We start from the raw sequence: 92,629 nt of genomic DNA, 5'->3' as shown, positions 1-92,629 counted from the left end.
CACTCGGCATCAGTCAGATCATGACGATTCAGGCAATCTTCCACCGGACTGATCTACACCAAACCGCCACTAAAGATCCACGGGACACGCCCTAGAGGCCGCACAGCTCCGACAGGGACTTGGCCTGGCTGTTCCTCGTCGGGGTCTGCGTCGGCTTGGCGGCGTGGACCCGCGACGGCGAGGTGGAGGGGGACGTCGAGGGCGAGCCGGGGGAGGCCGTGACGTCGGCCGCCTCGGCGCGGCGGGTGGTCTTGCCCGAGTCGGCGATCGCCTTGGCCGCCGCCCGCCGGATCTTCAGCCAGTCGGGGCGGCCGGAGTAGAACTCCGGCGGGACGAACTGCAAGCTGGTGATCTTGCCGTTCTTGACCTTGACCGCGAGCTCCACCAGCGGCTGCACCAGCTGCTTCGGGATGTTCGTCCGAGCCAGGCGCTTGGCCGCGCCGGCGATCTTGGTGAAGTTCAGCAGGATCTTGTCGGGGGTGGCCTGCTGGGCGAAGGCGCCGATGACGCAGCGCTGGCGGGCCATCCGGGAGAAGTCATCGCTCTCCACGCGGGAGCGGCCGTACCACAGGGCCTCCTCGCCCGAGAGCCGCTTGTAGCCCGCCTTGATCGTGCCCGCGGTGCCGAAGTGGCCGCCCCACTTGACGTCACGCTCGACGCGGATCTTCAGGCCGCCGATCGCGTCCACGAGGTCCGCGAAGCCGTACATGTTCATCATCGCGTAGTAGTCGATCTTGAGGTTGAGCGTGTAGCCGATGGCGTCCATCAGCGCCCGGGGGCCCTTGTCGTGGCCGCCCATGACCTGCGGGTTCTCGTTGGCGTACTGCCAGACCTCGTTGAGCAGGCCGCCGTTCGGCAGCTCGGCCATGAAGCCGTTGGGGAACTGCTTGTGCAGCGGCGACGTCGGGGGGAAGCGCACGTGCTGCAGGTTGCGCGGCAGGCTGAACAGGACCGTGTCGCCGGTCTCGGTGTTGACGCTGGCCACGTTCATGCTGTCGGTCCTGACACCGGTGCGGTCGCCCGCCGCGTCGCCGCCGATCAGCAGGAAGTTCACCCGTTTCTTGCCGCCCCACGGGTCGGGGGAGTCGCTGGCGACGACGGGCACGTCGGGGTCGGGCGCCGAGGGGAAGATGCCGTCGATCGTCTCCTTGAAGGTCAGCACGGTGTTGGCGGTCAGCGCGAAGGGCGCCATCACCGACACGCAGAGCACGCCGACCACGATGCCGGAGACGATCTGCCCCTGCTGGTTGAGCCGGTTCGGGGTGAGCGCCACGTAGGACGTCACGAGCAGCGCGAACCAGGCCAGCGCCCCGGCCGAGGCGACGACGATCACTGTCACCTGCGCGCCCTCACCGGCGAACGCGGTGAGGTTGCTCTCGTTGCGCGTCAGGCCGTACGCCAGCGCCGCCAGCAGCAGCACCGCGTACACGCCGACCAGCGCCAGCCCGGTGCGGCGGTGCCCGGCCCGCAGGTGCGCCGCGCCGGGCACGATCACCGACAGGGCGGTCCAGCCGACGACGGAGCCCAGCGTCAGCGGCTTGGCGAAACGGGGCGCCGAGCCGCGGGGCCGTGCTCCCTTGGCGGGCCGGGTCTCCTTGGTGCGGGCGCTCTTCGGCCGGGGGTTCTTCGGCCGGGCGCCCTGGGCCCGGACGTCCACCGTGGGCGTGTTCTGGGCGCGGACGTCCACCGTGGGCGTGTTCTGGGCGGGGGCGTCCTCAGGGGGGAGGGCGTCCGAGGCGGGACGAGACCGGCGAGGGGCGCGTGGTTTTCTGCTTCCGGGCACGGCGTCTTCCCCATCGCGCTTGCTCACACCGGCTCCTTCACACGCCTACCAGGCAAAACCCATGGCTTTGCCCCCCGTTGGGCATAAGATTGTGTGGATTCTAGTCCCCATATAAGGACATCACAGACAAGTGCCCAACCTGAGATGAACACCATGTGCACGCTTCAGGACGTCGTCGAGGACGGCGCCATCCACGTGTTGCACTGAAATGCCTGGTTACGCTCCCAGCCCTGCCTGAACCAGCGGTTGTTGTTCACCGGTGTCCCGTGGTCGCGCGGCCAGCCCGGATAGTCGCCCACCTGCCCGTAGAACCAGAACAGTCGGCTGCGGTTGGCCGTGCTCACCGGATAGGACCCCGCTACCGAGCGCATCCACATGCCGCCGAAACAGGTTGCCTGGAGTTCCAGCTTCCGGCTCAGCGCGAGCTTGCCGCTCCTGCTCGACGAGCTGGACGTCTGGTCCCACCACGAGTCCATCAGGCCCGAGATGTTCTGCACGTGATGCCCGTACTCGTGGGCCATCATGCTGATGATCCCGCCGTTCCACTGGATGATCTGCCCGTAGCCGCGGGCGTTGCCGTTGCCCCTGGCCATCGCCGAGGTGGAGGCGTAGATGGTGTTGTTGCGCGGGCAGTAGTACGGAACCATGTTGCCCGGCGCAGGGTAGTCGCCGCAGGCGCCCCTGCCGCGCCTGGCCGCGATCGCGTAGCTCGGCGGCTTGAACGGGATGCCCTGCCTCTGCATGATCGGCCCCCACGCCCGGTCCATGCACCTGCCGGTCTTCAGGATCAGCGCCTTGAGCTGGCTGTGGTTGAAGACGTTCGCGTTGCCGGCCGGGCAGCTGATCCTCGGCAGCGTGCCCGCGCGGTAGAGCGTGTTGTTCTTCAGGCTGGTGTTGAGCGTGACCGTCGTCTTGGGCTCGGTCGAGTGCGTCGGGCTGGGCTCGCTCGACGGCCGGCTCGTGGGCTCGTCCGAGGAGTCGTCGCTCGTCGTCTCCTCGGGGAACGGCGTGCGGGACGTGTCCGACGAGTACGACGGGATCGCCACCGGCGTGTGCCTGGACGAGCCCTTGAACGCCACCGAGCCGATGACGATCAGCACGAACAGGGCCGCCAGGGAGCCGAACACGGCGCCGATGACGCCGACCACCCCCATGCCCGACTTCTTCCTCGGCCGCGGCCACTGCCCGTACGGCCCCTGTGGCGGCATCGGGGGCGCCGGCGGCATCGGCGGGGGAGGGGGCGGCGCGGACTGCTGTGGCGGCCACTGCGCGCCCTGCGGCGGGGGCGGAGGCTGCTGGGGGTAGGGGTTGCCGCGCTGAGGCGCGTACGGCGGCTGTGCGGGCCCTGGAGGGTACGGCTGGCCGTACCCGGGCTGAGGCTGCCCGTACCCGCCTCCGCCCTGCGGTTGGGTCTGGCCGTAGCCGCTTCCGCCCTGCGGCTGGGTCTGGCCGTAGCCTCCTTCGCCCTGCGGGGGGTTCGGGTCGTACGCGCCTCCACCGTCCTGCGGGCGGGGCTGGCCGTACCCCGGTGGCGGCCACGGACGGGACGGGGGCCGTTGGGGCGGGCGGGGCTCCTGAGGCGGCGGTGGATAGTGCCCGTTGCCTGTCACCCTGTCTCCCCCTTGACCCGCTCGTCCGCAATGAGCGACTTGGAGCGTCACTGTTCGGACCTTTGCCGAATTTGGGGCAGAAGCATACTGTTTTATCACCCGTCACGGATGTAGCCGTGCACGGTTACAGTCCGAAATCATTCGAGGTGATCTCCGCTATGTCGCGGACCGCGCGGCAGGTGGTGTCCTAGCTTCATTGCCATGAATCTCCAGCAGCTCCGCTATGTGGTCGCGACTGCGGAGCACCGCACCATGACCGACGCGGCCAGGTCGCTCTACATCGCACAACCTGCGCTTTCACGTGCGATCCGGGATCTTGAGCGAGAGCTCGGCATGACGCTCTTCGCGCGCTCGGGTCGCGGTGTGGTGGTCACCGCGCAAGGCCGCCGGGTGGTGAAACTGGCGAGGGAGGCTCTGGACGCGGTCCACGAGATCGAGGGCCTCGCCAACCACGCCGGCATCACGGAGGCCGAACTGCGCATCGCCTCCACGCCCAGCCTCGAGGCCGGCCTCGCCGGCCGCCTGCTCCCCGCCTACGCGGCCGAGCATCCCGGGGTGCGCGTGCACATCGTCCGCTGCGACGGCCGCGAGGCCGTGGTCAGCGCCATCAGGGACCAGCGGGCCGACCTCGGCCTCACGGACCTGCCCGTGCCCACCGACCTGATCACCCACCCGCTCGAACGGCAGGAGATCGTGCTGATCTCCCCGCCCGGCCTCGAACTGCCCAACCCCGTGCCCATGGACAGACTGGACGGCATGCGCCTCGCGCTCCCCGCCCGCGGCAGCGTCCGCCGCAGGGAGTTCGACGCGATGTTCGGCAAGTACGCCGTCAACCCGGTCGTGGTGCTCGAAACCGACGAGCGCAACGGCTGGCTGAACGCGGTGCGCGCGGGCCAGGCCTCCCTGCTGTGGTACCGCGGCATGGCCGAGCAGGCCGCCAGAGCGGGCCTGGTGGTCCGATCGCTGGAACCCGCCGTCCGCCGCGTCATCGCCGTCGTGCACGCCCGCCGCCGCCTGCCGCTGATCGCCCAGGACTTCCTGGCCACAGCGGAGAAGGGCACGGCGGCCTGACCTCGCTCGACGGGCGCTGACGCAACGCCCCGGCCGCGGCCGCGCCCGGCCGGAACGGGGTCCGCGACAGCCCAGCCCGTTCCAGAAACCGGAGACCCTTTCGTCCCCAAGGGTCTTCGTCCCGCAAGTGCAGTACCGGCCCCCTTACGTCCCCAAGGGGTGCCCTTCCACCGGCGCAGGACCGGCCCCTTTCGTCCCCAAGGGGTGTCAACCGCCGGCGCTGTATCAGGCCCCTCTCTTCCCCAAGGGGTTTGGCCGGATCGCTACCGCACCACAGGCAGCCGCACCACGGCCCGCAGGCCGGGGGAGGCGTCCTCCAGGTGCACGCTCCCCCCGTGCGCACGCACGGTCTCCCGCACGATCGCCAGCCCGAGCCCCGCGCCGCCCTCGTCCCGGCTGCGCCCGGAGTCGAGCCGGGTGAACCGGTTGAACACCCGTTCCCGATCCTGCTCGGGAATGCCCGGCCCGTCGTCGGTCACCGTCAGCTGCCCGTCGGCCGTCAGCGCCACCTCCACCTTGGACGTGGTGTGCCTGACCGCGTTGTCGACCAGGTTCGTCAGCACCCGGCTCAGGTCCAGCGCGTCGCCGCGCACCACCACCGGATCGCAGGCCGTCAGGCGCACCTCGCCGTAGCGGTCCACCGTCTGCCGCACCACCTCGTCCAGGTCGACGGGCTCGCTGCGGGCGGGCACGCCGCCGCGCTCGTCCAGCCTGGCCAGCGCCAGCAGATCCTCGGCCAGCCTGGACAGCCGCATGGTGTCCTCCAGGACGCCCTCCGCGGTCTCGCGCCAGTCCTGGCCCTCTGGATGGCCGAGCGCGACCTCCAGCTGCAGCCGGATGCTGGCGAGCGGGCTGCGCAGCTCGTGCGCGGCGTCGGACACCAGCGCCCGCTGCCGCTGCTCGGCGCCCTCCAGCCGCGACAGCATGTCGTTGAGCGTGGTGGCCAGCGAGTACACCTCGTCGCGCGACTCGGGCACCGGCAGCCTGCGCGACCTGGCCGTGTGCGTGATCTCGGCCGCGCCCCTGCGCAGCGCGCCGATGGGGCGCAACGTCCTGCCGATGATCAGCCAGCTCGCCACGGCCAGCAGCACGATCAGCGCGGGCGTGCCGACGAACAGCACCCTGCCCGCCATGGTGAGGCTGGTCTGGATCTCACCGGCCGGACGGGCGGCGAGGACGGTCTGGCCGCGGTCCGCGCTCAGCACGACCACGCGCAGCGGGCCGGGGATCGCGTGCGGCCGGCCGTCCACGAACGTGGCCCCGCCGTCGCGCAGCACCTCGGCCCTGGCCCGCGCGCCGAGCAGCGGGACCAGCCTGTCGGCGCCGTAGGTGACGTGGGTGATGCGGCCGCCCGCGTCCATGACCTGCACGATCGTGCCGTCGTGGGTGATGATCGGGCTGGGCAGGGTGCCCGCGTCGGCCTGCACCCTGATGGTCTGGGCCTGCGCCAGCGTGGAGGAGTCGACCTGGTCGATCAGCGTCCGGTCGAGCACGCTCAGCAGGACGGACGCCGACACCGCCAGGGCGAGCGCCAGCACCCCGGCGGCCACCACGGTCAGCCGGAAGCGCAGCCCCTGCCGCCGCCACCAGACCAGCGGCGAGTCAGCCACCGTCGCCCGCCAGCCGGTAGCCCGCGCCGCGCACGGTCTGCAGCGCGTTCCTCCCGAACGGGGCGTCGACCTTGCGCCGCAGGTAGCCCACGTACACCTCCACCACGTTCGGGTCGGTGTCGTAGGTGTCCCAGACGTGCTCCAGGATCTCGCTCTTCGACACCACCTCGTCGCGCCTGCGCATCAGGTACTCCAGCAGCGCGAACTCCCGCGGCGTCAGCTCGACCGCGGTCTCGCCGCGCTGCACCCTGCGCCGCGCCGGGTCGAGCGACAGGTCGCCCGCCACCAGCACGGCTGGCCGCCGCCCGGCGTCACGCCGCAACAGCGCCCGCAACCTGGCCACCAGCACCACGTACGAGAACGGCTTGGTCAGGTAGTCGTCAGCGCCGAGGTCCAGCCCGTCGGCCATGTCGTACTCGCCGTCCTTGGCCGAGAGCATGAGGATCGGCACCCAGTTCTCCTCGGCGCGCAGCTGCTTGCACACGTTGTAGCCCGACAGCCGGGGCAGCATGATGTCGAGCACCACGACGTCGTACTCGCCGTGCCTGGCCTGGTGCAGCCCTTCCTCACCGTCGTGGGCGAGGTCGACGGCGAAGCCCTCGGCCTGCAGTCCCCGCTGCAACGCGGCCGCCATCCGCCGCTCATCCTCGACGACAAGAACCCTCATGGCGTAATCCTCCTGGCTCCGGGCTGAGACGACGCTGAGAAGGCTGAGAACCGTCTCAGGCTGTCTCAGGCTTGCCTGAGGATGCATAAGAGGAGGGTCAGCTGTGTAGGAACCCGAGTCTACGCAGCCCAGGCCGGACCCGAGTGCACACCGATGAGGCAGCGGTTATGGCGATCGTGGGTGAGGGCGGCCCGACTCTCTCGCCCCCCACAGTGGATCCGAGCAGAACCGCATACAGCAGCCCGCACACGCTTGATCTGGTAGCCGCAGCCTTCTCACACGCAATCCCATAGGAAGCGGCCCTCCTTTCCGTCCGGCGAGACGAAGGCCCAACCTGCCCCCCATCCGCTTCGGCCCCAGGCGTAATGGCAAGGCACGATCTCTTCCGACACCCCATGCTCCGTCAGTCCGTCGATGGGCAGCCAATCCGCCAGCTCCGACGTGAGCTGAACCACCAGCGTCCAGCCCTTTCCCGGATACCGCTCATCGTGTATCCAATCCGGCTCCACCCCAGGGCCGCCGAGGAACACTGACGTGTCGTCCTGTGCCAAACACGGCACATGGTCCACGCACGCCGCGGGCCCCTCGGCCTGCGCCCGTACGGTCACGAACTCCGGGATACGGCCGCCCGGTTGGATCACTACCGCGTTTTCACCGCCCTCGGGCTCGCCGGAGAGTTCTTCATCGCCCATGAATACATAAGCCAGGCGGCCGCCGCCGAGCGTGAACTGACCCAAGAACTGCATGGGTTCGCCAGTGAAACGCGAGAATGGCCACTGCGGCTCCTCCAGCCACACCGGCTGCCCGCCGATCTTGGTCACCGGCTCACGTATGGGCCCGTCAGCGGAGACGAACTCAAGACGGGCGCCAGGCTGGAACATGGATACTCCTTGCGGTCACACGGCGGGCAACGAGGACCTGTGCGGGGATGAGTACGTGTTCTGCAAATATCGTTTGTGTGGTCCCTCGGCCGCGGATGTAGCGAGGTTGTCAGGCGACCGTCCTCGTCGCTGGCGTCGATGAACGGCTGTGACGAGCGTCATCGAGAGCAATCCAGTAGCGGCGCTTGACCCCGATGTCGGTGCTGCGCACATCTTCCAGGACGCCACCGTTGCTTTCGATGGTGCGCGCCGAACCGACGTTGCCATCGTCACAGGTGAGAAGGACGCGATCCAGACCGAGCGCCGGCGCCTTGAGCAGAACCGCTCCCAGCGCCCAGGTGGCGAGTCCTTGTCTTCTGGCAGAAGGCCGAATGCTGTAGCCGATGTGTCCGCCGCCTTCCAGCAGAAAGGCGTTCAGATAGTGTCGAAGGTCGATGGCTCCGAGGTAGGTCTCGCCGTCGGCGATCCACCAGTGGGTGGCGTGGACGCGTCCTTCCCCGACAGGCAGCGACCGGTCTGACTGCTGGCGCAGTCGCTCGACCCATGAGGCGAACCCTTCCGGACTGTTGAGGTCATCGTCAGCAACCAGCCGCAAGCCGGCCCCGTCCTGGTGAGCACCAGGCTGCCACTCGTCACGCGCTGTGAGCCAGGAGGAATGCAGCCGTACCGTGGGGGCGATCAGTTCGGTCATCCGACGGACGATAGCATCCGCACCCCTTAGGTGATCAGGCACTTTGTGCTGGATCGAGCCCCTGGCTCGTCGGGTGGAACGCAGCGGGGAAGCGGGATCGAGGCGAGATCGCCTCACCTCGCATCGAGTGAGCAACCACGAACTTGATCCGCTTTCGCGACACGCCATGGTGTGGGCGGCCGCGCTCTCTCACCTTCAGCAGCTCGCACAGCCCCCGTTTCCAGGGGTGAGGCGGGGTGCCGCGACCCGCTGCCTTCAGCCGTTTCCCCACGTCAACCAGGTAGCTAAGGCAGGTACCCCGATCGCTGCTCCCCGGGTGCCTACGTTTCCCGACAGGGGCCGCTCAGCTGTCCGCCGTCATCTTCGCCGCCGCCCACGCGCGGATCGTCTGAACGCTCTCCTCTGTGAGGTCGGAGTCGTCCACGTCCGCCGGGTCGATCCAGCGGAACGAGGTGTGCTCGTCCGACAACCTGATCGCCCCTCCGTCATACGCCAATCCGAAGGTGACCTGCCTGGCCCTGCGGCTGGATCCGCTGATGTAGTCGAACGAGGTGACGAAGCCAGGATGGACGGCAACCGGGCCCGCCCAGCCGATCTCCTCGGCCAACTCCCGGGCCAGGCCCGCCATCAGATCCTCCCCAGGTTCGACACCGCCCGAGGGCAGTTCCTCGATGCCGGGCAGGAACTCATCGGTGGTGGAACGGCGCAGGATCAGCACCCGGCCATCGGAGTGGACGACGGCGCCGACCACGAGCCTGGTGATCCCATCACGATCGGCGTCGTCGAGAAGGCGCTGGAGATCGAGGTTCATGGTGCGAGGGTAGGCCGAGGCGAGCGGGGCACGTGTGCATTCAGTGAGCTGGTTGTCAGGCACAACGTTCCCCGGCGCTTGACGCAGCAGGACAATCCGCCCCTTGCCCGTCGAAGGCTGCGACCCCAACGGCAAAGCGTTTGATCATGGTGGGCGACATCGTCGGCGTACAGGGGAATCGGTCATGATTCCCACTGCGGCAATGGGTTGCGCCGCTCCGCCGATTGCGATCGCAGGCATTGATGGCATCGCTCCGGGAGCGACAACGAGGATTGCGTGCGGCGCGTTATGGTGGAGCACTTCGCAGGCTTCGGCACTATCCCCGGGCAGCGGCCCGACTTGAAGGTTCGACCGCGTGAGAATGGATGGTCAGGTGGACAAGCCGGAACGGCGGGTCGCTGTGTTCGGTGCCGGGTACATCGGTCTGGTCACCGGTGCCTGCCTCGCCGACCTCGGCCACCAGGTGGTGGTTCGGGACATCAACCCGGAGAAGATCAGGCTCCTGCAGGCCGGCGACATACCGATCTACGAACCGGGACTGGGCGACATGATCGCCCGCAACAAAGAACGTCTGGCCTTCACCCTGGATCTTCGAGAGGCCCTGGACGGCGCCGAGATCGCGTACGTGTGTGTTGACACACCACCATCGGCGTCCGGCGACGCGGACCTGTCCCGCGTCTGGTCGGTCGTGAAGTCGCTGGAGGGCGCGGCGCACCTGCGGGCAGTGGTGATGAAGTCGACCGTGCCGGTGGGCACGGGCACGCGTGTGCGGGCCGCGCTGGACGCGGCCGGCCTCGGCCACGTCGGGTACGCCTCCAACCCCGAGTTCACCGCCGAGGGCACGGCGGTGAACGACTTCCTGCACCCGGACCGAATCGTCGTCGGTGCTACCGACGACGCGACTGCCCGCCTGATCTCGGAGCTGCACGAGGGCGTGGACGGACCGGTCGTGGTGATGGACGTGCGGTCGGCCGAGATGGTGAAGCTCGCCTCGAACGCTCTGCTGGCCACGAAGATCAGCTTCATCAACGAGATCGCCACTTTGTGCGAGAAGACCGGCGCCGACGTCGAGGAAGTCGCCCGCGCGGTCGGCCTGGATCACCGCCTGGGCCATCACTTCCTGCGCCCTGGCATCGGCTGGGGCGGCTCCTGCTTTCCGAAGGACTCCGAGGCGCTGCGGCAGCTGGCCAGCAACACCGGTTACCACCTGCAGCTCCTGTCGGCCGTGATTGAGGTCAACAACCTGCAGAAGCGGCGGGCGATCCAGAAGCTCAAGGACGAACTCGGCACCCTGCTCGGTAAGCGGGTGGCGCTGCTCGGGCTGACGTTCAAGCCGGGGACAGACGACATGCGGGAGGCGCCGAGCACGGTACTGGCGGCTCGGCTCCTGGCCGAGGGTGCCGAGGTGCGCTGCTGGGATCCCATGGCGCGTCCGGCCGAGACGGAGCCGTGGACGTCGACGAGCCGTCACGCGACTCCGGAACTGGCGGTCGAGGGTGCGGACGCGGCGATCGTGGTGACGGAGTGGTCGCAGCTTCAGGAGGTCGAATGGGCGCGGGCCGCTGCGGCGATGCGGCGACCGGTGCTTTTCGACGGCCGCAATGTGCTGGACCCGGCCGGGATGCGCGCTGCCGGTTTCACCTACCTGAGCGTCGGGCGGCCGTAGCCCGTCGCCGCTCAAGGAGGACTTGTTCGCGGACCGCGGGGTGGGCTCGCGTCGGCGGGGGCGGCGGTCGCGTGGGCCGATCTGACACCGGTGTCCGTGCGTCTACCAGCGGTGACGCGGCCAGTCTGAGAATCGTCTCAGGCTGTCTCAGGCTTGCCTAAGGATGCATCACGCAGGCTCTGGTCATCGACATACCGTTAAGGAGTGAGATGCGCAGAGGCACGTTCGTGAGGTGGGGAGTCCCGATCGCGGTGGCGGCCGTGATCGGAGGCGCGATCGGGGCCGGTCCCGTGATCGCCGCCGTCAGCGGCGACCCCGTGCTGCCCGAGCGTACGGCGGAGCAGCTGCTCGCCGACGCGGTGGCGTCCGTCAAGAAGAGTGAGGGCCCGCCCCAGATGTCGGGCACCGTGCAGCAGACCGCGTCGCTCGGGCTGCCGGCGATTCCGCAGGCGGCCGGCGCCTCGCCGCTCAGCCTGCTGTCCGGCTCGCACGAGGTGAAGGTCTGGTACGGCGCCAACGACAAGCTGCGGGTGGCCATGCCGACCCAGCTCAGCGAGACCGACCTGATCGTCAACGGCGACCAGGTCTGGTACTGGGACAGCAACAGCAACACCGCGACCAAGCTGAAGGTCAAGGCCGGCGCGGAGCAGAAGCCCAAGATGCCCACACCCGGCCCCACCGACCTGACCCCGCAGCAGGTGGCGGAGAAGCTGCTCGAAGGCGCCGGCGACGATACGGCCATCAGCGTCACCAACACCGCCCAGGTGGCCGGCCGGGCCGCCTACCAGCTCGTGCTCCGTCCGAAGGACGAGGCCTCGCTGGTGCAGGAGATCCGGATCGCGCTCGACGGCGAGACCTACGTCCCGCTGCAGGTCCAGGTGTACGCCAAGGGCTCGGCGGAACCGGCCTTCCAGGTGGGCTTCACCCAGGTGACGTTCACCCCGCCCGCGTCCGAGAACTTCGCCTTCACCCCGCCCGCGGGTGCGAAGGTGGAGGAGCGGACGATCGGCGGCGAGATGGTCAAGGCTGAGGAGCACGCCGACGAGGCCAGGAAGGCCGCCGCCGACATGAAGGTCGTCGGCGAGGGCTGGACCAGCGTGGCCGTGTTCAAGGCGTCGCTGGCCGACCTGACGGCGAAGCCGTCCCAGCCCGGGCAGAAGGCCGAGAACGGCCCGCAGTTCGGCGAAGGCGGCGACCCGAGCGCGATGATCGACACCGTCCTGAAGTCCGCCACTCCGGTGAGCGGCACGTGGGGCTCCGGCAAGCTGATCCAGACCAAGCTCGTCACCGCCCTGCTGACCGACGACGGCCGCCTGCTGGTCGGCGCGGTCACCCCGGAGGAGATCACCAAGGCGGCGGGCATCAAGTGACCGCTGTCACGCACGAAGCGGGGGCGCCCTTCCGGGCGGCCCCGCCCTCCGCTGACCCCGCGAACGGTTCCGCGATCGTCACCCGCGGCCTGACCAAGCGCTTCCGCGGCGGCCAGGTGGCCGTCGACGCGCTGGACCTGGCCGTGCCGCGCGGCTCGGTGTTCGGCTTCCTCGGGCCCAACGGCTCGGGCAAGACCACCACGATCCGCATGCTGCTCGGGCTGGTCGCGCCCACGGCGGGGGAGTACTCGCTGCTCGGCCTGCCCCTGATGGACGCGCTGCCCCGGGTGGGGGCGCTGGTCGAAGGGCCGGCCTTCTACCCGTACCTGTCGGGCGAGGCGAACCTGCTGCGCATGGACGCCGCCGACCCCACCGCGCGGGGCGGCACCGCCAGGAAGCGGGCGGGGGAGGCGCTGGAGCGGGTGGGGCTCGCCGCCGCCGCGGGCAAGCGCTTCCGCAACTACTCGCTCGGCATGCGCCAGCGGCTCGCGATCGCCGCCGCCCTGCTCGGCCCGCGCGAGCTGCTCATCCTGGACGAGCCCACCAACGGGCTCGACCCGCAGGGCACCCGCGAGGTGCGCGCGCTGGTCAAGGAGATCGCCGCGGGCGGCACCACCGTCTTCGTCTCCTCGCACCTGCTGGCCGAGGTGGAGCAGATGTGCACGCACGCCGCGATCATGCGCACCGGCAAGCTTGTCGCGCAGGGCACGATCGCCTCGCTCAACGGCGGCAAGGCCACCCGCATCAGGATCGAGACGCCCGACGTGGCCGACGCCGCCCGGGTGCTCACCGCGCTCGGCCTGGCCGACGTCCAGGGCGGCGTCCAGGGCAGGGTCCAGGGCAGCGCGGAGGTGACCGCCGAGCTGGGCGGCCACGCCCCCGAGCGGGTCAACGCCGCGCTGGTGGAGGAGGGGGTCGCCGTGCGCGGCCTGGCCGTGGTGCGTCCGAGCCTGGAGGACGTGTTCGTGGGACTGACAGGAGAGGGATTCGATGTCGACGGCTGAGACGCGAGCCCGCCGGAGCCCGGAGCTCGTGGCGGCGTCCGAGACCGCCGAACCCGCCCAGAGCGTGGAGACCGAGAGGGTCGCCGGCGCCGGTGAGGCGGAGTCCGCGCCCGGCCCGCTCACGCGCAGGCCGATGGCGTTCTGGCGGCTGCTCGGCTCCGAGCTGGGGCTGACCTTCCGGCGCCCGCGCAATCAGGTGATGCTGGCCGTGGTGGCGAGCGTTCCGATCGTGGTCGGCGTCGCGCTGCGCCTTGTCGCCGGAGACGGCGACGGCATGGGCGGGATCATCGGGGCCGTCGCCGGCAACAGCCTCATGCTGACGTTCGCCTCGTTCTCCTTCCTGGTCGTGCTGCTGCTGCCGATCGCGGTGAGCGTGGTCGCCGGCGACTCGATCGCCGGTGAGGCGGGCACGGGGACCCTTCGCTACCTGCTCGCCGCACCCGCGGGCCGCACCAGGCTGCTCGCGGTGAAGTACCTCAACGCGGTCGTGTTCTCCTTCGCGGTCACCGCGGTCGTGGCGCTGTCCGGGCTGATCACCGGGCTGGTCCTGTTCCCCGCCGGGCCGGTCGCGCTGCTGTCGGGCGGCACGATCTCGATGGGCGAGGGCCTGCTGCGCATCCTCATCGCCGCCGGGTACGTGGGCGCGGGCATGGCGGCGCTGGCGGCCATCGGGCTGGCCCTGTCGACGCTGACCGAGGTGTCCATCGGGGCCATCGCGGCCACCATGGTGCTCGTCATCGTCGCCCAGGTGCTGCGCGCCATCCCCGAGCTCGACGGGCTGGCCCCGTACCTGCTGCCGACCTGGTTCACGAGGTTCGACGCGGTGCTGCGCAGCCCCATCTCCTTCGCCGACCTCGGCCAGGGCCTGCTGGTGTTCGGCGCCTACATCGGGTTGTTCTGCTCCATCGCCTGGGCGCGCTTCTCCGGCAAGGACATCACGTCCTGACCGGTGAGGAAGGCGGCGACCAGACCCGGCAGGTACACCGCGGCGGCGACCGCGGCCAGGGCCGTCGCGCCGAGCGTGGCGAGCACCACGCCGCCGAGCGCGCCACCGGCGGACATGCCGAGGTAGAGCGCCGTGCTGTTGAGGCTGAGCAGCAGCGTGCCCGCTTCCGGCGCGGCGGCCATCAGGCGCAGCTGCTGCGCGGGCACGATTCCGGCGCCGAACAGACCCACGACGAAGATCACCACGGCGGCGAGGACGGGCGCGTGCGCGAACGGCAGCACCGCTGTGCCCGCCAGGGCCGCGAAGAGGGCGGTCAGCAGCACGCGCCGCCCGCCGTACGCGTCGATGGCCCGGCCCGCGACCGCGGTGCCGATCACGCTGGCGGCGCCCGAGACGAGGAGCACGACGGTGAGGCCGCGCCCCGTGATGCCGGCCGTGGCGGCCAGCAGCGGCGCGACGTACGTCATCATCGTGAAGGCCGCGAGCGTGGTGACGGCGGTCACCGCGAGCAGTGCGGCGACCCGCGGCCGGGCCGCCAGCGCGAGCCTGTCACGTAGCGACAGCGTGTTCGGCAGGCGGACGGACGGCAGCAGGACGGCCACGCCCACCGCGGCCAGGACGCCCAGGATCACGATCATCCAGAACACGCCACGGGCGCCGACCGCCTGCGCCACCAGCGTGCCGAACGGCACCCCGATCAGCCCCGCCGCGCTGAGGCCGCCCATGACCAGGGCCAGCGCCCGCCCTGACCGCTCGGGCGGGCTGAGCACGACCGCCGCGCCCGAGGCGTTCGGCAGACAGAGCGCCGCCCCGAGCGCGGCGATCACCCGCGAGGCGACCATCAGCGGGTACGTCGGCGCGACGGCCGACAGCGCGTTGCCCGCGCTGAACACCAGCAACGTGGCCGCCAGCAGCCGCTTCCTGTCGATGTGCCCGGTCAGCGACGCGAGCACCGGCGCCGCGACCGCGTACACCAGCGTGAAGACCGTGACGAGCTGCCCGGCGGCGGCCACGGCATGCGCGAGCTGCAACACCCCGCCGTGGCGGACATCGATCTCGGGGAGGTCCTCTTCGCACTGGCCGATCCGGTCAGGCGCCGGCTCGTCGCCCGCCTCGACGAGGGCGGCGAGTGTGGCACCACGCAGTGCGCGGGCGAGGGGATGGCGGCCTCGACGGCGTCGCACCACTTCAAGGTGCTGCGCGAGGCGGGCGTCACCTGCACCCGCCGCCTGGTCTCACTGCGCAGGCAGGACCTTGACGACCGCTTCCCTGGGCTGCTCGACGCGGTTCTACGGGAGGAGAGGGCCGCTGTTCGGCCGCTCTCCTGGTAAGGGAGCACGTGCCGCCGGGACATGGCGGACGGCGGGCCGTTTCCCGCGCATCCGCGTGGTCCGGCGGATGCGCGGGGAGGCGTGTCGTTCTGCGGGTCAGGCGGAGCGGCGGCGCAGGCCGAGGACGCCGATCACGACGCCGATGACACCCACCACCAGGCCCGCGCCGCCGAGCAGGCGGGCGGTGCCGTCGGAGGAGGACGACGCGGCGGCGGCGGGCTTGGCCGCCACCTGACTCACCATCGGGCTCGCCATCGGAGACGCCGACGCGTCGTGGTGGTCGCCCTCGCCGGTGGCCGGGGTGAGCTTCAGGACGGGAGCCGGGTGCTCCGGCTCCGAGCCGTCGGCCTTGGCGGGGTCGGCCCAGTCGACCACCTCGCCGCCCGAGTAGGTCTGCTTGGTCGGGAACGTCAGCTGGTCGGTGTCGCTGGGCAGCTTGCCCATCGAGACCTCGAACTCCTGGAACTCGCCCGCGTTGATCTTCCCGCCCGACCAGACGACCTTGGTGACGGCCTCGGTGAGGTCGCCGTACTCCGTCTTGACCGGCTTGGGCAGCTTGCCCTCGGTGACCTTGACGGTCCAGCCGGGCACCGGCTTGACCGACACGAACGCCAGCGGATGGTCGGTGGGGAAGGCGACCTCGACCTTGGTGGTAGCGGCGTCGTCACGCTCGTTCGGCACCCGGAAGGCGACCTTGGTGAAGCCGCCCTGCTCGGCCGAGCCCGGGTTGATCGTGACATGGGCCAGCGCCGGGACGGCGAGGCAGACGGTGACGGCGGTGGTGGCCGCGAGCACGGTCGCGGCACGACGAACGAAGGACATGGTGAATCTCCACTTGGATGACTAGGGGAAAAAGGTGTCAGCTGCTCAGGCGGGAAGTGGAGGGCCACGCCCGGCGACGGAGTGCCGGAAGAGCGGATCGACCGGGACGTCCCTGACAAGGACGACCGGCGCGGCGGGCGGCACCGCGGGAACGAGGGCGGGGGACAGCGGCGCCAGACGGCCGGCGAGGCGGCGCAGCAGCGCCCAGAGCGCCGCCTCGCCGCGCGACAGCCACAGCCCGGTGATCAGGGTGGCGGTCAGGTGCGCGAGCAGCATCCCGCCCTGGACACCGAGGCCCTGGCCGTGGGCGTGCGCCGTGACGTACGCGCCGACGTAGGTGGCGCCGTCGGTGGCGAACAGTTCGTGCAGCCCGAGTTGCGCGACGGCCAACACGACGTTGACGGTCGCCGTCGAGCGTTCCCTGCCGCACAGCGCCAGGCCCAGCAGCGACGCCGCTCCCAACCCCAGCCCGGCGGCCCACGGCCCGGGGGCGGCGCCGCCGCCCAGCAGGTGCGCGAGGGCGGCGAGGGTCACGCACACGGCGGCGAAGGCGGCCGTGCGCGTGAGCCTGAGAGGAAGTCGAGCGCGCATGGGTGTGCCACATGGTCTCACGGGGCGGGCTCGGGCGAGGCCTCGAGTACCAAGCTGGGCAAGGCCTGGTCGATATCGGGCATTTGTCGCTATGGTCGTGCCGACCGCGTTGATATTGAGGTGAGAACGTTGCGGCACTTTGCTGGGCTCCTCGTCGGGCTTGTAGTGACAGCGGCACTGCTGGGAGCCGGGGGCTGGGCGGTGCAGCAAGCCGTGTCGAGCGCCGCGGCCAACCCCGCGGGCGGGCAGACGATGTGGATCGCGCTCGGCTCGATGGCCGCGATCGGCCTGGTCGTCGGCCTCGTCGTGGCGGGGCAGATCTCGCCGCTCGCGACGTTCGTGCCGGCGATGGTGCTGCTGGCCTGGACGGTCGTCTACGCGCTCGACGTGACCCGCGCGATCTCCCTCATCCCGGCCGAGCCGTCGGTGAACCAGCTCCTCAGAGAAGCCGGAGCGGGCGCCAAGACGCTGCTGACCACCGGCGTGTACGCGCTGCTCGGAGTCGTCCTGTTCATCCCGGTGCTCATGCCGTCGCGCTGGGCGCGACGGCATGACGACGAGGACGAGGGCTACGAGCAGACGCCGGAGGGCAGCTACTTCTGATCGTCCTTGAGGGCCGCGTGCGCAGGCACGCGCCCCCGGCGGCCGGCCTCTAGGGACTGCCGGTGTAGAGGCGCGTGACCACGTCCTCGATGGTGGACTGCTCGGGAGCGGTGGCCATCAGGTCGTCGAGCGTGCCGTCGAAGGCCAGCCGGCCGTGGTCGATCAGCATGACCCGGCGGCAGAGCCGCTCGATGTCGCCGAGGTCGTGCGTGGTCAGCAGCACGGTCGTGCCCTGCTCGGCGTTGAGCCGCTGCAGGAACGTCCGGATGCCGGCCTTGCTGACGACGTCCAGGCCGATCGTGGGCTCGTCCAGGACCAGCACCTCGGGTGCGTGCAGCAGCGCGGCGGCCAGGTCGCCGCGCATCCGCTGGCCCAGGCTGAGCTGGCGCACCGGCGTCTTCAGGAAGGACGCCAGGTCCAGCGTCTCGACCAGCTCGTCCAGCCGGGACCGGAAGAGCGCGTGATCTACTTTGTAAAGGAGTCGGATCAGTTCGAAGCTGTCCTTCAGCGGCAGGTCCCACCAGAGCGTCGTGCGCTGCCCGAACACCACGCCGATGCGCCGCGCCAGCGTGGTGCGCTTGCGCGACGGGTCGAGCCCGGCCACCCGCACCCTGCCCGAGGTGGGGGTGAGGATGCCGCAGAGCATCTTGATGGTGGTGGACTTGCCGGCGCCGTTCGGGCCGAGGTAGCCGACGAACTCGCCCGGCGCCACGGTGAACGACAGGTCATGGACGGCGTGCACGACGGTTCTCTTCACCTTGAACGAGCGTCCGGCCCGGTCAAGCTCGATCATCCCTAACTCCCCGTGGATCGGTAGTGCCGGATGCCCTGGCGCCAGACCGCGCCGGCCAGCAGGGCGAGGGCCAAAGCCGCGACGGGCCCGAGAAACCGCATGAACGCGGGCGTGCCGAGCGGATCCTCGCGGCCCAGCACGTACAGGCCGGGCTGCCAGTTGATGAAGGCGAGCGGCAGCGCGTACGTCACGCCGCGCACCAGGTCGCGGCCGTAGATGCTGAGCGGGTACTGGGTGAGCTGGCCGCCGCCGTAGGTGAACGCGTTGCTCACCTCGGGCGCGTCGGTCAGCGCGAACTGCATCGCCCCGGCCAGGGTCCACAGCGAGGCGAAGATGACGAACCCCGTCACGACCATGACCGGGACCATCCACAGCCGCCGCCAGTCCGGGTCGAGCACCGTGAGCGAGTAGGCCAGGACGGCCGCCGCCTGGAGGATGCGGCCGACCCGGGTCGGGACGAAGCGGTCGGTCGCCATCTGGACCCACAGGCTGACCGGGCGGATCAGCATCGTGTCGAGTGTGCCCGCCTTGATGTGCTGGCTGATCCGGTCGAGGTTGCCGACGAACAGGTCGCAGGCGCAGAACGCCAGGTTCGCCGTCCCGTACAGGAAGAGGACCTCGTCGCGGGAGAAGCCCGCCAGCTCGGTGGTGTTGGCGAAGATGATGAGGATGACGGTGACGTCCGTGCCCGCCATGACCAGGCCCATGACGGTCATCAGAGCGAAGGACGCGCGGTAGGCGGTGGCGGCGCGGGTCCACGTCCAGGCGAGCAGGAGGTATGTCCTAACCACCCTGGATCACCACCTTGTGGCGGATGGCCCGGGTGCCGAGCGTGCCGAGCGCGAACAGGGCCGCGGCCCAGAACGCCTGCAGGGCCAGCGTGTCGAGGACCTGGGCCTTGCCGAGGTAGACGTCGGACGGGGCCTGGGCCATCGCGGCCCACGGCAGCGCCCTGGTGACTTCGCCCAGCCAGCCGGGGAACAGGGCGAGCGGCAGCAGCATCCCGCTGAACAGGGTGGTGAGCACCATGGAGAAGACGGCCACGCCGCGCTCGTCGATCAGCCAGCAGACCGACAGCGCCACGAGGTAGCGCCAGCCGAAGCTGGTCACGACCGCGAGCAGGGAGCTGGCGAGGAAGGCGAGCCACTGGCGCGCGTCGCCGGGGGTGACGATGCCGAACAGCGCCGCGCCCACCAGCATCGGCGGGATGCCGCGGACCAGGAGCAGGTAGGCCGCCCGGCCCAGGTCCTCGGCGAGCGACCAGAGCTGCAGCGGGGCGGGACGGACGAGGTCGAGGGCGATGTCGCCGCTGCGGATGCGTTCGGGGATGCTCAGGCCGCCGCCGAAGAGCTGCATCGGGCCGATGTAGGCCTGGGTGATGAAGCAGAAGGTGACGGCGTCGGCCATGTCGTAGCCCGCCAGATTGGGCCTGGCCTGCCACAACGCGATGAGGATGTAGGCGCGCAGGATGCCGAAGACGCTGTTGGTGAAGGCTCCGGCGAGGGCGGCCCAGACGTAGGTGGCGTGTTTGCGGAATCCGTACCGGACGAGCCGGGCATAGAGCGGTATGGTTTTGCACCTCCGGAGGGTGACGGCACGGTGACCAGCCGTGTCGGTGCGCGGACAGGGGCAGAGGCGCGGCCGTGCGGCGGCCGAGCCTGGAAATTATCCGGTCAGCCCTCAGCGGTCCGCAACGCGATAAACGAAGCGCGGCCCCGGACCAGGTCGCGTCGATGGCCGCTGGTGCGGGGCCGCCTCGTCGGGGCAGAAGGGGATTGACGTCGTACGGGGCGTCCCCGGCGCGCCGGTCGACCTCCGCGTCCGGCTCGCCCAGGTCGAGGCCGGCTGGGGCGTCTACGGCAAGGACACGGTGTCCCGCCTTGACGCTAAGTTTGCGTGGCAGCGATGTCCCTGAATATCCGGCCATATTCCGCAGCGTGACACATGGGCGAAATATCCCTGTAAGCGATGAGATACTTACTACCTGGTAGAGCGGTGTTCCGCCTGGGAAGGAGATCCTTCGGAGGGCCCGTCATGCAGATCGATATGGATGTCGCTCCGAACTACCCCATGAGCTGGCAGGCCCGCGCGCTGACCGGCCTGATGCGCGGCACCCTGAAGCCTGCTTCCAGCCTGCTCATGCGCCATTCCCTCGCGCTCGACGCGTGCGCCAGAATCGGCGAGCTGACCAGGCTCGTCCCGACGCACCAGCCCGAGCACGTCGACATCGTGCCCGCGGAGTTCGCCGCGTGCGGCGGCGAGTGGGTGCGGGCCGGGAAGGGCCCCGACGAGCGCAAGGTGCTGCTCTACTTCCACGGCGGCGGCTACTTCTCCGGCTCGCCCAGGACCCACCGCTCGATCACCTGGCGCCTGTCGGTCGTGGCCGGCCGGCCCGTGCTCGCCCTCGACTACCGCCAGGGCCCCGTCCACAAGCTCGCCGACTCCCTCGCCGACGCCCTGGACGCCTACGACTGTCTCCTCGGCCGCGGCTACCAGTCCGCGGACGTCATCCTCGCCGGCGACTCGGCCGGCGGGCACCTGACCCTGGCGACCCTCCTGGCCCTGCGCGACCGCGAACTGCCTCTGCCCGCCGCGGCCATCTGCCTCTCGCCGTGGGCCGACCTCACCGACATCCCGCGCCGGGTCAACAGCTGGCAGGACCCCATGCTGTCGGCGGGCAGGGTGCGCTGGCTGGCCCGCCGCTGGACCTCCGGCCTCGACCCCCGTGACCCCCTCGTCTCGCCCGTCCTGGGAGACTTCACCGGCCTGCCGCCCCTGATGATCGTCACCGGCTCGACCGAGGTCCTCAGGGACGAGGCCCACCGCGTGGCGCTCAAGGCCAGGGAGGCGGGGGTGCCGGTGATGTACGAGGAGTGGCCGCGTATGCCGCACGTGTTCCCCATCCTCGCGGACGTCCTGCCGGAGGCCCGCCTGTCCTTCCGTCACATGGCCCGCTTCCTGAGCGCAGTCGCGGCGGCGGGGTCGGGCGACCTGGAGGACACGGCCGCGGCGTGATCCGCGCCCGCCTGCCCGCCGGACGGGGACAAAAGACCCGCCGCGCCGACACGCCGATGGGTGTAGGTTAGGCACACCTAAGTAGTCACGCGAGGAGCTGGCGGATGTCGGAGAAGCCGAGGGACCACCACCGAGGCGTCGTCCTGCGCACCGAGTGGATCACGCCGCACATGATCCGCGTCGTGCTCGGCGGTGACGGGCTGGACGACTTCGCCACCTCGGGGATGACTGATCACTACGTCAAGCTGGTGTTCCTCCATGAGGGCGTCGAGTACCCGGCGCCGTTCAGCGTGCGGAACGTCCGCGAGACCATGCCGAGGGAGCTCTGGCCGCGGCTGCGCACGTACACCGTGCGGTTCTGGGACTCCGACACCCGGGAGTTGACCCTCGACTTCGTCTACCACGGCGACGAGGGGCTGGCGGGCCCCTGGGCCGCCCGAGCCGTCCCCGGCGACGAGCTGTTCATGATCGGGCCCGGTGGCGGGTACGTCCCGGAGCCGTCGGCGGGCTGGCATCTGCTGGTCGGCGACGAGAGCGCCCTGCCGGCCATCGCCGCCTCCGTGGAGGCGCTGCCCGCGGGCGCGCCGGCGCACGTGTTCATCGAGGTGGAGGAGCCGGAGGAGGAGCAGAAGCTGCCCACCTACGGCGACGTCCGTGTCACCTGGCTGCACCGTGCGGGCGGCCCCGTCGGGAAGGCGCTCGTGGCGGCGGTGCGCGGGCTGGACTTCCCCGAGGGCGACGTGCAGGCGTTCGTCCACGGCGAGGCGGCTTTCGTGAAGCAGTTGCGGCGGCACCTGCGGGTGGAACGCGGAATCCCGCTGGAGCGGCTGTCGATCTCCGGCTACTGGCGGCTCGGCGCCGACGACGAGGCCTGGCGAGCGGTCAAGAAGGACTGGAACCGCCAGGTCGAGGCCGAGGAGGCCGCAGCCCTGAGCTGACCCGCCAGGCGCGAAACGCCCGTCCCAGCCCGCCACCGGATCTTCGTGACGGCCTGAGAAGGGCCGCGCCAGGCCGGGGGGATGACTGGCGCGGCCCTCGTCCGCCGGGGAACCGTCCCATGCCCTGGAGGTCGCCGGCGCGTTCGTGCTGATCAGTGGGCTGTGGCGAACTGCTCCTCTTCCGTGGACCCCTTCAGGGCGGTCGTGGACGAGTCCGGCGACACGGCGGTGCTGATCAGGTCGAAGTAGCCGGTGCCGACCTCGCGCTGGTGCCGCGTCGCGGTGTAGCCGCGCGACTCGGCGGCGAACTCGGCCTCCTGCAGCTCGACGTAGGCGGTCATGCCGTCCGCCGCGTACCCCTGGGCGAGGTCGAACATCGAGTAGTTCAGCGAGTGGAACCCGGCCAGCGTGATGAACTGGAACTTGTACCCCATGTGCCCCAGCTCCCGCTGGAACTTGGCGATGGTGGAGTCGTCCAGGTGCTTCTTCCAGTTGAACGACGGGGAGCAGTTGTAGGCGAGCATCTGGTCGGGGTACTCGGCCTTGATGGCCTCGGCGAACTCGCGGGCGACGTCCAGGTCGGGCGTGCCGGTCTCCATCCAGAGCAGCTCGGAGTGCGGTGCGTAGGCCAGGCCGCGCGCGATGCACGCCTCGACCCCGTTGCGGACCCGGTAGAACCCCTCGGGCGTCCGCTCGCCGGTGGTGAAGCGCTGGTCGCGGGGGTCCACGTCGCTGGTCAGGAGCGTCGCGGCCTGGGCGTCGGTCCGCGCGATGATCAGGGACGGGACTCCCGCCACGTCGGCGGCGAGCCGGGCGGCGTTGAGGGTCTTGATGTGCTGGCCGGTCGGGATCAGCACCTTGCCGCCCAGGTGGCCGCACTTCTTCTCGGACGCGAGCTGGTCCTCCCAGTGCACTCCTGCCGCGCCCGCGGCGATCATGCCCTTCATCAGCTCGAAGGCGTTCAGCACGCCGCCGAACCCGGCCTCGGCGTCGGCCACGATCGGCGCGAGCCAGTGCGGGCCGTCGGTGACGCCCTCCGACCAGGTGATCTGGTCGGCGCGCAGCAGCGCGTTGTTGATGCGGCGCACGACCGCCGGCACCGAGTTCGCGGGGTAGAGGCTCTGGTCAGGGTAGGTCTGCCCGCCCAGGTTGGCGTCGGCGGCCACCTGCCAGCCCGACAGGTAGATCGCCTGGAGGCCCGCCTTCACCTGCTGCACCGCCTGGTTGCCGGTCAGCGCACCCAGGGCGTGGACGTAGTCCTCGCTGTGCAGCAGGCTCCACAGCCGCTCGGCGCCCAGCCGGGCCAGCGTGTGCTCCTCCTGGACACTGCCCCGCAGCCTGATCACGTCTTCTGCGCTGTAGGTGCGCTCGATGCCCTCCCAGCGAGGGTCGTGCTCCCATTCGTCGCGCAGCTGCTCGGCAGCTCCCTTGAGGCGATCGTTCATCGCTCTACTCCTTTGTCGTCCCCTGGGTGCTTGTGCTGAGTCTCTGCCCTCAAGCGGTCACACCAAAGGCTCACCCATCCAGAAGAACGGTGAAATTTCTTGCTATGCGAATACTTGCCGGTATTCGACAGAGAAGAAATCGCAACTTTTCCCGTTGGACTAGACCAATACCGAGAGCACTTACGACACGGGGCTCCCACCGGTCACACGAGGTCCCGGCGAGCGGGTGCTCGCCGCCGCAGCAGCCGGGGAGTAGGGCGCCGGGCCGGGCCGCCTCGCGACCTCCGGCCGCGGACGTCACCCATCACGCGAAGATGGCCGGGCTGCCGCCTCGCGTCACCGTTCTCCGCATCCCGCAACGCCGTTTCTGGACGGGGGTGCCCGGTAGGGCATGCCGGACGCGCTACACCAGGGTAGAAAATAGGCGGAATTTCTGTCTAAGATTCCCGCATGGCCTCCTTGCTGGGCGAAGAACCGCTGTCTTTGACGCAGGAGCTCGATCTCATCGCCTTTGGGCAGCGGCTACGCCACCTGCGCAAACAACGCGGACTCACCCTCTCCGACCTGGGGACGCGGGTCAGCAGGGCGCCCAGCCAGCTGTCACTGCTGGAGAACGGCAAGCGAGAGCCGAAGCTGTCGCTGCTGAAGTCGCTGGCGACGGCGCTGGGCGTCCCGGTTGAGGAGCTGCTGCGCCGCCAGCCGCCCAACCGCCGTGCCCAGCTGGAGATCGCCCTGGAGGAAGCCCAGCGTGACCCCATCTACGCGGGCCTCGGGCTGCCGAGGCTGAAGGTGTCGGCGCGGGTCCCGAATGACGTCCTTGAGCACCTGCTCGGACTGTACGGGGAGCTGCGGGCGAGGCAGGCGAGAGGGACGGCCACGCCCGAGGAGGCCAGGGCTGCCAACGCCGAGCTCCGGCGCAGGCAGCGCGAACTGGGCAACTACTTCCCCGAGATCGAGAAGGCCGCCGCCGAGGCCCTGACCGCCGTGGGCTACCGCGCCGGCGCCCTGTCGCAGAGCACCGTCCAGAGCCTCGTCACCCACTTCGGCTACACCGTCCACACCGCCCAGGACCTGCCCAGGTCGGTCCGTTCCATCACCGACCTCCGTAACCGCCGCATCTACGTCAAACACGAGCAGCTCGGGATGCACACCCCGCGCACGATCCTGCTCCAGACCCTCGGCCACCTCGCCCTCGGGCACGGCAAGCCCCGCGACTTCGCCGACTTCCTGCGCCAGCGCACCGAGGCCAACTACTTCGCCGCCGCGGTGCTGGTGCCGGAGCGGACCGCGGCGCTCTTCCTGCAGGAAGCCAAGGCCGACCGGGCGCTGTCGGTGGAGGACCTGCGGGACGTGTTCGCGGTCTCGTACGAGATGGCCGCGCACCGCTTCACCAACCTGGCCACCCACCACCTCGGGCTGGTCTGCCACTTCGTCCGCAACGACGCCGGCGGCATCATCTACAAGGCGTACGAGAACGACGGCATCGTCTTCCCCGCCGACGAGCAGGGCGCCATCGAGGGGCAGCGGATGTGCCTGCAGTGGTCCGGCCGCCAGGTGTTCTCCTCGCCGGACCGGTTCTCCGTCTTCTACCAGTACTCCGACTCGCCCACCGGGACGTACTTCTGCGTCGCGCACGTGGACCCGTCCCGCGAGCGGGACTTCGCGATCACGCTCGGGGTCCCGTTCAAGGAGTCCCGCTGGTTCCGGGGACGCGAGACGACCAACCGCACCAGGTCGAACTGCCCGACGGGCGACTGCTGCCGCCGCCCGCCGGCCGAACTCGCCGAACGCTGGGAGGGCTACGCCTGGCCCTCGGCCCGCGCCAACTCGCACGTCCTGGCCGCCCTGCCGCCCGGCTCGTTCCCGGGGGTGGACGAGGCGGACGTCTACACCTTCCTGGAACGGCACGCGACCACAACCTGAGCCACGCACCGGCCAACGGGCGGGCGCTGAAACGGCTCAGCCGTCTCGTGGTGCCCGGCCACAGCCTGCGCGGACAGCGCGGCAGCGGGCCAAGCGGTCAGCGGGGTTCACGTCAGCGCGGCGGCGACGAACGCGGCGGCCTGGTCGCGTAGTTGGCGCTGCCCCTCGGGGGAGTCGGCCTCGTCGCCCAGCATGATGCGGGCGAGCTGCGGCATCATCGACTGGAACAGCGCCAGCCCCGTCAGCAGGAACAGCGTGCGTGCCGTGGCCGGGGACGGCTCCTCGCCGCGCCCTTCGGCGAGAGAGGCGGTCTTGCGGGCGCAGCGCTCGACCCGCGCCTCCTGGCCTGGCAGCAGCTCCTGGCCGCGGTAGTTCAGCGCCTCCCACATCAGCAGCCGCACCAGCTCGGGATGGGCCCGGTAGTAGTCGGTCAGCTTGGCCACGTAGTCGACCGGGTCGGCGCCGGGCAGCGCGATCTGCGCCGTGAGGTCGTCGAGCGCCTCGGTGATGACCGCGTCGAAGAGCTTCTCCTTGCTCCCGAAGTGGCCGTAGATGCGCTCCTTGTTGACTCCCGCGCGCTCGGCGATCCGGTCGACGCGCGCGCCCGCGATGCCGTACGCGGCGAACTCCTCGCGCGCGGCCTCCAGCAGGGCGGCCCGCGTCGCGGCGGTCGAGACCTTGCTTGCCATGGCCCCATCCTGCCACCACCAACCGGTTGGTTGCAAACCAACCAACTAGTTGACGTCCAACTGGTTGGTTGGCTACGGTCCAGACCCATGGCTATCTCCTTTCCTCGGTTGACCGCCCGCCGCCGCGCCCGACCCGGCAGCCCCCTCCGCTACGCCACGCCCTCACCCAACGACGCACCTCCACGCCACAACGTCGCACCTCCGTGCCGCATGGACGCGTCCTCGAGCCGCGCCGACGCACCTCCGCGCGGCAACGGCCGTGTACCTCCGAGCCGCGGCGCCGCCCGTCCGCGCCACAACGTGCGCCCGCGAGACGACGCGCCCGTTCGCCAAGCGACGCTGCCCGACGCGCTTCCGGGCCACCCGGCCGCTCGGAGCGCCGTCGCCCCCTTCGGGCGGACGCTGGCCGCTTTCACCCTGACCGCCGTGCTCGTCAGCGGTCAGCTCTACGTGGTGCTCCCGCTCCTGCACGACATGGCGACAGGCTGGGGTGCGTCGGCGGGCGGCCTGACCTGGCTGGTGACCGCCTTCGGCATCGGCTACGGCATCGGATTCCTGGTCTTCGGCCCGCTGTCGGACCGCCTGGGACGCAGACGTCTGCTCATGCTCGGCCTCCCCCTGGCCGCCGTCACGACGGCGCTGGTGGCCGCGAGCCCCGGCCCGGAGGTGGCGTTCGCGTTGCGGGTCCTGCAGGGCCTGGCCGTGGCGACGTTCCCGCCCGCCGGCATGGCCTACCTCGCGGAACGGCTGGAGCCGCGCCGCAGGGTCGTCGCGATCGCCGCGGTGACCGGCGCGTTCCTGGCCTCGGCCGTCCTGCTCCAGGTCGCGTCCCAGCTGCTGGTGGACGCGATCGGCTGGCGAGGCCTGTTCCTGCTGTCGGCGGCGGGCTTCGCCCTGGCCGCACTCGGGCTGCGCGCCGTCATGCTGCCCGACCTGCCGCGCGCGGCCACGGGGTCGCTCCTGTCGGCCTACCGGTCCGTGCCCGCGCTGCTGTTCGACCGGGTGCTCCTGCTCCGGTACGCCGCCACGATCGTGCTCATGATCGGCTTTGTCGCCGTCTACACCGGCATGCAGATCTACGGGGTGACGTCCTCGTCCGGTGAGCTGCTCGCGCTGCGCGCGGGCGGGCTCCCCTCGATCGTGCTCGTCCCGCTGCTCATGCCCTGGCTCGGCCGGATCTCCGCGACCACCAGGGTCGTCTCCCTCCTCTCGCTCGGCGCGCTCGCCCTCGCCGTCATCGGTTTCGCGGACGCCGCCGCGCTCGGCCTGGCTCTCCTGCTGGCCGTCTACGTCGCGGCGATCACGGGCGGCCTGCCCAGCCTGAACGAGTCGGTCTCGTCCAGGGCGGGCCAGGCTCGGGGTACGGCGCTGGCGCTGTTCTCCTTCGCCCTCGCCGTCGGCGGCAGCGTCGGACCGCAGGTGGCGGCCGCGTTCGGCGGGTTCGCCCCGCTCATGTTCGGGCTCGCGGTCGCGATGGCCGCGGGGGCCGTGGCCGTGCTGGCGTCCACGCGGCTGAAGGAGACCCGTCTGGCCTTCCTGCGGGCAACGGCGGACCGGTAGCGTGTTACCGACGGTAACGCCTGGGCGTCCGCGTCATGTGCGCGGCCGCCTACCACCGGACATCTCAGGGAGCGTGCGTATGAGCGGTTTCTGCCCGGAGCTCAGTGACGACGTGGTCGAAGTGCGCGACTGGGTGCACGCCTTCGCCCGGGACGTGATCCGCCCCGCAGGCGCCGAGTGGGACGAAAGCGAGCAAACCCCCTGGCCCGTCATCCAGGAAGCCGCCAAGGTCGGCCTCTACTCGCTGGACTTCTTCGCCACCCAGTGGTTCGAGCAGAGCGGCCTGGCGCTCCCGGTGGCGTTCGAGGAGATCTTCTGGGGCGACGCGGGCATCGGCCTGTCGATCGTCGGCACCGGCCTGGCCGCCGCCGCCCTCGCCTCGAACGGCACCCAGGAACAGCTGGGGGAGTGGCTTCCGCAGATGTTCGGCACGGAGAACGACGTCAAGCTGGGCGCCTTCTGCGCCTCGGAGCCGGACGCGGGCTCCGACATCGGCTCCATCCGCACCCGAGCCGTCCCCGACCGGGGCGACTGGATCCTCGACGGCGTCAAGACCTGGGCGACGAACGGCGGCATCGCCGACGTCCACGTGGTGGCGGCATCGGTGGACCCGGCCCTCGGCGCCCGTGGCCAGGCGTCCTTCGTCGTTCCGCCGAACACCCCCGGCCTGTCGATGGGCCAGAAGTTCAGAAAGCACGGCATCAGGGCCTCGCACACCGCCGAGGTCGTCCTGGACGGCGTCCGCGTCCCCGGCTCCTGCCTGCTGGGAGGCCAGGACAAGCTCGACGCCCGCCTGGCCAAGGTCCGCAACGGCGAACGCGCAGGCGGGCAGGCGGCGATGCGCACCTTCGAGACCACCCGCCCTTCGGTGGCGGCGATGGCGGTGGGCATCGCCAGGGCGGCGTACGAGTACGCCAGAGACTACGCCAGGGAGCGCGAGCAGTTCGGCCGCAAGATCGGCGAGAATCAGGCGATAGCCTTCCTGCTGGCGGACATGGCCACCCGCGTCGACATCGCCCGCCTCCTCACCTGGCGGGCCGCCTGGATGGCCAGGAACGGCAGGCAGTTCGAACAGGCCGAGGGCTCCATGTCCAAGCTGGTGGCGGGCGAGACGGCCGTGTGGGTGACGGAACAGGCGATCCAGATCCTGGGCGGCGCCGGCTACACCAGAGAGCACCCGGTGGAACGCTTCCACCGAGACGCCAAGATCTACACCATCTTCGAGGGCACGTCCGAGATCCAACGCCTGATCATCGGCCGCGCTGTCACCGGGCTGCCGGTGCGGTGAGAGATCCGCACGTCAGCGGGGTGGCGTGACCGCAGGGCCATCGTCGCGGCACACCACCCCTGACCGGCCCCTCGCCAGGGCGCGGACCTCAGTTCTGTCTAAGCGACTTCAGGAGTGCCGGAACTGCCGATGCCGCGCGACCCGCCGGTGGCCACGGCCATCCGGCTCGATTCCACTGTCTCGAACCTCTGTTGACGTCGAACGTCCGAGGGCCAACAGTCGTCGGGTCCGATCGCCGCGAGAAGGCGGAGCTCATCCTGGTGACGGCAGCACCACGCTGGGACCTGCCGGGTCTACAGCCCGGCAGTGCCGCGAGAGGCGGACGCCTATCGGCCGGAACCGCGGATCGCGGTCAGCCAGAGGTGGGTCAGTGTCTCGGCGGTCGCCTCCAGGGAACCGGAGGTGCGGGATGTCTCGTAGAAGGAGCGTTCGGTCATCCAGGTCAGTGTGGTCGTGATCGCGCGGGCACCGATCGGGCTGTCGTCGGCGGGCAGCCCCGCGCGCTCGGCGATCCGCCGGGTGATGTCGGCGATGGCGGCGACGGCTGCCCGCCACTGCTCCCCGATCGCGGGGACGGTGGGCGCGAGCTCGACGGCCGCACGCATGACGCTGCCGTGCTCGCGCCACATCCGCGCGGTCCGCTCAACGCCTCTCCGGAGGGCCTCCGGGGGTGGGCCGACGGCATCCGCGGCGTCGATATCGGCGCGGAGCACGCTCACCGTCCGCTCGACCAGCGCGGCCAGCACGTCGTTCTTCGAGGCGAAGTAGAAGTAGAAGGCCGCCCGGCTGATGCCGGCCGCGGAGGCGATCATCTCGACCGTCATGCTGTCGGGGCCGGCGGCGCCGAGCTGGTGTTCCGCAGCGTCGAGGATCGCACGTTCGCGCAGGTCGCCCTTGGTGGGCGCACTCTTGCGGCGACCTTTCGCTCCCGTTTCCCGCATGGCGCCACTCTAGCTGAATTGACGTCGTGTCGATTATTTTCGACGTGATGTAGACTTCAAGTCATGAAGATCTTTTTCATCACCGGAGTCAGCTCCGGGCTCGGCAGGGCGTTCGCGTCCGGCGCCCTGAAGGCCGGGCACACCGTGGTGGGCACCGTGCGCAAGGAAGCCGACGCCCGCGCCTTCGAACAGCTCGACCCCGAGCGAGCCATCGCCCGTGTGCTCGACGTCACCGACACCGACACCGTCTTCCGCACGGTGGACGAGATCGAGGCAGCGGTCGGCCCGATCGACGTGCTGATCGTCAACGCCGGGTACGGCCACGAGGGCGTGCTCGAGGAGTCGCCGATGGCCGAATTGCGCACGCAGTTCGAGGTGAACGTGTTCGGCGCGGTGGCCACCATCAAGGCAGCCCTGCCGTACATGCGGCAGCGCCGTCGCGGCCACATCCTCGGTGTCACGTCGATGGGCGGCTTGATGACGGTGCCCGGGCTCGCCTACTACCACGGGAGCAAGTACGCCCTGGAAGGCATCCTGGAAACGCTGGGTAAGGAGGTTGCCTCGTTCGGCGTCCACGTCACCGCGGTCGAGCCCGGTTCCTTCCGTACCGACTGGGCGGGCCGGTCGATGATGCGCACCGAACGGTCGATTCCCGACTACGACGAGCTGATGAACCCGGTACGCGAGCGCCGGCTGGCCGCAAGCGGCAACCAACTCGGCGATCCAGACAAGGCCGCGCAGGCCCTGCTGGCCGTCCTCGACGCCCCCAGCCCACCCGCGCACCTGTTGCTCGGGTCCGACGCGCTGCACCTGGTCGCCCACGGCCGCGCCGCGGTGGACAGGGAGATCGAGGAGTGGGCCGACCTCTCGCGTTCGACGGATTTCCCGGACGGCGCCCAGCTCAGCGGGTGAGGAGCGCCCCCACGGGCTGCCCCGGCCGGGACCGGCGCGGCCGTCCGTCATTGGGGCGGTGAGGCCGTCGTCGATGGCCAGGGCGGCTCCGGTGATGACGCGTTCCTCATCGCTGAACAGGAACGCGACGAAGGCGGCGATCTCCACCGGTTGCGCGGCGCGCGCAGGTCCGATGAAGACGTCTGATCGCTCCGGCAAAGGTTTCGGAACGGCCAGGCGGTAGGGCCGACGGACCCGTTTCCGTGGAGGTAAAGGGCTCGCGCCGGGGTCGACGGGTGAAGGATCATGCCACCATGCGCTTCTCGATCAATGTTCCGAATTTCGGTGATTTCGCTGACGCGAGGACGGTCGCGTCGGTGGCTCTGGCGGCGGAGGAGGCAGGCTGGGACGCGTTGTTCCTATGGGATCACGTGGTGCACTACAAGAGCCGTCGATGGACCTTCGGCGACCCGTGGATGCTGCTGACCGCGGCCGCACTCGCGACCACCCGGATCAGACTCGGCCCCATGGTCACCCCCGTCGCCAGACGGCGGCCACAGCAGCTCGCCCGCCAGGTGGCCACGCTGGACAACCTGAGCGGCGGGCGGGTGATCTTCGGCGCCGGACTCGGCGGACCGATCGAGGACGAGTACGGCAGCTTCGGCGAGTCCACCGACCCGGCGGTCATCGCGGAACGTCTCGACGAGGGCTTGGACCTGCTCGAGCGGTACTGGTCGGGAAGCCCGGTGACGCACAACGGGGGGCACTACGAAGTCCGGGACGTGACCTTGCTGCCCACTCCGGTGCAGCGTCCCCGGGTGCCGGTCTGGATCGCCGGGTACTGGCCGAACCGCAGGCCGATGCGACGGGCCGCCCGATGGGACGGTGCGATCCCGCTCTTCACCTCCGCCAGGTACGGCCACGCGCCGGCCGCCGACGAGGTCCGCGACCTGGTCGGCTACGTTCAGGAGCACCGCGGGGACCAGGCGGGCCGGCCCTTCGAGGTCGTCGTGGGCGGTGTGAGCCCCACCGACGCGGCCGAGTCCGCCGACCTGTTGGGGCCGCTGGCCGAAGCGGGTGTGACATGGTGGGACGAACGGCGGCCCATCGATGACGAGATCGTCCGGCTCGCGCCGGTGATGCGTCGCATCGAGCAGGGGCCGCCGAGCTTCCACTGAGCGTCCGCCGGACGCCCCGGCGGCCCGCACCCGGGCCGACTGCTGCCGGTCGGGCCCGTCCGACCGGCAGTGACCGCCGACGGGCTCACCCCACGCCACAGTCCAACACCATCGCCTCCCGCCGATGAGGGGACGGGCGTCGGCGTGTGGAACGGCTTAGGGTACGGATCATCATCCGGCGCTGGAGAGAGGACCTACGTGACGACAGCGGACCCGACGAGGCCGACGCTGGTGACCCGCGTGGTCGCGGCAGCCAAGGGCGAGGTGCGTTCGGACGAACTCGAGGCGTATCGGCGCGCGGGCGGCATCGTCTACACCGAACTCGAACACGCCGAGGCGCTGCGGTTACGCCTGGCCCAGGAGGGCGTCAACCTCTGGCACGGCCCTCGATCCGCCTCCGGGCAGTTGCTGTGCACGTGGAACGCGTTCGTCCTGCAGACCATCGGCGAACAGTTGCTGGACGCCGACTACGCCGCCGACCCGCGCACCACCGGATACGTGCCGACGGTCACGAGCAGGCAGGTGGCCGCGTGCTTCGACCAGGTCGAAGGCTGGGTGTCACGCGCCCGCCAGGCCGCGGGCAACCCCGGCTACCTGGTCGAGGAAGAACTTCAGCTGCCCGCCGACCTGCCCGAATGGGCCGAGGCCGATCCGTGTCCGCTGCCGCATCTGCACGGCATGCTGGCCGCGACGCGGGCGATCCGCCGGCACGCCGAGGTGGCCTTCGGACTCTTCGAACAGACCGTCGCGGACGCCTACGAGCACCAGGAGGACCTGCAACGGCTCCGACAGCTCGCCGCCGAGGCGGCGACCGCCGCGGACTACGCCGAGGGCCTGCTCAGGGCCGACCCCCAGCCGCGCCTGCACGAGGCGATCGAGGGACGGCTCCAGCGGGCACTCGAGCTCTACTACCATCTGGGCCAGCTCATCGCCATGCCCAAGCGCATCGCCGGCTACCGGAGCACGGCCACTCCCGCGGCCAGGACCTACGACTCGCTCCCGGTGAACTCCCGGAATTTCGACCCCTGGTGCCTCACGGATCCGCAACGACGCGAATCCTGGAAGGCCGACCCCCAGGCCCGGCAGTCCATCAAGGAGATGTGGCAGTACGACCCCGCTCCCGCCGCGACCCTCCGGATCCAGGCGGAGATCGACGCCGCCTTCCATGACGGTTCCATCGTGTACGCCGTCAACGCCGCACGCGAGCCGCTCGGCAGCTTCTACCGCTGCCCGTTCCCCGCGATCTACATGGTCCGCAGGCCGGTCGTCATCGGCGGCAGGCGGCTCAGTCCCGCCCAGCAGTTCACCTTCGAGGCGTCCGCGGCGGACATGGCAGTGGGCGGGCAGTTCAGGCGTCAGATCATCGTGGCCAACTTCAAACCCGCGTACAGGGTCGACTACTGAGACTCTGACGGGCTTCACGCCGGCTGAGCGGCCGGATGGCGCGACGACCACCAGCGACAGGTCGACCGCGGCGCGCATCGCCCCGAACCGTGCTCGTGGAGCACCACCGGCCCGGGCCGGTGGTGCGGGGAAGGCTTGGCCGGTGGGTCAGGCGTGTGGCGGGCCAGGGCGTGGAACAGGGCATGCCGGGGTAGGTGCGGCCGCTCCTCGATTCCCGCGGTGACACCGGCCGAGCGTGCCCCACCGGCCAACGCGACCTCAGTCCTTGGGCAGCACCGCGGCATGCATGCGGTCGGTCACGGCGTCGAGCGGGGTTTCCGCGGTGGATGGCCACTTCACGTCCTCGATGCCGATGACCTCGCCGGCCGGAGGCGCCGTGATCGTCACCTTCGCGCCCCAGTCGCTGTAGCGCGTGTCAATCACGTCGTGCTGAGTGCCCTTGACCAGCTTGCCATCCTTGTTGGGCCATTCGGTCTTCTGGTTGTACTCCGTGATCAGGCGGACGGGCAACTGATCACGGTTGACGAAGAGCCTGAAGGAGATCTTGCGCACGTCGGAGAGAGTGAACCTCCCCTTGTACAGGTCATGGGCGGTGAGGGTTCCCCGGTACTCGCCGGGCTTGGCGATGGTGGACTTCGAGATCACCGTCTTGAGGATCGCCGGGTCGAAGACGTCGACGAGCTGGTCGCCGCGCTGCCCGTCGTTGCCCCACGAGGAGTTGTGCTTGCCGAACCGGATCCAGTGCTTGCCTTCGGGCATGGTTCCCCAGTCGAAGCCCTTCACATAGGTGTAGCGGCCCACCTTGATCGCTTGGAGAGGGGTTGGTTCGTAGTCCTGGCTCGCCCCGAGAGCGGTCTTCTGCTCGTCGGTGAGCCTCGTCTTCGACGTGAGGTCGTGATTCACGGCCGCGGACTTTCCGAATCCGATCACGCCGTTGGTCCGGGCGGTGAAGACGCCCTTGATCCCGCTGAATGTGGTCCGAGTCGTCTCATCGACCCGGACTCCGAGCCCAGGGACGAACTGCTTCGACAAGGACGTGATCGGGTCCGTGGGGACGGCGGCTTGAGCTTGACCGCTGCCGGCTAAGAGCGCGGCGACCACGGCCGCGGCGGTGACGACTGGTAGACGCTTCATGAGGAGGAATCTTGGCGTTCTGGCGTCACGGGATGATCTCGAAGGCGACAAGGGCGATATGCCTGCGTGATCACCACTCCGCCATCGAGCCGTCGTCGTGCCGCCACACCGGGTTACGCCAGGCGTGCGGGTGACGGTCGGCCTGCCGCACCGCCTGCTCGTCGACCGCCACGCCGAGGCCGGGCAGCGTGCCGCGGTGGGCGTGACCGTCGGTGAAGGCGAAGGGGGCGGGGTCGAGCACGTAGTCGAGGAGTTCGGCGCCGCTGTTGTAGTGGATGCCCGCGCTCTGCTCCTGGATGAGGAAGTTGGGTGTGGCGAAGCCGATCTGCAGGCTGGCGGCCAGCGCGATCGGGCCGAGCGGGCAGTGCGGGGCGAGCTGGACGTCGAACGTCTCGGCAAGGGCGGCGATCCGCCTGACCTCGGAGATGCCGCCCGCGTGGGAGAGGTCGGGCTGAGCCACGGCCAGGCCGGACGTGAGCGCCGGCAGGAAGTCGGTACGGGAGTAGAGGCGCTCGCCGAGCGCGATCGGCACGTCCGTCGCGGCGGTCAGCTCGGCGAGCCGGTGCAGGTACTCGGGCGCCAGCGGCTCCTCGACGAACAGCGGATGCAGCTCCGAGACGGCGGCGAGGATACGTCTCGCGTTCGCCACCGTGGCCCGCCCGTGCAGGTCGATCGCGAAATCACGATCGGGACCGAGCACGGATCTGGCCACCTCGGCCCTGCCTGCCACGGCCGCCAGATCGGCGCTGGTGAGCGAGCGCGGCAGCAGCCCCGAGCCGTTCATCTTGATCGCGGTGAACCCGGCCTCGACCTGCTTGTCGATCTCCTCACGCAGCTCACCTGGGTCGTCGCCGCCGACCCAGGCGTAGACCCTGATCTTGTCGCGCACCGGGCCGCCGAGCAGCGCGTGGACGGGAACCCCGTAGTGCTTGCCCGCGATGTCCCACAGCGCCTGGTCCAGCCCGGCCACCGCGCTCGACAACACCGGGCCGCCCCGGTAGAAGCCGCCCTTGGTCAGCACCTGCCAGTGGTCCTCGATCCGCAGTGGGTCGCGGCCGACGAGGTACTCGCTGAGCACCTCCACCGCGGCCCGCACGACCTCGGCCCTGCCCTCGACGACGGGCTCGCCCCAGCCGACCACGCCGTCGTCGGTCTCGACGCGGCAGAACAGCCACCGCGGCGGGACCAGGAACGTCTCGACCCTGGTGATCTTCACAGCAGCTCGTCCACGTCACGCCAGGCCTTGTCGAGCAGGCTCCGCATCGCCGCCTCGGCGGCGTCGGGGTCGGCGGCCCCGATGGCCTCCAGCACCGCCAGATGGCTCGGCACGGGATCACCGCCGCTGCTGGAGCCGTGGACGAGCCTGTCGCGCTCGGCCAGGCCGGCCCCCATGACCACCTCCATGCGGACCAGCAGCTCGTTGCCCGCCGCCGCCAGCAGCGCCCGGTGGAAGTCCAGGTCGGCCGCGACGGGGTCGGTCGCCGCCGCCATCGCGTCGAGCGCCTGCCGCAGCGCGTCGAGCTGCTCGGGGGTACGGCGGAGCGCGGCCAGCCTGGCGACCGAGGGCTCCACGATCGAGCGCAGCTCGTGCAGGTCGCGCAGGAAACCAGGGTCTGGACGTCCGGCGAACTTCCACCGGATCACGTCGCCGTCGAGCAGGTTCCAGTCGGCGCGCGGCCGCACGTACGTGCCCAGCTTGGGCCTGGCCCCGATGAGGCCCTTGGCGGTGAGCACCTTCATCGCCTCGCGCAGCGCGGTCGAGCTGACGCCGAGCCGCTCCTGAAGGGCGGTCACGTCGAGGCTGTCGCCCTCCCTGAACTCCCCGCCGAAGACCATCGCGGCGATCGCCTCGACCGTCTGCCCGTGGATCCCGCGCCCGCTGTACGACGCCATCATGCCGAGTCCTTCACGACGCTCCATCCCCCGTCGACGACCACGCAGGCGCCCGTGACGAACGAGGCCTCGGGCGACGCCAGGAAGGCGATCACACCGGCCACCTCCTCGGGGGTGCCGAACCGCCCGAGCACGGTCGCCCTCACACTGTCGGCACGGCCCTCCTCGCTCACCCGGTTCCAGGCCGGAGTCATGATCGGCCCGGGGAGGACGCAGTTGACGCGTACGGCGGGGCCGTACTCGACCGCGAGCTGCCGGGTGAGCGCCGTCAGCCCGCCCTTGGCGGCCGCGTAGGCGGGATGCCCGGGAATGCCGACGAGAGCGTGCACCGAGGAGGTGATTACCACGGAGCCGCCGGTCGAGGCAAGATCCGGTAGCAGTCTGCGCGCGGCGAGGAAGGTGGCGGTGAGCCCGACGCCGATCTGCCGGTTCCACGACTCCAGCGAGGTCTCGTGCGCGGGCGCCACATCCACCGCCGCGGCGTTGCTCACGATCACGTCGATCGGGCCCCACGCGGCGACCCGGTTCCAGGTCTCCTCGTCGGAGACGTCGCCGCACAGGTACTCGACTCCGGGCGCCGGCGAGGCCCAGTCGGCGGCCAGGTCGACGGCCAGGACGGACGCGCCCTCGCCTGCCAGCCGCCGCGCGGTCGCCGCGCCGATGCCCGACGCGCCTCCCGTCACGACGGCGGTGCGGCCCTCGAAGCGTCTGCTCATCGAGACTCCTCCAGAACGACGACGTCGTGGGCGGCAGGCTCCACGCCGAAGCGCACGCGGTCGCACTTCATCCGGCCCCCCGCTGGGAGCGCCGTGGTGAGGTCATGGTGACAACGGGAAGCCGCCGCTCCGGTGACGGCTGGAGCCAAGGAGGCCGGGCTCCTGGAAGGATGGGAGCTCCACGGTGCGGCTGGAGGTTCACCAGGCTCTACCCGCGGGCTCGCTCGCGGCGCCGCCGCAGGCCGTGGGCCTGGTCGCGGCGGACGTCAGCGCCGCCCGTTTGGGAAGGCTCGGCCCCATGCTGACTCCCTTCGAACGAAACGCCTGAGCTGGGGTTCCGGTTGAGTGGAGATATTATTCATATTTTATTAATAATGCAAGTCGACTTTCTCGCCGCACGGGCGGTGAAGAGGGAGCCCGGCCGTCGATCAGGACGACCCGCACGGACGCCCCGCGACCGCACAACGTCAGCGCCGACACCCAAGGCCGAGGCGGCGGGGCTCCAGGGCCGAGGCGGCGTCAGTGGCGGAGCTCCAGGGCCAAGGTGCGGAGCCACGGCTGGCTGAAGGTCCGCTCGGCGCTGATCCGCTGCGCCAGTGCGGTGCGGACCTCGGGGGTACGGCCTCGCGTGACGATGGCGACCGCCTCGGTCAGGGCGGTCAACGTGTGCTCGTCCCGAGCCGGCCGGGCGACCGAATCGTCCGCCCACCGGGTCCGCCGGAACGACGGAGTGAGCTTGTGCTGCCGGTCGCCGAAATAGTGCCAGAGCCAGGGGACGAGGGAGACGTTGATGATCGCCCTGCGGGGTAGGTCGGCGGTCCAGCTCGGGTCCTGCCACCAGCGCCAGGTGTTCGGGCTGGTCTTCCCGCGCGCGGTGATCCCGAGGAAGCGCAGCTTGAGGCGGATGACGTGCCAGTCCTCACGTTCGTCGTCGACCCAGCCGCGCAGGTCGTCGTACAGGTGAGTGAACGTCCAGCCCCCGTGCACCAGGTCGGTGAAGACGATCGGACGCTTGCGGCGGGCCAGGCCGTGCGGGGTGACACCGAGCGCCGAGAGGTTCGCGCGCAACTGCTGTACCTCCCAGGGCCGCAGGTCGGACTCGAAGCGGTGGGAGTACGGGAGCAGGTGGAGTCGGTCGCGCCAGGAGGTCGCGGACAGGGCGCCGCTGAGCAGGTCGTAGACGCTGTCGGCGGACCGGCCGACGAAGTGGAGGTCGCCGTCGCCGCAGCGGGCGAGCACCTGGGCGGCGCAGGTGACCAGTTCGTCGAGAAAGGGGAGGTCGGGCGGCGGGCGGCCATCGAGCAGACTGCCGAGCTGGTCAGGGCCCCTCAGGTCCCACCGGAACGGCCGAACCGGCTCCAGCGGCCGGCCCCCACTCCCGGGTGATGGCCGGTTCGGCTCTGGCAGGCGGCTCGCACGTGTGGGTGACGGCCGGTTCGGCTCCGGCCGGCCCGCACTCCTGGGGTGCGGCCGCGTGTTCCTTGGTCGTGTCACCCGCCCATCTTCACGATCAGGGACGCCCACCGGCATCCCGTTTTCCGGCCTAGCGGATCGCCGGCTGGGGCCTCCCCGGGCTGAGGGAAAGGTGCGTGGATCAATCAGGTGAGGGCGTGCCAGCAGGGCGGTGGCGCGGGTGCCGGAGGGGTTCGGTGGGGTCTGGTACCGGGGCCCGGTGGTGAACGTCGAGCAGTACACGGCGCTCGACGACGCCCTGCGCGCCAGAGGCTGCCACCTGCTCTCCCACTCCATGGGCTACCGGCGCGCCCACGAGCTTCCCGGATGGTTGTTCAGCTTCTGGGATCTGACGCCGTCCACGGTGGTGGTGCGGATGGCGCCCGGCGAGGCCGTGCCGCGCGGCGAGAGGCTGGCCCGGCTGACGGGCGGGCTCGGCGACGGCGGCTTCCTGGTCGGGGGCTCTGCCAAGCCCCGCGAGCCCGACTGGCAGGAGACGGGGTACGCCCCCGACCTCGCGGCCCTCGAGCGGGTCGCCGCGCGCTTCGTCGAGTTGCGGGGCGAGGACCTGGCCGGTCGGTTGGTGATCCGCCGGTTCGAGGAATTCATCGGGCCGCGACTGCGGGTGTGGTGGGTGGACGGCGAACCGGTCGTCGCGGGGCCGCCTCCCGGCAGCCCAGCCGGGGACGCAGGGCAGCCGGAGGGCCTGGCCGGAGTTGCCTCTTTGGGCGATCTGGGCCGGGTGCGCGAGGCGGTCCAGAACCTGGGCGAGCGTTTCGTCTTCACCGACCTGGCGCGACGAGCGGACGGTGTCCTGCGGGTGGTCGAGGTGGGCGACGGCCAGGTGGGCGGCTGGCCGTCCGCGGCGGATCCGGGTGTACTGATCGGGGCGTTGCTCGACGTCACGGGGTACGGCTTCCGCGTCTGCAAGTACGATCCCGCGCTGCGGGACGCGCATGGGGCGTTCCGCGGCGACGACTGGACGTCGATCAGCGACGTCGGCCAGACCTTCGACGGGGTGACGCTCACCAGGGACCGGTACGACGCCGTGGAGGCCGCCCATCTGCGGGCGGTGGAACTGCTGGCTCGCGAGTCGGGCGTCCGGCGGCTCACCGTCCGGCATCCTGAGCGCGGTCCCGCCGAAGGTACGGAGGTCCCCCTGGAGGAGGCGCTGGAGATCGTCCGCGCCATGCTGAGGGAGGACCTGTGGTGCCGGCTGGAGGACGGGAGGCGGTTCAGCGTCGAGGCCGGATACGACTACTGCCTGCACGTCACCAGCAGCGAGCCGTGTTTCGCGGCCGTCGAACGGATCCACCGGCTGGGACTGTTCGTCTGCGAGGAGTCACCCTTCCGTCCATGAGGCATGGGGGCTTCTGGCGGATAAGCCCGCGCGGTCCACGGCCAGGGCCACCGTCGCCTCCCGTGCGTCCACGCAGGACTCCGCGTCGCCGTCGCGGTAGTAGTCCTCGACGAGGTTGGTCAGCAGGGCGCGCGACCCCTCGCTCTCCTGGGGGTCATCGTGCGCGCGGCGGCGACCATCACCAGCGCGTCCACCCGCATCATGGTCGCGAGCCGCTGGCGCGTCTCGTCGAACGTCCCTCTGGGCGGGATCGGCTGGGCGCGCATCGATGACGCGGCCCAGCGCAGGTACGCGGCGGGATCGCCGCCGGACGCCGGCCACGTCCGGGCGTCGATGTCGTACTGGAGGAATCCCGTCAGAGGGAACGGCCGGTCCAGCGTGTTGTATCCGAGGAAGAGCTGCGGGCGGGGGGGCGCCCGACGGGAGCTGGGTCATGAGCGCCCCGTGCGCCACCTGTCCGAGCCGTCCGTGACCGTGGTCGGGCAGGTTTTCGGCCGACTGGAGCATTGAATCCGTCGTGGCCTCATCGTGACAGAGTGATTACTCTGCGCGCTGACGGTTGGCGGTTCCTGTGATCCAGATGGTCTGGGTTCAGGGTTCGTCGTCGAGTTTCTCGAAGAAGAACTCGTGCTTGAGGAAGGACGTGTCGTACTCGTGGCCCGGGTACGGCGGGATGAGCTGGGACGCCTGGAACAGGCGCCAGCCGTCGCGCAGCGCGTCCACGCCCGTCGCGTAGGGCGGGTCGTCGCCGTCTCCGGTCGTGGGGCTGGTGCGTCCGGTGCCGTCGTAGGAGGACCAGCCGACCACCGGGGCGTCGAGCGCCGAGGTCGCCAGGTAGAGGACGAGGACGTGCTGCTTCATGCGGTTCTCCGGGGGCGGTTGGTCACGCGGGTCACCCAGTGGTCGAGGTCGAAGCGGTCGTCGCCGGTCAGCGCCCGCCACAGCTGGACCCGGTTGTAGATCTCCAGACGTCCGGTGGCCTGTTCGTACCAGGGGAAGCGGGTGCGGAGTTCGGCGGCGACGGCCGGGTCGGCGAGGTCGGCGGTGTCCCAGAGCCGTACCTGCGGGACCACGGGATTGAAGCGGATCTTGAACATGAACCGGCGCCTGTCGCTGTCGTTGCGCCGCCCGCCGTGCCAGATGCCGTGGTGGAGCAGCAGGACCGTGCCCGCCGGGCAGGTGAGCCTGATCTGGCCGCGCAGGTTCTGGTACCGCCCGGTGTCGCTCTCGTTGGTGCGGCGCAGGTGGCTGCCCGGCACGAGCAGCGTGCCGCCCATCTCGGCGGCGACCTCCTGCGGGTAGTACATGAGCTGGACGTCGAACGCGTCGGGACGGGTGTCGATGATCGCGTCGCCGTGGAGGGGCTGCGCCCTGCCCTCGTCGGGTTCGCGCACGTGGACGGCGTGGTGGTCGATGGCGGGGTCAGGGCCGACGAGGCTGCGCAGGGCTCCGGCGACGGGCGGGAGGTCGACGAGACGGCGGGCGAACGAGCCCTCGGGGTAGGCGTCCGCGAGCGGCGTGCCGAACGGGACGGCCGGAATCCCGGCGGTCAGCACGCCGGCCGCCTGAGCGTTCATCTCGTCCGGCACGACCGCGTCCAGACGCAGGAACCCGTGCGCCACGAAGCGCGCCACCTGCACCGAGGACAGGAGGTGATTGCTGGTTGGCATACGTCAACGCTAGAGGGGAAGTGCCTGCGCTTTCGTGGGTCACGATCACTATTACTGGTAGTTTTTCACCATGGAGTGGGTGCGGGTCAGGCTGGACGAGCCGCCCGTCGTGGTGAACCTGGGCGTGGGCGTGCACGGGGTCAGGAGCCGCCGCGACGTGTTCATGCTCCCCGACCTGTGGCAGCTGCACCTGTACGGGTACTCCGCCGAGCTCACCGTCGGCGGAACCACGCACTCCATCAGGGAGGGCCACGTGAGCCTGATCCCGCCGGGCGTGCAGGTGCACTACCTGTACCGGGGCAGGTCCGAGCATCTCTACGCGCACCTGCGCCTGCCCGGCTCGGGCACCGGCTTGGGCACCGGCTCGGGCACTGGGACGGGCACGGAGCGGACGGTGCCGGTGATGCAGGACGCGGGCGCCGAGACGCCGCTGCTGGCGGGTCTGCTGCGGCAGGCGATCGCCGTCGCGCCCGCCGAGCCCGCGATGGCCACGGCCCAGGTGTGGACGGTCCTGTGGCACGTCGCCCGCCTGGCGGAGGCGGCGGGGCCGCATGTCGCCGTCGCCGCGGCCATCGCCCACATCGAGTCGAACCTGGCGAACCCGCTGGCCGTGCCGGACATCGCCAGGGCCGCCGGGATCTCCCACAACCACCTCACCCGGCTGTTCCGCGCCGAGACCGGGAGCACCGTGGTGGCCTACATCCGCCGCCGTCGGGTGGAGCGGGCCCGCCACCTGCTGCGCGAGTCGACGCTGCCCATCCCGGCGGTCGCGGCGGCGGTGGGGATCGCGGACGTCCAGGCGTTCAACAAGGCGTGCCGCCGCGAGCTGGGCGCCCCGCCCCGCGCCATCAGAGCCGGCGCGGGGGTATAGAGGCGGCTGCTCGACCGCGCCGCTCGTGCTGCCGGAGATGATCCTGCGCTGCCCGAAGACGAAGAAGGCGGAGAAGACGTCGTTCGAGACGTACAGGCAGATGAGGATCGTCGCTGTGTCGCCGCGTGCCCGTAGCAGGTCGTGGCGGAAGATCAACGCCGTCGTTTGTCGGTCTGCCGGGGATGCCCGGTGCCCGCCTGCGTGATCCACACGACGCGTTGGGCGTCGTCGATCGCATACCAGATCCGTCCGCCTCCGGTCACCTCGTACTGCCACTGTTCGAGCTCGAGGCCGTCGATCTTCACGGTTCTGAGATCGAACTTGAGGCGGTGCTGCCGGGACACGTCGTCGCGGCAGCGGGGATCGGCCGTGATGGCGATCCAGGCCCGGTCGAGATTCTCGGGAACCTGGGACAGCAATGCGGCCCATCCCTGAGCCGCCTGGCGGTCGACGAGGCGTACGACCCAGCCTGTCGGGCGTCGCGCCTCATCGCCACGCCCGAGCCTGTCACTCATCGGTGCTGGGCCGGGGAAGGTCGACAGCGGTGGTGGTGTCGAACGGCCCCCGAAGTCGGCGCGCCAGCTCGGGGTCGGAATAGATCTCGGCGGTGGACATCCACTCACGCAGGGCACGGGCGAAGGGGATGAGGAGGCCCGTCTCGGCGCCCGCGAGCAGGTGGTCGAGCAGTTCAGTCACGCACTCAGGACGTGCTTCGGCGGGTAGCCACTTCAGCCAGGGGAGTTCCTCGGCGAAGACCTCCTCGGCCATGCCGCGGTTGGAGCGGGCGATGATCGACAGTGATCGGGCGGCGAGACGGAGCCCGTCGGTCATGGCCTGGAACCGCTCCGAGCGCATCAGCACGAGGTTTTCGGCATCCCGGCGCTCCAGGACGACATCGGCGTCGTCAAGCGCGGGGAACACGCTGGTCTGCTTGTTGATCAGCGTCGAGAAGGGAAAGGTCCTGGTCGCCATTTCCCCACTGTATAGCACGACTTCGAAAGTAGTTCAGTAATCTTCCCGGGCGTGCGGCCGGGTGCCGACGGCCCCGCACCGTGGGGTGCGGGGCCGTCGGCGGGTGTGGTCAGGCGGTCTTCATCCAGTGCTCGAGCCCGGTCGCGTCCAGGGGGAGCGCGGACGACAGGACCTCGGCGCCGTCAGGGGTGACGAGCAGGTCGTCCTCGATGCGGACGCCGACCCCGCGCAGCTCCGGCGGGACGGTGCGGTCGTGGGCGTGGAAGTACAGGCCGGGCTCCACGGTGAGCACCATGCCGGGGGCCATGACCGCGCCCTGGTAGGCCTCGTGGCTGGACCTGGCGCAGTCGTGCACGTCCAGGCCCAGGTGGTGGCCGATGCCGCAGATCAGGTAGCGGCGGTGGTGCTGGCCGCGGTCGGACAGCGCCTCGTCCACCGAGACCGGCAGCAGGCCCCAGTCGTCCAGGCCGTGGGCGATCACCTCCATGGCGGCGTGGTGGAAGTCGGTGAAACGGCGTCCGGGGCCCACCTGGGCGAGAGCCGCGCGGTGCGCCTTCTCCACCAGGTCGTGCACCTGGCGCTGGGCGGGGGAGAAGCTGCCCGAGGCGGGGAAGGTGCGGGTGACGTCGGCGGTGTAGTGGCTGCGCACCTCCACGCCCATGTCGAGCAGCAGCAGCTCGTCCGGCAGGACGGGTCCGTCGCAGCGGACCCAGTGCAGGGTCGGGGCGTGCTTGCCGCTGCCCACGATGGTGGCGTACCCGGGGCCGTTGCCGTGGGCCCTGGCGTAGCGGTCGAAGGTGCCCTGCAGCCAGCGCTCGCCCGCGCCCGACACGGCGGCGGGGATCTCCGCGACGACCGCGGCGAAGCCCTCGACGGTCCGGTCCACGGCCTGGCGGAGCTGGTCGACCTCCCACGCGTCCTTGATCATGCGCAGCTCGGCCAGGACCCGGCCCGCCTCCTCCGTCAGGGCCGGCGGGTCCGGCAGCTCGGCGAGCGGGCGCACGGAGATCCCCAGCGCCGACGACCAGTCGGCCAGGGAGGGCGCGGCGCCCACCCACAGCTCGCCGTAGGCGGCGTCGGCGAAGAAGCCCGGCTCGCCGGGGTGCGCGGGAACGGGCAGGTAGAGGGTCGCCTCGCCGTCGCGCACCGTGACCACGGCGTCCTCGGCCGTGCAGCCGGTGAGCCAGTAGAAGTCGCTGTCGGGACGGAAGTCGTAGGACGTGTCGTTGCTGCGCACCGGAGCGCGCCCCGCGGCCACCACGATCTCCTGGCCGGGCAGCGCGGCGGCGAGCCTGGCCCGGTGGGCGGCGGCGGCCTCGGCGGCGCCGGGCACGACGGGCGGGGTCCGGTCGGGGACGTCCCAGCCCTGGCCCATGTACTCCATGAACGCGGGGATCTCTGACAACTTCGGCAGCTTCGGCAGCTTGCCCTCACTCACCGGTGATTCCTCCTCCGATGTCACGTACGAGCTCGGTGAGCCTGGCGAAGACGCGCTCCTCGCCGATCCCGTCGTGCTCGTACTCGTTGGTGACCCATGTCTGGGCGTTGCCGATCCGGGCCGCGGTGTCCAGTTGCAGGCCCGCGTCGACGTACATGTCGTCGAAGTAGACGGCGGCGGCGAGCGGGACGTCGTTGGCCGCGAGCCGGTCCAGGTCGTACAGAGGCGGCCAGTCGGCCCGCTCGGCGAGCAGCTCGACGGCGGCGCGGAAGGGACGCAGGCCGCGGATCTCCTCGAACATCCAGGGATACATCATCTCCCCGGTGAACAGCAGCGGCCTGGACGTCTCGGCGAACCCCGGGTGACGCCCGCGCTCCCGCTCGGCGGCCCACGCGGTCGCGCCGGGGCCGGAGCCGTAGATGCTCTCCTGGAGCGCGGCGAAGAGCGGGTTGTCGCTGTAGGAGGAGCGGGCGAGCACCTGGTGCAGGAAGGTGTCGGTCAGGTGGTCGCCCTCGAACGCCTCGTCGAGCAGCCAGTGCATGCGCTCGTAGCCGGGCTTCATGCCGAAGTCGATGCCCAGCGACTGCAGCCGCCGCACGGTCAGCGTGTCGCCGTCGGGCAGCAGGACGTCGCCCTCGGCCAGCCGGTCGGCGAGTCTGCCGACCGTCTCCACGTGGTGCGGGTAGCGGCGGTAGAACCGCTCGTTCTTCGCCGCGACACGGGGATAGGTCCGCCGGTACACCTCGGACGCGTCCGGCTCCAGGGCGGGCAGGCCGCCTGCCACGTAACAGGCGCGCAGCCCCTGCGGCGCCTTCGACAGGTACGTCAGGGTCAGGAAGCCGCCGTAGCTCTGCCCCAGCGTCTCCCAGCGCCTGCCGCCGAAGACGTTCCTGCGCAGGTGCTCGGCGTCGGCGACGATCGAGTCGGCGCGGAAGCGGGCGAGGTGCTCGGCGCCCTGCTCGGGGGTGAGCGCGCTCATCCTGCGCCCGTCGATCCGGGTGCTGCGGCCGGTGCCGCGCTGGTCCATCAGGATCACCCGGTGGGTGCGCAGCGCCTGGCCGAGCCAGCCGGACGTGCCGACAGGCCGCGGGCCCTTGCCGCCAGGGCCGCCCTGGAGGTACAGCAGGCACGGCAGGTCCTCGTCGGCGCGGGCGGCGTCGGCCAGCTCGCGGGCGAACACCGTGATCGTGCCCGCGCCGGGGTCGGACCAGTCGAGCGGCACCTCCTCGACGTGGTCGCGCACCCGCATCCCGGGAATCGTGTACGTGGTCACCTGGTCGTCTCCTTCACGAACGCGACCCGCCTGCGGTCCCACTCGGGGTGGATGCGGGGGATCGCGGCCTGCAACGTGCGCGTGTACGGATCCTGCGGGTCGCCGAAGACCTGCTCGGACGGGCCGAGCTCGACGATCCTGCCCTTGCTCATCACGGCCACCCGCTGCGCCTGCCCGCCGGGGAACGTGGCCGGGTAGCGCAGGGAGCGGCCGGGGTTCAGCCCGACCCGCTCCTTGGCGTGCGCCCGCTTGGCTGTTCAATGGTGGCCCGGCTGTTCCTGCGCTGCCACTGATGGAGCAGACCGCTGGTGATGTGGGCTCCGGGCAGGGCTCTCACCGCCCCTGCGGACGCCCTGACGGCCCCTGGACGCGGCTTGACCTGCTCAGACGCCATCTGGCCTCCAAGTAATGTGTGGCATTGCACTGAACCCTAGGTGTCGGGGAGTCGAACTGCCAAGGGGGACAGGAAGGAAATCAGGACTGCGAACAGAACGTCATTAGCTTAAAGGTAGAAACCGGGACATTGGCGGACCTCTGCGGCCCTGTCGGTCAGACCACGAGCCGGGCCGGGAAGTACGATCGACCAATGACCGAAAAGACCGAAACCGTACCAGGCTGGCTCGCTCCGGAAGACCTGGAGTCGATGCGGGGACGGATGCCGATCCTCTACGTCGACGCCGTCCCCGTGCGGGTCGACGACACCGGCGTGGTGACGCACGTCGGCCTGCTGCTGCGGATCGCCTCAGACGGGACGGTCAGCCGGGCGCTGGTCTCCGGGCGGGTGCTGCACCACGAGCGGGTCCGCGACGCGCTGCTGCGCCACCTGGAGAAGGACCTCGGCCCCGTGGCGCTGCCCAACGTGCCGGTCTCGCCGCAGCCGTTCACCATCGCGGAGTACTTCCCGACGCCGGGCGTCACGCCGTACCACGACCCGCGCCAGCACGCCGTGTCGCTGGCCTACATCGTGCCGGTCGCGGGCGACTGCCGTCCCCGCCAGGACGCGCTCGACCTCGTCTGGTTCACGCCGGAGGAGGCGGCCTCGCCGATGGTGCAGCAGGAGATGGCGGGCGGGCAGGGCGTCCTGCTCAAACAGGCCCTCGCGCACGTCGGACGCCTGGTCTGAACCGCCCGCGCGCCTCGCAAGAGGCGCCTTCGCCCCCATCGGCGATCGCGTGATCACCGGTGCGGGCGACCGTCCTCTGATCGGCCAGGACTTGGCGACCGGCGAGGACTTGGCGATCGGCCGGGGTTGGCCGGACCGGGCGTCGGGTACGCGAGCGCCATGGCAGAGATCACCCTCCAGGTGAACGGCAAGGGGCGCACCCTGGGCGTCGACCCGCGCACGTCGCTGCTCGACCTGCTGCGCGAGCGGCTCGGGCTGACCGGCTCGAAGAAGGGCTGCGACCACGGCCAGTGCGGCGCGTGCACCGTCCTCATCGACGGGCGGCGGGCCAACTCCTGCCTGGCCCTGGCCGTGGCCCAGGACGGGCGCGACATCACCACGGTCGAGGGCCTGGCCGACGGCGAGCGGCTGCACCCGCTCCAGGAGGCCTTCATCGAGCACGACGCCTTCCAGTGCGGCTACTGCACCCCCGGCCAGCTCTGCTCGGCCGCCGGGATGCTGAGGGAGACCGGCCCCAGCTACGTCACCGAGGACCTCCTGGCCGACCCGGAGCTGACGGCCGAGGAGATCCGTGAGCGGATGAGCGGCAACCTGTGCCGGTGCGGCGCGTACGCCAACATCGTCAGCGCGATCAGCGCGGTCAGCGCGGTGAAGCCATGAGGCCGTTCGAGTACGCGCTGGCCACCAGCCCGGCGGACGCGGTCAGCCGCTACCAGCCGGGCACGATGTACCTGGGCGGCGGCACCAACCTGGTCGACCTGATGCGGCTGGGCGTGGCGGCACCCCAGTACCTGGTGGACGTGAGCAGGCTGCCGCTCGACACCGTCGAACCCGTGGGCGACCGGCTGCGCATCGGCGCGGCCGTCCGCAACAGCGACCTGGCCGCCCACCCGCTGGTGCGCGCGCGGTACCCGACGCTGGCCAGGTCGGTGCTGGCCGGCGCGTCGGGGCAGATCCGCAACCAGGCGACGGTCGCCGGCAACCTGCTGCAACGCACCCGCTGCCCGTACTTCCAGGACGTGTCCAAGGCGTGCAACAAGCGCGAGCCCGGCACCGGCTGCCCGGCGATCGAGGGCGACCACAGCAACCTGGCGGTCGTCGGGTACTCCGACGAGTGCGTGGCCACCCACCCCTCGGACATGGCGGTCGCGCTGACCGCTCTGGACGCCGAGGTGCACGTCACCGGGCCGCGCGGCGACCGGGTCATCCAGCTGCCCGGCCTGTACCGGCTGCCCGGCGGCGAGCCGCAGTTCGACACCGTCCTCGCCCCCGGCGACCTGATCACCGCCGTGGAGCTGCCGGAGCCGCCGCCCGGCGCGTCCGCCTACCGCAAGGTGCGCGAGCGGGCGTCGTTCGCGTTCGCGCTGGTGTCGATCGCCGCCGTGCTCGACGTCGGCGGCGACGGCGTCATCAGGGACTGCCGGATGGCGCTGGGCGGCCTCGCGCACATGCCGTGGCGGGCCGAGAGCGCCGAGGAGGAGCTGATCGGCGCCCCGGTGAGCGACGAGGCGTTCGCGCGGGCCGCCGAGGCCGAGCTGTACCGGGCCAGGCCGCTGCCGCGCAACGCCTACAAGGTGCCGCTGGCCCGCAGGCTCATCGTGCACACCCTCCGGGAGCTGGCCACATGAACCGCATCGAAGGCCGCGAGAAGGTCACCGGGCTGGCCACGTACGCCGCCGAGTATCCGGTCAAGGGGGTCGTGCACGCCTTCGCCGTCCAGGCGGGGATCGCCAAGGGCCGGGTGACGGACGTCGACGCGCGGGCGGCGCTCGCCAGGCCGGGCGTGCTGGCCGTGCTGTCCAGCGGGCACCCGCCGGAGCTGTCGCAGGACGCCGCCCCCGAGCTGGCGCTGTTCCAGCGTCCCGACGTCGCCTACCGGGGGCAGATCGTCGCCGCCGTCGTCGCCGAGACCCTGGAGCAGGCTCGCGCGGCCGCCCGCGACGTCCGCGTCCAGTACCGGGAGGACCGGCACGACGTGCGGCTGCGCGCCGACCATCCGGGCCTGTACCGGCCGGAGAAGGTCAACCCGGGCCTGCCGACCGACACCGTCAAGGGCGACGTGGAGGCCGGGCTCGCCGCGGCGGCCGCCACCGTGGACGTGACCTACACGACGCCGGTGCTGCACAACAACCCGATGGAGCCGCACGCCGCGCTGGCCGTGTGGTTCGAGGACGGCGGCCTGACGGTCTTCGACTCCACGCAGGGCGTCTCCGCCGACCGCGACACGATCGCCAGGACGCTGGGCCTCGCGCCCGAGCAGGTGCGGGTCGTCGCGCGGCACGTCGGCGGCGGCTTCGGCGCCAAGGGGACGACCCGCCCGCACGCCATCCTGGCCGCCCTGTGCGCGCGGGCCGTGGGCCGTCCGGTGAAGGTGTCGCTGACCAGGCAGCAGCTCTTCGACGTCACCGGCTACCGGACGCCGACGATCCAGCGGCTCAGGATCGGCGCGGACGCCGACGGCCGCCTCACCGCGCTCGACCACGAGGTGGCCGTGCAGAGCTCGACGCTGGTCGAGTTCGCCGAGCAGGCCGCCGCCCCCGCGCGCGTCATGTACGCCACGCCCGCGCTGCGCACCGCCCACCGCCTCGTCCGGCTGGACGTCGCCACCCCGTCGTGGATGCGCGCCCCCGGCGAATGCCCCGGCATGTACGCGCTGGAGTCCGCGATGGACGAGCTGGCCGTCGCCGCCGGGCTCGACCCGGTCGAGCTGCGCGTCCGCAACGAGCCCGAGGCCGAGCCCGACAGCGGCCTGCCGTTCAGCTCCCGCAACCTGGTGGCCTGCCTGCGCGAGGGGGCCTGTCTGTTCGGCTGGGAGCGCCGCGACCCCGCGCCGGGCGTCCGCCGCGAGGGACGCTGGCTGGTCGGCACCGGCGTCGCCGCCTCCACCTACCCGTCCAGACGCCTCCCCTCGCAGGCCACGGCCACCGCGGAGGACGACGACTTCGTGGTCCGGCTCGCCGCCGCCGACATCGGCACCGGAGCGCGCACCGCGCTCACCCGCATCGCGGCCGACGCCCTGGACGTCCCGCCCGAGCGGGTCCGGGTCGAGCTGGGCGACAGCGACCTGCCGGACGCGCCGCTCGCGGGCGGCTCGATGGGACTGGCCTCCTGGGGTTCGGCCGTCGTGGCGGCCTGCGAGGACCTGCGGCGCGACGGCAAGCAGGGCGAGGCCGACACCACCGCCGCCGTCAAGGCCGACGCCCGGCTCGCCAGGCACGCCTTCGGCGCCCAGTTCGCCGAGGTCCGGGTGGACGAGGACACCGGCGAGGTCCGCGTCTCGCACCTGCTCGGCGTCTTCGCCTGCGGCCGCATCGTGGACGCCGACCTGGCCCGCTCACAGTTCGTCGGCGGCATGACGATGGGCCTGGGCATGGCCCTCATGGAGCAGACGGTGACCGACGAGCGGTTCGGCGGCTTCGTCAACCGCGACCTCGCCCAGTACCACATCCCGGTCTGCGCGGACGTCGAGCGGATCGAGGCCGTCTGGCTGGACGAGCACGACGAGCGGCTCAATCCCATGGGGTCCAAGGGCATCGGCGAGATCGGCATCGTCGGCACCGCCGCCGCCATCGGCAACGCCGTGTACCACGCGACCGGCCGCCGCGTCCGCGACCTGCCCATCACCCCGGCCAAGCTGCTGGAACGGTGAGCGGCGGCGCCCGCCTGGTTTGAAAGCCGGCACCCGGATAGACGTACTCTCAGGAACCGATCTCGGGCGGGAGGCGACGCGCGTGGAGCAGGAGACGGAGAAGGAGCGGGCCGACCGCAACTTCGTGGAACTGCTGCAGAGCGCGCGGGTGGCCGTCACCGGGGTCCAGGTGCTGTTCGCGTTCCTGCTCACCGTCCCGTTCTCCAACGGCTTCCCCCGGCTGAGCGTGTGGGACCGGAGACTGTTCTACGTGGCGCTGGTAGGCGCGGCCGTCGCGTCCGTCTGCTACATCGCGCCGGCGGCGCAGCACCGCATCCTGTTCCGCCAGGGACGCAAGGAGACGCTGGTCATGCGGTCGAACCGGTACGCCATCGCGGGGGCGCTGGCGCTGACCGTCTCGATGACGGCGGCGACCATGCTGGTGGTGGACTACCTGTTCCACATCGCCGTGGCGGTCGCCACCGCCGCCGTCATCGCCCTGCTCGCCGTGTGGACGTGGTTCGTCCAACCGGCCCTCGACCGCCCCGACCGCGACGGCGGCGACGCGGAGGGCCGCTGATCGCGGCCCTCCCGGGTCAGATCTTCGGGCAGGTCGTTCCGTCCTTCGGCGGCACCCCGTCGATCAGGTAGTGGTCGATCGCCTCGTCGACGCAGGACGAGCCCGACCGGTACGCGGTGTGGCCGTCGCCGTCGAAGCTGAGCAGCACGCCCGAGGAGAGCTGCGACGCCATCGCCTGGGCCCACTTGTACGGCGTGGCCGGGTCGCGCGTGGTGCCGACCACCACGATCGGCGCAGCGCCCTTGGCGCGCAGCGGCTTGACGTTCGCCAGGCTCTTGACCGGCCAGTACAGGCACGGTGTCGGGCCGCCCGAGACGAAGGCGCCGAAGTGCGGCGCCAGCGACACGCTCTTGCGGGTCATCCGGGCGTAGCCGGCCGCCGTGCCGGGGTAGGCGTGGTCGCGGCAGTTGATGGCGGTGTTCGCGTCGGTCTCGTTGCTGTAGCTGCCGTCGGTCTCACGCCCGTAGTACAGGTCGGCGAAGGCCAGCAGGATCGTGCCGTCGCCCTTGAAGGCCGCCGTGAGCGCCTGCCGCAGGTACGGCCAGGCGTCGCGCTGGTAGAGCGGCATCAGCGTCCCGGTCACCGCCAGCGCCTCGGTGAGCTTCCTGTCGTCGCGCCTGTTGCTCAGCGGGGTCGAGTCGGCCCGCTTGAACAGCGCGTCGAGCTTGGCGAACGACGCGCCGACCTCGTGCGTGGGGAAGGGGCAGTCCTTCTGCTCGAAGCAGTCGCGCAGGAACGCGGTGAAGGCCACCTCGAAGCCGCGCGACTGCTGGGAGTTGATCTGCGCCATGGTCAGCGTGGGGTCCAGGGCGCCGTCGAGGACGAGGGCGCGCACCTTGGAGGGGAACAGGTCGGCGTAGGTGGCGCCCAGGTAGGTGCCGTACGACTTGCCGAGGTAGGTGAGCTTCTTGTCGCCGAGGGCGGCGCGCATGACGTCCATGTCGCGGGCGGCGTCGGCGGTGCCGACGTGCGCGAGCAGCTTGCCCGACTTGGCCTGGCAGCCCTTGGCGTACGCCCGCGACGCCTCCTGGAGCTTCTTGGCCTCGGCGGCGGAGTCGGGCGTCGGGTCGAGGGCGACGTAGGCGTCCGTCTGCGGGCCGGTCAGGCAGCGCACGGGGGTGGACTTGCCGACCCCGCGCGGGTCGAAGCCGACGACGTCGAAGCGGGCCCGGACGTCGTCCGACACCTGCGTCTTGGCCTGCTTGGCGTAGTCGATGCCGGACCCGCCGGGGCCGCCGGGGTTGACCACGATCGAGCCGATCCGCTGGCCGGTCGCGGGGAGGCGGATCAGGGCCAGCTCGATCCGCTCGCCCGCCGGTTTCGCGTAGTCGAGCGGGACCTTCAGCTTGGCGCACTGGAAGCCGCCGCCGCAGTCGGACCAGGCGGGCCGCTGATTGTAGAAGGACGTGAGCGGGTCCTGCTGCGGCCCGGTGGTGAAACCCGAGACGAGCAGGCCGATCACGACCGGCGAGAAGATCCGCAATAAACGTCCCATGTACGTGTCCTGTCCTGGTCGGTTACTGGTGTCGATTATCGGGCCACTGCGGTTGCTTCCGCCTTTAATCGCGCTTGCCCGATCCGCCGCCGCGCTGCGCGCCTGCCTCGAGCGTCACGCGCCGTCCGCCAGGTGGTCGGCGTTGAGGTCGGTGAGCTGGTGCGCCCAGGGCGGGTTGGCGCCGGCGACCGCGCAGGTCATGGCCGCCACCTGGGCCGCGAACGCCGCCGCCTCGGTGGCCGTGTCAAGATCGAGGCCGTCCAGGCGTCCCCCCAGGAGGCCGCGCGCGGACAGGTGGTGCAGCAGCCCGGCCGTGAACGCGTCGCCCGCGCCGACCGTGTCCACCACCCGCACGCGCGGCGCGCCGACCGTCGCCCGCGCCCCCTCCAGGGAGACCAGGGCTCCGGACGCGCCCCGGGTTACCACGATCAGCCGGGCCCCGGCGGCGTGCCAGGCGTCGCAGGCGCGCTCCACCGGCTCGCCCGGCAGGAGGAAGGCCAGGTCGTCCTCGCTGAGCTTGAGGATGTCGGCGATGCCGCACCAGCGCGTCACCTGGTAGGCCTCGCGCGCCGCCAGGCTGGGCCGGACGTTGGGGTCGATGGAGACCGTCGCCTGCCCGGCCGCGGCTGCGGCGAAGGACTCCACCACGTCCCGTCCCGGCTCGCGTACCAGCGCCAGCGAGCCGGTGTGCAGGCAGGACGCGCCGCCGAGCCCCGTCAGCTCGTCCGGGGACCACTGCCAGTCGGCGGTGCCCTCGGCGTGGAAGCTGTAGGCGGCCTGGCCCTGACCGTCCAGCGCCGCGACCGCGAGCGTGCTGGGCTCGGCCGCCCGCACGCTCGCCGACAGGTCCACGCCGGAGGCGGCGAGGTGGTCGCGGAACAGGTCGCCGAACACGTCGCCCGACAGGCGGCCGAGGAACCGGGTGGGGGTGCCGAGGCGCGCCAGGGCCACCGCCGTGTTCGCGGGACCGCCCCCCGGCAGCACCCGCAGCGCCAGCTCCGTGAGCTCGCCGGGACGCCGGTCGGCGAAGGCGTCCGCGACGCACTCGCCCAGGACAGCGATCATCGGGCCCTGCCTCTCTGGCTCGTTGCCCATTTGTTACGACATGAAGGCATTGACGTTTCTCGGATGGGAGTTCATCATCGCAGCACGGCCGATGTCAACGATGACATATGTCAACGATGACATCGAATCTCCGCTGATAGGAAGCGTCCATGATTGCAAGGATCTCGGCCGGTTTGCTGGCCGTTGCGCTGCTCGCCACCGGATGCGGCGCGAGCGGTCAGCAGCCGTCCTCCACCCCCAAAGTCGGACTGATCACCAAGACGGAGACCAACCCGTTCTTCGTGAAGATGAAGGAAGGCGCGCAGAAGGCGGCCCAGGCGTCCGGCGCCGAGCTGATGACCGCCGCAGGCAAGTTCGACGGCGACAACGCCGCCCAGATCACCGCGATCGAGAACATGGTCGCCGCCGGAGTGAAGGGCATCCTCATCACGCCGAGCGACACCAAGGCGATCGTCCCGGCGATCAAGAAGGCCAGGGACGCCGGCGTCATGGTGATCGCCCTGGACACCCCCACGGACCCGCAGGACGCCACCGACGCGCTGTTCGCCACCGACAACCTCAAGGCGGGCGAGCTCATCGGCCAGTACGCCAAGGCCGCGATGGCCGGCAAACCCGCCAAGATCGCCACCCTCGACCTCGCGCCCGGCATCACCGTCGGGCAGCTGCGCCACGACGGCTTCCTCAAGGGGTACGGCATCGCCGAGGGCGACCCGTCCATCGTCTGCTCCCAGGACACCCGCGGCGACCAGTCCAAGGGCCAGACCGCGATGGAGAACTGCCTGCAGAAGGCCCCCGACATCAACCTCGTCTACACCATCAACGAGCCCGCCGCCCTGGGCGCGTACACCGCGCTGAAGGCCAAGGGCCGCGAGAAGGACACCCTGATCGTCTCCGTGGACGGCGGATGCACCGGCGTCAAGGCGGTGCAGAGCGGGCAGATCGCCGCCACCTCGCAGCAGTACCCGCTGAAGATGGCCGAGGACGGCGTCAAGGCCGTGGCCGAGTTCGCCATGAAGGGCAAGAAGGCCTCGGGCTACACCGACACCGGCGTCACCCTGGTCACCGACAAGCCGGCCACCGGCGTCGAGGCCAAGGACACCGCCTTCGGCCTGGCCAACTGCTGGGGCTGAGATGGCCGTCATCGAAGCGGCACTACCGCGCCGGATCCTCACCACGCCAGTCGCCGGCCCCTTCATCGCGCTGGTGCTGGCGTGCGCGTTCTTCGCCCTCAGAACCGACCAGTTCCTCACCGGCGGCAACTTCTCGCTGATCATCCAGCAGGTCATGGTCGTCGGGACGCTCGCCATCGGCCAGACGCTGATCATCCTCACGGCGGGCATCGACCTGTCCAACGGCGCGATCATGGCGTTCGGCGGCATCGTGATGACCAAGCTGGCCGTGACCGGCGAGCTGCCGCCCCCGCTCGCGATCGCCGCCGGGCTCGCCGCGTGCGCCGCGTTCGGGCTGGTCAACGGGCTGCTGGTGACGCGGATCTCGCTGCCGCCGTTCATCGTCACGCTCGGCATGCTGAACGTGGTGTTCGCGCTGACCCACATCTACTCGCAGGAGCAGACCGTCACCCAGCTCCCGGACCTGCTGACCTTCCTGGGCCGGACGTTCCAGGTCGGGCAGACCAACGTCACCTACGGGTCGCTGCTGACGATCCTGCTGTTCCTGCTCTTCGCCTACCTGCTCGGCCAGACCGCCTGGGGACGCCACGTCTACGCGCTGGGCAACAGCCCCGAGGTGGCGCGGCTGACCGGCATCCGCACCCGGCGGCTGACCATCGGCGTCTACACCCTCGCCGGATTCGTCTACGGCGTCGCGGCCCTGCTGCTGGTCTCCAGGACCGGCGTCGGCGACCCGCAGGCGGGCCAGACCGACAACCTCGACAGCATCACCGCCGTCGTACTCGGCGGCACCAGCCTGTTCGGCGGGCGCGGCCTGGTGCTTGGGACGCTGATCGGCGCGCTCATCGTCGGGGTGTTCCGCAACGGCCTGCAACTCATGGGCGTGCAGTCGATCTACCAGACGCTCATCACCGGCATCCTGGTGATCCTCGCCGTGGCCGTCGACCAGCTCTCCCGCAGGAGGAACCGATGACGACCCCCGTCCTCCAGGCGCGCGGCCTGGTCAAGCGCTACGGCCACGTGACCGCGCTGGACGGCGCCGACTTCGATCTGATGCCCGGCGAGGTGCTCGCCGTCATCGGCGACAACGGCGCGGGCAAGTCCACCCTGATCAAGGCCCTGACGGGCGCGATCCAGCCGGACTCCGGCGAGATCATGCTCGGCGGCGAGCCCGTCCGCCTGCGCAGCCCGCTGGACGCGCGCAGGCACGGCATCGAGACTGTCTACCAGGACCTGGCCGTCGCCGCCTCGCTCGACATCGCGACCAACATGTTCCTCGGCAGGGAGATCCGCAAGCCCGGCCCGCTGGGCACGATCTTCCGGCTGCTGGACAAGAAGCGGATGCGCGCCGAGTCGGCCGAGCACATGGCCGCCCTGAAGATCGGCCTGCGCTCGCTCACCCAGCCGGTCGAGTCGCTGTCCGGCGGGCAGCGGCAGGGCGTGGCCGTGGCCAGGGCCGTCGCCTGGGCCTCGCACGTGGTCGTGATGGACGAGCCGACCGCCGCGCTCGGCGTCAAGGAGTCCGGCCAGGTGCTCGACATGATCAGACGGGTCCGCGACCGCGGCCTGCCCGTCGTGCTGATCAGCCACAACATGCCGCACGTGTTCGAGATCGCCGACCGCATCCACGTCCAGCGGCTCGGCCGCCGCGTCGCCCAGGTCAAGCCCGCCGACCACAGCATGGCCGAGGTCGTCGCCATCATGACCGGCGCCCTCCAGGTGTCGGACGGCAGGGCGGTGGTGGCCGACAAGAGCGCGGCGAAGGCGATCGGCCTGTCCTGACGAGCCACTAGCATGGTCGAAATGCGGCGTCCCACCATGGCAGACGTGGCCCGTGAAGTGGGGGTCACGGCCAAGACCGTCTCGCGGGTGCTCAACGACGAAGGCCCCGTCGCGGCGGAGACGCGCGAACGCGTCATGCAGGCGGTGCGCAAGCTGGGCTACCAGCCGAACCTGATGGCCCGCAACATGCGTGTCGGGGCCCGTGACGCCGCGATCGGCCTGGTCATCCCCGAGATGGGCAACCCGTTCTTCGGCACGCTCGCGGGCGGCATCGAGAACACGGTCAGGGCCCGCGGGCTGACCCTGATCGTCGGCTCGTCCAGCGAGACGGCCGAGCTGGAGCAGTCGCTGATCGCCGCGTTCCTGGCGCGCAGGGTCAGCGCCCTCATGGTGGTGCCGTCGGCGGCCGGCGACCACCGCCACCTGCGCGGCGAGCGGGCGGCGGGCCTGCCGATCGTCTTCCTCGACCGGCCCGCCGTGGGGCTGACCGCCGACAGCGTGGTCAGCGCCAACCGCGAGGGCGCCGCGGCCGGGGTCGGCCACCTGATCGGGCACGGGCACCGCAGGGTCGGTTTCGTCGGCGACCTGCCCGCCACCCTCTACACCCGCCGCGAACGCTTCCAGGGCTACCGCGACGCGCTGGAACGATCCGGGCTCCCGTTCGACCGCGCGCTCGTGGAGAGCGGCCACGACCAGGAGGCGGCCAGCGCCGCCACGCTCCGCCTGCTGGCCCTCGACGACCCGCCGACCGCGCTGTTCGCCGCCAACAACCTCGCCTCGATGGGCGTGGTGGTGGCGCTCGCCCGCGCGGGCCGCAAGGACGTGGCCGTCGTCGGCTACGACGACCTGCCGCTGGCCGAGGTGCTCGACCCGCCGCTGACCGTCGTCGCCCAGGACCCGGCCGCGATCGGCGGCGCCGCGGCCGACCTCGTCCTGGCCCGCCTGGACGGCGACCGGTCGAAGGCACGCCGGACCCTGGTGCCGACGCGCCTGATCGTGCGCGGCTCGGGCGAACTGCCCCCGCCCAGACCGTGATCGGGGCGGCGGCTCGCGTGGCCCGTCGCCCGCCGGGAACCGGCTCGGGGCCGATCGCTCAGCGCAGGCCGGCGAACAGGTCGTCCTCGTGGTCGGGCGCCTCGACCTTGCTCGACACCCGGGTGAACGCCTCGTGCGAGAACACCTGGTGCTGGGCCTCCTCGGGCATGCGGAGCAGGAAGATGTTCTCGCCCTGGCTCTCGTGCGCCTGCAGCGCCTTCAGCTTGCGCTCCACGTACGGCGAGACGTCGATCGTGGACGTGACCAGCTCGTCGGGGGTGCCGAAGTCGTCGGACGGCTCGAAGTCGCCGAAGTCGACGCCGCTGGCCCGCATGGCCTCGAACATCTGCTTGATACCGGAGCGGGGGATGGCCGTGTAGTAGAACTTGGCCGGGATGCCGGACGTCTCGGCCGCCGCGACCGCCACCCGGTGCGCCTGGACGTGGTCGGGGTGGCCGTAGCCGCCACCGCCCGTCTCGTCGTAGGTGACCACGACATCCGGCCGGTAGTGCTCCATCAGCGCGACGAGCTTCGCGGCGGCCGTCTCGACCGGAACGTTGGCGAACGCGTCGCCGTGCTCGTTCCCCTCCCAGCCGTCCATGCCGGAGTCGCGGTAGCCGAGCAGCTCCAGGTGGTCGATGCCCAGGTGGGCGACCGACTCGCGCAGCTCCTCCAGGCGTTGGCGGGCCACCGCCTCGTCGTCGTGGCCGGGGTCGCCGGGCTTGACCCCGCCAGGGCCGTCGCCCTGCTCCCCGTTGGTGCAGGTGACCAGGACCGTGCGGATGCCCTCGTCGGAGTAGCGCGCGAGGATGCCGCCGGTGCTGATGACCTCGTCGTCGGGGTGCGCGTGCACCGCCATCAGGGTGAGTTGCCGATCCATGGGGCGAGAGCCTACTCGCAGGCACCGACAGAATCCGGATCAGGTCCGCCGTACCAGTTCCTCCGCGCGGAGGCGGGCCGCTGCGGCCGCGGCGCGGTCGCCGAGCTGTTCCGCCAGCGCGCCCTGCTTGAGCCAGTTGAACGGGCTGCACGGCCGGACGTTGATCCGCTCGCTCACCAGCACCCGCGCCAGGTCGAGGCGCCCGCCGCGCAGCGTCGCCTCCAGCAGCGTCTTCTGGACGGCATCGCGCTGCGCGTGGCTGCCCCCGAACTCGTTGACGCGGTGCCTGATCGGGTAGAGCAGGTCCACCGCCGCGTCGTAGTCGGCCTTGCCGAACGCCACCAGCGCCCTGCACACCGGCAGCCCCACCCTCGCCGTCATGGCCTGGTTGGTGACACCCGGACGCGGCTCCGCCAGGTACGCCTCCCGGCCTCGGATCAGCTCCTCGGCGTCCTGGAAACGTCCCGCGCCCACGTACGACATGACGGCGTGCATGTCGTTGAAGGCGTAGAACGGCTCGGCCACCCTGACCGGCCAGGCGTCGGCCAGCGCCCGCCACCGCTTCTCCTCGGGCGAGCCCTCGAGGAGCAACCGCCACAGCAGCGCGGCGGCGTCCAGCAGCTCCATGGACGACTGCCCGCCCGCCAGCACCGCGTCATAGATGGCCAGGGCCCTGGCGGCGTCGCCCGACTCCAGCGCGTACAGCGAGTAGTGCCACCAGTTGTGCACGTTGAAGAACGTGCCGGTGGACCAGTCGTCGAGCCTGGCGTCCAGGTAGCGGACGCCGTCGCCGAACCTGCCCTGCATCTCGTAGGTGTGCACCACCGCGTGGATGCCCCACACGTCGCGCGCGTTCAGCTCGACCGCGCGCAGCCCCACCTCCTCAGACCTGTCGTAGTGGCCCGCCTCCTCCAGCCCGAACGCGTACATACCGAGGACATGGCCGACGTGCCTGTCGTCGTCGTGCCAGGCGTTGAGCGCGCCGCCGATCCTGTCGCGCAGCGACCGCGCGTCGCCGGTGAAGAAGTCCACCTGGTGGCCGGCCGCGAGGGCGAGCGCGTCGCGAGGGTGCTCCTCGGTGATCCTGCCGAGCAGCGCGCCGCAGGTCAGGAAGTCGCCGTCGAGCAGCGCCTGGACGGCCTCGACGTGGGCGCGCTCGCGGGGGAGCAGCGACGGGTGGTCGATCCTGGCACGCCAGGCGGCGAAGCGCTGCCGGGCGGCGCGCGCGTCGTCCGCCTCGGTGGTGAGCAGCCCCAGGTAGGCGGCCAGCACCTGGCCCATCGGGAAGTCCGGCGAGTCGGCCAGCGCCGCCGCCGACTCGGCGTCGACCTCGACGCGGAAGTGGAGCAGCTCGTCGATCGCCTGGTCGTAATGGCGGACGGCGGCACGGCTCGCGCCACTCATGGCCAGTCCGTGCTGGTCGATGGTCACCGCACCAATATAGCTATCTATTCGGTAGGAAATGCCGGTTGGCGCTGCTCTTGGGCGTCGCGTGGCGGAGGAAACGGCGGGCCGGGCTGTTCAGGGGCGATTCGCTCCGTGTGGCGTTCCTGGGACGTCCGGGGCTCTGTCCGGAATCGCGGGTCAGAAGATCCACGATGAGGGCGCACGGTGATGATAGCGTCACGCTGCGTATCCAAGGTTGAAGGGGGTCTTCCTTGTCCATTCTCCGTTCTCTCACCCGTCCGGCCGCCGTCACCGCCGCCGTCCTGGCGGCGGCCACGCTCGGTGCCGCGGCCCCGGCGCAGGCCGGTGGCCTCGAGGGCGAGCTCAGGATCACGGTCAGCGACATCCACCGCGGCACCTCGGAGTACTACGTGCTCACGTGCGGTCCCGACGGCGGCAGCCACCCCACACCACGAGACGCCTGCGAGAACCTCCGCGACCTCAACGGAGACCTCGACGCGATCAGGGAGCCGGGACGTCCCTGCGTCAAGCTCTGGAGCCCGCGTCACGTCGAGATCCGCGGCTACTTCCACGACCAGCCGGTGTACTTCGACCATGAGTACCCCAACGCCCACTGCATGGCGATGGCCGCCAGCCCGATCGTCCCGAGCCAGTGGCGGTAGAGACGTCCGGCGGATGACACGTGACGGAGGCCCCGTGACGAGCGCGTCACGGGGCCTCCGCGCGTCAGCGTCCCGGCGGGCCCGGTACCGACGGTGACCGTCCGTCAGCTGATTGGGCGTCTGGCCGCTGTCAGGACCGCTGCCACGCCCACCAGGAGCCAGCCCACTGTCAGGACGATCAGCCAGCCCCACCCGAACCGCCCGTAGACCGCGCTGCCCACGGTCCCCCCGGCGCCGCTGCCGAGGTAGTAGCAGAGCGTGTAGAGCCCGGACGCCCTGCCGCGCGCCCGTGGCGGGGCCTCGGCCGCGACCCACGCGTTGGCGATCGCGTGCGCGGCGAAGAACCCGGCGGTCAGGACGGCGAAGCCGAGCGCCATCAGCGGCAGCGCGTCCGAGACCGTCAGCGCGGCGCCGGCGGCCGTCGCGGCGAGCGACGTCACGAGGGCCGCCGACTGTCCGAGCCTGCGTACCAGACGTCCCGCCGCGGCCGAGGAGACCGTCCCCATCGCGTACGAGAGGAACACGAGGGACGCCGCCGCGGGCGCGAGGCCGATCGGCGGCGCGGCCAGCCGGAAGCCCGCCGCGTTGTAGAGCGCGATGAACGCCCCCATCCCCAGCACCGCCACCGTGTACGGCGCGAGCAGCCGCGCCCCGAGCCGGGTCCGCTCGCCGCCGTCGCCCGGATGCGGCGTCCGCTGAGACGGGGGGAGCGTGGCGGCCGCGAACACCGCGCACACCAGCGAGACGCCCGCGACGACCAGCAGCGCGCCGTGCCAGCCCAGCGGCCCGGCCGCGAATCCCGCGCCGAGCCGTCCGAGCATGCCGCCCACCGAGTTGCCCGCGATCATCGCGCCGACGGCGGACGGCAGCCTGGCCGTGCCGACCTGGTCGGCCAGGTAGGCGGCGGCGACGCCGGGGAAGCCCGCGATCGCCACGCCCTGCAGCGCCCGCATGACCAGCAGCACGGGGAACGACGGCGCGAGCGGCAGCAGCAGCCCGAGTACCGCCGAGGCGATCACCGAGCAGACGATGATCTGCCGCCTGTCCACCCGCTCCGACAGCGCCGCCAGCGGCAGCACCGCGAGGGCCAGCGCGGTCGTGGCCACCCCGATCGCCAGGGACGCGCCGCCGGGGTCCAGCTGGAACGCCGTCGCGAGCTGGGGCAGGACCGGCTGGGGCGCGTACAGCAGGGCGAAGGAGGAGACGCCCGCCGCGGCGACGGCGGCGCCGACCCGCCTGGTGCTGACGGGAGCGCTCAGTTCGAGGACCACCCCAAAAACCTAAGCAAAGCTAATAAATGCGTCCAATGCTGAAAAGGGCGATAATTCATACCATGCTGGATGAATCCGCGGATCTAGAGTTGGCGGCCCGGCTCGCGCCCGCCCTGGCGCTGCTCGCCGCGCTCGGCGAGACCGGGCACGTGACCAGGGCCGCCGAGCTGCTCGGCATCCCGCAGCCCACGGTCAGCAGGCGGCTCGCCGCCCTCTCCGAGCTGGTCGGCGCGCCCGTCGTCATCCCTGCCGGACGCGGCATCAGGCTGACCAGGGCCGGACGGACGCTGGCAGGCTCGGCCGCCCGCGCGCTCGGCGTCGTGGCCGCCGCCGTGCGGGAGGTCCGCGAGGAGGCCGACCCCGGCAGCGGGCACGTCGTCCTCGGGTTCCTGCACCTGCTCGGCCGCTCGCTGGTGCCGTCGCTGGTGAAGGGTTTCCGCGAGCGCTATCCGCGGGTCCGCTTCAGCCTGGTGCAGGGCTCCCGGCAGGACATGCTGCGCGGCCTGCGCGACGGCGAGATCGACCTGGTGCTCGTCGCGCCGCTGCCGGAGGACGACCCCGACCTCGCCGGTGCCGCGCTGGCCGACCAGGAGCTGGTGCTATCGGTCCCGTGCTCCCACCCGTTCGCCGGGCGGGAGCACGTGCGGCTGACCGACCTCGCGGAGGAGGAGCTCGTCACGCTGGAGCACGGGTACGGGCTGCGCCAGATCACCGACGACCTGTGCGCGGCGGCCGGGTTCCAGCCCAGGATCGCGTTCGAGGGGCAGGAGTCGGAGACCGTCCGGGGGCTGGTGGCGGCGGGGCTGGGCGTGGCGCTGCTACCTCGCTTCGGCCCCGCGCCGCCGTCGGGGGTGGCGGAGGTCCCGCTGTCGCCGCCCGTGTTCCGGACCATCGGTCTGAGCTGGCCCGCGGGGGAGCGGCTGACGCCCGCCGTCCGGGCGTTCCGCGACCACGTCCGCTCGGGGGCGGCCGACGTGGGGCCGGGCTTCAGGATGCGCGATCCTGTCGGAGGCGTCGGGCAGACTCGGGGATCGTGACACACGACGGAGACGCGGGCGCGCCGGGCTCGCTGGCGAGCGCGCTGGCCGAGGCGGCGGCCAGGGGCGAGCTGAGCTGGCGGCACATCCTGCACGAGGAGGTGCTGGAGGCCTTCGCCGAGGACGATCCCGAGCTGCTGCGCGCCGAGCTGGTGCAGGTCGCCGCGGTGGCCGTCAAGTGGGTGCAGGCTCTCGACCGGCGGCGCGACGGGCTCGCCCGGTGAAGCGGCGCTACCGCAGCGTCGTCGACGTCCATCTCGTGCTGCGCCGGGGCGGCCTGATCCTGCTGGCCGAGCGGGCCAACACCGGGTTCGCCGACGGCGGCCTGAACCTCCCGAGTGGTCATCTGGAGGAGGGCGAGTCGGTGGTCGACGCCGTGATCCGGGAGGCCAGGGAGGAGGTCGGGGTGATCGTTGATCCCCCCGACCTCAGGTTTCTCCACGTGATGCACCATCGGGGCGCCTCCGGTGCGGCCCGCGTCGGGTTCTTCTTCGAGGCCGTCCGGTGGGAGGGCGAGCCGGTGAACATGGAGCCGCACAAGTGCGCCGGGCTGCTGTGGGCCGATCCCGGCGCGCTTCCCCCGAACACGGTCGCGTATCCGGCCGCGGGCATCACGCAGTGCCACCGCGGGGCTGTGTTCGCTCTGGACGGCTGGGGCTGAGGGCTCAGGGCATGACCTCGGGCCCCGTCTTCGCTCTCGACGGCTGGGGCTGAGGACTCAAGGCAGGCGGCTGACCTCGGGCCCCGTCTCCAGCAGCCGGCCCTCGGAGAGCCGCAGCCAGCGGCCCACGTTGATCTCCGCGAGGAACCGCTCGTCGTGGCTGACCACCACGAACGCGCCTTCGTAGGCGGCGAGCGCGCTCTCCAGCTGGCCGACGCTGACCAGGTCGAGGTTGTTGGTCGGCTCGTCCAGCAACAGCAGCTGGGGCGCCGGCTCGGCGCACAGGACGCAGGCCAGGGTGGCGCGCAGCCGCTCGCCGCCCGACAGCACCCCGACCGGCAGGTGCGCGCGGGAGCCCCGGAACAGGAAGCGGGCGAGCAGGTTCATCCGCTGCGCCTCCAGCATTCCGGGCGCGAACGCGGCCAGGTTCTCCGCGACGGTGCGGTCGAGGTCCAGCAGGTCCAGCCGCTGCGACAGGTAGGCGACGCGGCCGTCGGCCCGCCTGGTCCGGCCGTCGTCCGGCTCCAGGTCGCCGTTGACCAGGCGCAGCAGGGTGGACTTGCCCGCGCCGTTCGGGCCGGTCAGCGCGATCCGCTCGGGGCCACGGACGGTCAGGTCGACGCCCTCCCCGGCGAACACGGCCCGCTCACCGTGGCGGACCTGCATCCGCTCGCCGAGGAAGACCGTGCGTCCGGCGGGGACGTGGGTTCCGGGCAGTTCCAGCGCGATCTTCTGGTCGTCGCGCAGGGCACGCCCGGCCTCGTCGAGCCGGGCCCTGGCGTCGCCGACCCGCGCGGCGTGCGTCTGGCCCGCCCTGCCCGCCGACTCCTCGGCGCCCCGCTTCATGTTCCCGGCGAAGATCCGCGGCAGGCCGGCGTTCTTCAGGTTGCGGGCGGCGTTGCTCGCCCGCCGCTCGGCCCGCTCACGGGCCTGCTGCATCTCCCGCTTCTCACGCTTGAGCTCCTGCTCGGCGCTGCGGACGTTCTTCTCGGCGACCTCCTGCTCGGCCCGCACCGCCTCCTCGTAGGCGGTGAAGCTCCCGCCGTAGAGCCTGATCTCGCCCCGCTCGATCTCGGCGATCCGGTCCATGCGGTCGAGCAGCTCCCGGTCGTGGCTGACCAGCAGCAGGCAGCCGTTCCAGTCGGCGAGCACGTCGTAGAGCTTGCGGCGCGCGTCGAGGTCGAGGTTGTTGGTCGGCTCGTCGAGCAGCAGGACGTCGGGCCGCTTCAGCAGCTGCGCCGCCAGCCCGAGGGAGACGACCTGGCCGCCGCTGAGGGTGCGCAGGCGCCGGGCGAGCTCGACGTCGCCGAGGCCGAGCCGGTCCAGCTGGGCGCGGGTGCGCTCCTCGATGTCCCAGTCGTCGCCGATCGTGGCGAAGTGCTCCTCGCTCGCGTCGCCTGACTCGATGGCGTCCAGGGCCCTGATCACCGGGGCGATCCCCAGGACCTCGGCGACGGTCAGGTCACCGGCGAGAGGCAGGCTCTGCGGGAGGTAGCCGAGCACCCCCTCGACGGACACGCTGCCGCCGCTGGGCCGGTACTCGCCGGCGATCAGCTTGAGCAGGGTGCTCTTGCCGGCGCCGTTCGGGGCGACCAAGCCCGTGCGGCCGGCGCCCGCGGTGAAGGACAGGTCCTGGAAGACCGGGGTGTCGTCCGGCCAGGAGAAGGACAGGTTGGAGCAGACGATGAACGCGTCGGACATGCGAGTGACCTCGTGGTGACAGGGGCGTGCCGGAGCCGCCCAAGGGGAGAAAGGGGATTCAAGAAACGCCGACATGGCCACGGCGGCGCTCCTGTGCGCCTGCCGGTGGCCGATCACTCCCGGTATCACCCGGAGATGTCGTCGTCACCCACCACGTCTGGATCTCCCTTTGGCTGATCACTCGTGACACACCCTAGCAGCCGCTCGCCGCCGGGCCGCTCATGCAGGCCGAGCTCAAGGTGCGTCCGGCCTGCACGACGACGCCCTCGCCGGGAACGCGCCGCGCAAGGGGATCAGGGCCGCGATCAGAAGGCGTCGCGCAGCTCCCTCTTGAGGACCTTGCCGCTGGCGTTCTTGGGCAGCGCCTCGACGAACACGACCCGCTTGGGCGTCTTGAAGGGCGCGAGCCGTTCCCGCAGGAAGGCGACCAGCTCGTCGGCGGTCAGGCCCGCGCCCGCGCGCAGCACGACGGCGGCCGTCACCGCCTCGATCCACCGTGGGTCCGGCACCCCGAACACCGCCGCCTCGGCCACCGCGGGGTGCTGGTAGATGGCCTCCTCGACCTCCCGGCTCGCCACGTTCTCGCCACCGGACTTGATCATGTCCTTCTTCCTGTCGACGACCGACAGGTAGCCGTCGGCGTCCAGCACGCCGAGGTCGCCGCTGTGGAACCAGCCGCCGCGGAACACCTCGGCGGTCCTGTCGGGGTCGTTCCAGTAGCCGAGCATGGCGTGCGGGCTGCGGTGCACGATCTCGCCCACCACCCCGGGCGGCACCGGCCGGTCGTCGGCGTCGACGATCCTGGTCTCGACGTTCAGCGCCGCACGCCCGGCCGAGCCGAGCCTGGTGAGCTGCTCGTCAGGGCCCAGGACGGTGGCCACGGGCGCCATCTCGGTCTGGCCGTAGAAGTTGAACAGCCGCACGTCCGGCAGCCGCTGGGCGATCTCCTTCAGCACCTCCACCGGCATGATCGAGGCCCCGTAGTAGCCCTTGCGCAGCGACGACAGATCGCGGCGGTCGAAGTCGGGGTGGCGCAGCAGGCCGATCCAGACGGTCGGCGGGCAGAACAGCTTGGTCGCGCCCTCGGCCTCGATCGTGGCGAGGATCGCCGCCGGGTCGGCGCCGGGCAGGATCACGTTGGTGGCCCCGAGGTAGACGCCGGGCGTGAGGAAGCAGTGCAGCTGCGCGCAGTGGTAGAGCGGCAGCGCGTGCACCTCCACGTCGTCCGCGCTCATCTCGCCGTCGACCACGCAGGACACGTACTGGGCGATCAGACCCCGGCTCGCCAGTGTGGCGCCCTTCGGCCGCGACTCGGTGCCGCTGGTGTACATGAGCTGGATCGGGTCGTCGTCGGCGATCTCCACGTGCGGCTCGGAGTCGTCGGGATGCGCCATCCACGCGGTGACCGGCTCCCATCCGTCGCCCTGCCCGATCACGCCGCGCACGGCGATCCGCTCCCCGGCGGCTCGCGCGGCGACCGGCAGCAGCGCCTCCTCCGCCAGCATCCCGGTGGCGCCGGAATGGTCGAGGATGTAGGCCACCTCGTCGGCCCCGAGCATGAAGTTGATCGGCACGGAGATCGCGCCCAGCCGGGCCAGCGCGAAGTACGCCACCACGAAGGCGTGGTTGTTGTGGCTGAACACGGCGAACCTGTCGCCCTTGCGCACGCCCCGCGCGGCCAGCGCGTTGGCGGTGCGGTTCACCGTCGCGTCCAGGTCGGCGTAGCTCTGACGCAGCTCGCCGAACACGATGGCGGTCTTGCCGGGGTGGCGCGCGGCCGAGCGCCGCAGCAGGTCGCCGATGGCGTGCTGGCGAGTCGTCATACCGATCCCTCACGTGAGCAGAATGTTGTTCGGTGATGGTACGCCACCAGCGGCCGGACGGGCGCCCGCCGCAGTGCGGCGGGCGCCCTCAGCGGATCCGCGTCAGGTCTGCGGGCCGCCACCCGGCTGGGTGACGCCGTTGACCTTCAGCGTGTACGGGGCGTACTGGTTGACCTGCTCCGTCGACTCGTCGTAGGCCACCACCGCGACCACCGTCGGGAACAGCGCGAACGGGGCGAGCTGGAGGCGGCTCAGGCTGACGGAGCTCTTGCCGTTGAACTCGGCCTGCAACGCCACCTGGTGCTTGTCGTCCAGGCCGATCAGCCGGACGTTCCAGTTCTCGACCGGAGTCGGGAAGACCTCGCTCGGCGAGTCGAACGGGTCGAGGCTGGAGCCGTCGCTGACCGCCGTGCCGCCGACCGTGACATCGTCGATCTTCCAGCCGCCCTCGTTGACCCCGCCGTCGCTGACGTAGCGGAAGCCGAGGAGGATCTCCTTGCCCGCGTAGGCCGACAGGCTGTAGGAGTGCGGCTCGAAACCGGTGGTCGTGCCGTTGACGCCGGGGCCGAGCGGGCCGGTCACCGTCTTGTCACCGGCGATGGCGGTGTAGGTCTTGCCGCCGTCCGTGGAGACGATCACGTAGCCGTAGTCGAACCCGGACTCCGCGCCGTACTTGGCCAGGAAGCGCAGCGTCGGGTCGGCGGACGGGACCGTCAGCTTGGTGATCGCGGCCGCGTTCAGGTTGCTGGCGTTGCCCGACCACAGCACCGGGTTGCCGGAGCGGTCGGGGTCGTCGGAGACGACGGTCCAGGCCAGCGGGATCGGCGGCAGCGTCTTGGAGCCCTCGAACGACAGCGAGCGCAGCTCGTGACCGCGCAGGAACGTCCCGCCGGACTTCTGCAGCGGCACGTAGTCGGCGCCGTTCGGCGCCGCGCCGGGAGTGGCGTAGGCGCGCGGGTTCGCCAGGTTGACGGTCGAACGCAGGCTCGCCGTCGTCACCCGCTTCTTCGGGACGCCCACGATGACGCCCCTGTTCGACTCCCCGACGACCTTGTCCACCAGGGTCGAGGTCTGGAAGTCGTGGATGACCTGGTACATGTTGTTGACGCCCTGCTCGGCCAGGGCCGCCTTCAGGCTCGCCAGACCCTGCAGCTTGCCGTCGCGGTGCAGCTTGGACATGAACGCCGAGCCGTACCTGTCGTACAGGAACAGCATGAACGAGTAGGTGTTCCCGTAGTCCGCCAGCACCGCGCTGCCGTTGCCGCCCTCACCCCACAGGTTGAGCGAGTTCTCCGGGCCGCCGCAGTCGCGCGGGTTGGTGTTGGACGGCGTCTGGACGGTGCCGAAGCCCTGGAAGCAGTAGATGTGGCCGTCGGCGCCCTTGTCGAAGACCGTGGCCTTGGCGTTGACGTAGCCGGTGAGGGTCTGCGCGAAGTCCGACAGGCCCTCGTTCACCCAGGTGGTCTCCAGCGGGTCGGTGTAGTAGTGGGCCAGGTGCTGCCACTCGTGCGAGAACGTGCCCTCGTACAGGTTCGGCCTGGCGCCCCGCGACGTGCACAGGTCGGACGTCGGCTCGTCCGGCGGGTTCGGGCCGGTCCTGTGCAGCCAGTCGAACGCGTCGATCGTCATCACGTTGCGGTCGAGCAGCTCGTTGAACTGCGCGGAGAAGAAGCCCGCGATGTACGTCGGAGCGGCGGGGAAGGTGTAGTAGTTGTCGTCCCTGACGTTGTCGACCAGGGTGACCGTCCGGTTGCCCGCGCCCGTGTAGACGCCGCCCTTGCCGTTGGCGTCCGGGCCGAGGACGGCGTTGGTGCCGTCGCGGTCGGGCGGCGTGCTGAAGGCGGCCGTCTCCTTCGGGTACATGTTCGTGTCGAACTGGGTCACCAGGTTCGCCACCTGGGCGTCGGTGATCTGCGTCGACGTCGGCACCTGCGCCCGGCAGTCGCCGGCGGGGAAGGACAGGTCGTTGGCGACCCAGACCTCGATGTTGTTCCCCACGCCGCGCAGCGTGTAGTCCTTGCGGTACAGGGTGCCGTTGAAGTCGTCGAGGCCCAGCCACTGCCGGACCGTTCCCACGGGCGGCGTGTCAGCGGCCTGCGCCTTGGCCTTCGCCTTGGCCTCGTACCTGGCCGGGACCTTGACCGGCTTGCCGTCCAGCTTGAAGTCCTTGCGGGACAGCTCCCTGACGTCGCTGGGCGGCGGCTGCTGGGGTGCGGCGGCCGCCGTGGCCGGTGACGCCGATAACAGCGGCAGGAACAGGAGAGTGGCTGCGAGCCCGATGAGTCGGTTGCGCGCCATGGAACCCCCTTCTGGTGGGTGTTGCCCGGGTTGGTAGGGGTGACATGCCGTGACTATCGAGGTTCGAAGACGGGCGCAAGTGATTCAATTGCCAACAAAACACCGCGAAATTGGTGCTCATAGGGCTGCCGCCAGCCGCCGGTAGGAGTCCAGCCGCTGGTCCAGGTCGTACGTGTTCATCGTGACCAGCACCTCGTCCGCACCGGTGGACTCGACGAGCGAGCCGAGCGCCACCGCCACCTCCGGCCCGGTGCCGTGGATCTGGCCCTTGCGCGCCTCCTCGAACAGGGCGCGCTCCCGCTCGGTCATCTCCAGCGCCAGGACCTCCTGCGGGGGCAGCAGCGGAGGGAAGACGCCGCGCGTCCGCGCGTGCGCGGTGGCCCACGCCTCGGGCAGCTGCAACAACCCCGCCTCCGCGCCCGTCCCGCCGGCCGCGACGTTCACCGCCACCATCACGTACGGTTCGGCCGCCCAGGACGACGCCCTGAACCCCGCCCGGTACCGGGAGATCGCCTCGTGCGCGCGCGAGCCCATCCCGATCACCATCGGCAGGCCGTGCGCGGCGGCGATGTCCGCGCCCGCGCCCATGGCCAGCACGAACACCTGAGGACGCAGCCCCTCGGCGGGCAGCGCGTGCACGCCCGGATACGCCGGCTGGTCGCCGGTGAAGAAGCCGAGCAGCTCGTCGAGCCGGTCGCCGAAGTCGTCGGCGTCGTCCTTGCCATGGCCGAGCGCCCTGCGGATGCCGCCGGTGAAGCCCACCGAACGTCCCAGGCCCATGTCGACGCGTCCGGGATACAGCGACTCCAGCACGCCGAACTGCTCGGCCACCACCAGCGGGCGGTGGTTCGGCAGCATCACCCCGCCCGTGCCCACCCGGATCCGCGCGGTCGCGGCGGCGACGGCCGCCGCCAGCACGGTCGGCGCCGACCCCGCCACACCCGGCACGCTGTGATGCTCCGACACCCAGAAGCGGTGGTACCCGAGCGCCTCCGCCTGCCGCGCGAACCGCACGGTGTCGCGCAGCGCCGACGCCGCGTCATGCCCCTGGCGGACGAGAGACCGGTCGAGAATCGAAAGCTTTGTCACATCTGTGTGCAACACGGACAGACCGTGAAGATTTCCTACTTGCGGAAGAGCCCCACCGACCACCGCACCGGCCGGTTGCCGACCTCGCCCGGCATGCTCAGCCTGATCGAGACCCTGAGGCGCTCCCCCTTGGGCACGCGGACCTCGTTCATCGCATAGGGCCACGGGCCGGACTCCCAGACGCCGCAGCTGCCGACCACGCCGGTGTTGGCGCCCAGGTAGCTGAACCGCAGGCTGCTCGCCAAGTCCCCGGTGCAGAGCTGGTCGAGGCCGTAGCTGTGGCCGCCTTCGAGGTGGAACGTGACCACGGCGTCCTGGGGGAAGGTGCCCGTCTTCGTCTCGGCGAGCTTCCAACCGGACACCTTCGCGGGGAACGGCTTCGGCTCCCCGGGATCGACCGGCCTGGCCGGCGGCGTCCACTCGTACACGGCCAGGAACCAGATGCCGCGCTTGGGCCGTTGCGGCTCACAGGTGTTGCGGGCCTTGTCCCACACGCAGCCCCCGCCGGTTGTGGTGGCGTCGACCGTGACCGTGACCTTCTTGGCGCCCCTGGGCACCACCAGTGGCTGCAGAGCCAGGTGCCTGGAGCACACCGTGAAGCCGGCGGGCGGGACCGTCCTCTCGCCGGTGGACACCCTCGGGCCGCTGTCGTCACTGCCCGTGCAGACCGCTCCCACGGCCAGCGGCTTGCCTGTGACCGGGACGGTGACCGAGGCCTTGCCACCACCCTCCAGCATGATCTGGGAGTCGGCGACGCGCCTGTACTCGGTGTCGTCGGGCGCGGTGAAGCGTTCGGGCAGCTTGGGGGTCGGTTGCGTGGCGGTCGTCTCCTGCTGGGCCGGCTTCACGGCCGTTGTCGCCCGCGGGGACGGCTCCACCGTGGCCCTGAACATCGGGACGCCCAGCGCGAGCACCCCGGCCACCACCCCGGCCACAGTCCCGATCGCCGTCACGCGCCTGCGTCGCCGGATCGCGCGGATGCGGGCGCGCACCTGCTCGTGCCTGGCCGGGTTGGCGGGGGACGGGCTCTCGCCGTGCTCGCGCAGCACGTCCCGCAGATCCTGGACGGTCATCGGTGCAGCTCCTTCACGATCGATTCGTCCACCCGCAGCTTGGCCAGCGCTTTGGAGGTCTGGCTCTTCACCGTGCCCGGCTCGCAACCGAGCAGCCTGGCCACCTCCGTGACCGGCAGATCCTCGTAGAAACGCAGCACGACCACGGCGCGCTGCCTGGCGGGCAGCCTGCCCACCGCCTGCCAGAGCGTCTCCCGCTCGTCGCTCACCGTGTCGCTGGACGGCTCGTCGGGCAGCGTGTCGCTGGGCAGCTCCCGCCTCCAGCGTCGGCGCCACCATGAGGTGTAAGTGGTCACCATCACCCTGCGCACGTACGGCTCTGGCTCGTCCACGCCCGGCCAGGCGAACCACGCCTTGGCCAGCGACTCCTGCAGCAGGTCCTCGGCGGTCGCCCAGTCGCGGGTGAGGAGGTACGCGGTGCGTAACAGCCGGTCCGACCGCGTTGCCACGAAGTCCTGATATGTCGCCCGATCTGCCACGTAGGGTCTCCCGTCGTCGTCCTGACGACGGTAGTGACGCATCGGGCGACGCCCGGGGTTGCCCGGGCTAGCGCGCCGTCTTCCGGGTGATCGTGAACGGGGCCAGCTCGCCCAGACCGCGGACCGAGAGGCGGTTCACCGGACGCAGGTCGAACGCCCTGTCGCCCTCCAGCTCCTCGGCCATCTCCGGGTCGGCCAGGATCGTCCCGGGACGGGCCAGCGCGGTCAGCCTGCTCGCCAGGTTCACCGTGGTGCCGAACACGTCGCCCATCCGCCCGACCACCGGGCCCACGGCCAGGCCCACCCGCAGCTCCGGCATGCCCTTCACCTTCGCGTGGGACTCGATCAGACGCAGCGCGATCTCCGCGGCCTCGTGCGCCTTGACCGCCACGAACAGCACCGAATCGCCCAGCGTCTTGACCACCCGCCCGCCGGACGAGGTCACCACGTCCGCCGAGCGCCCCTCGAACCTGTCGACCAGCCCAGCCAGCTCCGTCTCCGTGATCTGCCTGCTCAACCGGGTGAACCCGACCAGATCCGCGAACCCGACGGCCAGCCGCACCGCGCTCGTCTCCTGTTCGGAGAGCCGGTGCGCCGAGGCGGCCAGCTGCCGCTGCCACGCGTACACCATCAGCCTCGCCAGGTCGGGCACCACCCGCTCCGCCCGCCTGCGCCACGCCCTCGGCCGCTCGGCCAGCGGCACGCCCGCCTGGTCCAGCGCCTCCGCGCCCAGTTCCGCCTGCGACTCGGCCAGCCGCGCCGTCGCCCTGCCGATCGACCTCGCCAGCAGCAGGACGTGCTCCTCGTCGTAGACGCCGTCGCTGACCATGCCGAGAAGGGTCCGCAGCGCCTCCACGTCGGAGTCGGTGAACTCCACGGCGTCGTCGGCGACGTTCGCGAACCCGAGCGCCCGCCAGAACCTGCGGGCACGGTAGAACGGGACGCCGGCCATGTCGGCGACCTGGTGGCTGGTGTAGCGGCGGGGCTCGCGCAGGAACGCCTCCACCAGCCCATCGGGATCCTCGCTCGCCACGGCTGCAAGATAACACCCCGGGTCAGCGTCCGCGCACGCCGCTCCAGACACACGGGGAGGTGGCCCCGATCCCGAGGACGTCCCCCTCGGTCCAGGTCAGCGAGAGCAGAAAATCATCGGGACGAGTACGGCCGGACACATCGGGTCTGCCGATGTCGAAGCCGTGTGTGACGATGAGGTGCCCCTGGGATTCCCAGTGGTTCTTCACCTGCGTAGCCACCTCGATGAGGCGGTCCTTCGGCACGCCGCGCAGGTAGTACCGCCGGTTCAGGATGATGCGCTTCTCGGAACCGCCGTCGGTGGCGTCGACACACAAGGCGGGGTTGAGGCTTGGGCGGTAGAGGTCGAGCTCCGGCTGGGGGTGCAAGGTGCTCACGCTCTCGTGGATGAGCTGGTCGATCCGGTTTAGGGCTTGTGACTCGGTGATGGCAGGCATAGAGGGAGCTTCCGTGCAGGCGGCGAGGGTGACCATGGCAGTGATCGCAAGGAGGAGGTTTCGCATGATCACCTTCCCGCGATGACGTCTTGGTGTCGGCCCGTGACGATGTTCGCCAGGTTCTTCAGCGACCTGGAATCCGGATTCCAGTAGCTGGAGTGTGCGGCGAAGGTGAGGTAGGCGGGGCCGTGCTCCACGTAGAAGCGGCGGGCGCCGAACGAGTCGTCGCACGGGTCCGCGCCGAAACTGCCGAAGTCCGCCACCGGGTCGCCCGCCGCCTCGCCCGCCCACACCCGCATCGCCGGCAGCCCCAGGTCCTCCGCCCGCTCCACCCCCACTCCCGGGCTGCCCACGAACACCAGGTCGTCGGCGAACCGGCCCGGCCGGAGGAGCGCGGCCTTGCCCGTGACCAGCGAGCCGTAGCTGTGGCCGAGCAGGGTGAGGTTGGCTGAGCGGGCCGGGTCGTGGGCGGCGCGCAGGCCGTCGGTGAAGCCGGCCAGCGCGGGCGCGCCCAGGACGGCGGCGCCCGACCCGGCCACGGTCATGCCCGGGACGGCCAGGTTCGCGTCCAACTGCGGGGCGCGGTAGCCGAGCCAGGCGATGGACGCCAGGCGCTGCCGCGGAGCGAGGTAGTGGGCCTGGTCCCAGAGGACGGCGGCGCGGTTCAGGTCGTCGCCGAAGCCGGCGAGCGTGGTGTTGAGGCCGGGGACGTAGGCGACCACCCGGTCGGCGCTGTCCGGGTCGCCGAAGGAGATCGTCGCCTGCCCGAGGCCGAGCAGGTCGAAGGCGAGCAGGTACGTGGGGGGACGCCCGTTGCGTCCGCCCATGGCGAGGTTGGCCTCGATCGTCTGGATGAGCTGGAGCTGCCGGAAGACGCGGTCCATGACGGGCGGCCAGGCCAGCCGCAGGCCCATGTCGGCCGGGACCGTGCCGAGCAGCGCCGCCAGCCGCGCCTTCTCCATCGCGAGAAAGGCCCGGTTGGCACGGTCCCTGACGGCGGCCGGAACGCCGTTCAGCGCGCCGACGGTCCCCGGTTGCCCGGTGACCAGTCGCTCCCGGACGGCCGGGGCGAGCAGCCGCCACCAGGCGTTCACCCGCGCTGCGAGGTCGGGGTCGCCGCCACGGCGCTGGAGGGCGAGGAGGCCCTCGGGCCGCTCCGTGGCCCCCGTCGCGTGGCCGCCGAACAGCCCGAAGGCGACCAGCGCGGCGGGCAACAACGAACCGGCGGCGGAGGCGGGAGCGCCCGGCGGGGGAGTCGAGGTACCGGCGGGGGCGGGAGCGCCCGGCGGGGGAATCGAGGCGCCGTACGAGAGGGCACCGGCGAGGGGAGAAGCGGGGGCAGCGAGGGGAGTGGCGGTGAGGGGAGTGGCGGGGGACTGTTGCAGGAGGGCGAGGCGGTGGCGCAGGTCGCGGGCGGCCGAATCGGCCCAGTCGCCGATCGCGCCGACCGCGGCGCCGTGGGTGGCGCCCAGGGCGGCGAGGCGGTGGCCCGCCAGCGGGAGGGCGCGGGCGGCGCTGGTCAGGCCGGAGATCAGGCGGGTCAACTGGGTGACGTCCACGCCGGAGAACGCGCCGTGCGTGGCGGTCATCGAGGCGGACGGCGAGCCGAGCGAGGGCGGGACCGGCGGCGGGCCGACCTCGCTCGCGGCCAGCTCCGCCAGCGCCGACTCCAGAGCCGCGTGCAAGCCCCGGCGCCTGCGGACGAGCTCGGCGCCGAACGCCGGGGCGCCGTTGCCCACCCACGCCTGCGCCGCCATCGCGGCCACGGGGGTGTCCAGAGCGGTGGCGTGATCGAGCGCCAGCCGCACCGCCTGCTGCCACCGAACCCCGGACATGGTTACGAAGAGTGGCATGCCGTAGCGCTGAGTACAAGAAGCTTGACGGAGTCAGGACCCTGGAGCTGTGAGAAGTTCGGGCGAGAGCGGGTCAGTCCAGGAGGGCTCGCAGGGCGGGGCGCTCGCCCTCCGGCACGTAGCCCACGTAGTAGTCGTACATGCTCTGGCGGGCGAGGCGGGCGGCGAGCGGGCCGTCGCCTGCGCGGACGGCCGCCAGGACCTCCTCGTGGTGCCTGATGCTCTGCCGCATCAGCGCCTCCCTGTCGGGCGCGGCCGCGATCTTCTCGGAGACCAGGTTGAGGACGATCGAGCGGACCACGTCCGTGCAGATCTGGATGAGCTTGTTCCTGCTGGCCCGCGCCACCGCGTCGTGGAAGGCCACGTCGGCCGCGCTGAACTCGTCGTAGCCGGCGCTGACGGCCGTGCGCATGACGGCGATCGCGGCGTCCATCTCCTCGAGCTGCTCCTGCGTGCGCAGGCGGGCCGCCAGGAGGTTGGCGGAGGCGTCCAGGACCATCCTGAACTGCACCAGCTCGCCCAGCGACAGCTCGTCGACGCGGGCGAGCGTCGTCATCGACTTGTGTAATGCGGCGGGGGAGAACGGCAGCACCTCGGCTCCGTGCGGGTCGCCGGGACGGCTGCGTACCAGCCCGCGCGCCTGCAGGACGCGCAGCGCCTCGCGCACCGTGGACCGGCTCACGGAGAACTGGCCCATCAGGTCGCGCTCGCTGGGCAGCCGCTCCCCGGGGCGGAGCGTGCCGCTCTCGATGGCCTCTTCGATCTGCTCGACGATGCGCTCGTAGGCGCGCACGGTACGTACTGGCTCGAAGCGTGGACCACCCATGCAAAGTCCCCTTGACCTGAGCCGTGACCGACTGGCAGTGTGCAGCCTACTGGTCAGACCAGTGCACTAGCCAGGAGGCTGTAGAACATGAGGCGCATCGGTATCTGGATCGCCGTCGGCGGTCTCCTACTGGGCACGGCCGCGTGCGGCGGCGGGGGCACCAGCGGTGGTGGTGGGCAGGCGGCGAAGGCCGGGGCCCTGTCGGTCGGATTCGTGGCCGAACCCGCCAACCTCGACTTCACCTCGACCGAGGGCGCGGCGATCCCGCAGGCGCTGCTGGTCAACGTCTACGAGGGCCTGGTCAAGCTCGACCAGGACGGCAAGATCCAGCCGCTGCTCGCGGAGAAGTGGGACGTCTCGCCCGACCGGAAGACCTACACCTTCACCCTGCGCAAGGGCGTCACGTTCACCAACGGCGCCCCCTTCACGGCCGACGACGTGATCTTCTCGCTGGGCCGGGTGAAGACCGACTGGAAGCTGAAGATCAAGGCGCAGCTCGACGTCGTCGACAAGGTCGAGAAGGAGGACGAGTCGACGGCGATCGTCACTCTCAAGCACCCGAGCAACGGCTTCCTGTACGCGATGGCCACGCGGCTCGGCGCGATGTTCAGCCGTACGGGTGTCGCGGACCTGGCCAACAAGCCGGTCGGCACCGGCCCCTACCAGCTGGCGTCCTGGAAGCGCGGCGACTCCATCCAGCTCGACGCCAACCAGAAGTACTGGGGGACCAAGCCGAAGCTGTCGTCGGTCACGCTGAAGTACTTCAAGGACGCGACGGCGATGAACAACGCGCTGCTGACCGGCGGCATCGACGTCATCTCGGCGGTGCAGGCGCCCGAGTCGCTGCAGCAGTTCGCCGACCCCAACCGCTTCCAGACGGTCGAGGGCACCACGAACGGCGAGGTGGTGCTGTCGATGAACAACGGCCGCCCGCCGTTCAACGACAAGAAGGTGCGCCAGGCGGTCCGGTACGCGATCGACCACAAGGCGCTGCTCGACACCGCCTGGGCGGGACGCGGCCAGCTGATCGGCTCGATGGTGCCCCCGACGGACCCGTGGTACGAGGACCGCACCGGCGACTACCCGTACGACGCCGCCAAGGCCAAGGAGTTGCTCGGCGGCAAGACGTACAACGTCAAGATGCGCATCCCCAACCTGCCGTACGCGGTGGCCGGCGCTCAGGTGGTCAAGTCGCAGCTCGCCCAGGTGGGCATCACGGCCGACATCGAGCCGCTGGAGTTCCCGGCCCGCTGGCTGGACGTGGTGTTCAAGCAGGGCGACTACGACCTGTCGCTCATCAACCACGTCGAACCCCGGGATATGGGGATATTTGCCGATAAGTCGTACTACTTCAGGTATGACAACCCCGAGTTCGGCAAGCTGCTCGCCTCCGCCGACGAGGGCAGCGAGCAGCAGCAGACCGACGATCTCAAGAAGGCCGCCAAGCTGCTGTCCGACGACGCCGCGGCCGACTGGCTGTTCCTCTTCCCGAACCTGATCGTGGCGAAGAAGGGCGTCACCGGGCTGCCGAAGAACGCCATCGCGGAGTCCTTCGACTTCACCGCGCTCGCCAAGCAGTGATCCTGTACCTGTTCAAGCGGCTGGCGGTGCTCGTCGCGAGCACCGCCGCCGCCGCAGTGGTGGTCTTCGCGTTCATGGCGCTGCTGCCCGGAGACCCCGCCGAGATCGCGCTGGGCGTCAACGCCACCCCTGAGGCGGTGGCCGCGCTGCGCAAGCAGTTCGGCACCGACCGGCCGCCCGTCGTGCAGTTCCTCGACTGGATCGGCGGGCTGGCGCACGGCGACTTCGGCACCTCCTACGTCTCCAGCGCCCCCATCGGCCCCCAGATCGGCGACCGGCTCGGCGTCACAGCCGTGCTGGTGCTCGGCGGCATGGTGATCGCGCTGCTCATCGCGGTCCCGGCGGGCACGTTCGCCGCCGTGCACCACCGCAACCCGCTCGGCGCGGCCATCAGCGCGGTCAGCCAGCTCGGCATCGCGATCCCCGCCTTCCTGGCGGGCATCCTGCTGGTGTTCGTGTTCGCGGTGCAGGCCCAGGCGCTGCCGTCAGGAGGGTACGTGCCGATCGCGGAGAGCCCGGAGGAGTGGCTGCGCAGCCTGCTGCTGCCCTGGCTGTCGCTCGGGCTCGTGCAGGGGGCCGTCCTGACGAGGTACGTCCGCTCCGCCGTCCTCGACGTGATGCGCGAGGACTACCTGCGCACGGCCCGCGCCAAGGGACGCGGCCGGATGGGCGCGCTGTGGCGGCACGGGCTGCGCAACGCCTCCATCCCGGTGGTCACCGTGCTCGGGCTGCAGCTCGCCACCCTGCTCATCGGCGCGGTCGTGGTCGAGCGGGTGTTCGTCATCCCCGGGCTTGGGGACCTGCTGCTCAACGGCGTGGCTGGGCGTGACCTGCTGCTCGTCCAGGGTGTGGTGATGGTGCTGGTGGTGGCCGTACTGCTGATCAACTTCCTGGTGGACGCGGCCTACGCCGTCCTCGACCCGAGGCTGCGATGAGGGGCCGCGTCAACGCCGCGCTGGTCACCGGCGGCGCACTGGTCGGCATCGTGGTGCTCGCCGCGCTCGTCTCGTTCGTGTGGACGCCGCACGACCCCACCCTCGTGGACGCGTCCGGCAAGCTGCACCAGCCCGGCGGCGGCTACCTGCTCGGCGCCGACAAGTTCGGCCGTGACACCCTCTCACAGCTCATGGTCGGCGCCCGCACCACGCTCTACGTCGGCATCGTCGCTGTCGGCATCGCCGCGCTGCTCGGCACCCCGCTCGGCATGCTCGCCGGGATGACCCCGCGCGGCTGGCTGTCGGAGCTGATCATGCGGGTGAACGACCTCGTGTTCGCGTTCCCCGCGCTGCTGCTCGCCGTCATGCTCGGCGCGGTCTACGGCGGCGGCACGCTCACCGCGATGATCGCGATCGGCGTGGCCACTGTGCCCGCCTTCGCCCGGGTGGCCAGGGCGGCGACCATGCAGGTCATGGTGACCGACTACATCCTCGCCGCGCGGGCCGCCGGGCGGCGCCGCGGCGCGATCGCCGTCCGGCACGTGCTGCCGAACATCGCCTCGATGCTCATCGTGCAGGCGTCGGTGTCGTTCGCGATCGCGATCCTGGCCGAGGCGGCGCTGTCGTTCCTCGGGTTCGGCACCCGCCCGCCCACCCCGTCCTGGGGGCGGATGCTCCAGGAGTCGCAGGAGCTGCTGTTCTCCACGCCCCGCCTGGCGCTCTGGCCCGGCCTGGCGATCGCGCTGGCCGTCCTCGGGTTCAACCTGCTGGGCGACGGCCTGCGCGACTTCCTCGACCCCAAGCTCAGGAGGATCCGTGCTGAGCGTTGACGGCCTCACCGTCCGCGCCGGCTCGCTGGAACTGGTGCGCGAGGTGTCGTTCGGCATCGGGCCCGGCGAGCGGGTCGGGCTGATCGGCGAGTCGGGCTCGGGCAAGTCGCTGACCGCGCTGTCGCTGATGGGCCTGCTGCCCGAGGGTGTGACCGCGTCCGGGCAGGCCAGGCTGGGCGGACGCGACCTCGTCGGCGTCAGGGAGAGCGGGATCAAGGAGCTGCGCGGCCGGGACGTGTCCATGGTCTTCCAGGAGCCGATGACCGCGCTCAACCCGCTCATGCGTGTCGGCGCGCAGGTCGCCGAGGTGATGACCCTGCACGGCACGTCCCGCGCGCAGGCGAGGGCCCGCGCGGTCGAACTGCTCGGCCGGGTACGGCTGCCGCGGCCGGAGGAGATCGCCCGCTCCTACCCCCACCAGCTCTCCGGCGGGCAGCGGCAGCGCGTCATGCTCGCCATCGCCCTGGCCAACGAGCCCGAGCTGCTCATCTGCGACGAGCCCACGACCGCGCTGGACGTCACCGTGCAGAAGCAGATGCTCGACCTGATCGCCGAGGTGGCTCCCGCGCTGCTGTTCATCACCCACGACCTCGCCGTGATCGCGTCGGTGTGCGACCGGGTCCTGGTCATGTACGGCGGCAGGGTCGTCGAGAGCGGCCCGATCCGCGAGGTCTTCACCAGGCCCCGCCACCGCTACACCGAGGGGCTGCTGGCCGCGTCCAGGCTGACGCCGCGGGGAACCCGGCTGTCCACGATCAGGGGCAGCGTCCCGTCGGCCGGGCAGTTCCCCGAGGGCTGCGTGTTCAGGAACCGCTGCCCGAACGTCACCCCCGAGTGCGAGACGGAACCGGCGCTGACAGGAGACGGCCATGCCCACGCATGCTGGCACCCCGCTCATTGAGGCCCGCGACCTCACCCGCGTCTACCGCCGTCCGCGCCAGTCGCTCTCCAGGCCGGGTGAGGCCGTGCACGCGCTGAAAGGCGTGTCCCTCGCGGTGGACCGGGGCGAGCGGTTCGGCATCGTCGGCGAGTCCGGCTCGGGCAAGTCCACGCTGCTGCGCCTGCTGTGCGGGCTGGACCAGCCGACCAGCGGGTCCATCCGGTTCGACGGGCAGGAGATCACCGGCGTCCCCGAGCGGCGGCTGCGGTTCCTGCGGCAGAGCCTGCAGATCGTCTTCCAGGACCCGATGAGCTCGCTCAACCCCCGGATGCGGGTCCGCGACCTGGTCGCCGAGCCGCTCGTCGCGCTCCGCGAACCGGTCGGCGGGCGGGTCGCCGAACTGCTCGACGAGGTGGGCCTGCCCGCCTCCGCGGCCGACCGCTACCCGCACCAGTTCTCCGGCGGCCAGCGCCAGCGCATCGCGATCGCCCGCGCGCTCGCGCCCCGGCCGAAGGTGCTGGTCGCCGACGAGCCGGTCAGCGCGCTGGACGTGTCCGTCCGCGGCCAGATCCTCAACCTGCTGGCCGACCTGGTGGACGAGCTCGGCCTCACCCTGGTCTTCGTCTCGCACGACCTGTCCGTGGTACGGCACGTGTGCGAGACGGTCGCGGTCATGAACGGCGGCGAGATCGTGGAGACCGGCGAGGTGGACGCGGTCTGGGCCGAGCCGCGCCACCCCTACACGCGCACGCTGCTGCAGGCCGTGCCGACTCTGGAGGGATTGCTGTGATCGAAGTCGACGCCCAGGGAGTGGTGGAGTTCACCCAGGCGCTGGTCCGCGTCCCCAGCACCAACGACCCGGCGCGCGGGCGCACCGAGCAGCCCGCCGCCGACCTGGTCGCCGCCAAGATGCGTGAATGGGGCTGGGAGCCGCGCGTCTACGAGGCCGCGCCCGGCAGGCCCAACGTGGTGGCCGTGGTCGAGGGCGGCGGGGGCGACGGCCCGACGCTGATGTTCGAGGGCCACACGGACGTCGTCACCGAGGGCGACCTGTCGACCTGGACCGTCGACCCGTTCGGCGGCGAGATCCGCGACGGCAAGCTGTGGGGGCGCGGCAGCGCCGACATGAAGTCCGGGCTCGCCGCCACCCTCTACGCCACCCGCGCGCTGCAACTGGCCGGCCCGTTCCCCGGACGCGTCAAGGTGTGCGCCCTCGCCGATGAGGAGGGCCTGATGATCGGCGCCCACCACTTCGTCGCCGAGGGCCTGGCCGCCGACGTCGACGGCGCGATCGTCGCGGAGCCCGAGGCGGGCGAGATCTGCGCCGTCGCCAAGGGCGCGCTCCGGCTCCGGGTGGACTTCACCGGCAAGATGGCGCACGGGGCGATGCCGCAGCACGGCCGCAACCCCATCCAGGCGGTCGGCGTCCTGCTGGAGGCACTGCGCGGGCTGCAACGCGACCTGCAGGAGGCGCACCCGGCGCACGAGCACCTCGGCGAGGTGTACGTCACCCCGACCGTGGTGCGCGCCGGAAGCGAGGAGCAGGTCAACGTGATCCCCGCGACGGCGTCGGTGTTCGTCGACGTCCGGACGATCCCCGGGGTGGAGCACAAGGTGGTCGCCGACCGGGTGGCCGCGCTGGCCGCCTTCGACGGGATCGCGGCCGAGGTGTCGATCCTGGTGGACCGCCCGGCGGTGGACGTCCCCGTGGACGATCCCGTCGTCGCCGCCCTGGCCGCCGCGCACGAGGCGGTCACCGGCGAGCCGGCCGTCTACGGCGGAGTGCCCGGCTCCACCGACGGCACCGTCCTCACCCACTGGGGCGGCATCCCGTCCGTGGTGTACGGGCCGGGCGGAAAGTGGATCGCCCACCAGGCCGACGAGTACGTCGAGGTGGACGAGATCGTCCGGTGCACCCGCGTCTTCGCCGAGGCCGCCCGCCGCTTCCTGCACCGGGGCGCGCTGTGAAGGGCGGGGCGACCAACTCGCTGGTGGACGTGGCGGGCCTGCGCGTCGGCCACGCCCAGCGGGTGGGAGACGGCTACCGCACGGGCACCACCGTCGTCCTCGCCCCGGAAGGCGGCATGGTGGCGGGCGTGGACGTCCGCGGCGCCGCCCCCGGCACCCGTGAGACGGAGCTGCTCGACCCGCGCAACCTGGTGGAACGGGTCCACGCCGTCGTCCTGACGGGCGGCAGCGCGTACGGGCTCAGCGCGGCGTGCGGCGTCATGGACTGCCTGGCGGACGCGGGCATCGGCTTCCCGGTGGAGGGCGGGGTCGTCCCCATCGTCCCGGCGGCCGTCATCTACGACCTCGGCAGGGGCGGCGACTTCAGGGCAACCCCCGACGGCCTCTTCGGCGCGGCCGCCTACGACGCCGCCGTGAACGGCGGGGCGGGCAGCCCGTGGACGAACGGCTCCGTGGGGGCGGGGACGGGAGCGGTGGCGGGCGGCCTGGCCGGCGGAGTCGGGACGGCCAGCGCCGTGCTGCCCTCCGGGGCGACCGTCGCCGCGCTGGCCGTCGTGAACGCTGCCGGGTCCGTGCTCGACCCCGGCAGCGGCAAGCTCGCGGGCACCCGCTACGGGCTTCCCGGCGAGTTCGGCCGCCTGCGCGAACCCGTGGACGAGGAGGTGACCGCCTGGCAGCCCGCCAAGGTCACCTCGTTCAACACCACCATCGGCGTCGTCGCCACCGACCTGGCGCTCACCAAGGCGCAGTGCGGGAAGCTCGCCGGGGTCGCGCACGACGGGCTCGCCAGGGCGATCAGGCCCGCCCACACCATGGTCGACGGCGACACCATCTTCGGCCTGGCCACCTGCACGCAGCCGGTGCCCGACCCGGACGGCCTGCAGGACGTCCTCGCCGCCGGAGCCGACGTGTTCAGCCGCGCGGTCGCGCACGCCATCCTCGCGGCGACCGGCCGCGCCGACGCACCCGCCTATCGGGACGTTTTCCCGAGCGCTTTGGGGGAGATCTCATGACGGAACCGGAGCCCGGCGCCGAGCCGGCAACAGCACGAGCCCAGGGGCCGCAGGTGGCGGCGCCCGAAGGGGCGTGGCCGTCGGGGTTGCCCGTGGGGGCCGGGTGGGCCGATGTGGCGGAAACCGCCGACGTGGTGTTCCCGTACGACGGGTCCGTCGTGGCCGCCGCGCCTGTGGGGGACGCCGCGCTGGCCGCGAGGGCCGTCGAGGAGGCGCTCGCCGTGGCCCCCGCCATGGCCGCGTCGCCGTCCCACGCCCGCCGGGCGGCCCTCATGGGGGCGCACGACGCGCTCGCCGCCCAGCGCGAGCGGTTCGAGCAGCTGCTCGTGCTGGAGACCGGCAAGCCACTGGTCGACTGCAAGGTGGAGGTGGCCAGGACCCTCGTCACGCTGGCCACCGCCGCCGAGGAGGTCGCCAGGCTGCACGGCGAGACGGTGCCGCTCGACCTGCTGCCCGCGGGCGAGGGGCTGGTCGGGTTCTGGACGCGCCGGCCGATCGGCGTGGTCGTCGGGATCACCGGCTTCAACTACCCGCTGCTCCTGGCCGCGCACAAGATCGCCCCAGCGCTGGCCGCGGGCTGCCCGGTGATCGTGAAGCCCGCGCCCGCGACGCCGCTGGCGACGCTCTGGCTGGTCCACCTGCTCAGGGAGACCGGGGCGCTGCCCGCCGCCGGGGTGCAGCTCGTGACCGGCGGCGTGGACGTCGGCCGGACACTCGTCGAGGACCGGCGCATCGGCGCGGTCTCCTTCACCGGGTCGGCCGCCGCCGGGCACACGATCGCGCGCAACGCCGCACCCACCAAGGTGCTGCTCGAACTCGGGTCGAACGCGGCCCTCGTGGTGGCGGCCGACGCCGACCTGGACAAGGCGGCCGACGCGGTGGTGCGCGGCGGGTACTACGCGTCCGGGCAGGCGTGCATCTCCGTCCAGCGGGTGCTGGTCGAGGAGGCCGTGCACGAGCGGTTCCTGGAGCTGCTCGCGGAGCGGATGGCGGGCGTGGTCGTCGGCGACCCGCGCTCGCCGGACACGCGCGTCGCGCCGCTGATCGACCCGGCGGCCACCGACCGGGTCCTCAAGTGGATCGGGGACTCGGGCGCCCGGGTGGTCACCGGCGGCGTCCGCGACGGCAGGGCCATCGCGCCGACCGTCCTCGCCGACGTCCAGGACGGGGCCGACGTCTGGGACGAGGAGATCTTCGGCCCCGTCGTGTGCGTGCGGTCGGTGCCGGACCTCGACGCGGCCTTCACGGCCGTCAACAGGTCCCGGTACGGCCTGCACGCATCGGTCTTCACCCGGTCGCTGGCCGGCGCGTTCGCCGCCATCGAGCGGATCGACGCCGGGGGAGTGGTGGTCAACGACGTGCCGGGGTTCCGCGCCGACAACATGCCGTACGGGGGCGTCAAGGACTCCGGCACCGGCCGCGAGGGCCCGCGCTTCGCGATCGAGGAACTGACGGTCACCCGAATGGCCATCATCCGCCCCTGAACCACCCCTAAGAGCGCCCAGGCCCTGGGGCTCCGGCTCCGGGCCTTCGCGCCCTCGCGTGTTCGCGCCCTCGCGTGGGGCGCTTGCCCCTCCCAAAGGGGAGTAATCCACCACGGAGGCCGGCGATCCGTCTGGAAAGCCGGGTGACCGGAACCCTTTACCCGGGGGTGGTGTTCGGGGTTGGATGGCGCGCATGGTGAAGATCAGCCGCAGATCGGTGCTCAAAGCAGGCGTGGCAAGCGCTTTCCTCCCCACGGGTGGTGTCGCCGTGGCAGACGATCTGGAACAGCGGGCCATGGCCATGGACCCGCCCGTGTTCCTCCTGGAGAGCGCCGTCCCGCCGCACTTCACCGCCGGCGCGGGTTCGACGCTGTCGATCAGCGACCAGGCGGCCGTCTGCGGCACCAGGTCGCTGCGCTGGGAGCACGGCGACCGCTCGGTGATCACGGTGAAGGCGCCGCTGCGGTGGGCGCCCGACCCGTACCGGCTCGGCGACGACCAGGCGTGGCAGGGCCTGGTGGACGCGTTCTGCGTCTGGGTGCGCAACGACACGCCGGTCGACGACGTGATCCGGTTCGAGTTCGGCCGGGGCGCCCGAACCGACGTCTGGTTCGAGTTCAGGCTGGGCTTCTCCGGCTGGCGCACCGCCTGGGTGCGTTACGCCTACGACATGCACGGACGTCCGCACCCGGACATGGACACGCTGCGCATCATCGCGCCCGCCCGTGGCGGCGTCCTCCACCTCGACCAGCTCATGCTGAACGTGCCGCTCAGGCCCGACGCGCCGTGCCGCGACCACCAGCTGCCCGACATCGCCCCCGAGGGCGACGAGTACGACAACCAGCACTGGCAGGCCCTGCACCGCTTCGACAGGCTCCTCGCCACCGAGAAGCCCGACATGACGCCGCCCACCGACGAGGAGCTGGCGTCGCTGCGCGTGCTGCGCACCCGCTTCCTGGACGAGTACCTGAGCGCCCCCGTCAAGGTGGACGTACCGGGCCTCACCGCGCAGACCGACGCCCTGGTGGGACGTCCCACGCACGCCTACCAGTCGCAGATCTACCCGGTGGAGATCGCGGCCGAGCTGAAGGCGTTCGTCAACCCGGTCACCCTGCGCGCCTGCACCGACCTGATGAAGAGCATCGCCCAGGCCCACCACGCCGCCGTGGCCGCCGACAAGCCCGCCCTCGCCGCCCTGTACGCGCGGATGGTCGGGCACCTGCGCGAGCAGGGCTGGACCAGGGGCAGCTGCCAGGGCACCATCCATCACCTCGGCTACGACGCCCGCGGCTACTACGACTCGGTCTACCTGATGAGGGACACGCTGCGCGAGGCCGGGCTGTTCGAGCAGGTCCGCGCGGACCTGGAGTGGCTGACCGGGCTCGGCCGGATCTTCCGCGGCTTCAGCTTCCGGATGGCGCACGGCAGCATGATGGACATCTACAACACCACCTTCCGCGGCATGCTCGCGGCCGTCCTGCTGCGCGACACGGACGCCGAGCAGGTCGCCTACCTGCGGACGCTGCGCGACTGGCTGGACGCCACGCTGCTGCCGACCACCGGCATCCAGGACGGCATCAAGGCCGACGGCACCGCCTTCCACCACGTCGGCTTCTTCCCCGACTACGTCCGCGACGGCTTCGCCGGGCTCGCGCCCCTGGTCTACGTGATGAGCGGCGGCGCGTTCGCGGTGAGCCCGAAGTCGTTCGGCTGGCTGAAGAAGGCGCTGCTCATGCAGCGCGTCTACGCCAACAAGAACCACTGGCCGATCTCCATCAGCGGACGCAACCCGAACGGGACCACCGCGCTGTCGATCGTCCCCTACCAGTGGCTCGCCCCGATCGACGACGAGATCGCCGCCGCGTTCCTCCGGCTGCTGCCCGCCGCGCCGACGCAGCAGCAGAAGGAGCTCGCCGCCCGTCTGGCGGCCAAGGGCGTCACCGCCGAGGCCGCGCCCACCGGCAACTGGGCGTTGAACTACGCGGCGCTGGCGGTGCACCGGCGCGAGCAGTGGCAGGTCACGGTCCGCGGGCACAACCGCTACCTGTGGAGCACCGAGGTGTACGTCGGCGCCAACTGGTACGGCCGCTACAACACCTACGGGCAGATCCAGGTGCTGCACCGCGCGGACCCCGTCACCAACCTCGACAGCGGTTACGCCCAGCCCGGCTGGGACTGGAACAGGCGCCCGGGCACCACCACCATCCACAAGCCGCTCGACCAGCTCAAGGCCGACCTGACGGGCGCGATCGAGGAGATGCTGCTCACCGACTCCCGCTTCGCCGGGGCGCACAGCATCGACGGCCGTGACGGCATGTTCGCCATGGACCTGCACGGCCACCCCAAGTACGACGGGTCGCACCGCGCCCGCAAGTCCGTGTTCCTGTTCGACGACCGGATCGTCGCCGTCGGCACCGGCATCACCAACACCGACACGGCCAACGAGACCGAGACCACCCTGTTCCAGACCCGCCTGGCGGCGCGCACCGCGCCCACCCACGTGGACGGCCAGGCGGTCGCCGCGTTCCCGCACGCCGCCGAGCTCCAGCCGCGCTGGCTCGTGGACGACAAGGGCCTCGGCTACTACCTCACGCCGGGCCAGCACGTCTCGCTGACCCGTTCCACGCAGGCGTCCCGCAACAACGCGACCGAGGAGCCGACCAGCGGCGACTTCGCCACCGCGTGGATCAGGCACGGCGCCGCGCCGCGCGGCGGCAGGTACGAGTACGCGATGGTGGTGAACACCACGCCCGAGCGGATGGCGGACTTCGCCGCCGCCATGGACGACCCGGCCCGCGCGCCGTACCGGGTACTGCGTGCGGACGACACCGCGCACGTCGTCAGCGACCGGGCGACCGGCCTGACCGGGTACGCGGTCTTCGAGCCCGCCTCGTGGGACGCCGGGCCGGTACGCGCGATCGACACGCCGTCGCTGGTGCTCACGCGCTCCGAGCAGGACGCGCTGGTGCTCGCCGTGTGCGATCCCGACCTGCGGCTCTACGGCGGGATCGACCACGACCAGTACGAGAAGGGCCGCTACGTGGGCCACTACAGCCCCTGGTCGCGGCCCTGGCTGGCCGACCCGAGCCACCCGCACCTGCTCCGGGTCACCCTCGACGGGCGCTGGCAGGCGGACGGCGAGCAGCCGTGCCGGGTGCGGGTGACGGGCTCGCGCACCGTCGTGGAGTTCGAGACCGTGGACGGACGTCCGGTCCAGGCCAGGCTCCGCCCCCGGCCCTGAACGCGGCGGCCCGCCGATCGAGCCGCGACACCCTGGCACGGCAGGTCGAGCCGCGACACCCTGTAACGGCAGGTCGAGCCGAGGCGAAGCGGTCGCCGACGGCGGGCCCGGTTGAGGGCGAGGTCGTCGGCGGCGGGCCTGGCCGGGGTGAGACGGTCTCCGGTGGGGGCCTGGCTGGGGTGAGGCGGTCTCCGGCGGCGGGTCAGTTGGGTGGGTCGAACCGGCCGTCGACGGCGGTCCAGCCGCCGTCGACGTAGAGGACCGAGCCCGTGACGAAGCTCGCGGCGTCGCTCGCCAGGTAGACCACCGCGCCCGCCATCTCCTCCGGCTGCGCCCAGCGGCCGAGCGCGCTCTTGGCGGCGTAGGCGTCGTACCAGGCGGGATTGTCCTTGATCTGCCTGGTCAGCGGCGTCTCCACGACGCCGGGGGCGACCGCGTTCACCCGCACCCCGTGCGGCCCGAACTCCGCCGCCGCCGTGCGCAGCAACTGCACCAGCCCCGCCTTGGTGGCCGAGTACACCCCTTGCCCCGGCTCGGTCACCGACGCCCTGATCGAGGCGAACCCGATGATCGAACCGCGCCCGCGGTCCACCATCCCCGCCCCGAACGCGCGCACGACGTCGAACGACGCCCGCAGGTTCAGCTCCACGACCCGGGCGAACTCCTCGCCGGAGTAGTCGAGCAGCCGCTTGCGCACGTTGGTGGCGGCGGTGAACACCAGCACGTCCGCGGGCCCCTCCTCGGCGCACGCGCGGACGGCGTCGGGGTCGAGCACGTCTAGGAGCCGGGCCGTGCCGCCGCACCGCGCCGCCGTGTCCTCGGCCGCCGGGAGGTCCCGGTCCGCGCACACGACACTCGCCCCGTGCGCGGACAGCGCCAGCGCCGACTCCCTGCCGATCCCGCTGCCGGCCCCGATCACCACGGCCCGCCGCCCGTCGAGGCGGAAGAGCCCTTCATAACCCGTCATGCCAGCACCCTAGCGACTGGTCTGACCAGTGCACCAGGTCCACCCCCACCTCGCACGGAGGGCGGTCGCGGGGAACTGGCCGTGGTGATCACGCCGCAGTGCGGCCGATGGCGCTCGTCGCGGCTCCGCAGGGGGGCGGCCCGCCGGGGAGAGTCGGCTCCCGGGGAGGAGCCGGCCCGTCGGGGGAATCGGCCCGTGGGGGAGTCGGCCCGTGGGCGGACTCGGCCCGTGAGGGAGTCGCGGGCCGACGTCACCTGAGGGGCAGGTGGCGGGCAGACGTCACCTGAGGGGCAGGGTGATGGCCGACGTCACCTGAGGGGCGGGGTGCGGGCCGGCGTGGCCAGTCAGTGTGCGGCCGGCGGTGCCGGTCAGGAGGGCTTCCTCCAGTCGGCCTTGAGGAGTTCGTACTCCACCTCGCCCTGGTCCGAGCCGTCGATGGCGTCCGGCCAGTCCTCGAAGAAGGTGCGGACGTAGCGCAGCCCGCACTTCTCCATCACCCGCCTGGACCCCCGGTTCACGGCCATCGTCTGCGCGAAGACCCGCGTCGCGCCCAGCTCGGTGAACGCCTTGTCGATCAGCGCGAGCGAGCCCTCGGTGCCGTAGCCCCTGCCCCAGGACTCCTTGCGCAGCCGATAGCCGAGCTCGGGATCGTCGTCGGCGCCGCCCCGCGGCGGGCGCAGGTGGAACCAGCCGATGAACTCGCCGCTGCCCTTCTCGATGGCGGCGAAGAAGCCGGAGCTGATGAACGCGGGCAGCGTCTCGTTCTCGACCTCCGCTCGCGGGGTGGGCTTGCCGCCGTTGAGGAAGCGCATCACGTCGGGGTCGTTGTGCAGGACGAAGAGGTTGTCGGCGTCGCTCTCGGCGAAGCGGCGCAGGATGAGACGCTCGGTCTCCAGAAAGGTCTCCACGGGCCAAAAGTAGCCGCGGCGGTGGCGCACTCTCGAAGGCTTTTACCGGAGCGCCGCGCGCTCCCCCGCGAGAAGGAGTGGCCGTCCAGGTCCTGGCCGGGAGGGTTTCGGCGCTTGGGCGGGGCTGGGTGTCCTTGCCTGGAGGTGCCGACCCCCGGCGGACACGGGCGGGAGACAGGCGCTGCTGCTGTCGCATCCACCTCAGACCACCAGGTCCCCCCCCGAGGTGTGGACATCTTGAGTACCGGATGATGGACATCCGGCGACAAGGAGGCGTTGCGGTCATCTGCCCGGTTGCGCCGCCATTGCTGGAGTCCTGTGACGGCGAAGCCGGCGATTGTTGCGGTGAGGGTGCCTCCGACGCCGACGTAGGCGACGGGTAGCGCATCGGTCACGGGCCATCACTTGAGGTGCGAGAAGTGAGTCTCGCTCGGCAAACGCAGCGATCTGACGGGCTTGGCCCGCAGGCTCATGCGCTCCTTCCGGCAGGCCACAGCCACTCCACGAGGATGACATCGACGCTTGCTGTGCTTGGCGCCGTGGTACTGGAATGAAGGGCGCAACGCCGAATCAAGCCCTCCTCGTTGGTGTCGCGTTATAGATGGTTTGTCTCGATAACGCGATGGCGACTGCGGGTATCTACCGCCACAACGCCCTGACTTTCGAGACGGCCTCTTCCAGATCGTCTTGGCGAATAAGCCAATTCCGGGATTCTACGCCAAGAGACGGCCATGAAATTGACAAATCCAGTCCTTGGTCACGCGGCATGGGCGCTGCCCAGTAGAACATCCGGCCCGAAGAGCCCCGACTACTTGCGCCGGTCTTCCGAACCGCCAGGCGTCTCATTGAGCCTTCGGTTAGCAGTTCCAAGCTCATGTCGTCCGGCGAGCCAGGAACGGGAATGCCGAATTCTGTCGTATCCAGGGCATTTTCTCTGACGTGGTATCCCACCTGAATTTCCAGACCCCGAGAGAAAATCGCGACCCGTTCCATGAATATGGCGCACCTGGCGGCTTCCACAGACATGTGGCTAACCGGGATATTAACCGGGACCTCGTTCACTGGCGGATCGGAGGGGTCAACAATAAAGGCCATGATCTCTGCCACTTCGACCCCTCCGACCTACCGTTTCATGTTTCACGATGAGCGACCCTATCTGTGTTGTATCAGGCCACGAACGGGAGGTCTGGGGAGATTCGCCCGTTCGTGGCCCAACTCTTGGACTCGTGTACTCTTCCGCAGTCCCGCTATCGTTTCAAGATCTCCCAGAGGTTTTCACAGGTTGTCGAGACGGTGATGTAATTTTTCAGAGTCGTCTTTGTGGCAAAGCGAATGACTCGAACGGCCCGCGATGTGTTCGAGTGGGTGCTACCCAAGCACGACTTGCCCTCTTCGAGGCCCTGCTGGTGATGCTCGTCCGTCACTCCACCGCCGAAGCGCCAGCTGCTGATTCACGTTCAAGCTGGTCCGCCATGTGTAGACAAATCATCGTGCTGTTGAGGCGCTCGTGGTCGAGCATTCCTTGATGGCTTGCGCATTGCCGCCCGGGCCCGCAGCGTCCGCACCCCGCGGGCGTAGCCGAGCGCGTCGAAGCCGGCGGCCACCGCCTCTTCCACCCAGGATGAGCAGGCCAGGGGGCAGGGCGGTCGGGGCGCTGCTCGTGCAGGGGGCTCTCGCCCGTGGTTTACGTGGCCCCATGGTGGCGGCCGTATTCGCCACCTTCGTCCGTCTCCGCGAGGAGCCGGTGCTGCGGAGGCGGTTCGGCGCTGATCACGAGCGCTGCCGCGCCTGCCGTCCCCCGGCTGGTGGCCCTGCCCTACCGGCCCTGACATCGGCCGCCGGTGCCGGCGCCAGATGTTGGGGTCCCATGTCGGATCGAATTTGACGACGGGTGAGGAGATGTGGTCGGCTCGTGACTTATGTTTCTGATGGGATGAATAGCACCACTTCGGGGGTAAGTGCTCCATGCCGCGGCAACCATGGCACGCCCTTGTGCGCGTGCTCGCTTCCGCGTCCATAGCAAGCACCGCACTGGTGGTGCCGGTCGTCACGCCTGCTGCCGCTCAGGCCGCCGCGCCCGTGGACGGGCGGACCGCCGGTCGCGCGATCCGGCCGGTCGCCGCCGTCGCGGAGCCCGCGCCCGCGGCGGTCAGC

Annotated in this window: 86 protein-coding genes; 40 read left to right on the top strand and 46 right to left on the bottom strand. The window is 71.1% G+C overall.

The genetic code is table 11. The features are described 5' to 3' along the window. Positions 1 to 91 precede the first annotated feature (91 nt). On the bottom strand, positions 92 to 1,810 hold the full coding sequence (locus ABT294_RS45625; protein WP_350812762.1) for an LCP family protein: 1,719 nt from the start codon (positions 1,808 to 1,810) through the stop codon (positions 92 to 94). 137 nt (positions 1,811 to 1,947) lie between these two features. Continuing rightward, complete coding sequence (locus ABT294_RS45620; protein WP_350812761.1) at positions 1,948 to 3,393, bottom strand: neutral zinc metallopeptidase; 1,446 nt, start codon at positions 3,391 to 3,393, stop codon at positions 1,948 to 1,950. Positions 3,394 to 3,594: 201 nt separating this feature from the next. Between ABT294_RS45620 and ABT294_RS45615 the strand changes: the two genes are divergently transcribed. Next, positions 3,595 to 4,464: a LysR family transcriptional regulator gene (locus ABT294_RS45615; RefSeq protein ID WP_350812760.1), complete on the top strand. Its 870-nt coding sequence runs from the start codon at positions 3,595 to 3,597 to the stop codon at positions 4,462 to 4,464. A 263-nt stretch (positions 4,465 to 4,727) separates the two neighbouring features. Here the strand turns inward: ABT294_RS45615 and ABT294_RS45610 are convergent, their stop codons facing one another. From ABT294_RS45610 to ABT294_RS45590, 5 genes are all read right to left on the bottom strand, one after another. Continuing rightward, positions 4,728 to 6,074, bottom strand: coding sequence for a sensor histidine kinase (locus ABT294_RS45610; protein WP_350812759.1), 1,347 nt, complete (start codon positions 6,072 to 6,074; stop codon positions 4,728 to 4,730). Continuing rightward, positions 6,067 to 6,741 (bottom strand): response regulator transcription factor, encoded by a 675-nt coding sequence (locus ABT294_RS45605; protein WP_350812758.1) that lies wholly within the window; start codon positions 6,739 to 6,741, stop codon positions 6,067 to 6,069. Before ABT294_RS45605 ends, ABT294_RS45610 begins: the two co-directional genes overlap by 8 nt. 275 nt (positions 6,742 to 7,016) lie before the next feature. Beyond that, positions 7,017 to 7,622, bottom strand: coding sequence for a hypothetical protein (locus ABT294_RS45600; RefSeq protein ID WP_350812757.1), 606 nt, complete (start codon positions 7,620 to 7,622; stop codon positions 7,017 to 7,019). A gap of 109 nt (positions 7,623 to 7,731) precedes the next feature. Next, a complete protein-coding gene (locus tag ABT294_RS45595; protein WP_350812756.1) occupies positions 7,732 to 8,313 on the bottom strand; it encodes a GNAT family N-acetyltransferase in 582 nt (193 codons plus the stop codon). A gap of 343 nt (positions 8,314 to 8,656) precedes the next feature. Next, positions 8,657 to 9,124, bottom strand: coding sequence for an NUDIX domain-containing protein (locus ABT294_RS45590; protein ID WP_350812755.1), 468 nt, complete (start codon positions 9,122 to 9,124; stop codon positions 8,657 to 8,659). Between the two features lie 361 nt (positions 9,125 to 9,485). Here ABT294_RS45590 and ABT294_RS45585 point away from each other — a divergent pair, with 361 nt between their 5' ends. From ABT294_RS45585 to ABT294_RS45570, 4 genes are all read left to right on the top strand, one after another. Further along, positions 9,486 to 10,790, top strand: a complete 1,305-nt coding sequence (locus ABT294_RS45585) for a UDP-glucose dehydrogenase family protein (protein ID WP_350812764.1) — start codon at positions 9,486 to 9,488, stop codon at positions 10,788 to 10,790. 209 nt (positions 10,791 to 10,999) lie between these two features. Next, positions 11,000 to 12,160, top strand: coding sequence for a LolA family protein (locus ABT294_RS45580; RefSeq protein WP_350812754.1), 1,161 nt, complete (start codon positions 11,000 to 11,002; stop codon positions 12,158 to 12,160). After that, positions 12,157 to 13,164, top strand: a complete 1,008-nt coding sequence (locus tag ABT294_RS45575) for an ABC transporter ATP-binding protein (RefSeq protein WP_350812753.1) — start codon at positions 12,157 to 12,159, stop codon at positions 13,162 to 13,164. Before ABT294_RS45580 ends, ABT294_RS45575 begins: the two co-directional genes overlap by 4 nt. Next, positions 13,151 to 14,110, top strand: a complete 960-nt coding sequence (locus ABT294_RS45570) for an ABC transporter permease (RefSeq protein WP_350812752.1) — start codon at positions 13,151 to 13,153, stop codon at positions 14,108 to 14,110. Before ABT294_RS45575 ends, ABT294_RS45570 begins: the two co-directional genes overlap by 14 nt. On the opposite strand, the gene ABT294_RS45565 is transcribed toward ABT294_RS45570, so the two are convergent. Beyond that, entirely contained in the window at positions 14,047 to 15,141 is a 1,095-nt protein-coding gene (locus tag ABT294_RS45565; protein ID WP_350812751.1) for an MFS transporter, read from the bottom strand. The two genes, ABT294_RS45570 and ABT294_RS45565, sit on opposite strands and share 64 nt — an antisense overlap. Between ABT294_RS45565 and ABT294_RS45560 the strand changes: the two genes are divergently transcribed. Continuing rightward, a complete protein-coding gene (locus ABT294_RS45560) occupies positions 15,127 to 15,441 on the top strand; it encodes an ArsR/SmtB family transcription factor (protein WP_350812750.1) in 315 nt (104 codons plus the stop codon). The two genes, ABT294_RS45565 and ABT294_RS45560, sit on opposite strands and share 15 nt — an antisense overlap. A 96-nt stretch (positions 15,442 to 15,537) precedes the next feature. Here the strand turns inward: ABT294_RS45560 and ABT294_RS45555 are convergent, their stop codons facing one another. Next, entirely contained in the window at positions 15,538 to 16,263 is a 726-nt protein-coding gene (locus ABT294_RS45555) for a YcnI family copper-binding membrane protein (RefSeq protein ID WP_350812749.1), read from the bottom strand. A 45-nt stretch (positions 16,264 to 16,308) separates the two neighbouring features. Further along, a complete protein-coding gene (locus ABT294_RS45550; protein ID WP_350812748.1) occupies positions 16,309 to 16,854 on the bottom strand; it encodes an MFS transporter in 546 nt (181 codons plus the stop codon). A 129-nt stretch (positions 16,855 to 16,983) separates the two neighbouring features. On the opposite strand from ABT294_RS45550, the gene ABT294_RS45545 reads away from it, so the two are divergent. Further along, positions 16,984 to 17,457 carry a hypothetical protein gene (locus ABT294_RS45545; protein ID WP_350812747.1) on the top strand — a complete coding sequence of 158 codons (474 nt, stop codon included), beginning with the start codon at positions 16,984 to 16,986 and terminating at the stop codon, positions 17,455 to 17,457. Between the two features lie 49 nt (positions 17,458 to 17,506). Here the strand turns inward: ABT294_RS45545 and ABT294_RS45540 are convergent, their stop codons facing one another. From ABT294_RS45540 to ABT294_RS45530, 3 genes are read right to left on the bottom strand one after another with little or no spacing between them, the layout of a single operon-like run. Next, positions 17,507 to 18,250, bottom strand: a complete 744-nt coding sequence (locus tag ABT294_RS45540; RefSeq protein WP_350812746.1) for an ABC transporter ATP-binding protein — start codon at positions 18,248 to 18,250, stop codon at positions 17,507 to 17,509. Positions 18,251 to 18,252: 2 nt separating this feature from the next. After that, positions 18,253 to 19,041: an ABC transporter permease gene (locus ABT294_RS45535; protein WP_350812745.1), complete on the bottom strand. Its 789-nt coding sequence runs from the start codon at positions 19,039 to 19,041 to the stop codon at positions 18,253 to 18,255. After that, on the bottom strand, positions 19,034 to 19,693 hold the full coding sequence (locus tag ABT294_RS45530) for an ABC transporter permease (RefSeq protein ID WP_350812744.1): 660 nt from the start codon (positions 19,691 to 19,693) through the stop codon (positions 19,034 to 19,036). Before ABT294_RS45530 ends, ABT294_RS45535 begins: the two co-directional genes overlap by 8 nt. Before the next feature lie 603 nt (positions 19,694 to 20,296). Here ABT294_RS45530 and ABT294_RS45525 point away from each other — a divergent pair. Together ABT294_RS45525 and ABT294_RS45520 are read left to right on the top strand one after the other, a co-directional pair. After that, positions 20,297 to 21,265: an alpha/beta hydrolase gene (locus ABT294_RS45525; RefSeq protein ID WP_350812743.1), complete on the top strand. Its 969-nt coding sequence runs from the start codon at positions 20,297 to 20,299 to the stop codon at positions 21,263 to 21,265. A 104-nt stretch (positions 21,266 to 21,369) separates the two neighbouring features. Then, the gene (locus ABT294_RS45520; RefSeq protein WP_350812742.1) at positions 21,370 to 22,203 is read left to right on the top strand and encodes a siderophore-interacting protein; all 834 of its coding nucleotides are present in this window, start codon (positions 21,370 to 21,372) and stop codon (positions 22,201 to 22,203) included. Between the two features lie 152 nt (positions 22,204 to 22,355). On the opposite strand, the gene aceA is transcribed toward ABT294_RS45520, so the two are convergent. Then, entirely contained in the window at positions 22,356 to 23,648 is a 1,293-nt protein-coding gene (gene aceA, locus ABT294_RS45515) for an isocitrate lyase (RefSeq protein WP_350812741.1), read from the bottom strand. A 450-nt stretch (positions 23,649 to 24,098) separates the two neighbouring features. On the opposite strand from aceA, the gene ABT294_RS45510 reads away from it, so the two are divergent. Further along, complete coding sequence (locus ABT294_RS45510; RefSeq protein ID WP_502912225.1) at positions 24,099 to 25,571, top strand: helix-turn-helix domain-containing protein; 1,473 nt, start codon at positions 24,099 to 24,101, stop codon at positions 25,569 to 25,571. Positions 25,572 to 25,678: 107 nt separating this feature from the next. Here the strand turns inward: ABT294_RS45510 and ABT294_RS45505 are convergent, their stop codons facing one another. Continuing rightward, positions 25,679 to 26,260, bottom strand: a complete 582-nt coding sequence (locus tag ABT294_RS45505) for a TetR/AcrR family transcriptional regulator (RefSeq protein WP_350812740.1) — start codon at positions 26,258 to 26,260, stop codon at positions 25,679 to 25,681. 300 nt (positions 26,261 to 26,560) lie between these two features. Here ABT294_RS45505 and ABT294_RS45500 point away from each other — a divergent pair, with 300 nt between their 5' ends. Further along, positions 26,561 to 27,820: an MFS transporter gene (locus tag ABT294_RS45500; protein WP_350812739.1), complete on the top strand. Its 1,260-nt coding sequence runs from the start codon at positions 26,561 to 26,563 to the stop codon at positions 27,818 to 27,820. 79 nt (positions 27,821 to 27,899) lie between these two features. Then, on the top strand, positions 27,900 to 29,108 hold the full coding sequence (locus ABT294_RS45495; RefSeq protein ID WP_350812738.1) for an acyl-CoA dehydrogenase family protein: 1,209 nt from the start codon (positions 27,900 to 27,902) through the stop codon (positions 29,106 to 29,108). Between the two features lie 326 nt (positions 29,109 to 29,434). Here the strand turns inward: ABT294_RS45495 and ABT294_RS45490 are convergent, their stop codons facing one another. After that, the gene (locus ABT294_RS45490) at positions 29,435 to 30,049 is read right to left on the bottom strand and encodes a TetR/AcrR family transcriptional regulator (RefSeq protein ID WP_350812737.1); all 615 of its coding nucleotides are present in this window, start codon (positions 30,047 to 30,049) and stop codon (positions 29,435 to 29,437) included. A 63-nt stretch (positions 30,050 to 30,112) separates the two neighbouring features. Here ABT294_RS45490 and ABT294_RS45485 point away from each other — a divergent pair, with 63 nt between their 5' ends. The 3 genes from ABT294_RS45485 (at position 30,113) to ABT294_RS45475 (ending at position 33,522) form a co-directional block, all read left to right on the top strand. Next, complete coding sequence (locus tag ABT294_RS45485; RefSeq protein ID WP_350812736.1) at positions 30,113 to 30,961, top strand: oxidoreductase; 849 nt, start codon at positions 30,113 to 30,115, stop codon at positions 30,959 to 30,961. 293 nt (positions 30,962 to 31,254) lie between these two features. After that, on the top strand, positions 31,255 to 32,118 hold the full coding sequence (locus ABT294_RS45480) for an LLM class flavin-dependent oxidoreductase (protein ID WP_350812735.1): 864 nt from the start codon (positions 31,255 to 31,257) through the stop codon (positions 32,116 to 32,118). 198 nt (positions 32,119 to 32,316) lie between these two features. Beyond that, entirely contained in the window at positions 32,317 to 33,522 is a 1,206-nt protein-coding gene (locus ABT294_RS45475) for a hypothetical protein (RefSeq protein WP_350812734.1), read from the top strand. A gap of 258 nt (positions 33,523 to 33,780) precedes the next feature. Here the strand turns inward: ABT294_RS45475 and ABT294_RS45470 are convergent, their stop codons facing one another. From ABT294_RS45470 to ABT294_RS45450, 5 genes are all read right to left on the bottom strand, one after another. Then, positions 33,781 to 34,656 carry a hypothetical protein gene (locus tag ABT294_RS45470; protein WP_350812733.1) on the bottom strand — a complete coding sequence of 292 codons (876 nt, stop codon included), beginning with the start codon at positions 34,654 to 34,656 and terminating at the stop codon, positions 33,781 to 33,783. Positions 34,657 to 34,726: 70 nt separating this feature from the next. Beyond that, positions 34,727 to 35,872 carry a galactonate dehydratase gene (gene dgoD, locus ABT294_RS45465; protein ID WP_350812732.1) on the bottom strand — a complete coding sequence of 382 codons (1,146 nt, stop codon included), beginning with the start codon at positions 35,870 to 35,872 and terminating at the stop codon, positions 34,727 to 34,729. Next, on the bottom strand, positions 35,869 to 36,552 hold the full coding sequence (locus ABT294_RS45460; RefSeq protein ID WP_350812731.1) for a FadR/GntR family transcriptional regulator: 684 nt from the start codon (positions 36,550 to 36,552) through the stop codon (positions 35,869 to 35,871). The genes dgoD and ABT294_RS45460 overlap by 4 nt, the downstream gene beginning before the upstream one ends. Then, a complete protein-coding gene (locus tag ABT294_RS45455) occupies positions 36,549 to 37,265 on the bottom strand; it encodes an SDR family NAD(P)-dependent oxidoreductase (protein WP_350812730.1) in 717 nt (238 codons plus the stop codon). The genes ABT294_RS45460 and ABT294_RS45455 overlap by 4 nt, the downstream gene beginning before the upstream one ends. A 519-nt stretch (positions 37,266 to 37,784) precedes the next feature. Then, a complete protein-coding gene (locus tag ABT294_RS45450; protein ID WP_350812729.1) occupies positions 37,785 to 38,759 on the bottom strand; it encodes a hypothetical protein in 975 nt (324 codons plus the stop codon). Positions 38,760 to 38,898: 139 nt separating this feature from the next. On the opposite strand from ABT294_RS45450, the gene ABT294_RS45445 reads away from it, so the two are divergent. Beyond that, positions 38,899 to 40,077 carry an ATP-grasp domain-containing protein gene (locus ABT294_RS45445; RefSeq protein ID WP_350812728.1) on the top strand — a complete coding sequence of 393 codons (1,179 nt, stop codon included), beginning with the start codon at positions 38,899 to 38,901 and terminating at the stop codon, positions 40,075 to 40,077. Between the two features lie 159 nt (positions 40,078 to 40,236). Next, positions 40,237 to 40,587 carry a hypothetical protein gene (locus ABT294_RS45440; RefSeq protein WP_350812727.1) on the top strand — a complete coding sequence of 117 codons (351 nt, stop codon included), beginning with the start codon at positions 40,237 to 40,239 and terminating at the stop codon, positions 40,585 to 40,587. 81 nt (positions 40,588 to 40,668) lie between these two features. Here ABT294_RS45440 and ABT294_RS45435 read toward each other — a convergent pair whose 3' ends face one another. Together ABT294_RS45435 and ABT294_RS45430 are read right to left on the bottom strand one after the other, a co-directional pair. After that, positions 40,669 to 40,938 (bottom strand): hypothetical protein, encoded by a 270-nt coding sequence (locus ABT294_RS45435; RefSeq protein ID WP_350812726.1) that lies wholly within the window; start codon positions 40,936 to 40,938, stop codon positions 40,669 to 40,671. After that, positions 40,935 to 41,747 carry a phytanoyl-CoA dioxygenase family protein gene (locus ABT294_RS45430; protein ID WP_350812725.1) on the bottom strand — a complete coding sequence of 271 codons (813 nt, stop codon included), beginning with the start codon at positions 41,745 to 41,747 and terminating at the stop codon, positions 40,935 to 40,937. The genes ABT294_RS45435 and ABT294_RS45430 overlap by 4 nt, the downstream gene beginning before the upstream one ends. A 70-nt stretch (positions 41,748 to 41,817) precedes the next feature. Between ABT294_RS45430 and ABT294_RS45425 the strand changes: the two genes are divergently transcribed. Then, entirely contained in the window at positions 41,818 to 42,618 is an 801-nt protein-coding gene (locus ABT294_RS45425; RefSeq protein WP_350812724.1) for a helix-turn-helix domain-containing protein, read from the top strand. 152 nt (positions 42,619 to 42,770) lie between these two features. On the opposite strand, the gene ABT294_RS45420 is transcribed toward ABT294_RS45425, so the two are convergent. The 5 genes from ABT294_RS45420 to ABT294_RS45400 form a co-directional block, all read right to left on the bottom strand. Further along, complete coding sequence (locus ABT294_RS45420) at positions 42,771 to 43,037, bottom strand: hypothetical protein (protein ID WP_350812723.1); 267 nt, start codon at positions 43,035 to 43,037, stop codon at positions 42,771 to 42,773. An 88-nt stretch (positions 43,038 to 43,125) separates the two neighbouring features. After that, entirely contained in the window at positions 43,126 to 43,590 is a 465-nt protein-coding gene (locus ABT294_RS45415; protein ID WP_350812722.1) for a hypothetical protein, read from the bottom strand. Positions 43,591 to 43,699: 109 nt separating this feature from the next. Continuing rightward, positions 43,700 to 45,028, bottom strand: a complete 1,329-nt coding sequence (locus ABT294_RS45410; protein ID WP_350812721.1) for an aminopeptidase P family protein — start codon at positions 45,026 to 45,028, stop codon at positions 43,700 to 43,702. Next, complete coding sequence (locus ABT294_RS45405) at positions 45,021 to 46,301, bottom strand: alpha/beta fold hydrolase (RefSeq protein WP_350812720.1); 1,281 nt, start codon at positions 46,299 to 46,301, stop codon at positions 45,021 to 45,023. Before ABT294_RS45405 ends, ABT294_RS45410 begins: the two co-directional genes overlap by 8 nt. Continuing rightward, the gene (locus tag ABT294_RS45400; RefSeq protein WP_350812719.1) at positions 46,298 to 46,453 is read right to left on the bottom strand and encodes an ABC transporter ATP-binding protein; all 156 of its coding nucleotides are present in this window, start codon (positions 46,451 to 46,453) and stop codon (positions 46,298 to 46,300) included. Before ABT294_RS45400 ends, ABT294_RS45405 begins: the two co-directional genes overlap by 4 nt. Positions 46,454 to 46,887: 434 nt before the next feature. On the opposite strand from ABT294_RS45400, the gene ABT294_RS45395 reads away from it, so the two are divergent. From ABT294_RS45395 to ABT294_RS45375, 5 genes are all read left to right on the top strand, one after another. Beyond that, entirely contained in the window at positions 46,888 to 47,424 is a 537-nt protein-coding gene (locus tag ABT294_RS45395; RefSeq protein ID WP_350812718.1) for an NUDIX hydrolase family protein, read from the top strand. Positions 47,425 to 47,583: 159 nt separating this feature from the next. Further along, positions 47,584 to 48,084, top strand: coding sequence for a 2Fe-2S iron-sulfur cluster-binding protein (locus ABT294_RS45390; protein ID WP_350812717.1), 501 nt, complete (start codon positions 47,584 to 47,586; stop codon positions 48,082 to 48,084). After that, entirely contained in the window at positions 48,081 to 49,052 is a 972-nt protein-coding gene (locus ABT294_RS45385) for an FAD binding domain-containing protein (protein ID WP_350812716.1), read from the top strand. The genes ABT294_RS45390 and ABT294_RS45385 overlap by 4 nt, the downstream gene beginning before the upstream one ends. Further along, positions 49,049 to 51,073, top strand: a complete 2,025-nt coding sequence (locus ABT294_RS45380) for a xanthine dehydrogenase family protein molybdopterin-binding subunit (RefSeq protein WP_350812715.1) — start codon at positions 49,049 to 49,051, stop codon at positions 51,071 to 51,073. Before ABT294_RS45385 ends, ABT294_RS45380 begins: the two co-directional genes overlap by 4 nt. 82 nt (positions 51,074 to 51,155) lie before the next feature. Next, positions 51,156 to 51,632: a DUF6328 family protein gene (locus tag ABT294_RS45375; protein ID WP_350812714.1), complete on the top strand. Its 477-nt coding sequence runs from the start codon at positions 51,156 to 51,158 to the stop codon at positions 51,630 to 51,632. A 16-nt stretch (positions 51,633 to 51,648) separates the two neighbouring features. On the opposite strand, the gene ABT294_RS45370 is transcribed toward ABT294_RS45375, so the two are convergent. Both ABT294_RS45370 and ABT294_RS45365 read right to left on the bottom strand, forming a co-directional pair. Then, complete coding sequence (locus tag ABT294_RS45370) at positions 51,649 to 53,127, bottom strand: alpha/beta hydrolase (protein ID WP_350812713.1); 1,479 nt, start codon at positions 53,125 to 53,127, stop codon at positions 51,649 to 51,651. 114 nt (positions 53,128 to 53,241) lie between these two features. Continuing rightward, positions 53,242 to 54,192, bottom strand: a complete 951-nt coding sequence (locus tag ABT294_RS45365) for a carbohydrate kinase family protein (protein ID WP_350812712.1) — start codon at positions 54,190 to 54,192, stop codon at positions 53,242 to 53,244. 149 nt (positions 54,193 to 54,341) lie between these two features. Between ABT294_RS45365 and ABT294_RS45360 the strand changes: the two genes are divergently transcribed. The 4 genes from ABT294_RS45360 to ABT294_RS45345 are packed head-to-tail and all read left to right on the top strand — an operon-like array spanning position 54,342 to position 58,139. Continuing rightward, positions 54,342 to 55,322 carry a sugar ABC transporter substrate-binding protein gene (locus ABT294_RS45360; RefSeq protein WP_350812711.1) on the top strand — a complete coding sequence of 327 codons (981 nt, stop codon included), beginning with the start codon at positions 54,342 to 54,344 and terminating at the stop codon, positions 55,320 to 55,322. 1 nt (position 55,323) lies between these two features. Further along, positions 55,324 to 56,295, top strand: a complete 972-nt coding sequence (locus tag ABT294_RS45355; RefSeq protein ID WP_350812710.1) for an ABC transporter permease — start codon at positions 55,324 to 55,326, stop codon at positions 56,293 to 56,295. Then, the gene (locus ABT294_RS45350) at positions 56,292 to 57,104 is read left to right on the top strand and encodes an ATP-binding cassette domain-containing protein (protein ID WP_350812709.1); all 813 of its coding nucleotides are present in this window, start codon (positions 56,292 to 56,294) and stop codon (positions 57,102 to 57,104) included. Before ABT294_RS45355 ends, ABT294_RS45350 begins: the two co-directional genes overlap by 4 nt. A 21-nt stretch (positions 57,105 to 57,125) precedes the next feature. Next, positions 57,126 to 58,139, top strand: coding sequence for a LacI family DNA-binding transcriptional regulator (locus ABT294_RS45345; protein WP_350812708.1), 1,014 nt, complete (start codon positions 57,126 to 57,128; stop codon positions 58,137 to 58,139). 58 nt (positions 58,140 to 58,197) lie between these two features. Here ABT294_RS45345 and ABT294_RS45340 read toward each other — a convergent pair whose 3' ends face one another. Continuing rightward, entirely contained in the window at positions 58,198 to 59,019 is an 822-nt protein-coding gene (locus tag ABT294_RS45340; protein WP_350812707.1) for a PIG-L family deacetylase, read from the bottom strand. A gap of 39 nt (positions 59,020 to 59,058) precedes the next feature. Then, complete coding sequence (locus ABT294_RS45335) at positions 59,059 to 60,450, bottom strand: tetratricopeptide repeat protein (protein WP_350812706.1); 1,392 nt, start codon at positions 60,448 to 60,450, stop codon at positions 59,059 to 59,061. Between the two features lie 227 nt (positions 60,451 to 60,677). On the opposite strand from ABT294_RS45335, the gene ABT294_RS45330 reads away from it, so the two are divergent. Then, positions 60,678 to 61,088: an SSI family serine proteinase inhibitor gene (locus ABT294_RS45330; RefSeq protein ID WP_350812705.1), complete on the top strand. Its 411-nt coding sequence runs from the start codon at positions 60,678 to 60,680 to the stop codon at positions 61,086 to 61,088. Between the two features lie 104 nt (positions 61,089 to 61,192). Here ABT294_RS45330 and ABT294_RS45325 read toward each other — a convergent pair whose 3' ends face one another. Continuing rightward, positions 61,193 to 62,359, bottom strand: coding sequence for an MFS transporter (locus ABT294_RS45325; protein WP_350812704.1), 1,167 nt, complete (start codon positions 62,357 to 62,359; stop codon positions 61,193 to 61,195). 62 nt (positions 62,360 to 62,421) lie between these two features. Between ABT294_RS45325 and ABT294_RS45320 the strand changes: the two genes are divergently transcribed. From ABT294_RS45320 to ABT294_RS45310, 3 genes are read left to right on the top strand one after another with little or no spacing between them, the layout of a single operon-like run. Continuing rightward, positions 62,422 to 63,396 (top strand): LysR family transcriptional regulator, encoded by a 975-nt coding sequence (locus ABT294_RS45320; RefSeq protein WP_350812703.1) that lies wholly within the window; start codon positions 62,422 to 62,424, stop codon positions 63,394 to 63,396. Continuing rightward, a complete protein-coding gene (locus ABT294_RS45315; RefSeq protein ID WP_350812702.1) occupies positions 63,393 to 63,620 on the top strand; it encodes a hypothetical protein in 228 nt (75 codons plus the stop codon). The genes ABT294_RS45320 and ABT294_RS45315 overlap by 4 nt, the downstream gene beginning before the upstream one ends. Further along, positions 63,617 to 64,057: an NUDIX hydrolase gene (locus ABT294_RS45310; protein ID WP_350812701.1), complete on the top strand. Its 441-nt coding sequence runs from the start codon at positions 63,617 to 63,619 to the stop codon at positions 64,055 to 64,057. The genes ABT294_RS45315 and ABT294_RS45310 overlap by 4 nt, the downstream gene beginning before the upstream one ends. A gap of 57 nt (positions 64,058 to 64,114) precedes the next feature. Here the strand turns inward: ABT294_RS45310 and abc-f are convergent, their stop codons facing one another. From abc-f to ABT294_RS45260, 10 genes are all read right to left on the bottom strand, one after another. Continuing rightward, positions 64,115 to 65,758, bottom strand: coding sequence for a ribosomal protection-like ABC-F family protein (gene abc-f / locus ABT294_RS45305; protein WP_350812700.1), 1,644 nt, complete (start codon positions 65,756 to 65,758; stop codon positions 64,115 to 64,117). 305 nt (positions 65,759 to 66,063) lie between these two features. Then, on the bottom strand, positions 66,064 to 67,581 hold the full coding sequence (locus ABT294_RS45300; protein ID WP_350812699.1) for an acyl-CoA synthetase: 1,518 nt from the start codon (positions 67,579 to 67,581) through the stop codon (positions 66,064 to 66,066). 102 nt (positions 67,582 to 67,683) lie between these two features. Then, positions 67,684 to 69,879, bottom strand: coding sequence for a choice-of-anchor J domain-containing protein (locus tag ABT294_RS45295; RefSeq protein WP_350812698.1), 2,196 nt, complete (start codon positions 69,877 to 69,879; stop codon positions 67,684 to 67,686). A 117-nt stretch (positions 69,880 to 69,996) separates the two neighbouring features. Then, complete coding sequence (locus ABT294_RS45290) at positions 69,997 to 70,968, bottom strand: LLM class flavin-dependent oxidoreductase (RefSeq protein ID WP_350812697.1); 972 nt, start codon at positions 70,966 to 70,968, stop codon at positions 69,997 to 69,999. Positions 70,969 to 71,003: 35 nt separating this feature from the next. After that, positions 71,004 to 72,041 carry a hypothetical protein gene (locus tag ABT294_RS45285; protein WP_350812696.1) on the bottom strand — a complete coding sequence of 346 codons (1,038 nt, stop codon included), beginning with the start codon at positions 72,039 to 72,041 and terminating at the stop codon, positions 71,004 to 71,006. Further along, a complete protein-coding gene (locus ABT294_RS45280; protein ID WP_350812695.1) occupies positions 72,038 to 72,562 on the bottom strand; it encodes a SigE family RNA polymerase sigma factor in 525 nt (174 codons plus the stop codon). The genes ABT294_RS45285 and ABT294_RS45280 overlap by 4 nt, the downstream gene beginning before the upstream one ends. Positions 72,563 to 72,587: 25 nt before the next feature. Next, the gene (locus ABT294_RS45275; RefSeq protein WP_350812694.1) at positions 72,588 to 73,553 is read right to left on the bottom strand and encodes an adenylate/guanylate cyclase domain-containing protein; all 966 of its coding nucleotides are present in this window, start codon (positions 73,551 to 73,553) and stop codon (positions 72,588 to 72,590) included. 22 nt (positions 73,554 to 73,575) lie between these two features. Further along, a complete protein-coding gene (locus ABT294_RS45270) occupies positions 73,576 to 74,025 on the bottom strand; it encodes a hypothetical protein (protein WP_350812693.1) in 450 nt (149 codons plus the stop codon). A gap of 32 nt (positions 74,026 to 74,057) precedes the next feature. Then, positions 74,058 to 75,824, bottom strand: a complete 1,767-nt coding sequence (locus ABT294_RS45265) for an alpha/beta hydrolase (protein ID WP_350812692.1) — start codon at positions 75,822 to 75,824, stop codon at positions 74,058 to 74,060. A gap of 91 nt (positions 75,825 to 75,915) precedes the next feature. Next, entirely contained in the window at positions 75,916 to 76,668 is a 753-nt protein-coding gene (locus tag ABT294_RS45260) for a FadR/GntR family transcriptional regulator (protein WP_350812691.1), read from the bottom strand. A gap of 87 nt (positions 76,669 to 76,755) precedes the next feature. Between ABT294_RS45260 and ABT294_RS45255 the strand changes: the two genes are divergently transcribed. From ABT294_RS45255 to ABT294_RS45215, 9 genes are all read left to right on the top strand, one after another. Beyond that, positions 76,756 to 78,249: an ABC transporter substrate-binding protein gene (locus ABT294_RS45255; protein ID WP_350812690.1), complete on the top strand. Its 1,494-nt coding sequence runs from the start codon at positions 76,756 to 76,758 to the stop codon at positions 78,247 to 78,249. Next, the gene (locus ABT294_RS45250) at positions 78,246 to 79,184 is read left to right on the top strand and encodes an ABC transporter permease (protein ID WP_350812689.1); all 939 of its coding nucleotides are present in this window, start codon (positions 78,246 to 78,248) and stop codon (positions 79,182 to 79,184) included. The genes ABT294_RS45255 and ABT294_RS45250 overlap by 4 nt, the downstream gene beginning before the upstream one ends. Further along, entirely contained in the window at positions 79,181 to 80,014 is an 834-nt protein-coding gene (locus ABT294_RS45245) for an ABC transporter permease (RefSeq protein ID WP_350812688.1), read from the top strand. Before ABT294_RS45250 ends, ABT294_RS45245 begins: the two co-directional genes overlap by 4 nt. Then, a complete protein-coding gene (locus ABT294_RS45240; protein WP_350812687.1) occupies positions 80,001 to 80,915 on the top strand; it encodes an ABC transporter ATP-binding protein in 915 nt (304 codons plus the stop codon). The genes ABT294_RS45245 and ABT294_RS45240 overlap by 14 nt, the downstream gene beginning before the upstream one ends. Continuing rightward, positions 80,884 to 81,684, top strand: coding sequence for an ATP-binding cassette domain-containing protein (locus tag ABT294_RS45235; protein ID WP_350812686.1), 801 nt, complete (start codon positions 80,884 to 80,886; stop codon positions 81,682 to 81,684). Before ABT294_RS45240 ends, ABT294_RS45235 begins: the two co-directional genes overlap by 32 nt. After that, positions 81,681 to 82,862: a M20 family metallopeptidase gene (locus ABT294_RS45230; protein ID WP_350812685.1), complete on the top strand. Its 1,182-nt coding sequence runs from the start codon at positions 81,681 to 81,683 to the stop codon at positions 82,860 to 82,862. The genes ABT294_RS45235 and ABT294_RS45230 overlap by 4 nt, the downstream gene beginning before the upstream one ends. Further along, complete coding sequence (locus tag ABT294_RS45225) at positions 82,859 to 83,875, top strand: P1 family peptidase (RefSeq protein WP_350812684.1); 1,017 nt, start codon at positions 82,859 to 82,861, stop codon at positions 83,873 to 83,875. The genes ABT294_RS45230 and ABT294_RS45225 overlap by 4 nt, the downstream gene beginning before the upstream one ends. Further along, entirely contained in the window at positions 83,872 to 85,359 is a 1,488-nt protein-coding gene (locus ABT294_RS45220; RefSeq protein ID WP_350812683.1) for an aldehyde dehydrogenase family protein, read from the top strand. Before ABT294_RS45225 ends, ABT294_RS45220 begins: the two co-directional genes overlap by 4 nt. Before the next feature lie 268 nt (positions 85,360 to 85,627). Further along, positions 85,628 to 88,600 carry a chondroitinase family polysaccharide lyase gene (locus tag ABT294_RS45215; protein ID WP_350812682.1) on the top strand — a complete coding sequence of 991 codons (2,973 nt, stop codon included), beginning with the start codon at positions 85,628 to 85,630 and terminating at the stop codon, positions 88,598 to 88,600. A gap of 202 nt (positions 88,601 to 88,802) precedes the next feature. Here ABT294_RS45215 and ABT294_RS45210 read toward each other — a convergent pair whose 3' ends face one another. The 3 genes from ABT294_RS45210 to ABT294_RS45200 all read right to left on the bottom strand — a co-directional run bounded on the left by ABT294_RS45210 (position 88,803) and on the right by ABT294_RS45200 (position 91,582). Further along, complete coding sequence (locus ABT294_RS45210; RefSeq protein WP_350812681.1) at positions 88,803 to 89,567, bottom strand: SDR family NAD(P)-dependent oxidoreductase; 765 nt, start codon at positions 89,565 to 89,567, stop codon at positions 88,803 to 88,805. Positions 89,568 to 89,935: 368 nt separating this feature from the next. Continuing rightward, the gene (locus ABT294_RS45205; protein WP_350812680.1) at positions 89,936 to 90,475 is read right to left on the bottom strand and encodes a GNAT family N-acetyltransferase; all 540 of its coding nucleotides are present in this window, start codon (positions 90,473 to 90,475) and stop codon (positions 89,936 to 89,938) included. Positions 90,476 to 91,114: 639 nt separating this feature from the next. Next, entirely contained in the window at positions 91,115 to 91,582 is a 468-nt protein-coding gene (locus ABT294_RS45200) for a hypothetical protein (protein ID WP_350812679.1), read from the bottom strand. Positions 91,583 to 92,629 lie beyond the last annotated feature (1,047 nt).

Source organism: Nonomuraea sp. NPDC000554, from assembly GCF_040300065.1.
Taxonomy (GTDB): Bacteria; Actinomycetota; Actinomycetes; order Streptosporangiales; family Streptosporangiaceae; genus Nonomuraea.
The sequence above is the reverse complement of the archived record's forward strand: the minus strand, read 5'-3'. Positions and strand labels throughout refer to the sequence as shown.

What these genes read in the sequence shown, in the direction of transcription:
- ABT294_RS45615 (WP_350812760.1), top strand. Translation starts at nt 3,595, where the DNA reads ATGAATCTCCAGCAGCTCCGCTATGTGGTCGCGACTGCGGAGCACCGC.
- ABT294_RS45605 (WP_350812758.1), bottom strand. Translation starts at nt 6,741, where the DNA reads ATGAGGGTTCTTGTCGTCGAGGATGAGCGGCGGATGGCGGCCGCGTTG.
- ABT294_RS45600 (WP_350812757.1), bottom strand. Translation starts at nt 7,622, where the DNA reads ATGTTCCAGCCTGGCGCCCGTCTTGAGTTCGTCTCCGCTGACGGGCCC.
- ABT294_RS45595 (WP_350812756.1), bottom strand. Translation starts at nt 8,313, where the DNA reads ATGACCGAACTGATCGCCCCCACGGTACGGCTGCATTCCTCCTGGCTC.
- ABT294_RS45590 (WP_350812755.1), bottom strand. Translation starts at nt 9,124, where the DNA reads ATGAACCTCGATCTCCAGCGCCTTCTCGACGACGCCGATCGTGATGGG.
- ABT294_RS45585 (WP_350812764.1), top strand. Translation starts at nt 9,486, where the DNA reads ATGGATGGTCAGGTGGACAAGCCGGAACGGCGGGTCGCTGTGTTCGGT.
- ABT294_RS45580 (WP_350812754.1), top strand. Translation starts at nt 11,000, where the DNA reads ATGCGCAGAGGCACGTTCGTGAGGTGGGGAGTCCCGATCGCGGTGGCG.
- ABT294_RS45570 (WP_350812752.1), top strand. Translation starts at nt 13,151, where the DNA reads ATGTCGACGGCTGAGACGCGAGCCCGCCGGAGCCCGGAGCTCGTGGCG.
- ABT294_RS45560 (WP_350812750.1), top strand. Translation starts at nt 15,127, where the DNA reads ATGCGCGAGCTGCAACACCCCGCCGTGGCGGACATCGATCTCGGGGAG.
- ABT294_RS45555 (WP_350812749.1), bottom strand. Translation starts at nt 16,263, where the DNA reads ATGTCCTTCGTTCGTCGTGCCGCGACCGTGCTCGCGGCCACCACCGCC.
- ABT294_RS45550 (WP_350812748.1), bottom strand. Translation starts at nt 16,854, where the DNA reads ATGCGCGCTCGACTTCCTCTCAGGCTCACGCGCACGGCCGCCTTCGCC.
- ABT294_RS45540 (WP_350812746.1), bottom strand. Translation starts at nt 18,250, where the DNA reads ATGATCGAGCTTGACCGGGCCGGACGCTCGTTCAAGGTGAAGAGAACC.
- ABT294_RS45525 (WP_350812743.1), top strand. Translation starts at nt 20,297, where the DNA reads ATGGATGTCGCTCCGAACTACCCCATGAGCTGGCAGGCCCGCGCGCTG.
- ABT294_RS45520 (WP_350812742.1), top strand. Translation starts at nt 21,370, where the DNA reads ATGTCGGAGAAGCCGAGGGACCACCACCGAGGCGTCGTCCTGCGCACC.
- aceA (WP_350812741.1), bottom strand. Translation starts at nt 23,648, where the DNA reads ATGAACGATCGCCTCAAGGGAGCTGCCGAGCAGCTGCGCGACGAATGG.
- ABT294_RS45510 (WP_502912225.1), top strand. Translation starts at nt 24,099, where the DNA reads ATGGCCTCCTTGCTGGGCGAAGAACCGCTGTCTTTGACGCAGGAGCTC.
- ABT294_RS45505 (WP_350812740.1), bottom strand. Translation starts at nt 26,260, where the DNA reads ATGGCAAGCAAGGTCTCGACCGCCGCGACGCGGGCCGCCCTGCTGGAG.
- ABT294_RS45495 (WP_350812738.1), top strand. Translation starts at nt 27,900, where the DNA reads ATGAGCGGTTTCTGCCCGGAGCTCAGTGACGACGTGGTCGAAGTGCGC.
- ABT294_RS45490 (WP_350812737.1), bottom strand. Translation starts at nt 30,049, where the DNA reads ATGCGGGAAACGGGAGCGAAAGGTCGCCGCAAGAGTGCGCCCACCAAG.
- ABT294_RS45485 (WP_350812736.1), top strand. Translation starts at nt 30,113, where the DNA reads ATGAAGATCTTTTTCATCACCGGAGTCAGCTCCGGGCTCGGCAGGGCG.
- ABT294_RS45480 (WP_350812735.1), top strand. Translation starts at nt 31,255, where the DNA reads ATGCGCTTCTCGATCAATGTTCCGAATTTCGGTGATTTCGCTGACGCG.
- ABT294_RS45470 (WP_350812733.1), bottom strand. Translation starts at nt 34,656, where the DNA reads ATGAAGCGTCTACCAGTCGTCACCGCCGCGGCCGTGGTCGCCGCGCTC.
- ABT294_RS45460 (WP_350812731.1), bottom strand. Translation starts at nt 36,552, where the DNA reads ATGATGGCGTCGTACAGCGGGCGCGGGATCCACGGGCAGACGGTCGAG.
- ABT294_RS45455 (WP_350812730.1), bottom strand. Translation starts at nt 37,265, where the DNA reads ATGAGCAGACGCTTCGAGGGCCGCACCGCCGTCGTGACGGGAGGCGCG.
- ABT294_RS45435 (WP_350812726.1), bottom strand. Translation starts at nt 40,938, where the DNA reads ATGAAGCAGCACGTCCTCGTCCTCTACCTGGCGACCTCGGCGCTCGAC.
- ABT294_RS45430 (WP_350812725.1), bottom strand. Translation starts at nt 41,747, where the DNA reads ATGCCAACCAGCAATCACCTCCTGTCCTCGGTGCAGGTGGCGCGCTTC.
- ABT294_RS45425 (WP_350812724.1), top strand. Translation starts at nt 41,818, where the DNA reads ATGGAGTGGGTGCGGGTCAGGCTGGACGAGCCGCCCGTCGTGGTGAAC.
- ABT294_RS45415 (WP_350812722.1), bottom strand. Translation starts at nt 43,590, where the DNA reads ATGGCGACCAGGACCTTTCCCTTCTCGACGCTGATCAACAAGCAGACC.
- ABT294_RS45400 (WP_350812719.1), bottom strand. Translation starts at nt 46,453, where the DNA reads ATGAGCAAGGGCAGGATCGTCGAGCTCGGCCCGTCCGAGCAGGTCTTC.
- ABT294_RS45395 (WP_350812718.1), top strand. Translation starts at nt 46,888, where the DNA reads ATGACCGAAAAGACCGAAACCGTACCAGGCTGGCTCGCTCCGGAAGAC.
- ABT294_RS45390 (WP_350812717.1), top strand. Translation starts at nt 47,584, where the DNA reads ATGGCAGAGATCACCCTCCAGGTGAACGGCAAGGGGCGCACCCTGGGC.
- ABT294_RS45385 (WP_350812716.1), top strand. Translation starts at nt 48,081, where the DNA reads ATGAGGCCGTTCGAGTACGCGCTGGCCACCAGCCCGGCGGACGCGGTC.
- ABT294_RS45380 (WP_350812715.1), top strand. Translation starts at nt 49,049, where the DNA reads ATGAACCGCATCGAAGGCCGCGAGAAGGTCACCGGGCTGGCCACGTAC.
- ABT294_RS45370 (WP_350812713.1), bottom strand. Translation starts at nt 53,127, where the DNA reads ATGGGACGTTTATTGCGGATCTTCTCGCCGGTCGTGATCGGCCTGCTC.
- ABT294_RS45365 (WP_350812712.1), bottom strand. Translation starts at nt 54,192, where the DNA reads ATGATCGCTGTCCTGGGCGAGTGCGTCGCGGACGCCTTCGCCGACCGG.
- ABT294_RS45360 (WP_350812711.1), top strand. Translation starts at nt 54,342, where the DNA reads ATGATTGCAAGGATCTCGGCCGGTTTGCTGGCCGTTGCGCTGCTCGCC.
- ABT294_RS45355 (WP_350812710.1), top strand. Translation starts at nt 55,324, where the DNA reads ATGGCCGTCATCGAAGCGGCACTACCGCGCCGGATCCTCACCACGCCA.
- ABT294_RS45350 (WP_350812709.1), top strand. Translation starts at nt 56,292, where the DNA reads ATGACGACCCCCGTCCTCCAGGCGCGCGGCCTGGTCAAGCGCTACGGC.
- ABT294_RS45345 (WP_350812708.1), top strand. Translation starts at nt 57,126, where the DNA reads ATGCGGCGTCCCACCATGGCAGACGTGGCCCGTGAAGTGGGGGTCACG.
- ABT294_RS45340 (WP_350812707.1), bottom strand. Translation starts at nt 59,019, where the DNA reads ATGGATCGGCAACTCACCCTGATGGCGGTGCACGCGCACCCCGACGAC.
- ABT294_RS45320 (WP_350812703.1), top strand. Translation starts at nt 62,422, where the DNA reads ATGCTGGATGAATCCGCGGATCTAGAGTTGGCGGCCCGGCTCGCGCCC.
- abc-f (WP_350812700.1), bottom strand. Translation starts at nt 65,758, where the DNA reads ATGTCCGACGCGTTCATCGTCTGCTCCAACCTGTCCTTCTCCTGGCCG.
- ABT294_RS45300 (WP_350812699.1), bottom strand. Translation starts at nt 67,581, where the DNA reads ATGACGACTCGCCAGCACGCCATCGGCGACCTGCTGCGGCGCTCGGCC.
- ABT294_RS45295 (WP_350812698.1), bottom strand. Translation starts at nt 69,879, where the DNA reads ATGGCGCGCAACCGACTCATCGGGCTCGCAGCCACTCTCCTGTTCCTG.
- ABT294_RS45285 (WP_350812696.1), bottom strand. Translation starts at nt 72,041, where the DNA reads ATGACCGTCCAGGATCTGCGGGACGTGCTGCGCGAGCACGGCGAGAGC.
- ABT294_RS45280 (WP_350812695.1), bottom strand. Translation starts at nt 72,562, where the DNA reads ATGCGTCACTACCGTCGTCAGGACGACGACGGGAGACCCTACGTGGCA.
- ABT294_RS45270 (WP_350812693.1), bottom strand. Translation starts at nt 74,025, where the DNA reads ATGGTCACCCTCGCCGCCTGCACGGAAGCTCCCTCTATGCCTGCCATC.
- ABT294_RS45265 (WP_350812692.1), bottom strand. Translation starts at nt 75,824, where the DNA reads ATGTCCGGGGTTCGGTGGCAGCAGGCGGTGCGGCTGGCGCTCGATCAC.
- ABT294_RS45260 (WP_350812691.1), bottom strand. Translation starts at nt 76,668, where the DNA reads ATGGGTGGTCCACGCTTCGAGCCAGTACGTACCGTGCGCGCCTACGAG.
- ABT294_RS45255 (WP_350812690.1), top strand. Translation starts at nt 76,756, where the DNA reads ATGAGGCGCATCGGTATCTGGATCGCCGTCGGCGGTCTCCTACTGGGC.
- ABT294_RS45245 (WP_350812688.1), top strand. Translation starts at nt 79,181, where the DNA reads ATGAGGGGCCGCGTCAACGCCGCGCTGGTCACCGGCGGCGCACTGGTC.
- ABT294_RS45235 (WP_350812686.1), top strand. Translation starts at nt 80,884, where the DNA reads ATGCCCACGCATGCTGGCACCCCGCTCATTGAGGCCCGCGACCTCACC.
- ABT294_RS45220 (WP_350812683.1), top strand. Translation starts at nt 83,872, where the DNA reads ATGACGGAACCGGAGCCCGGCGCCGAGCCGGCAACAGCACGAGCCCAG.
- ABT294_RS45210 (WP_350812681.1), bottom strand. Translation starts at nt 89,567, where the DNA reads ATGACGGGTTATGAAGGGCTCTTCCGCCTCGACGGGCGGCGGGCCGTG.